The organism is Aeoliella sp., from assembly GCF_965227375.1.
Taxonomy (GTDB): Bacteria; Planctomycetota; Planctomycetia; order Pirellulales; family Lacipirellulaceae; genus Aeoliella.
Genome location: NZ_CBDDFX010000001.1, coordinates 2,760,251 through 2,875,593, shown reverse-complemented (window position 1 = coordinate 2,875,593; position 115,343 = coordinate 2,760,251). Strand labels below are relative to the sequence as shown.

At 61.1% G+C, this 115,343-nt stretch carries 89 protein-coding genes (2 of these 89 running past the window's edge); 39 read left to right on the top strand and 50 right to left on the bottom strand.

The window, feature by feature from the left end; genetic code table 11:
* Both ACQK2L_RS11720 and ACQK2L_RS11715 read right to left on the bottom strand, forming a co-directional pair.
* On the bottom strand, nt 1-237 hold the 5' end (the start) of the coding sequence (locus ACQK2L_RS11720) for a redoxin family protein (protein ID WP_425397153.1). 1,629 nt of this gene lie to the left of the window's left edge; only the first 237 of its 1,866 coding nucleotides appear in the window; its start codon is at nt 235-237; its stop codon lies off the left edge, out of view.
* A gap of 250 nt (nt 238-487) precedes the next feature.
* Nucleotides 488-967, bottom strand: coding sequence for a protein kinase domain-containing protein (locus ACQK2L_RS11715; RefSeq protein WP_425397152.1), 480 nt, complete (start codon nt 965-967; stop codon nt 488-490).
* A 664-nt stretch (nt 968-1,631) separates the two neighbouring features.
* Here ACQK2L_RS11715 and ACQK2L_RS11710 point away from each other — a divergent pair.
* The 4 genes from ACQK2L_RS11710 to ACQK2L_RS11695 all read left to right on the top strand — a co-directional run bounded on the left by ACQK2L_RS11710 (nt 1,632) and on the right by ACQK2L_RS11695 (nt 5,163).
* Nucleotides 1,632-2,228: a DUF937 domain-containing protein gene (locus ACQK2L_RS11710; RefSeq protein WP_425397151.1), complete on the top strand. Its 597-nt coding sequence runs from the start codon at nt 1,632-1,634 to the stop codon at nt 2,226-2,228.
* Nucleotides 2,229-2,463: 235 nt separating this feature from the next.
* Nucleotides 2,464-3,318 carry a nucleoside deaminase gene (locus tag ACQK2L_RS11705; RefSeq protein ID WP_425397150.1) on the top strand — a complete coding sequence of 285 codons (855 nt, stop codon included), beginning with the start codon at nt 2,464-2,466 and terminating at the stop codon, nt 3,316-3,318.
* A 45-nt stretch (nt 3,319-3,363) separates the two neighbouring features.
* A complete protein-coding gene (locus tag ACQK2L_RS11700) occupies nt 3,364-4,068 on the top strand; it encodes a hypothetical protein (protein WP_425397149.1) in 705 nt (234 codons plus the stop codon).
* A gap of 387 nt (nt 4,069-4,455) precedes the next feature.
* On the top strand, nt 4,456-5,163 hold the full coding sequence (locus ACQK2L_RS11695) for a DUF2490 domain-containing protein (RefSeq protein ID WP_425397148.1): 708 nt from the start codon (nt 4,456-4,458) through the stop codon (nt 5,161-5,163).
* Nucleotides 5,164-5,274: 111 nt separating this feature from the next.
* Here ACQK2L_RS11695 and ACQK2L_RS11690 read toward each other — a convergent pair whose 3' ends face one another.
* Nucleotides 5,275-6,240 (bottom strand): hypothetical protein, encoded by a 966-nt coding sequence (locus ACQK2L_RS11690; RefSeq protein WP_425397147.1) that lies wholly within the window; start codon nt 6,238-6,240, stop codon nt 5,275-5,277.
* 559 nt (nt 6,241-6,799) lie between these two features.
* On the opposite strand from ACQK2L_RS11690, the gene ACQK2L_RS11685 reads away from it, so the two are divergent.
* Nucleotides 6,800-8,053, top strand: coding sequence for a hypothetical protein (locus ACQK2L_RS11685; protein ID WP_425397146.1), 1,254 nt, complete (start codon nt 6,800-6,802; stop codon nt 8,051-8,053).
* 49 nt (nt 8,054-8,102) lie between these two features.
* Here ACQK2L_RS11685 and ACQK2L_RS11680 read toward each other — a convergent pair whose 3' ends face one another.
* The 3 genes from ACQK2L_RS11680 to sthA all read right to left on the bottom strand — a co-directional run bounded on the left by ACQK2L_RS11680 (nt 8,103) and on the right by sthA (nt 11,379).
* Nucleotides 8,103-8,768 carry a phosphoribosylanthranilate isomerase gene (locus ACQK2L_RS11680; RefSeq protein ID WP_425397145.1) on the bottom strand — a complete coding sequence of 222 codons (666 nt, stop codon included), beginning with the start codon at nt 8,766-8,768 and terminating at the stop codon, nt 8,103-8,105.
* Between the two features lie 66 nt (nt 8,769-8,834).
* Nucleotides 8,835-9,398 carry a hypothetical protein gene (locus ACQK2L_RS11675; protein ID WP_425397144.1) on the bottom strand — a complete coding sequence of 188 codons (564 nt, stop codon included), beginning with the start codon at nt 9,396-9,398 and terminating at the stop codon, nt 8,835-8,837.
* Nucleotides 9,399-9,960: 562 nt separating this feature from the next.
* Nucleotides 9,961-11,379, bottom strand: a complete 1,419-nt coding sequence (sthA, locus tag ACQK2L_RS11670; protein ID WP_425397143.1) for a Si-specific NAD(P)(+) transhydrogenase — start codon at nt 11,377-11,379, stop codon at nt 9,961-9,963.
* A gap of 280 nt (nt 11,380-11,659) precedes the next feature.
* Between sthA and ACQK2L_RS11665 the strand changes: the two genes are divergently transcribed.
* From ACQK2L_RS11665 to ACQK2L_RS11655, 3 genes are read left to right on the top strand one after another with little or no spacing between them, the layout of a single operon-like run.
* Entirely contained in the window at nt 11,660-12,289 is a 630-nt protein-coding gene (locus ACQK2L_RS11665; protein ID WP_425397142.1) for a hypothetical protein, read from the top strand.
* Nucleotides 12,290-12,318: 29 nt separating this feature from the next.
* Nucleotides 12,319-13,140, top strand: coding sequence for a hypothetical protein (locus ACQK2L_RS11660; RefSeq protein ID WP_425397141.1), 822 nt, complete (start codon nt 12,319-12,321; stop codon nt 13,138-13,140).
* Nucleotides 13,091-14,014, top strand: coding sequence for a hypothetical protein (locus tag ACQK2L_RS11655; protein WP_425397140.1), 924 nt, complete (start codon nt 13,091-13,093; stop codon nt 14,012-14,014). The genes ACQK2L_RS11660 and ACQK2L_RS11655 overlap by 50 nt, the downstream gene beginning before the upstream one ends.
* A gap of 8 nt (nt 14,015-14,022) precedes the next feature.
* Here ACQK2L_RS11655 and ACQK2L_RS11650 read toward each other — a convergent pair whose 3' ends face one another.
* Together ACQK2L_RS11650 and ACQK2L_RS11645 are read right to left on the bottom strand one after the other, a co-directional pair.
* A complete protein-coding gene (locus ACQK2L_RS11650) occupies nt 14,023-15,498 on the bottom strand; it encodes a DUF1501 domain-containing protein (protein ID WP_425397139.1) in 1,476 nt (491 codons plus the stop codon).
* Between the two features lie 3 nt (nt 15,499-15,501).
* Nucleotides 15,502-18,450, bottom strand: coding sequence for a DUF1553 domain-containing protein (locus tag ACQK2L_RS11645; protein WP_425397138.1), 2,949 nt, complete (start codon nt 18,448-18,450; stop codon nt 15,502-15,504).
* A gap of 327 nt (nt 18,451-18,777) precedes the next feature.
* Between ACQK2L_RS11645 and ACQK2L_RS11640 the strand changes: the two genes are divergently transcribed.
* Together ACQK2L_RS11640 and ACQK2L_RS11635 are read left to right on the top strand one after the other, a co-directional pair.
* Nucleotides 18,778-19,809, top strand: a complete 1,032-nt coding sequence (locus ACQK2L_RS11640; RefSeq protein WP_425397137.1) for a lysyl oxidase family protein — start codon at nt 18,778-18,780, stop codon at nt 19,807-19,809.
* Between the two features lie 47 nt (nt 19,810-19,856).
* Complete coding sequence (locus ACQK2L_RS11635; RefSeq protein WP_425397136.1) at nt 19,857-24,479, top strand: Lhr family helicase; 4,623 nt, start codon at nt 19,857-19,859, stop codon at nt 24,477-24,479.
* Nucleotides 24,480-24,518: 39 nt separating this feature from the next.
* On the opposite strand, the gene ACQK2L_RS11630 is transcribed toward ACQK2L_RS11635, so the two are convergent.
* Complete coding sequence (locus ACQK2L_RS11630; protein ID WP_425397135.1) at nt 24,519-25,259, bottom strand: nuclear transport factor 2 family protein; 741 nt, start codon at nt 25,257-25,259, stop codon at nt 24,519-24,521.
* A gap of 593 nt (nt 25,260-25,852) precedes the next feature.
* Between ACQK2L_RS11630 and ACQK2L_RS11625 the strand changes: the two genes are divergently transcribed.
* Both ACQK2L_RS11625 and ACQK2L_RS11620 read left to right on the top strand, forming a co-directional pair.
* Nucleotides 25,853-26,683 carry an Fpg/Nei family DNA glycosylase gene (locus ACQK2L_RS11625; RefSeq protein WP_425397134.1) on the top strand — a complete coding sequence of 277 codons (831 nt, stop codon included), beginning with the start codon at nt 25,853-25,855 and terminating at the stop codon, nt 26,681-26,683.
* A gap of 44 nt (nt 26,684-26,727) precedes the next feature.
* Entirely contained in the window at nt 26,728-27,201 is a 474-nt protein-coding gene (locus ACQK2L_RS11620; protein ID WP_425397133.1) for a hypothetical protein, read from the top strand.
* On the opposite strand, the gene ACQK2L_RS11615 is transcribed toward ACQK2L_RS11620, so the two are convergent.
* From ACQK2L_RS11615 to ACQK2L_RS11595, 5 genes are all read right to left on the bottom strand, one after another.
* Nucleotides 27,193-29,649 (bottom strand): hypothetical protein, encoded by a 2,457-nt coding sequence (locus ACQK2L_RS11615; RefSeq protein ID WP_425397132.1) that lies wholly within the window; start codon nt 29,647-29,649, stop codon nt 27,193-27,195. The two genes, ACQK2L_RS11620 and ACQK2L_RS11615, sit on opposite strands and share 9 nt — an antisense overlap.
* Nucleotides 29,649-30,863 (bottom strand): pectinesterase family protein, encoded by a 1,215-nt coding sequence (locus ACQK2L_RS11610; protein WP_425397131.1) that lies wholly within the window; start codon nt 30,861-30,863, stop codon nt 29,649-29,651. Before ACQK2L_RS11610 ends, ACQK2L_RS11615 begins: the two co-directional genes overlap by 1 nt.
* A gap of 165 nt (nt 30,864-31,028) precedes the next feature.
* Nucleotides 31,029-31,958: a DUF1559 domain-containing protein gene (locus tag ACQK2L_RS11605; RefSeq protein ID WP_425397130.1), complete on the bottom strand. Its 930-nt coding sequence runs from the start codon at nt 31,956-31,958 to the stop codon at nt 31,029-31,031.
* Nucleotides 31,959-32,007: 49 nt separating this feature from the next.
* Entirely contained in the window at nt 32,008-32,460 is a 453-nt protein-coding gene (locus tag ACQK2L_RS11600; RefSeq protein ID WP_425397129.1) for a hypothetical protein, read from the bottom strand.
* Between the two features lie 21 nt (nt 32,461-32,481).
* Nucleotides 32,482-33,738, bottom strand: a complete 1,257-nt coding sequence (locus tag ACQK2L_RS11595; protein WP_425397128.1) for a hypothetical protein — start codon at nt 33,736-33,738, stop codon at nt 32,482-32,484.
* 467 nt (nt 33,739-34,205) lie between these two features.
* Between ACQK2L_RS11595 and ACQK2L_RS11590 the strand changes: the two genes are divergently transcribed.
* Complete coding sequence (locus tag ACQK2L_RS11590; RefSeq protein WP_425397127.1) at nt 34,206-34,742, top strand: sigma-70 family RNA polymerase sigma factor; 537 nt, start codon at nt 34,206-34,208, stop codon at nt 34,740-34,742.
* 66 nt (nt 34,743-34,808) lie between these two features.
* On the top strand, nt 34,809-36,377 hold the full coding sequence (locus ACQK2L_RS11585) for a FecR domain-containing protein (protein WP_425397126.1): 1,569 nt from the start codon (nt 34,809-34,811) through the stop codon (nt 36,375-36,377).
* A 22-nt stretch (nt 36,378-36,399) separates the two neighbouring features.
* Here the strand turns inward: ACQK2L_RS11585 and ACQK2L_RS11580 are convergent, their stop codons facing one another.
* The gene (locus tag ACQK2L_RS11580; RefSeq protein WP_425397125.1) at nt 36,400-38,025 is read right to left on the bottom strand and encodes an FAD-dependent oxidoreductase; all 1,626 of its coding nucleotides are present in this window, start codon (nt 38,023-38,025) and stop codon (nt 36,400-36,402) included.
* 151 nt (nt 38,026-38,176) lie between these two features.
* On the opposite strand from ACQK2L_RS11580, the gene ACQK2L_RS11575 reads away from it, so the two are divergent.
* Nucleotides 38,177-40,504: a heavy metal translocating P-type ATPase gene (locus ACQK2L_RS11575; RefSeq protein ID WP_425397124.1), complete on the top strand. Its 2,328-nt coding sequence runs from the start codon at nt 38,177-38,179 to the stop codon at nt 40,502-40,504.
* Nucleotides 40,505-40,531: 27 nt separating this feature from the next.
* On the opposite strand, the gene ACQK2L_RS11570 is transcribed toward ACQK2L_RS11575, so the two are convergent.
* The 12 genes from ACQK2L_RS11570 to ACQK2L_RS11515 form a co-directional block, all read right to left on the bottom strand.
* Nucleotides 40,532-41,308, bottom strand: coding sequence for a hypothetical protein (locus tag ACQK2L_RS11570; RefSeq protein WP_425397123.1), 777 nt, complete (start codon nt 41,306-41,308; stop codon nt 40,532-40,534).
* 601 nt (nt 41,309-41,909) lie between these two features.
* On the bottom strand, nt 41,910-42,617 hold the full coding sequence (locus ACQK2L_RS11565; RefSeq protein ID WP_425397122.1) for a winged helix-turn-helix domain-containing protein: 708 nt from the start codon (nt 42,615-42,617) through the stop codon (nt 41,910-41,912).
* A gap of 14 nt (nt 42,618-42,631) precedes the next feature.
* Nucleotides 42,632-43,315 (bottom strand): phosphate signaling complex protein PhoU, encoded by a 684-nt coding sequence (gene phoU, locus ACQK2L_RS11560; RefSeq protein WP_425397121.1) that lies wholly within the window; start codon nt 43,313-43,315, stop codon nt 42,632-42,634.
* 57 nt (nt 43,316-43,372) lie between these two features.
* Nucleotides 43,373-44,251, bottom strand: a complete 879-nt coding sequence (pstB, locus tag ACQK2L_RS11555; protein ID WP_425397120.1) for a phosphate ABC transporter ATP-binding protein PstB — start codon at nt 44,249-44,251, stop codon at nt 43,373-43,375.
* A gap of 64 nt (nt 44,252-44,315) precedes the next feature.
* A complete protein-coding gene (gene pstA, locus ACQK2L_RS11550) occupies nt 44,316-45,206 on the bottom strand; it encodes a phosphate ABC transporter permease PstA (protein WP_425397119.1) in 891 nt (296 codons plus the stop codon).
* On the bottom strand, nt 45,203-46,135 hold the full coding sequence (pstC, locus tag ACQK2L_RS11545) for a phosphate ABC transporter permease subunit PstC (RefSeq protein WP_425397118.1): 933 nt from the start codon (nt 46,133-46,135) through the stop codon (nt 45,203-45,205). The genes pstA and pstC overlap by 4 nt, the downstream gene beginning before the upstream one ends.
* An 84-nt stretch (nt 46,136-46,219) precedes the next feature.
* On the bottom strand, nt 46,220-47,188 hold the full coding sequence (locus ACQK2L_RS11540) for a PstS family phosphate ABC transporter substrate-binding protein (RefSeq protein WP_425397117.1): 969 nt from the start codon (nt 47,186-47,188) through the stop codon (nt 46,220-46,222).
* 269 nt (nt 47,189-47,457) lie between these two features.
* Nucleotides 47,458-49,368, bottom strand: coding sequence for a patatin-like phospholipase family protein (locus ACQK2L_RS11535; RefSeq protein ID WP_425397116.1), 1,911 nt, complete (start codon nt 49,366-49,368; stop codon nt 47,458-47,460).
* A 644-nt stretch (nt 49,369-50,012) separates the two neighbouring features.
* A complete protein-coding gene (locus tag ACQK2L_RS11530; RefSeq protein WP_425397115.1) occupies nt 50,013-50,441 on the bottom strand; it encodes a hypothetical protein in 429 nt (142 codons plus the stop codon).
* A 216-nt stretch (nt 50,442-50,657) separates the two neighbouring features.
* Nucleotides 50,658-50,996 carry a hypothetical protein gene (locus ACQK2L_RS11525; protein WP_425397114.1) on the bottom strand — a complete coding sequence of 113 codons (339 nt, stop codon included), beginning with the start codon at nt 50,994-50,996 and terminating at the stop codon, nt 50,658-50,660.
* Nucleotides 50,997-51,104: 108 nt separating this feature from the next.
* Complete coding sequence (locus ACQK2L_RS11520; protein ID WP_425397113.1) at nt 51,105-51,536, bottom strand: gamma-glutamylcyclotransferase family protein; 432 nt, start codon at nt 51,534-51,536, stop codon at nt 51,105-51,107.
* An 81-nt stretch (nt 51,537-51,617) separates the two neighbouring features.
* Nucleotides 51,618-53,408, bottom strand: coding sequence for an ABC transporter permease subunit (locus ACQK2L_RS11515; protein ID WP_425397112.1), 1,791 nt, complete (start codon nt 53,406-53,408; stop codon nt 51,618-51,620).
* 350 nt (nt 53,409-53,758) lie between these two features.
* Between ACQK2L_RS11515 and ACQK2L_RS11510 the strand changes: the two genes are divergently transcribed.
* Nucleotides 53,759-55,168 (top strand): tetratricopeptide repeat protein, encoded by a 1,410-nt coding sequence (locus tag ACQK2L_RS11510; protein WP_425397111.1) that lies wholly within the window; start codon nt 53,759-53,761, stop codon nt 55,166-55,168.
* Nucleotides 55,169-55,389: 221 nt separating this feature from the next.
* On the opposite strand, the gene ACQK2L_RS11505 is transcribed toward ACQK2L_RS11510, so the two are convergent.
* Nucleotides 55,390-55,866 carry a hypothetical protein gene (locus ACQK2L_RS11505; protein WP_425397110.1) on the bottom strand — a complete coding sequence of 159 codons (477 nt, stop codon included), beginning with the start codon at nt 55,864-55,866 and terminating at the stop codon, nt 55,390-55,392.
* A gap of 233 nt (nt 55,867-56,099) precedes the next feature.
* A complete protein-coding gene (locus tag ACQK2L_RS11500) occupies nt 56,100-57,365 on the bottom strand; it encodes an MFS transporter (RefSeq protein WP_425397109.1) in 1,266 nt (421 codons plus the stop codon).
* 1,500 nt (nt 57,366-58,865) lie between these two features.
* Here ACQK2L_RS11500 and pnuC point away from each other — a divergent pair.
* The 3 genes from pnuC to ACQK2L_RS11485 all read left to right on the top strand — a co-directional run bounded on the left by pnuC (nt 58,866) and on the right by ACQK2L_RS11485 (nt 65,390).
* Entirely contained in the window at nt 58,866-59,468 is a 603-nt protein-coding gene (gene pnuC / locus ACQK2L_RS11495) for a nicotinamide riboside transporter PnuC (protein ID WP_425397108.1), read from the top strand.
* A complete protein-coding gene (locus tag ACQK2L_RS11490) occupies nt 59,443-60,438 on the top strand; it encodes an AAA family ATPase (protein ID WP_425397107.1) in 996 nt (331 codons plus the stop codon). The genes pnuC and ACQK2L_RS11490 overlap by 26 nt, the downstream gene beginning before the upstream one ends.
* A gap of 281 nt (nt 60,439-60,719) precedes the next feature.
* Nucleotides 60,720-65,390, top strand: a complete 4,671-nt coding sequence (locus ACQK2L_RS11485; RefSeq protein ID WP_425397106.1) for a lamin tail domain-containing protein — start codon at nt 60,720-60,722, stop codon at nt 65,388-65,390.
* Between the two features lie 16 nt (nt 65,391-65,406).
* Here the strand turns inward: ACQK2L_RS11485 and ACQK2L_RS11480 are convergent, their stop codons facing one another.
* Together ACQK2L_RS11480 and ACQK2L_RS11475 are read right to left on the bottom strand one after the other, a co-directional pair.
* Nucleotides 65,407-68,631: a carboxypeptidase regulatory-like domain-containing protein gene (locus ACQK2L_RS11480; protein WP_425397105.1), complete on the bottom strand. Its 3,225-nt coding sequence runs from the start codon at nt 68,629-68,631 to the stop codon at nt 65,407-65,409.
* A 62-nt stretch (nt 68,632-68,693) separates the two neighbouring features.
* A complete protein-coding gene (locus ACQK2L_RS11475; protein WP_425397104.1) occupies nt 68,694-69,920 on the bottom strand; it encodes a DMP19 family protein in 1,227 nt (408 codons plus the stop codon).
* On the opposite strand from ACQK2L_RS11475, the gene ACQK2L_RS11470 reads away from it, so the two are divergent.
* Complete coding sequence (locus tag ACQK2L_RS11470) at nt 69,897-70,160, top strand: hypothetical protein (protein ID WP_425397103.1); 264 nt, start codon at nt 69,897-69,899, stop codon at nt 70,158-70,160. The two genes, ACQK2L_RS11475 and ACQK2L_RS11470, sit on opposite strands and share 24 nt — an antisense overlap.
* 253 nt (nt 70,161-70,413) lie before the next feature.
* Here ACQK2L_RS11470 and ACQK2L_RS11465 read toward each other — a convergent pair whose 3' ends face one another.
* A complete protein-coding gene (locus ACQK2L_RS11465; protein ID WP_425397102.1) occupies nt 70,414-72,246 on the bottom strand; it encodes a CotH kinase family protein in 1,833 nt (610 codons plus the stop codon).
* A 283-nt stretch (nt 72,247-72,529) separates the two neighbouring features.
* Between ACQK2L_RS11465 and ACQK2L_RS11460 the strand changes: the two genes are divergently transcribed.
* The 4 genes from ACQK2L_RS11460 to ACQK2L_RS11445 all read left to right on the top strand — a co-directional run bounded on the left by ACQK2L_RS11460 (nt 72,530) and on the right by ACQK2L_RS11445 (nt 76,075).
* Nucleotides 72,530-73,306: an SGNH/GDSL hydrolase family protein gene (locus tag ACQK2L_RS11460; protein ID WP_425397101.1), complete on the top strand. Its 777-nt coding sequence runs from the start codon at nt 72,530-72,532 to the stop codon at nt 73,304-73,306.
* A gap of 79 nt (nt 73,307-73,385) precedes the next feature.
* Nucleotides 73,386-73,664 carry a hypothetical protein gene (locus ACQK2L_RS11455; RefSeq protein ID WP_425397100.1) on the top strand — a complete coding sequence of 93 codons (279 nt, stop codon included), beginning with the start codon at nt 73,386-73,388 and terminating at the stop codon, nt 73,662-73,664.
* A gap of 162 nt (nt 73,665-73,826) precedes the next feature.
* A complete protein-coding gene (locus ACQK2L_RS11450; RefSeq protein WP_425397099.1) occupies nt 73,827-75,119 on the top strand; it encodes a CNNM domain-containing protein in 1,293 nt (430 codons plus the stop codon).
* Nucleotides 75,116-76,075, top strand: coding sequence for a CNNM domain-containing protein (locus tag ACQK2L_RS11445; protein ID WP_425397098.1), 960 nt, complete (start codon nt 75,116-75,118; stop codon nt 76,073-76,075). The genes ACQK2L_RS11450 and ACQK2L_RS11445 overlap by 4 nt, the downstream gene beginning before the upstream one ends.
* A gap of 85 nt (nt 76,076-76,160) precedes the next feature.
* Here ACQK2L_RS11445 and proB read toward each other — a convergent pair whose 3' ends face one another.
* The 5 genes from proB to ACQK2L_RS11420 form a co-directional block, all read right to left on the bottom strand.
* The gene (gene proB / locus ACQK2L_RS11440; protein ID WP_425397097.1) at nt 76,161-77,315 is read right to left on the bottom strand and encodes a glutamate 5-kinase; all 1,155 of its coding nucleotides are present in this window, start codon (nt 77,313-77,315) and stop codon (nt 76,161-76,163) included.
* A gap of 80 nt (nt 77,316-77,395) precedes the next feature.
* On the bottom strand, nt 77,396-77,707 hold the full coding sequence (locus ACQK2L_RS11435) for a putative quinol monooxygenase (RefSeq protein ID WP_425397096.1): 312 nt from the start codon (nt 77,705-77,707) through the stop codon (nt 77,396-77,398).
* Between the two features lie 84 nt (nt 77,708-77,791).
* Nucleotides 77,792-79,273, bottom strand: coding sequence for a WD40 repeat domain-containing protein (locus ACQK2L_RS11430; protein ID WP_425397095.1), 1,482 nt, complete (start codon nt 79,271-79,273; stop codon nt 77,792-77,794).
* Nucleotides 79,274-79,362: 89 nt separating this feature from the next.
* Entirely contained in the window at nt 79,363-80,505 is a 1,143-nt protein-coding gene (locus tag ACQK2L_RS11425; protein WP_425397094.1) for a S1C family serine protease, read from the bottom strand.
* Entirely contained in the window at nt 80,502-82,022 is a 1,521-nt protein-coding gene (locus tag ACQK2L_RS11420) for a trypsin-like peptidase domain-containing protein (protein WP_425397093.1), read from the bottom strand. Before ACQK2L_RS11420 ends, ACQK2L_RS11425 begins: the two co-directional genes overlap by 4 nt.
* Before the next feature lie 291 nt (nt 82,023-82,313).
* On the opposite strand from ACQK2L_RS11420, the gene lexA reads away from it, so the two are divergent.
* Nucleotides 82,314-82,913, top strand: a complete 600-nt coding sequence (lexA, locus tag ACQK2L_RS11415; protein WP_425397092.1) for a transcriptional repressor LexA — start codon at nt 82,314-82,316, stop codon at nt 82,911-82,913.
* Between the two features lie 118 nt (nt 82,914-83,031).
* On the top strand, nt 83,032-83,442 hold the full coding sequence (locus ACQK2L_RS11410) for a hypothetical protein (RefSeq protein ID WP_425397091.1): 411 nt from the start codon (nt 83,032-83,034) through the stop codon (nt 83,440-83,442).
* 59 nt (nt 83,443-83,501) lie between these two features.
* Here the strand turns inward: ACQK2L_RS11410 and ACQK2L_RS11405 are convergent, their stop codons facing one another.
* From ACQK2L_RS11405 to ACQK2L_RS11390, 4 genes are all read right to left on the bottom strand, one after another.
* Nucleotides 83,502-84,857: a sigma-54-dependent transcriptional regulator gene (locus ACQK2L_RS11405; protein ID WP_425397436.1), complete on the bottom strand. Its 1,356-nt coding sequence runs from the start codon at nt 84,855-84,857 to the stop codon at nt 83,502-83,504.
* 73 nt (nt 84,858-84,930) lie between these two features.
* Nucleotides 84,931-86,565, bottom strand: coding sequence for a sensor histidine kinase (locus tag ACQK2L_RS11400; RefSeq protein WP_425397090.1), 1,635 nt, complete (start codon nt 86,563-86,565; stop codon nt 84,931-84,933).
* 180 nt (nt 86,566-86,745) lie between these two features.
* Complete coding sequence (locus ACQK2L_RS11395; RefSeq protein WP_425397089.1) at nt 86,746-87,927, bottom strand: LptF/LptG family permease; 1,182 nt, start codon at nt 87,925-87,927, stop codon at nt 86,746-86,748.
* Nucleotides 87,928-88,064: 137 nt separating this feature from the next.
* On the bottom strand, nt 88,065-89,279 hold the full coding sequence (locus ACQK2L_RS11390) for a PP2C family protein-serine/threonine phosphatase (protein ID WP_425397088.1): 1,215 nt from the start codon (nt 89,277-89,279) through the stop codon (nt 88,065-88,067).
* Between the two features lie 260 nt (nt 89,280-89,539).
* Between ACQK2L_RS11390 and ACQK2L_RS11385 the strand changes: the two genes are divergently transcribed.
* Nucleotides 89,540-90,157: a PEGA domain-containing protein gene (locus tag ACQK2L_RS11385; RefSeq protein ID WP_425397087.1), complete on the top strand. Its 618-nt coding sequence runs from the start codon at nt 89,540-89,542 to the stop codon at nt 90,155-90,157.
* 86 nt (nt 90,158-90,243) lie between these two features.
* On the opposite strand, the gene ACQK2L_RS11380 is transcribed toward ACQK2L_RS11385, so the two are convergent.
* From ACQK2L_RS11380 to ACQK2L_RS11345, 8 genes are all read right to left on the bottom strand, one after another.
* Entirely contained in the window at nt 90,244-91,407 is a 1,164-nt protein-coding gene (locus ACQK2L_RS11380; protein WP_425397086.1) for an MlaD family protein, read from the bottom strand.
* Nucleotides 91,408-91,424: 17 nt separating this feature from the next.
* Nucleotides 91,425-92,285, bottom strand: coding sequence for an ABC transporter ATP-binding protein (locus ACQK2L_RS11375; protein ID WP_425397085.1), 861 nt, complete (start codon nt 92,283-92,285; stop codon nt 91,425-91,427).
* Entirely contained in the window at nt 92,282-93,142 is an 861-nt protein-coding gene (locus ACQK2L_RS11370; protein ID WP_425397084.1) for an MlaE family ABC transporter permease, read from the bottom strand. The genes ACQK2L_RS11375 and ACQK2L_RS11370 overlap by 4 nt, the downstream gene beginning before the upstream one ends.
* Before the next feature lie 169 nt (nt 93,143-93,311).
* Nucleotides 93,312-93,950 carry a hypothetical protein gene (locus tag ACQK2L_RS11365; protein WP_425397083.1) on the bottom strand — a complete coding sequence of 213 codons (639 nt, stop codon included), beginning with the start codon at nt 93,948-93,950 and terminating at the stop codon, nt 93,312-93,314.
* A gap of 108 nt (nt 93,951-94,058) precedes the next feature.
* Nucleotides 94,059-94,571 carry a hypothetical protein gene (locus tag ACQK2L_RS11360; protein WP_425397082.1) on the bottom strand — a complete coding sequence of 171 codons (513 nt, stop codon included), beginning with the start codon at nt 94,569-94,571 and terminating at the stop codon, nt 94,059-94,061.
* 128 nt (nt 94,572-94,699) lie between these two features.
* Nucleotides 94,700-97,276, bottom strand: a complete 2,577-nt coding sequence (locus ACQK2L_RS11355; RefSeq protein ID WP_425397081.1) for an ATP-dependent Clp protease ATP-binding subunit — start codon at nt 97,274-97,276, stop codon at nt 94,700-94,702.
* Between the two features lie 113 nt (nt 97,277-97,389).
* Complete coding sequence (locus ACQK2L_RS11350; protein ID WP_425397080.1) at nt 97,390-97,611, bottom strand: Clp protease N-terminal domain-containing protein; 222 nt, start codon at nt 97,609-97,611, stop codon at nt 97,390-97,392.
* Nucleotides 97,612-97,720: 109 nt separating this feature from the next.
* Nucleotides 97,721-98,455, bottom strand: a complete 735-nt coding sequence (locus ACQK2L_RS11345) for a tetratricopeptide repeat protein (RefSeq protein WP_425397079.1) — start codon at nt 98,453-98,455, stop codon at nt 97,721-97,723.
* A 299-nt stretch (nt 98,456-98,754) separates the two neighbouring features.
* Between ACQK2L_RS11345 and ACQK2L_RS11340 the strand changes: the two genes are divergently transcribed.
* The 6 genes from ACQK2L_RS11340 to ACQK2L_RS11315 all read left to right on the top strand — a co-directional run bounded on the left by ACQK2L_RS11340 (nt 98,755) and on the right by ACQK2L_RS11315 (nt 104,443).
* Nucleotides 98,755-99,828, top strand: coding sequence for a thiamine phosphate synthase (locus ACQK2L_RS11340; protein ID WP_425397078.1), 1,074 nt, complete (start codon nt 98,755-98,757; stop codon nt 99,826-99,828).
* Nucleotides 99,829-99,961: 133 nt separating this feature from the next.
* Nucleotides 99,962-101,056, top strand: a complete 1,095-nt coding sequence (locus ACQK2L_RS11335) for a mannose-1-phosphate guanylyltransferase (protein ID WP_425397077.1) — start codon at nt 99,962-99,964, stop codon at nt 101,054-101,056.
* 39 nt (nt 101,057-101,095) lie between these two features.
* Complete coding sequence (locus tag ACQK2L_RS11330; RefSeq protein WP_425397076.1) at nt 101,096-102,133, top strand: esterase/lipase family protein; 1,038 nt, start codon at nt 101,096-101,098, stop codon at nt 102,131-102,133.
* 154 nt (nt 102,134-102,287) lie between these two features.
* Nucleotides 102,288-102,734, top strand: a complete 447-nt coding sequence (gene ruvX, locus ACQK2L_RS11325; RefSeq protein WP_425397075.1) for a Holliday junction resolvase RuvX — start codon at nt 102,288-102,290, stop codon at nt 102,732-102,734.
* A 7-nt stretch (nt 102,735-102,741) separates the two neighbouring features.
* Nucleotides 102,742-103,479 carry a hypothetical protein gene (locus tag ACQK2L_RS11320; protein WP_425397074.1) on the top strand — a complete coding sequence of 246 codons (738 nt, stop codon included), beginning with the start codon at nt 102,742-102,744 and terminating at the stop codon, nt 103,477-103,479.
* A 64-nt stretch (nt 103,480-103,543) separates the two neighbouring features.
* Nucleotides 103,544-104,443, top strand: coding sequence for a DUF72 domain-containing protein (locus ACQK2L_RS11315; protein WP_425397073.1), 900 nt, complete (start codon nt 103,544-103,546; stop codon nt 104,441-104,443).
* An 83-nt stretch (nt 104,444-104,526) separates the two neighbouring features.
* Here ACQK2L_RS11315 and ACQK2L_RS11310 read toward each other — a convergent pair whose 3' ends face one another.
* A complete protein-coding gene (locus ACQK2L_RS11310) occupies nt 104,527-106,695 on the bottom strand; it encodes a DPP IV N-terminal domain-containing protein (RefSeq protein ID WP_425397072.1) in 2,169 nt (722 codons plus the stop codon).
* A 279-nt stretch (nt 106,696-106,974) separates the two neighbouring features.
* Here ACQK2L_RS11310 and ACQK2L_RS11305 point away from each other — a divergent pair, with 279 nt between their 5' ends.
* From ACQK2L_RS11305 to ACQK2L_RS11280, 6 genes are all read left to right on the top strand, one after another.
* The gene (locus tag ACQK2L_RS11305; protein ID WP_425397071.1) at nt 106,975-107,772 is read left to right on the top strand and encodes an ImuA family protein; all 798 of its coding nucleotides are present in this window, start codon (nt 106,975-106,977) and stop codon (nt 107,770-107,772) included.
* Nucleotides 107,672-109,228 carry a Y-family DNA polymerase gene (locus tag ACQK2L_RS11300; protein WP_425397070.1) on the top strand — a complete coding sequence of 519 codons (1,557 nt, stop codon included), beginning with the start codon at nt 107,672-107,674 and terminating at the stop codon, nt 109,226-109,228. Before ACQK2L_RS11305 ends, ACQK2L_RS11300 begins: the two co-directional genes overlap by 101 nt.
* Nucleotides 109,229-109,385: 157 nt before the next feature.
* Nucleotides 109,386-112,634, top strand: coding sequence for an error-prone DNA polymerase (locus tag ACQK2L_RS11295; RefSeq protein WP_425397069.1), 3,249 nt, complete (start codon nt 109,386-109,388; stop codon nt 112,632-112,634).
* 34 nt (nt 112,635-112,668) lie between these two features.
* Nucleotides 112,669-113,541 (top strand): SDR family oxidoreductase, encoded by an 873-nt coding sequence (locus ACQK2L_RS11290; RefSeq protein ID WP_425397068.1) that lies wholly within the window; start codon nt 112,669-112,671, stop codon nt 113,539-113,541.
* A gap of 238 nt (nt 113,542-113,779) precedes the next feature.
* The gene (locus ACQK2L_RS11285) at nt 113,780-114,565 is read left to right on the top strand and encodes an MBL fold metallo-hydrolase (protein ID WP_425397067.1); all 786 of its coding nucleotides are present in this window, start codon (nt 113,780-113,782) and stop codon (nt 114,563-114,565) included.
* A gap of 107 nt (nt 114,566-114,672) precedes the next feature.
* Nucleotides 114,673-115,343: the 5' portion of a serine hydrolase domain-containing protein gene (locus ACQK2L_RS11280; RefSeq protein ID WP_425397066.1), read on the top strand. The gene runs 436 nt beyond the window's last position; the window shows 671 of its 1,107 coding nt (coding positions 1-671); the start codon lies at nt 114,673-114,675; the stop codon falls past the right edge of the window.

Genomic DNA, 115,343 nt, shown 5'->3' with positions numbered 1-115,343 from the left:
CTGAACCAGCGGGCAGGTTGTGTTGGTGAACACCAGCACAATCGCCTTGGTGGGCGTCGGCTGCTCGACCACCAACTCGCTGAGCGAGCGTGGCAGGTAGCGAATGTCCTTGAATTGCGCATCGGCCACCTTGTCGCCGATCTGCGGGCGCTCGGCAAGCGCCACGATCGGCAGCACGAGCCACCCCAACAGCAGCGCGCCGACAGCCCAAGCCCTCCGGTTCCAAGCTCTTCTCATATTTCTACACCAGTGGTGAGGTTCTCGACCAGCGAACGGCCCCCTAGCGTTCTACCCTTCCGAGACCGCAAAGGTTTGGCCAATCTGAATGAGCGCGTGAGCTTATATTGTAGGTAACATCCCCCCGCCGATCGAGACGAACGTGCGCAGCTCGACACAGAAAATGCCGAGCGCAAGAGCCACTATCCCTGCATCCGGAGCCACACGTGCTCGAACTCAGAAATCGCTCGCGAGGCCAAAAACAGCCTGCTTAGGCAGTTTGCAGCTCCTCGCGCGACTGCGACGACTCGAGCCACTGCTCCAGCGCCTTGGCCACGGCTCGCGCGGAGCTGGGGCGATGGTCGCGGCGTTTAGCCAGCAGTTGGCTGCATAGATCGCGCAACTCCGCGGGCATGCCGGGGCAGATCTCGTTCAGGTCCGGCGGCGACTCGACCTGGTGTTTGAGCAACCGCTCGGCGACGCTTCCCTCGGGGAATGGAATCCGGCCGGTCAATAGGTAGTAGAACGTGCAACCCAGGCTGTAGAGATCCGAGCGGGCATCGGGCTTCTTCACCGACAGCGCTCGCTCGGGCGCCAAGTAGTCGACTTCCTCATTGGGGTCGCCACTCGTGCTGCGTTTGAGTTCTGGCTCGCCATCGGCCAACAACATCACCACCTCGGGTCGCACGGTGCCGAACAATTGATCGAGTGAATGAAACTCGCTGAGCTGGCTGGCAATCTTTCGGGTCATCCGTGCTGCTTCTTCAAAGCTGAGGGGACCTTGACCAACAACTCGCGTCTGCAACGTCTGCATCGGACCGCCTTCTAGGTACAAGTTGTGAGAAAGGAACAGAAGAGGGAAGCTCTCCTCCCTGATGCGAAACCCACTCCCCTGGGTGTGCGTGCAGAGCAAGAAAAGTCAAAGGATGCTTCAGAGAAGGAGTATCTCTTCATCTTCTCATATTGGCAGTCAAATGCAATCGAATAATGCTCGATTCGCACCACGTACGCCGCTCGAAAACTGGACAACCATGTCATCAATTTGCTCCCGTTGCGAAACGGCTCAATCGATCAGCTCGAACGACAAGGCTCGCGCCGGAGACGCGCGAATGCTGCACTTGCACCATGGCGATGCGCGGGCGACTTGGCAGGCCGCTTGCAACCGTGCATTAACAACGCGGTTTTCGTGCTGGCATGGGTGAGTTCCCCCCCAATCAGCGTGCTTGTTGGCACGCTGGACCGGTGCTAGGTTGCATCGTGGTTGGGTGGATAACGATTCAGGCGCGACTCAGAAATTCCAGCTAAATGGATGCTCCTCTTGTGACTCTCTAACCTACTTTACCTGGCCCTTTCATCGCGTAGCCTGTCGGCGTTGCCGCCCGTTTCTCGATACCACTTTCATAGGGAGAACGAGGATGCCGGGAGTACTTGAAACGCTGTTTGCAGACGATACCGCCACCATCGAGAGGGTGCGTGAGCACACCGGCGACTCGGAGCGCGCCGAGCAAGCCTACGGCGCCGCCGTGGGCACCCTGTTGCGGGGTCTCGAGGCGAAGAGCCAGACCACGCAGGGGGCCGAAGGGCTGTGGGACAAACTCTCGAAGCTCGCCCGGCAAGGCCACATCCCCCAGGACGCGCCTGCTGGAGGTGGGGTCGAAGTCCGCGACATGGAGCCCAAGGAGGCCAAGGACCTGCTGAAGACCATCTTCGGCAAAGACGCTCCGAAGGTGGAAGGCGGGTTCTCCAAAGTGGTGAAACTCGATCCCGAAACCACGCAGAAGATCTTTGCCAAGGTACTGCCGATGGTGCTGGGCAGCGTGGTTGGCGCCGCCAAACGCGCGCAAGCCGCAGATCCCGAAGCCTTGCCCGAAGTGGTCCGCGACGCCCGCCGCGAAGTGGAACAGCGGCAACCCAAATCGGCCGGCGTCTTCGCAGCGATCCTCGACCAGGACCACGACGGCGACGTCGACCTGGCGGACCTGGCCGGCATCTTCATGCGGAAGCCGAAGTAGCGCGGCTGAATTCAGATTGAGACTTTATAGAGGACACTCGGCGACGACTTGTTCGCTGGGTGTCCTCTTTTCGTTGGCCGCACAATCAGAACTGCCCACCCAACCCGAAATCCACCTCTTCCAGACGCTTTGCAATCCGGTGCCCTCTCAGTTTTGCGTGAGCTACGTTTCCAAGAGTTTGATACGTGCGACTTGAGGAAAAACTTGGCTTTCTCACGAAAACAGAGAGGTTTCGATGACGTTACGAGTACAATCCCTCCTTGCGGCATGCGTGTGTGTGGCGCTGGCGATCGTAGGTGGTTATCAGTTGGCCAGCCAATGCAAGGCGGACTCAGGCCCTGCATCGGAATCCCACGAAACCAAGCATGTCGCAGCCCAAGGGACCTACGAAGGTGCGCCTGAACTTCTTTCTGCACACGCCGCTGCACAGCATCAGTTCCCAGCTTGCCCCGTATGTGCCAACTCCGATTCGGCTCTCAAACATGACCACCCCTGCCAACGGCGCAACATCAAGAAGGATCTTTATCGCGGCATCGAAGTCGGCGACAACCGCTGGATCCAGATGGCCTGCGACGAAGCACACCAGTCGGTCAAAGAGGGAGGCGGCCCATTTGGTGCGGTCATTCTGCAGATTGACGACGACTCGAACGAGGTAATTCGCTACTGGCGTGGCCGAAACCTTGTCACCAAGAACACGGACCCCACGGCCCACGCGGAAGTCAGCGTCGTTCGAACCGCAGCCAACGAGTTGGGAGTTTTCAATCTCGGACGAATTCACCGAGACGACCCGCAGCTCAAACTCCCTCAACCTGGGGAGACTTCGCATTGCGAGATTTACAGCAGTTGCGAGCCTTGCCCCATGTGCTACGCCGCCATTCGTTGGGCAAGAATCGATACGATCGTGTTCGCAGCCACACGCTTCGACGCAGCGGAGCCGGGTGTCGATTTCTCTGATCTCGATCTCTACCGCGAACTGGCCACGCGCTATGAAGACCGGCAACACGAAGGCCTTCGCGTCCTTCAGTCCACGACAACGAATTCGCTCGACGCGTTCAATTTGTGGAAGAATTCTGACACCACTGCCTATTAATCCGCCCGCATAAACCACGTTCGCAACAAGCTTCGGAGAAACAAAATGCTGCACAAAACAAACCGCGTTACCAAGGTTCTTCTGACAGTCGTTACGGTTAGCCTTTCGGGCGCCGCGCTGGCCAGCGTCCAGCTGCCTTCGGCCGTCAGCAGCAGTCTCGAATCGCTGCACCCCAATTCGACAGTCCTTACCGCCAATATCGATGAAGACGGCCTCTATTTGGTCGACCTCAAGGTCAACCAGGATCGCTATCTGGTTGAACTGACAAAGTCGGGTCGGGTGGTGAGCAACAAGGGACAAGGCACGATTCAGGATACTCCGGAAGCCTCCACCACACCGCAACACATCGAGAGCGTGAGAAAGCTACCGGCTGCAGTCCTCGCTGCTGCCGAGAACGCTCATCCTCATGGCGTAATCGTTCACGTCTACCAGGATCACTACGGACCTCGATATGGACGCTCGGCGTTCTATGTAACCGTCGCCAAGGGCAACCAACTGTTTGATGTGGGACTTTCGGCAACCGGCGAGATCCTCAAGAACACGATCGACAATCGAACGGAGCGGGTCGAGAACCTGCCCGCTGAGATCAGAAAGGTCGCTGAAACGACCTATCCCACGGGCATCATCTACGGCGTAGGCCGACGCAACGGCGTGTTTCAATTGGAAGTTCTCGTTGACGGAAAGCCTTACGATCTCGACATCACTAAGACGGGCCAAGTTGTCTCCAACAAACGCTCGTCCCGGGAATAACTCTGCAACCTAGCCAAGGACCGCTGGCTGCGCGCGGTCGCCGCTTCGCGGCCAAATACGGATTGAGACTCTCAAGAGGGCGCTCGGCCACATTGCGTGGGCTGAGTGTCCTCTTTTTTGGTTATTGGCTCAGGTGCGACCAAGTCACCGTGGCTTGAGCAGAAGGGTTTCTAAATGTAACGATTGTATCGCCGGACTCGCGACAGCCTGTTGGTCTGCAATCGCAGAACCTGCTCGCTCGTCTCGCTAAACGCCGAAGAAGACACAGAGGTCCTAAAGAATGCGTCGCCTTGCGCTTGCTAAGTCTCTTCAACATGACGACAGCGTTGGGTCCGTGTGCGAAGTCCCCGAAAAGCCATCGTCCCACCGAACCGAGTGAGATTCGCCGTGCTTGTGATTCGAACAACATCCCTTTCCCTGCTGCTGCTGGCCGTTGCGACCTTTCAGCGGCCTGCGTTCGCGGAGACTATCGACGATGTTGGCCAGTGGAACGCCCTGTTCATGCAAGACCGGTTTGAGCCCCAGTCGCGGCTCAAGTGGTGGTTCGATGGTCACTATCGGCTATTCGACGACACCGACGGGTTCGGCCAGAGCATTGTACGACCAGGACTGGGACTGGAAGTCGGTGAGAACTCGACGGTGTGGGCAGGCTATGCCTGGATCCGAACCTCGCCAATCATGGGTGACGACATCGACGAGCATCGCATCTGGCAGCAGTGGACGACCAGTCGCACAATCGACTCGTACAAGTTTGCTTCGCGAACGCGGTTCGAGCAACGGTTCATCGAATCGACCGATGACACCGGTTTGCGACTCCGGCAGTTCTTCCGAGGGCAGAAGGAGCTTGGCTGCGACTCGCGACGCACGTTTGTGGTATGGGACGAGATGTTCTTCGCTCTGAACGACACCGACTTTGGCCAACGCAGCGGGTTCGACCAGAACCGCCTGTTTGTTGGCTTCGGCTTCAAGCAACACGCTTCAAGCACCTGGCGCGTGGAAATCGGCTATCTCAACCAAACCATCAACCAGCAAGGCCCGATAGAACGATGCAACCACCTGCTTTCGGTCAATGTTTTTCGCAGTCCTACCAAGTAGGTGGGTGACATCTGCTTAGAAAGCAAGATTGCGCGGTTCCAGCCGATTGAGCCACTCGCGATCCGCAAGTGATCTCTGTAATCTAAGGTTGGACGCTGCGGCTGGGATAGTTTAGGGCTCCCACTTCAGCCTCGGTTCAGCAAACCTCGTTTCGGTGTGAATATCAATTTCAAGATGCGGGTGCGTTCGTGTGGACCGCCCGATTGCTGCCCCGGATACTTTTGTTTTCCTCAGGTCAATCCAAACCAAGTTCGCCATGTTCTGCGCCGCCGCCAGTCCGTCATCCGTAATTGGGTTGTTGTAGAGCTGCAGATACTTCAGATTGGGCAATCCACTCAATTGGGTAAGATGCTCATCCTCTAAGCCTACGCTGCATAGGTCGACGCATTGTAGTTTCCGCATACTTGCGATTACGTCTATCATGCTGTCATCGACGTGCGAGCTGGAGATAAACAGCCAACTCAGCTTTTCCATATCGGCGAGATTTCGCAGCCCTCGGTGACTGACCGAAGTTTCAACTAGCTCAAGGCGGTTGACTTTGTCAAGCTGGCCGATGGCTGAAAGCGCACTGTCAGTGCAACTTTGCCCCTTCAGCATAAGCGCGCGGAGACTTTCTGCGTGCTTCAGCGAAGCAAGATCGCCGCCTGAGAATTGGAAGTTCATTAGATGCAGTTCCTCCAGTTCTCGCATGCGACATAGTGCTAAGAGTCCCGCCTCCGTAACTGCAGTGCAGTCCATCAGGGTCAGGTTTTTGCACGGCAACAAAGTGGAGAGCTGACGCAAATCGTCATCGGTGACTGGCTTGTCGACTGTTAGGTATACCGGCTTGAAGCGAAGATGAGGCTCACCGAGGTATTGTGCCCCGAATCCGACCAACGGGATATCATCGACTTCCTGCCCGAACACCTGTCGCGGCTCCCATGGAGACTCATAAGCGGACGAGAAGAAAGTGAGTCGCTCGAGCAGCAGGCGAGCACGGCGTGCTCGGAGTAGTTCAACGCCAGTTGTCCCCACGAGTAAACAGACTACTGTGGTTAGCAGAAGTAGCTTGCGAACGCTAAAGCGGAAGTACGACATGCAATCCGCCAGTAGTTAGGACGTTGAATACCAACCGGCCACGTGCACTACTCATCAGTGTAGATACTACAGTTCCAAGCTCGCTAACGAAACCTCGATTCATCCATCAGCGTAACAAACGTTTTCGGCTTTGTACTCTCTGTTTCCTCCGTCGTCTCCTAATCAAACGCTTTTGGTTTCGGCTGACTGGACTTGGCTGCAATCAGTGCGGCGTGGCCATCCGCGCCAGCGTGACCACTAGTTTCTTGCTGTCTTTCAGCGTGGGATCGATTGTCACTTCGCACAGTTGGTCGCGGACCTTGGCGACGTTCTCAGGCGGACCCGGCCGGCATCTTCATGCGGAAGCCGAAGTAGCTCGCGGCTGAATACAAATTGGGACCTCCAAGAGGATACTCAGCGAGCTAGAGGTTTGTTTTGTTGCCGGAACTTATCCCATGTGGCACAATTACTGGAGTTGTCAGATACTAGATAGGAATGTCTATTTGAGGATTGAAAATCCACAAATTACTCTAGTGACACAGCAACAATAGTGTGCCATCCGCGCCTTGGAAGAAATAAGATGTTCAATCGCCAAAACCTCATCACATACGCCCTTTATTTGATTCTCGCGATAAGCGTAGCAAGTGCTGATGCCCAAGACGCTGATTTAAGAGCTACGCATGAGATACCATCAAAGACTTTCTTTCTGGCGCTAACACCTTCCATTGTCTCGCTTGAGAGTGGAAAGCAGATACCCAAGCACCAGATAGTCTCTTGTGGCAAGGTGATTGAAGGTCGCGCTTGGGTCACTGGCGTTAACAGTGGTTGGTGCCGACTATCCGACTTGATTCCCTTGGAGGTGGCCCTACAAGAGCTCCAGAGTTATGTCGATGCTAACCCGAATGACGCTCATGCTTATGCGGTCCTCATTCAGGCGAACATTCTATGTGGATACCACGCGCGTTCAGGAGAATTGCTGGACAATGTAGGGGATTCCATTGCTGGTGATGATTCAATTCGGTATGTCCGTGTCATTGCTTCAAACCGTGAATTACTGACTACTGAGGAGGTCGGCAAGGACATTCGAGTGATTGCCGCCAATAAGATACAGACTTATTGGCTTCCTTGGCTTGTATTCGCGGCCAAGACGGACTTGGAACGATTGAAGATCGAATCAGCCTTCGGTGAAGCCAAGATCGCAACAGCACTTTCAAGCAGTGACCCTGGCAAGGTCGCTCTAGCCAAACTCAGAGCGGCAGCCGAAGACTTAGAATCAAGTATCTCCATCTGTGACAAAGTCCTTGAGACGAATCCCCTCTGTTCATCCGCATACAGCACGAAGGCAGTATGCTTGTCAAGGATGGGACGACATGCAGATGAACTAATGGTGTTGGATTTAGCAATAAGCCACTGGCCTGAAGCCAGTAATATGCACTATTTGCGCGGATTGCATTATTTCGGAATTGATAACTATGATTTGGCTGAACGCGATTTTAGGTCGTCATTGAAGTACCGTCGGGACGAAGACCCCGCCCATGAAATTCTACTTGCAAAGGTCTTGTTATTCCGAGAATTCAAGAAGGAGGGCGAGTACAATCAGCAAAACCTCCACGAAGGCTGTTCTCTGGCCAGACAAGTATCCAAGCGGTTCAATCATACACGAGCGAAATATGCAACTGTCTATGCAGTAGCACTTGCTATGCAAGGAGACGTTTCCGTGGCAGAGGAAATCCTGGACGTGTGCAGTAACTCGAATCAGAATGATCAGGATGCCTTGGAGCTTGTGAATACTTGTAGAGTGCTTATTTTAAGCCCTAGTCTTCAGGGCAAGTAAAGACCTTTCCAAACGTATTCTATGGCCACCAAGCGAGCCAACAGATGGCTCAGTTTGGTGAGCTGATCGAATCCACAGCCGAGAACACCGCGCTGACTTTCACTTCGTCGAGCCTCCCACCGGTGCGGACACCGCTGCAGATGTCGAGGCCGAATGGATTGACCACGCGCACCGCTTCGGCCGCGTTGTCCGGCGTGAGCCCGCCGGCGAGGAAGAGGGGAATGCCCACGGAGTCGCGGATTTCGCGGCTGGTAGCCCAATCGTGGGTCCGCCCGGTGCCGCCGAGTTGCTTGACTGCGAGGGTCGTGTCGCCGGAGTCCAAGAGCAACGCATCGACGCGCGGCGCTACTTCCCGAGCAAGCTCTACCACGTCGGGCGTGGTGACGTGAATCACTTGCACCAGGCGGATGCCCGGCAGTTCGCGTCGGAGCTCCATGTGCACCGCTGGGTCGACGTAGTCGCACAGTTGCAGCACGCTGGTTCCGCAGCGCCGCTGCTGGTCGATGATCGCTGCGGCGGAAGTTTGCGACGTGAGCAAGAACGTGGCCACCGGCGGCGGCACCCGCGCGGCAATCTCGGCAATCAACGCTTCGTCGATCACCCCCGGCCCACTCGGCATGGCGGACACCAGCCCCAGGGCCGACGCCCCACGCGCGACGGCCAACTCCGCCTCGCGGAGCGAGCTGATGCAGCAGATTTTGATGCGGGTTGGCATGGGGGGTGATGTCAAATCAGGCGCAGGTGCTGGTTGGGTAGAACGCTGCCTAAGCAGTCTTTCGAGCTATCCCTCGTCCCGTAATCGCGCATCGTCGATAAACTTCTGCAGTTGCTCCACGTCTGGCAGCGGTGGTTCCTCTAGCCGAAACAGGAGTTCCCAAACTGCCTCGTACTTCCCTTCTCGCGACAGTTGCACGAGAGCCGGCCAGGCGACCTTTGCCAATTCGGGATGATCATTCGACCAGGTAATCCATCTCTCATCCCTGCCATTGAAGCAACCAATCGAAAGGCACAGCGAATTCGCCGGACCGCTCCAGCCGCGGACGTGGGGAGCGAACCCCTTTACCAGTTGCCAGCGAGGTTCGTCGATACCAGAAGTATCGACATACCCTGAGTCATGCAGGTAGTCGTCGAATTCCGATCGCCAGACGTGCGTCTGTTTGGTCGTGACGCGAATTCCGCACCACTGGTAGTAGCGAAACGAACGATGCTCGAACAGGTCGGGCGAAAACTCCACGCCCGTCACCTGCCCAGAGGCTCCGAACAACCAACCAGCCGCGACCAGGATCAGCAAGACCACTGGAATCGACAACCAGAGAGGCACACGGCGTTTGGATGGTGAGGTCATCAGTCTCGTACTGTATCAACGGCTCGAGCGGCAACCGCTGATTCTAGCCATAGGTGAACGCTGATGAAACAACGTGGCCCGCCTCTTCAAAAATCGCTGGTGTAAAAAAGTCGCTGTAGAAATCGCGCGGTGGTTTGATCTAATAAGTGTGGGGACTCTTACGTTGTTAGGGTCGACGGACCCCCACCCCAGCCCTCCCCCAAACGATTTGGCGGGAGAGGTTGTAGAGCATTCAACACCCCCCCGCGCCAAATCGCCCGGGGGAGGGAGTACGCGCTCGTTCACGGAGTGAACGGCGACTATCGTTTTGTCCCAACGAGAAACATGCGGGGAACAACGCGGAGGGTTTTGTCGCACCCCCCGAGTGGTTTGGTCGAGAAAACAAGGGGTTTTCGAAACAGAGGTGGTCCAAAACGTATCAGGTTTTGGGCCAATGGATTGATGTGTGGGACAAAACCCAAGCAGCCCCGACCAAGCTTGGTCGGAGCTGGAGCATCCAGTTAGTAACAGAGCCGCTAGCAAGTTGTCCTCCGTCTGGCGACGGAAGCTACGGATGACTCGGTTACGCGTAGACCAGGTTTAGCTTGTTCAAGCCGTTGTAGGCGGCCACTTTGTAGCACTCGGCCAAGGTGGGGAAGTTGAACACGTTGTTGATGAAGAATTCGGCGTCGCCGTCGAGGGCCATGACCGCTTGTCCGATGTGGATCAGCTCCGTGGCGCCGGCGCCGATGACGTGCACACCGAGGATCTTATGCGTGTCCTGATGGATCAACAGTTTGAGCATGCCGAGTTCGTCGCCCAGCAGTTGCGCTCGGGCGATTTCGCGGTAGTGGGCGATGCCGGCCTCGTAGGGGATGCCCTCTTCGGTGAGTTGCTCTTCGGTCTTGCCGACCATCGATATCTCGGGCACCGCGTAGATGCCGTAGGGGAACAACTCGGTGTTGTAGTTGCCCACGTCGCACTGGCCGAACGCATGGCAAATGGCGCGGCGGCCCTGCTCCATACTGGTCGACGCGAGCGCCGGGAAGCCGATCACGTCGCCGGCGGCGTACACGTGGTCGACGTTGGTTTGGTAGTTCTCGTTCACATGCAGTCGCTCGCGGTCGTCGAACTCGATGCCGACGTTGTCGAGGCCCAGCGAACCACACACGCCCTGCCGGCCCACCGCGTAGAGCAGCGTCTCGGCCCGCAAGGTCTTGCCGCTCTCGAGTTGGGCTTCCACCAGGTTGCGGACGGTGCCGTTGAGGATTTCGACCTGGGAGATCGACTCGACCTTTTCGCCGAGCCGGAGCGTGATGCCCCGCTGCCGCATGAAGTAGTGGAACGCGTCGCCAATCTCGCGATCGAGGAAGCCGAGCGCTTGCCGGCGGCCTTCGATCAGGGTGACCTTCACGCCGAGCGTGGCCATGATGCAGGCGTACTCGGTGCCGATGACGCCGCCGCCGACGACGATCATGCTCTTGGGCACGTGGCCCAGCTTCAGCAGTTCGTCGCTGGTAAGGATGGTGTGGTCGTTGAACGGAATGTCCTCGGGGCGGGCCGGGCGAGTGCCAACCGCGACCAGGAACTTGTCGGCCGTAAGGTGCTCGGTGGTCTCGCTACCTTCAACCACCAACTCGTTGGGCCCGGTGAAGCGCGCCGTGCCCCACAAGAGGTCGATGTGGTTCCGCTCGAATTGATTCTGGATGAGGTCCCACTCGTGCCGCATTACGGTTTGCGATACGGCGCCGAGGTCGGCGATGGTGATGTTCTTCTTGACGCGGTAGCTGGAACCAAACAGTCCCCGCTTGGTCGCCCCGGTGAGATGCAACACGGCCTCGCGAAGGGCCTTGGAAGGAATGGTGCCAGTGTTGATCTGAGCGCCGCCGAGTACGCGGTTCTTTTCGATGATCGCGACGCGTTTGCCGAGCTTGGCAGCTTGGATCGCTCCCTTTTGCCCCGCGGGACCGGTGCCGATGACGATGCAGTCGTAATGTTTCATGGAGGTCTCGTAGGGTCGGGGGTCAGGATTTTAGGGGCAAAACATGCTAACGCCGCCGACATGCCCCAAAACACTCAGCTGACTCGTTACCGCCTCCATCGACAGATGGTATCGCAAAACTCGATTCCAAGCGAGTCTGCCGGTGTGGTAATTGGGAGATTCCAGGGCGAATGCACCGCTAGTGCCGATCGTAACGGCTGGGGAGAAAATCGCTTGCTATGCGCTTGTTTCGGCCTATCTTTTCGCTGGTCCAAGCTGTCCCCTGGAAAACGATCGAATCATGAATCGCCGACAATTTGCCTTCTGGATTGGTGCCGGGCTGTTCAGCCTGGGCGAACGACTGCGAGCCGAAACGCTCGACACGCTGGCGGCTGCGGTGATGCAGTGCACCGAAAAGCTGGTCGACGGCGAGGTTGTCGTCGAGCAGGAGCGGTGGACCTACCAACAGAATCAAAGCTGGCGCTGGTTCGAGCGCGAGACGCTGATCGATGGCCAGTGGGAACTGACCGGCCGCACCCGACCCATCCACCGCCGCACCGGCGAGGCGTATACCGAACACGAAGGCTACCTGGACGACAACCTGGTGCCGGACGAAGTGCGATTCGGCAAGGAAGTCGAACACCCGCCTCACAAGTTTGCGGAATACGACGAGGACGAAGACGACTATGGCGAAGCCGCCGAGCACCGCCGCGCCCGCGACGGCCGCCCGCCGAGCAAGTGGCTGCGAAGCCTGTACGCCGAAGAGCTGCGGCTGTGGCTGCCGGAAGTCGACGTGCCGGACGTGGGCGTGAGTGGCATGACCGTGTGGACCCACCTGACGCGCGATCATGGTTTCGACGCGACTCGCATCAAGGGACTGAACGACATAGAGATGGCAAAGCTGCACTCGGTGGCGCACTACGGGTATTGAGATCCCTTCACTGCGAGAAGGTAGCCAGTATGGCAAACTTGCTAACTACCTCGCTGATCGTGTGGACGATCTGCTTCGTGCAGTGCATCCATTGGTGGTGCACCAGCGAACGTGGAGCCACGCGACTGTGGAACCACCTTCGCAGTCGCGGCGCCGGCGTGTTGAGATCCATCCTGGCAATTGCTGCTGGCGTGGTGGTGGTGTTCGTCATCTCGCCCTTCCTGCTGGTGACAACCACGGTCGAAGCCTGTCGGGAAGCGGTGCGTGAAGGGCGACTTCGAAGCCGATTGTTGCGTGAACATCAAGAGTTGCTGTATAGGCCAATGGACAGCGCTGAGCTGCCGGTGAGTCTGCGCCGCAAGTTCGACCGACTGGCGGACGACCTGGCAGCGTTGGAGTACCACGCGCTGGGCGACTTCGTGATGAAGGAGCAACCGCCCGGCTACTACGCTCGAGTACTGCTGAGCGACGATGGGACGACCATTGGCTTCGTGATGCGGATGTTCGACACCATGGCTTATGGCTTTGTGTCCGTGTTGGACGGAGGCCGCGTGCTGGAAACGTCGTCGTTGGACGAGTGCCGCGACCTATCGTGGGCAGTCGGTCACGATCAGTTCCGCGGAGTGTTCGGCGGCGACCAGTCGATCGACCAGATCGAACTGCTTCACCACGACGCGCTGGAAGCGTTCATCGCGGAGACTGGCGCGCCGGTGCTGCAGTTCGACGCCGATCAAGTGGGCGACGTGCTACGGTACGAACACCGACTCTACAGTCAACTGAAGTACGAGCGGGGTGAGCGAGATGCACCCCCTGAGCCAGAACTGCCTGCTGGGCGACCGATGCCTCGCTGAGCGGCACCACGACAACTACGCGATTGATAGAAAGGCTGTAGCAACCATGGGAGACCTGTTATCCGATGGGCTGTCGTTGTGGACGCTCTGCTTCATGCCGAGCCTGCACTGGTTGTGCACCAGCGAAAACGGGCTCGCCCGACTGTGGTCGTTCCTGCACGAACGCGGTGCGGGCGACGTGAGTGCGTCGTTGGTAGTGGCCGTCACTTTGGTCGTGGCATTCGCGCTCTCACCGCTGCTACTGGTCGTGACCACTTACCTGATGGTGCGAGAGCTGAGGCTGCGTCGTCGGTTGCTGCGTGAGCATCAAGAGGTGTTGTTCGAGCCGATTGACAGCGACAAGTTACCCACCGCACTGCACCGCAAGTTCGACCTGCTTGGGTCCGATGTGGAGTCGGTGGGCTACCAGTTGCTGGGCGACTACCTAATGAAGCGAGAACCAGCGGGGTACTACGGACGTGTGCTGCAAAGCTGCGATGGGCAGGTGGTCTGTTGCATCATGCGGTTGTTCGGTTCGCTGCAGTGTGGGTTCATATCGCTGCTGGGTGACGGACGCGTGCTGGAAACGTCCTCGTTCGCTGGCTGTAGTGAGCTGTCCTGGGTTCTCGGGCACGAGCGGTACCGCGGAGTGTTTGCTGGCGATATTCCGATCGACAAAATCGAAGAGCTTCACCGCGAGGAGTTGCAGAAGTTTGCCGCTGAGACCGGCGACGTGGTGCTGGGATTCGAAGCCAATCAGGTTGGCGACGTGCTGCGTTACGAGCACCGACTGTTCAGCCAACTGGAGCACGAACGAGGCAAGAGCAACCAGCCACCCGAACCGGAATTGCCTGCTGGGTATCCGATTGCTTGCAACGAGCTAGTCGGAGTGTAGGTCGATGACTACGCGATGATGTCCTGAATCACCTTGGCCGGTTTCACGCCGGTGTGTTTTTGATTCAGGCCCTGGTGCGGGTAGGTGAGCCGCTGGTGATCGATGCCCAACAGCCTCCAGAGCGTGGCGTTGAGGTCGCGCACCTGCACGGCGTCCTTGGTGACGAAGTAGCCGATGGGATCGGTCTCGCCGTAGCTGAAACCTTGCTTCACCCCGCCACCGGCGAGCCAGATGGTAAACGCGTTGGGGTTGTGATCGCGGCCGTAGAAGGCCATCTCGCGACCGCCACGGTTTTCGCGCATCGGCGTGCGCCCAAACTCGCCGGCGAAAACCACTAGGGTCTCGTCCAGGAGCCCCCGCTGCTCGAGGTCGGTCAGCAGCGCGGCGATCGGTTGATCGATCTCCTGGCAGCGTTGTTTGAAGCCGACGTTCAGCGCTTCGCGCTTGTTAGAACCATGGGAGTCCCACCCCCAATGGAACAGTTGCACGTAACGCACTCCGCGCTCGGCGAGCCGCCGCGCCAGCACGCAGTTGTTGGCGAAGCTCTCCTTGCCGGGCTCGGTGCCATACATCTGATGGGTGTGCTCTGGCTCGTCGGACAGGTCCATCGCCTCGGACGCGGTGAGCTGCATGTTCGCGGCCATCTCGTATTGGGCGATGCGGGTGAGCGTTTCGGGGTCGCCGAACTCCTGGTAGGTATCCTGGTTCACCTGGTTGATGGCCGAGAGGATGCGCTGGCGCATTGCGCGGTCGATGCCGGTGGGATTCGAGAGGAACAACACCGGGTCGCCCTCGCTGCGGCACTGCACGCCTTGGTACACCGATGGCAAGAAGCCCGAACCCCAAGCGCTCTTACCGGCGCTTGGCACGTGCCCGCCAGAGACCAACACCACAAAGCCCGGCAGGTTCTGGTTCTCGCTGCCCAGCCCGTAGCCGAGCCAGGACCCCATCGACGCGTAACCGAGGTTCTGATTGCCGGTGTAGAGGAGCAACTGTGCGGGGGCGTGGTTGAACTGGTCGGTGGTCATCGAACGAATGAACGTCACCTTGTCGATCACCCGCTCGAAGTGCGGCAGCCGATCGGAGATCCACTGCCCCGACTGCCCCGCCTGGTGGAACGGATAGTACGAGCCGAGCAGCTTCGGCACGCCACGGATGAACGCAAACCGCTGCCCTTCGAGGAACTCCTGCGGGCAGTCCTGGCCGTCGAGTCGCGTGAGGTCGGGCTTGTGCTCGAACAACTCCAACTGGCTCGGCGCGCCGGCCATGTGCAGCACGATCACCCGCTTCGCCCGCGGCGTGAAGTGCGGCTGCCGCACGGCAAGCGGGCGCGCGGGATCGCGCTCGATGCCGCCGGTGGGCGAAGCCTCGGCTCCCTGGCCCGCGAGCCAAAACGCCCCCAACCCCGCCATGCCGCTCTTCAGGAAGAGCCGCCGCGTATGGTGCTGAAGCGAGGCGTGTTGCAGGTGTTCGTAGTGGTTCATAACCTACCTTGTCATCACATCATCCAAATTCAACACCGCGCTGGCCACAATCGTGCGGGCGTAGGACTCGGCGGTGCCGCCGAGGGCGGTCATTTCCTTGTTCTCGGCGTCGAACCTCGCCAGGGCGTCGTCGTACAGCGATACCAAGGCGGCCACGGCTGCTTCGCGGGGCGGGGCGCAGGTTGCCTGTTCCAAGGCCCACGCGATCTGCCGGTCGGGCGTCGCACCGCCTGCGGTGGTCATTCGCTCGGCAAAGCCTTGCGCGCACTCCACGAACGCAGGGTCGTTCATCGTCACCAGCGGCTGCAGCGGGGTGTTCGTGGCGATGCGCCGTACGCTGCACACCTCGCGGCTGGGGGCGTCGAACATCATCATCGATGGATACGGGCTGGTGCGCTTCCAGTACGTGTAGAGCGCCCGGCGGTAGCGGTCCTCGCCTTCGGCATTCACCCAGCGGGCGCCGGAGTAGACGCTTCGCCAGATGCCGTCGGGCTGCGGCGGCATGACCGGCGGGCCGTACATCTTGTCCGACAGCTTGCCGCCCAGCACCAGCGCCTGGTCGCGGACCATCTCGGCTGTGAGCCGCAGCCGCGGTCCGCGGGCGAGCAACCTGTTCTGCGGGTCGAGCTTCGCCAACTCGGCGCTCGCTTGCGAGGTTTGTCGATACGTGGCCGAAAGCACCATTTCGCGGAGCAGCTGCTTGGTGCTCCACTGCATGTCGGTTTGGAATCGCGCGGCCAGATCATCGAGCAGCTCTGGATGCGATGGAGTGACGCCGCTGGTGCCGAAGTCGCCCACCGTTTCGACGATGCCGATCCCGAACAACTGCTGCCAAAGGCGATTCACCAGCACGCGGGCGGTGAGTGGGTGCTCGGGCGAGGCAAACCAGCGGGCGACCTCCAACCGATCGACTGTCCCCTCGGCTTCCAGCGGCGGGAAGACTTGTGGCACGCCGGGCGTCACTTCGTCGCCTTTGTCGAGCCAGTTACCGCGCTCGAACACGTATGTAGTGCGCCGCTGCTGGTCGTCGAGTTCGGTGATGATGGGAACGGGTGTGCTGGCGATGGCCGCCCGCTCAGCCTCGGCCGCGGCGAGTTCGCTGCGCAGCTTCTCCACTTCGGCGTTGGTAACCAACTCGGTCCACTGCGCATCGCCCGAAACCGCCATCCGCCCGCGATCGATCACCTGGGCGAGTTGGCCACTACCTAGCCGGTTTTGTTTCAGCTCGATCTTCAATCGGCTTCCCGCGGGAACGTCGATGGGCTCGCTGGCGACAAACACACACCAGTGCGATCCGTGCTGCTTCGGCGCAACGCCCCAACCGTCGTTGTTGTCGCTGAAGGCCGCCGCCGGATTGAGTATGGGCTCCGCCTCGTCGCACATCGCCAGGTCGAAATGCAATTCGCTGGGTGGCTCGTCGCCCGGCGGATCGATCCTAGCGCGCAACCGCGTCACGGCGAAGCCGTTCTCAGGGATGCGCAGCGCTGCCTCCGGGTCGACTGGCAGCGCATCGATCCGCAACGCGGTCAGTTGCTCAAGACCTTCCGGCAGTGGTGCTTCGATGGTGAACATCGAATTGACGGTGATCGTTCCGGCGGTACGAAACTCTGTGAAGCCGCGATCCTTGTCCTCGTTAAGGACGAGCTTTGTCTCGCCCGTCGACTCCGCGTGGTCGAGCGCCAGGTTGTTCCACAGGTGAGTCGTCTCGGCAAGCGGCACAACCTGCGCGTGCAATTGGCGTTTCAGCTTCGCGATCCGCTGGTCCAGCTCATTGGCATGCTCCCACTGCTTGAGGTCGTTGGGCACCAGCAGGACGGGCGTTTCCTCGAAGCGGTCGCAGTCGCGCGTGGAGTTGAACACCGCGACGAACTTATAGTACTCCTCGTTCTCTATCGGGTCGTAAGGGTGCGAGTGGCACTGCGTGCAGCCAAACGTCAGCCCGCCGAACACCTGCCAGGTGGTGTTCACGCGGTCGAGCACCGAGGCGGTGCGGAACTCCTCGTCATCGGTGCCGCCTTCGGTGTTGTTCTGCGTGTTGGCATGAAACGCGGCGGCCACGCGGGTGCTCATCGTCGCGTCGGGCAACAGGTCGCCGGCCAGTTGCTGAACGACGAACTCGTCGTAGGGCAGGTCGTCGTTCAGCGCATGAATCAGCCAGTCGCGGTAGGGCCAGATCGCGCGATGCAGGTCGGCTTCGTAGCCCTTGGTATCGGCGTAGCGGGCCAGGTCGAGCCACATTGCAGCCCAACGCTCGCCGAACTTCGGCGACGCCAGCAAGCGATCGACCACACGCTCGTAAGCCTGCGGCGAGTCGTCGGCCAGAAACGCCGCGCGCTCTTCGGCGGTCGGTGGCAATCCGATCAAGTCGAACGTGACGCGTCGCAGCCACTCGCTCTTGTCGGCTTCCGGCGACGGGGCGAGTCCCTTCGATTCGAGTCGCGCCAGGATGGACGGATCGATGCGGTTGTTGCCCCATGTCGACTTGGTCGCGGGCAGTTCCTTCTTTGTCGGCGGAACAAACGACCAATGCTCCTGCCACTTCGCGCCCTCGGCGATCCACTGTTTGACCAGCGCGATTTCCTCGTCGGTCAAAGCAGGGCCGTGTTCGGCGGGCGGCATGCGATAGTCGGGATCCGGCTCGGCGATCCGCTCCACCAGGTAGCTGGCGGCCACGTCGCCCGGCACGATGGCTCGCATGCCCGACTCGCCTTCGGCCACGGCCTTGTCGCGATAGACAAACGAAATGCCACTGGCTTGCTTCACCCCGCCATGACAGGCGACACAGTGATTGGCAAAGATCGGCCGAATGTGCTCGTTGAAGCTTACTCGCGCGGGTGGATCGCTTGCCGGCCGCTCCGCAGCGTGGCTGCCCGACCGCCACAGCGTCGACGCCGCTACGGCCAGCAGGACGAGTGCCGCAACGCCGAATTTCAAGTTGACCAGGCGGGACATGAAGGCAAATGACCAGATCGCAGAGTGAGCGTGCCGCGCGACGAGCGGCAACAGGTAGGCACTACTATTCTAACTCCCCAGGATAGGTCGGTATACACGATCCAATGGCGACAATCGAACGATTTGCGCCCCAAAGATGGGTTATTGCGCTTGGTTATGGGGCCCTGGGCCAAAAACTCGCGGCATCCTGGCAGGCAGGATAAAATGGACGCTTTGCCCCGCCCGCTGAGGGCAGACCGACGACGCCGATTCTTCACCCAGAGAGCCATGCAACCTGCGCTTCGGCCACTCCTTCGACCTTGCAACCGCTACTGGACGCTTCTTGCAATGGCAGCGGCGATAGGTCTCGCTGCGCCGCGCATCTCCATGGCCGACGACCTGCTGCCCGACCTGATCGCTTGGGACCACGACGTTTCAGAGGATGGCGTTCCGCCCGGTGTCGACATTGTGTACGGCGGGTACTTCGACACGTCGGTGTCGGGCAAGGTGCTCTACCGCTTTCGCGCCGCGCTGGCCAACATTGGCGAGGGACCGCTGCAAGTGATCGAAGAGACCGCCGAAGAAAACGGAGTGAAGACCAAGCAGACCATCACGCAGCAGATCCTGCAAACCGGCAGCGGCGACGTGTTTCGCGACCGCCTGATCGGCACGTTCGACTACCCACCGGAAGTCGTTGGCGGCTTTGGCCATCTCCGCTTGCCAGGGCTCGCGCAGTACAACTTGTACGAAGCGATCGACAACGGCGGCGTCACACCCGACGTCGGCCCACAGGTTCGCTCGAACGACAAGCTCAGCATGGGCATCGTCGATAGCGTGATGTACAACCAGCCGGTGCCCGGGAAACCGGCCAGCCGCGTTTACACTTCCGCAGAGGTTCCGGTGCTGGGCATCTCCATCGGCTACGCCGACTTGTACGGTGCGGGCCTGCCGGGACAATTCATCGACGTGACCAACCTGGCCGACGGACAGTATTGGCTCGAGGTGCATGTCGATCCGTACGACCGCGTTTTGGAAGTCGACGAGCTGAACAACACCACGCAGATCCTGGTCGACCTCACCGTGCCGGCCGCCCGACCGGTGGGCGACAACAACGGCGACGGACTGGTGAACCTGGCCGACTACGTTGTGTGGCGGAATACCTTGGGTAGCGAAGTGGCGAACGGCACCGACGCCGACTCCGATGGCGACGGGGTGGTCACCATGCTGGACTACGAGCTGTGGAAGGCGAACTTCGGCCAAGCGACGCCGGCGATAGCCAATCTTCAAGTGCCGGAGCCCTCGTGCAGCATGGGAATCTTGCTGGTTTTGACAGCGGTCGGCGCACGTCGCATGGTGCACACCTTGTCAGTACCGCGTTAGGCGCAATACTGAGTGGGTAGCCAACTGCCATCCGCCACTCAAGTTGCATGCCCTCTAGCACCGCCCCGCCGACCCACCCTGCCCTGGCCGCGTTTCATCCGGTCACGCAGGCATGGTTCGCGCAAGCGTTCGCCGCACCGACCAGGGCGCAACAACTCGCTTGGCCGTCGATCGCCGCAGGGCAAAGCACGCTGCTACTCGCTCCGACCGGCTCCGGCAAAACGCTGGCGGCGTTCTTGGCTTCGCTCGACAAGATGATGTTCACCCAGCCCGCGCGGGAAGTCGATGGTTCGCGCACGAGCAAATCCAAAGTCCGCGTACTCTACATCTCGCCCCTCAAGGCGCTCGGTGTCGACGTCGACCGCAACCTGCGCACACCCATCGCCGGGCTGAGCGCGGTGGCCGAGCGGCTGGGCGTCGACTATCACCTGCCAAGCGTCGCGGTCCGCAGCGGCGACACCCCGCCGCCCGAGCGCGCTCGCATTCAGCGCGATCCGCCCGAGATCCTGATCACCACGCCCGAGTCGCTGTACTTGATGCTCACCTCGAAGGCGCGCGAAGCGCTGGCCGAAGTGGAAACGGTGATCGTCGACGAGATTCACGTGATGGTCTCCGGCAAGCGCGGCGCGCATCTGTTCGTCTCGCTCGAGCGACTCGAGCGGTTGCGCCGCCAGGCGAATCGCGAAGCGCGGCCGCTGCAGCGCGTCGGCCTGAGCGCCACGCAGCGCCCGTTGGAAGAGATCGCGCGGCTGTTGGGCGGCGCGGAAGCCACGGCCGACGCCGACCAACCGGTGTGTCCCCGCCCGGTAGAGATCGTCGACGCCAGCGAACCGAAGCAGTTCGACCTCCGCGTCGAAGTGCCCGTGGAAGACATGGCCCGCTTGGGCGAGTCGAATGGCGACGCCCAAGTAACGGAAGCCAACGGCGCCGATCCACCGCCGCCGATTCCCAGTGGCCCCGCTGCGGGTCCCGCGGTGCCATCGATCTGGCCGGCCATTCATCCGCGGCTGGTGAAGCTGATTCGCGAGCATCGTTCGACAATGATCTTCGTCAACAGTCGGCGGCTCGCCGAACGGCTGGCGGCGGCCATCAACGAACTGGCGGACGAAGAGATCGCCCTGGCGCATCATGGGTCGATCGCCAAAGACAAGCGGGCCGACATCGAGGACCGTTTGAAGCGCGGCGCCCTGCCGGCCATCGTTGCCACCAGTTCGCTGGAGCTTGGCATTGACATGGGTGCGGTCGACCTGGTGATCCAGATTGAAGCGCCGCCGTCGATCGCCTCGGGCATGCAGCGTATCGGCCGCGCGGGGCACCAGATCGGCGCGACCAGCAAGGGCGTGATCTTTCCCAAATACCGCGGCGACCTGGTCGCTTGCGCCGGCGCGACAGGGCGGATGCTCGCGGGCCACGTCGAGGAGACGTACTACCCGCGTAACCCGCTCGACATCGTCGCGCAGCAGATCGTCGCCATCGTGGCGATGGAGAACATCGAAGTCGACGAGCTGTACGCAGTGCTTCGCGGCGCGGCGCCGCTGGCCGACTTGCCCCGCTCGAGTTTCGAGGGCGTGCTCGACTTGCTGGCGGGTCGCTATCCTTCCGACGAGTTCTCCGAACTCCGCCCACGGCTCAACTGGGACCGCATCGCCGGCACGCTGTCGCGGCGGCGGAACTCACAGCGCATTGCGGTGCTCAACGCCGGCACGATTCCCGATCGCGGATTGTACGGCGTGTTCCTCGCCAGCGACGATGGCACCACCGGTAGCCGCGTTGGTGAGCTGGACGAGGAGATGGTATTCGAAACCCATCCCGGCGACGTGTTCCTGTTGGGCGCGTCGAGTTGGCGGGTGATCGACATCACGCGCGACCGCGTGATCGTGGTCCCCGCGCCCGGCGAGCCGGGACGGATGCCGTTCTGGCGTGGCGAAGGTCCTGGGCGGCCGCTGGAGTTTGGTAAAGCGATCGGTTCACTCGCCCGGCAACTTGTCCGCATGGAGAGCGAACAGGCGATCACGCAGCTCGAGGCCGACCACTCGCTCGATCGCCGCGCGGCGGTGAATTTGCTGAGATACCTCACCGAACAGTCCGCAGCCACTGGCGAGGTGCCGAGCGATCGCACGGTGGTGGTCGAGTCGTTCCTCGACGAGATCGGCGACTGGCGCGTGGTGGTGCTATCGCCATTCGGCGCGCGGGTGCATGCCCCGTGGGCGATGGCGGTCGCCGCGCGGCTGCGTGCCGAAGGAATCGACGAGGTCGACTTCATGTGGGCCGACGATGGCATCGTGTTCCGCCTGCCAGAGTCGGACGGCGCACCGCCTACGGACTGGTTCATTCCGCGGAGCGACGAAATCGAAGACGAAGTGGCCCGCCAGGTCGGCTCGACCGCGCTGTTCGCCGCGCGGTTCCGCGAAAACGCCGCGCGGAGCCTGCTGCTGCCACGCCGCCGCCCCGATCGACGCACACCGCTGTGGCAACAACGTCGCCGCGCGGCCGACCTGCTGTCGGTGGCCGCGCGGTACCCGGCGTTTCCGCTGCTGCTGGAGACCTACCGCGAGGTGATGCGCGACGTGTTCGACCTGCCCGGCGTGGTGGCGATCCTTGGGCAGATCGAACGCCGGGAAATCGCCGTGCGGGGCGTCGAGACTTCGGCCGCGTCGCCGTTCGCCGCGGCCCTGCTGTTCTCGTACACGGGCAACTTCGTCTACGAAGGCGACGTGCCGCTCGCCGAGCGACGCGCGCAGGCGCTCACGCTCGACCACGCGCAACTGCGTGAGCTGCTGGGTTCGGCCGACCTGCGCGAGCTGTTCGACGTCGAAGTGCTCGCCGAGCTCGATCGAGAACTCCAACAACTGCACCGCCCCGCGGTGAAACACCCCGACGACGTGCACGACCTGTTGCTGCGGCAAGGGCCACTCTCTGCCGAGGCGATCCGCGCGCGTACCTACGATGAGTGCGCGGCGCAGCTCGACACATGGCTCGAGGAACTAGTCGCCGCGCGGCGCATCATCTCCGTGCGTTTGTCGACGGGCGATCACCTGGCGGCGGCCGAGGATGCCGCGCGGCTCCGCGATGCGCTCGGCGCCAGCCCACCGCCGGGGCTGCCCGAAGCGTTCCTCGAGGCGGTCGACGACCCGATGGGCGATTTGGTCGCCCGCCACGCACGGACGCACGGACCGTTCACCGCCCATCAAGTGGCGCAGCGATTTGGCTTGGGCGAAGCGCCCGTCGTTGCCGTGCTGCGGCGTTTGGCCGAACGCGGGCGGATGGTCGAGGGCGAGTTCCTGCCGGGCGGTCGGGGTCGCGAGTGGTGCGACGCCGAAGTTCTGCGGACGCTCAAGCGGCGCTCGCTGGCTCGGCTCCGCAAAGAAGTCGAAGCGGTCCCGCCTGCGGCGCTCGCGCGATTTCTTACCGTGTGGCATGGACTCGACGAGCCACGCGCGGGACTCGACGCACTGCTCGACGCCATCGAACAACTGCAAGGCGCACCGCTGCCGGCGAGCGTGCTGGAGAGCGACATCCTGCCCGCCCGCGTGCGCGACTACACGCCGGGCGACCTCGACGAGTTGTTCCTCGCCGGCGAAATCACTTGGCGGGGCATCGAGTCGATCGGCACCAGCGACGGCCGCATCGCTCTGTACCTGGCCGACCAGTACACGCTGCTCGCGCCGATGGTCGTGGAACCTGCGGAACTTGCGGACGACACGCTGGCGTGCGAAGTGCGGGACCTGCTCTCCACGCGCGGCGCGCTGTTGTTCGATCAGATCACTCGCGCCACCGGTGCATTTTCGCAAGACGTGCTCGAAGCGCTGTGGCGACTCGTATGGGCGGGGCTGGTGACCAACGACACGCTCGCACCATTGCGCTCGCTGGCACGCAGCGGGCGGAACGACACCCGCCGCCGCGAGCGACGACGCGGGCGTTCGTTCCGTTCGCGGCGCATCGCGCGACTGCCTGGCAGCGAAGGACGCTGGTCGCTGCTGCCGGATGCGGACGCCCCGTGGCCTTCGCCCACCGAGCGTTCGCTCGCGTTGGCGTCGCAGCTGGTGGCCCGGCATGGGGTGCTGACCAAGAACGCGGTCAGCAAAGAGCTGGCGCTCGGCGGCTTTGCGGCGCTCTACCCGGTGCTGAAGCAAATGGAAGAAGCCGGCAAGCTCCGCCGCGGCTATCTGGTCGAAGGACTGGGCGGCGCGCAGTTCGCCGCGCCCGGCGCCGACGAGCTCTTGCGCCGGCCAGCCAACCAACCAGCCGACCAACACGAGCCGCAGGCGACGTTCATGGCCGCCACCGACCCAGCCAATCCGTACGGCGCGGCGATCGGCTGGCCGGCGCGCGAAGAATCGGCCGGCCGCCTGAGTCGCACCGCCGGCGCACAGGTGCTGATCTATCAGGGACAACTCGTGGGCTACGTGAGCAGCAGCGGCGGGCAGCTGACCACGCTGCTACCCGATGGCGAACCGGAACGCACTAGCGCTGTGCGTGCGATCGTCGCCGCGCTGGTCGAGCGTGCCGCGCTCGGCGAACCGGTGCTGCTCAGCAAGGTAGACGACGGTCCGGTATCGGCCAGCGAACTAGCGGAGCCGCTCCAGCAAGCGGGATTCGAGCCCACCAGTCGCGGCTATTTGTATCGCGATCACCCCAGCGAACACATGCCGCGACTGCGCAAGCGTTGAAACGCAGCTGGATGTTCAGATCATGTAGTCGCCATGCCCCTACCCATCTCTGTCCACCTGTCCGTCGCTTTGATTGCCCTCGAGCGCATCCCGCAAGGCGTCGCGTGCTGATCGAGAATAGGTGAGCAACTCACGAACTCGCTCTTCGGCTGCAGCGGCGTTGAAGTGATCTTCCATCCGCTTGAGCTTGCCCCGCTCGAATTCAAATAAGAACGCCAGCGGCGTCGACGTATGCGGCCCCGGCTGGCCTACAAACGAACCGCATTCGCGGGTGAAAATCACCACGTTGTTCCCTTCGGCGAAGACGCGCATCGTGCGGAGAATGATGTCCTTGTCGTGCCGCTCCATCACGGAGAAGAAGTTCTCCCAGAACTTGTCGAACCCGTCTCGACCATGATACGTGCCACAGAACGGCAGCACCGATGCATCGCCAGGCACTATCAGCTCGAAATCATCGGCCAGGAACTCATGGCAGTGGCGAGAGCAGTCCTTTTCATACCGCGCGTAGTTCTCCATGATCTGCCGCGCGATCGCTTTGGGAGAGAACACCAGGTCCTCTGGATGAACGGGACGTGCTGCGGTGCTCAGCGCATCGGCAAGGTGGTCGATGGTATCCGGCCTCAAGGTGCCGTTGGCTTCCGCCTTGGCGACGACCCGAGCGGAGTACCCCGCTCGCTGCGCGAGCTGCTGCTGAGTCCACCCGTGATGCTCACGATGGTGGCGGATCGTTTCCCCATTGCATTGCAACGACCGGCCCGCCGGCTGTTGTTTCCAACCCATCGTTTCTTGCGCCCCCCGAACTGCGCGAAAAGTCTGTAACTTAATATCCCCAGCCCGTGATAGCAGCTGCGGATTACCCCTTATTTGCTTCCGTTCATACTGCGTTCATTGACTGGCTGTTTCATGTGGTCGACAAAGATACCTGCGGGCCCCCAACTTCGGCAAGGCGCGTACTATGCTTTCACTAGATACCGTGGCTAAGTCCTCGGCTCCGCCAAAAAACTCCAGTGAGGCGGAAAAAACAGTGGAAGATTGCAATTCGCCTAGCTTGGGAAGTCCTGGGTTTACCGCAGGGGGGTCAGGACTCCCAGGCTGGGCCTTACGTTTGGGGCGAGTAAAGCAGTTTAACCGGAATCCGACGGGGATGGATTCATGGTTTCACATTAAGAATGAAAATACTAGTAGCCCCGAGGCCTACGGTCCTCGTGCCGAAGTTCACCGCATTCTTCCGGTTAGACCGAAGCCCGGGGCTACTTTTCTTGGTCGATCTGACCCCTTGCCGATCGCGAGCTGGGTGCCATGATGGTGGCAGTGCGCCCCAATTAGCGGACTAGCGCAAACCGCACAACCTGCACCAACCCGCAAACTCGACCGTGCCCGAAGGCGATACCATCCATCGCACCGCCGCCACGCTGCGGCCCTGGTTTGTTGGCAAAAAAATACTGGCCACCGATGGTTGGGCGGACTGGATCGACTTCCCATCGCTTGCCGGGCGTACCGTCACGGCCATCGAAGCGCGGGGCAAGCACCTGCTGCTGCACCTGGACGACCATCGTGTGGTGCATGGCCACTGCGGCATGACGGGCTCCTGGCATATCTATCCGCACGGCCAGGCGTGGCTCAAGCCCGCGCGACGAGCGGCTCTGGTGCTCCAGACCGATGAGCTGAGCGTCGTGTTTTTCAATCCCAAGACGCTCGAGCTGCTCACGCCCTCGGGCCTGCGACGCCATCGGTTCCTCTCGCGGCTGGGTCCCGATCTGCTCGGAGATCAGCTCGACGTCGACGAAGTGATTGAGCGATTCCGCACACGAAATCACCGCCCGATCGGTGAAGTGGTGATGGATCAAACAGCCTGCTGCGGCATCGGCAACATCTACAAGTCGGAGTTGCTATTCCTCCAGAACATCGATCCCTTCGCGCCGGTTGCCATCCTCGACGATTTGGCGCTGCGTGATTTGATCGACCTGGCGCGCGACCTGATGCAGCACAATCTGCAGGGGTCCAATCGTACCACACGCTTCGCTGGCGATGGGGGCAAGCTGTGGGTGTACGGGCGGAGAGGCGAGCCCTGCTATCTGTGCGGCATGGCCATTCAACTTCGCCGCCAGGGCGACTTGGGTCGCACGACCTATTGGTGCAGCGAATGCCAGCCGCCTGCGGCCGGCTCGACACAACCAATCGCCGAACAGCACGATCAAGCGTGATGGAGGGTTGCCGAGCGGCCTCTTTGTGTCTATCACGAAGAATCATGACCAGCGCTAGCCAGAAGAACTTGCGAATCTATCTCAGCGATCACCTGGCCCTGATCGCCGGCGAAGTGGAACTTGCCAAGCGCGTGCGACGGGAGAATCGCGAGACGCCGCTCTCTTCGTACTTGTGCGATTACCTGGAAGCGCTCGATCGCCAGCAGCCGGAGATCCGCCGCGTGCTCTCGACGCTCGGTGGCCATCCAAGCCGGTTGAAGCAGGCGGGGAGTTGGATGGTTGAGAAGCTGGGCCGCCTGAAACTCAACGGCAGCCTCTTGCACTACACCGACTTGTCGCGCGTGCTTGAACTCGAAGCGCTACTACTGCTGGCGACCGCTCGCAGGTCGATGCTCCGCACACTGGAGGCGGCCAAGATCGAAGGCTTCGATTTTGGTGCGGCCGGCGCCGAACTGGACGATCACATCACCACGCTCGAGGAGCACCTGAAGTCGGCCCGCCACCGGGCGTTAGCGTGAGCGGGGCGCAGGATTCACCTCTGCGCGGGCCAGGGTCCAACCCAACAGACCAACCAGGCATAGCACCGCAGTGGCTGGCTCGGGGACGGGCTGGTTCGCCAGCGACGCCGAAGCCATGGCGGCGAAGCTCTCCTTCCAAGTCGCGTAGTCGCCCGCGTCGACGAACCCCGACCCGTCGCTGGTGCTGCCAGCGGGCAGGACGCTGTCGGGCGCGCCCAGGTTGTTGCGCCATACGGTGTAGTCGGCGAGCGTCACGGCGCCGTCGCCGTTGAAGTCGCCGGGCAGCCCTTGTTGCACGCTGAGCACCAGGGAGCCGCCCTGCTCGGTCACAGCGTAGCCCGAGGTAACCGAGTCGAACGTTCCGGAAAAACTCCCCGCGGTGGCAATAACCCAAGAACCACTTTCCGGCGCGAATCCATCGATGAGCGAGACATCCAAATGACCGCCCAGGGCGAGCGCCCCGGTGACGTTCAGCGTGTCGCATGAGCTGGTCGACGCCAGTTCGATCGCCAGCGTGCAATCGTTCAAGGCGACGTCGCCCAGCACGGTGGTCGAGCCGATCGACTCGCCGGGCGCGAGCGTTCCACCGTTGATGGCCAAGTCGAACCCGATGGTTTCGGCGCTCAACACGCCGCCGGTGAAGTTGAAGGTGCCGCCGGCGCCTTTGAGCAACGTATTGGTAGTCAGCTTGCCGCCCGACAGGTTCAACTCGGCCGTAGCGTCGGGGTTGTCGCCAATCGAGACGATGCCATCGCTCAATCCATGCGGAGCGTCTTCGACCTTCAGCCAGCCGCTGGTGATGTTCAGCGTGGCGTTGTCCGCAGCGCTGACCGCCAGCACCAGACTGCCCGCGTGTTGGCCCACAGCGTCCACGACAACTGTTCCACTGTTAATCACTGCGGTGTCGTACTTCGAAGGCTGCCAGTTGATGTCCCAGTTGGAAATTTGGGCGTAGCGGCTATTGGTCGCTGCGTTGAATGTGATTGGTTGTGGCGCGGGCCACTCGGCGAGTTCGTTGATGTATTCTTCGAGATTCGTGTAGCCATCCGCGTCAAAGTCGCCGTTGTTATCAGCGATACCTGGATTCAAGCCATGCTCTACTTCCCATTCATCGGGCATGCCGTCCAGGTCGGTGTCGAAGCCAGCCTGACGGCTATAAGGGGCATTGCCCTGGTTATCGGGCCGCTGCGCAAGCACGGTAGCCCACTCTCCGGCCTGCGGTCCGGAGTTCAGGTCGTTGATCAGTCCACCAGTGTTGTTCTTTACCGAATTGACAACCCGTTGCTCGATCGGACTACGGTTCAGCCAGTTGCTGCCACCGTAGGCGAGTACGCGGTCTAGTGCGACATCGGCCGTCTCGGGAGCATCGACACCGGTCACAGCAAACTGCGTTGAGACGAATGTCATACTGCCCGAGTAGGCTTTCTGGCCGCTTGAGTTGGGGAGTGTTGTTGTGGGACCGAAGATAATCCCATCGTGTAACGTGCTGTCTTTGTCGTCGTCGAACTTGTTGGCTAGTGCAGGATCGGTACTCTGAAAGATCTGAGTAAAGCCGATCGAATTGGAGTCGTCGCCTCCTCGAAAAGCTACGACACCGTTGTTGGGACCTTTGATGTAGTAGTTTCCAACAAAGTTGCTTCGGCTCTCTTGAACGGTACCCGAGTAGCCCGCCCGGCTTGACCAGTTGTACACGACGTTGTTCGACCAATCGAGCACCGTCGACCGAGGATTGCCCTCGTTGTCGGGTTCGCTCCCCAACCTTGGCAAGCGAGAGTTGTTATGAGCGTAGAGGTTGTGATTGAAGGAGTTGTGAGTGCCGTCCACCTCGGTGGAGATGATCGAACCGTAGGAGTGGCCGGCATAGTTCAGTCCTTCCCCGATGGTGGCATACTGAATCGTCGAGTTGACGCCCGAGTCGGTCTGAGAAATGCCCTCATCCGTGAACCAACTGGCGCTTACATGATCGACAATCGAGTTCTTCAGCTGCAAGTCAAAGGCATCATGAGTTGTGCCGTTAGAGTTGACATTCGGTCGAATGGCGATATTCCGGAGGATAATATTATCGCCAGTCCACTTGGTGCCTGTGCCAGCAATCGTAATTCCAGCGCCTGGGGCAGTTTGTCCTGCAATGGTGATATTCGCCTTGCCGTAGCGGAGGCGGTCTTGAGCAGTGTTCCCCTCCAGGTAAATCGTTCCGCCCACGTCGAAGACGATGGTACGACCGGCGGAGGGGGCGTTGTTAATGCCGTATTGCAGCGAACCAGACTGGGTGCCGCCCTTGTCCGCGTCGAGGGTGGTAACGTGATAGACGTCGCCGCCGCGGCCACCCGTTGCGTTGCCACCCGGCCCCGACGCGCCTGAGAACGCAGGAATGGACTGGGCCGTCGCCACACCGGAAACTGCCGAGACCACCAGAAGGAACAGGAAGTTCCGAAACTTGAGGGTCATCAATGTTGTGCTCTCTCTCTGAAACGCTTTCCGGGAAGCAACCGGATGGCGCTTCCGATGGTCACGACTCCGGCAAGCAGTGCACCGCTCGCGGGCACAGGTACGGCCGCTGTGTTCACGATCGCGTCCGCCGTTGATGGCTGACTGCCGAATGTCAGTTTCCAGACGTTGTAGTCCGCGCTGTCCACGACGCCCGGGCTGGCGTCCTCGTTGCTCAGAGTGATCAACGCCCCGAGGTTGTTGCGCCATACAACGTAATCGGACAGGTTCACCACCCCATCGTCGTTGTAGTCACCCGGCAACGAGACCTCCGCAGGGATGGTCGGGTTCCAGCCATCACTGCCGCCGAGCCACTGCTGCTTGCTGAAGGCCTCTGTTTCCACTTCGGACAGTTGCTGCGACCAATTCGCTCGCTGCGAGACATCCAATGGGGCGCCGTCCAAGTCCATGCTGTTGTATTCGGCGAAGGTCGAGGTGAGATGATTGTCGCCGCTCCATGTGGACCATCCGTCGGGACGGATGACATTGCTCATCTTGGTATCGATGTACACAACGCGCGCGTAGGCCGCCCAGGGTCGCCCCAAGTCGACACTCCCGGCGGGCGCCGATCCAGTGATGGTTGAATCCTTGAACACGTAGCCGCTCGTTTCCGCCTCGGCCTCACGACCGTGGGCGGTGATATGCCCTGAACCGATGGCGTGAATCGTCGACTGCTCGAAATAGGCCGTGCCCTTGCCGTAGATGAAATCAACGGTGCCTTCCACATAGACATCGTAGAAATAGTGCCTGCCATATTCTGACCGCAACGTGTCCTGGTAGCCGAGGAATCTACAATCATTGAAGATCGCCCGATCGGCCTTCACATAGATCGCGAGTGCTTGCTTGCCAGGTCCGTAGCTGTTCTCCAACGTTAGATTCTCTGCAACAAAGTCCTTGCCGCGGACCACCACCGTAGCGTGGTTCGTAGATTCATTCGGCTGGGCGTCGGCGGGTTCGTTGAAGGTCAGCACCGTGTCGGCCGCAGACGATCCCTGACCTCTCAATGTGATGTTGGGCTTGTCGCCAGGGACGATAACTCGCGCGTTGTAGGTGCCAGGGAGAATGTCGATGATATATCGCTGCGAACTATTGTCCGGAACGGCATCGACGGCCGCCTGGACCGTGCTGTATTGACCGCTACCATCCTGGCTGACGGTAAGATGCACTTCCGCCATGCACTGCGTCCACGAAGCGGCCTGGACAACCAGCAGAAGCGCAGTCGCGAGAGCACGGGCGTAGAATTTTCGACTTGGGCAGTCGGGAAACATCGGCGGAAGGTCGGAAATAGAAAGACTGTACGGTGCGCACAACGACTTAGCTCGGGCTTCTAGAAGATAGCATCACAATTCGTTCATCTCCATCGGTTGCCCGTCGTTTCGCGCGCACAAGAGGCGGAATACGTCTTCGTCCACGTCGTAACTCAAACGATGCACCGAGCCGTCGCACAGGGCGGCTTGCATGCCGCTGACGTGGGCCGAGCCGAATTGGAAATTGCGCGGAAATAGATTGAACAGCCACAAGTGTGGCGTGTCGTAGTCTCGGTCGGGGGGCACCACCCCCCAGCGGACGATGTCATCCTGGTACCCCCCGACATAGCCAGCGTTGTCGCCCGGCTCACATTCCTGAATCACGTACCGCTCGTTCATCCGCTTCTCGGCCACCAGTAGCGTGCTGGAAAGTCCATCGGTGATGTGGCGGGCGCGGATCGGGTTGCCGCTCGACTTGACGATCACTCCGTCGGTGCCATTGTTCAGCGAGCCGCTCGATCCGCTCGTGACTCCGTACGCTGGACCCGCGTTGCCCGCGTAGTCGATCATGGCGCGCGGCTGATCTGCAGTCTGCCATTGGCCGCCGGAAAGCGCGATCGGCGGTCGCCGCGAGGGACAGAAGTACGAGGGCACCGGCGTTTGTGCCACGACTTCGTCGTTGGCGTCCTGGTACTTCACTTGATCCTCGAGAAACGGCAATATCTGATAGCCCCAGGCCCACGCCTGAGACTGGTAGCCAGCGGGAATACCGTTCTTCATGGTCCGCGCGACCTGCACTCCTCCGCCGCCAGTGGGCAGGGCGTCGAACGTATCCATATGGTTGTGCATCGCCAGGCCGATTTGCTTTAGCTGGTTAGTGCATTGCGTTCTCCGCGCCGCCTCGCGCGCCGCTTGCACGGCCGGAAGCAACAGCGCCACGAGGATGCCGATGATCGCGATCACGACCAAGAGTTCCACTAGCGTAAACGCGCCCGTCTTATGCCTGCAGGTTGCCCCAATCATTGGTATTCCATTCACGGTTGTAGAGTGAGAAGTATCTGGCGGCCCGTCATTAGTTGGGAGGGAAGACCACTTTGGCGAACTCGTCGTCCGGCACCTCGAGGATGGCGCCGGGGATGGTCAGCACCCACTTGGTGCCGTCGGCTCCCTGCTGCTCGAACGCCAGCGCGGGGATCGAGTCGGGGCTGGCCCAGGCGAGGTCGCCAAAGAGCGTCGCGCCGTAGCAGACCTTGAACGGCTGCCCGTCGCGCGGTGAGGTGAGCACCTCCGGAGAAGAATCGTCGGCGAGTTGCCGCTGGAGTTCCTTCTCGTTGCGAGGCGGACGGCCCCGTTGGTCGGTGAACGCGGTGTAGGCGTTCTTGAGGGACATCAGCCGAACCTGCGTCTCGGGTAGCTCGGTTTCCACCACGCTGGGAGGCTGGCCACACCCGAATACCACACTCAGCAGCGCGCACGACGTGACCACCGCTGGCAAATTCGCCCTGTTCGACTTTCGCTTAATCATCGCGTCCTTTTTTGCGTTGTGCTAGGCGACTCCGCTCGCACGGCAGCAGCGGCGGCGTGCTGCCCACAATGCCGCCGCTGCGCCGCACACTCCCAACAGCAGGGAACTCGGCTCGGGAACCGTCGTACCCGCCAGGACTCCACCGGCCGCGGCATGCGGCGTGACAGATTCCCATGTAGTGCCGACGCGGATTTCGTCGAAGATCATGTTGCCCGGGGCGCGACTACTGCTGTTGTTGCCCACCGCCAGCCCGATGGCCGCTTGGGCAAAGTTGGCTGGAGTGACCGTGACGACCTCGTCGGCAACCGCACCGAAGTTAGCTTGCCACAAATCGAAGTGCTCGGTGCCGATCACGCCGGCCAGTTCCCCGTCGTTCGGCAGCGTTCCGTCGGGAGCACCCAGGTTGTTCCGCCACAAGGCATAGTCGGCCAGGTTCACCACATCGTCGTTGTTAAAGTCGCCATCAGCAGGCACGGTATCGGTATCTTCTTCTCCATAGTTACCCGACACCTTGGCCAGGTTGGTCGTGTTGCCCACCTCCTCGGAGGTCAGCGATGGATCGATCCACATCTCCACGAAGTCGGCTCCGTTCAACCCGCCGCCGATGTTCACCTTGAAGACGACGAACCGCTCGTCGCTGCCGCCGAACTCGACTCCGGTGTCCAGTTGGGTTTCCACGCCGCTGAAGTTCCAGGTATTGAAGTCGTCGGTGGCGAACGTGTTGCCGATAATGGCCTGCTCGCCCGGCTTAAGTGGTCCATCGAGCACGTGAGGCTGACCGAAGATCGAAAGGTGGCTGTTGCGGCTGTAGGGATTTTCAGGCGTGGGGTCGGTTCCTCCGTTGGCCTCGGCGTCGGTGATTCCCTCGCGTTTGCCAATGAACGAGATGTAGTAGCTGTTGCCGACGCCACCGGCCAGATCGCTCACGCTGGCATTCAATCCCGTGCCGGCGATGGGTCGAAACACGCGTGCGTTGCCGGTATCGCCAGTGGCTCGCGCCTTCTGCGCTCCGGCCACGTTGAGAATATTGCCATCGGTATCGGTGTAGCTGAGCGCGCCGTCTTCAATCGCCACCTGTCCCCCGCTGGCACTAGCATGCCCTACCCAAGTATCGGTGCCGAACACTTCCCAGTCGCCCCAACCGGTGCCGCTGCCCTGGCCAACGATGTTTCCATTGCTGAGGTTTTCGAACGGCTCGTACGCAATCAGCTGCGCGGAGCAAACGCAGGGAACAGAAATCAGAGCGAGCACCGCCAGCGCAAAAGTCATCCGGCTCATAGTTCTTCCTTTGCAGGTAGATAAGTTCGTCGGTGAGGAGCAGTAGTCGAGGAGCAATCAACCGCCAGTACGCCCGGACCTCCCGGAAAACCGCATCCGAAGCCTTCGAGTGGACTTCGTCGAACAGAATGCCTGACTTGCGGCATCACCTGCCGGCATGGGAGGAGTGGGAGATCCTTGCAACAGGTTTCCCAGCGAGCGCACCAAAATTGCCACGCAAACTCAGAAAAACATCGCACCGGCCAGTGAGGTGCCTATAAGCGCAGGTGCTTCTGCAGTCGCAATCCATTGTGCTTCAATGAGTTGCGCGAGCGAGCCGTGATTGATTTGGTAGATTTTGTTTTTTTCCGCGGCAAAACTCGGCTGTTCGCCTGGAGTGCTTGTGGAGACGGGGCTGTTCGATTCGAGTAGAAGGTGATCTCGCGATACCTAAACGAATGGTTGTGGTTTAGAGGTTGTAGCAAATCATGGCACACGAGAATTCGGAAAGTGATGGTCGCTTCATGCAGGTGCTTACGCAGTACCAGCGCAACCTGTTGGCGTTCATCGTTGGACTGACCCCGACGTTGCACGACGCCGACGATATTTTGCAAGAGGTAAACCTGGCGCTGTGGAAGAAACGACACCTGTACGACTGGGATCAAGATTTTTTGCGGTGGGCGTTTGCCTTTGCTGGCATCGAGGTGCGGCGGTTCCGAGATCGGCTCTCCACGCAAAAGGTCTGGGCGAGCGACACGTTGATGGATTCGCTGGCCGACGAGTACCCGCAGGACCTGCAGGTTGCCGAGGAGCGGCGCGAAGCGCTTTCGTGCTGCATGCAGAAACTCGGTTCCACCGAGCACCAGTTCATAACGGAGTTCTACGGCAAGCAACAGTCCGTGCAAAACCTGGCCAGCACCAGCGGCCGACCAGCCAGCACGGTCTACAAGATACTTACCCGCGCGCGTCGAGCCCTGCGTGAGTGCGTCGAACGTCATGTCGCGCAGCAGACTCGGCAAGTTTAAGCACGCATCGATGACCCTTACGGCGTTGGCAGCAGTTCGCCCCCTATTTCGAAAAGCGGCTTAGCAATGGTAGACACTCGAGAAAAGTCGGACATCGACCGCCTGGAACAACTCGTCAACGAGAAGTTCAACGGAGCGCTCGACCCCGCGGGGTACGAGGAGATGCACCAACTGCTCGGCAAGTCGACCGACTTGCAGGCGGCCTATTGGAGCATGGTGTCGATCCATGTCGACCTGCATTGGGTGATCGCCGGCAGGGAGCTTTCCAGCAAGCAGCCGCGGGCGCTGTTTCCGATGGACGGCGATGGTGAATCCCCCACAAGACGGTCGCCACCCGCGCCCAAGTCTCACTCGGTTCACCGCCCGTGGTGGACTCTGGCCATTGCGGCTGGTCTGGTAGGTGTGCTGCTCGCGGGGTGGAACCTCTGGTCGCAGCCCGCTGATCAGCCTGGCGAGAAGCTCGCTGTCCAGCCGGCACCCCAGGATCCAGTGGCGCCGCCCCGTGCCAACGGTCAACCAACCGTCGAAGCGCCGCGAGCGACACCCGGCCCGGCGCGGTTAACCGCTCTGGCGGACGATAGCCACTGGCACGTTGGACGGCCCGGCGAGTTGAACCCCGAGCACTTCTACTATGGCGACACGGTGAACGTGGAAGCCGGCACGATCGAAATGCGACTCAAGGGCGATACGTACGGCATTCTGGAAGCCCCCGCGGTGCTGCAACTACTAACCGACAACCGCGTGCGGCTGCTGAGCGGACACATCCGCGTCAACGCGCCCGAGCAAGAGCAAGGTTTCACCGTCGAAACGCCATCGGCAGAAGTGGTCGACATTGGCACCGTGTTCTCGGTGAAAGCCAACGATACCGGCACCGACCTGGTCGTGTTTGGCGGCGAAGTGGACCTCAACCTGCCCGACAGCGGTGCAGAGGAACATGCTAAAAGCGCCAAGACGATGCGATTCACCACCGGCGAGGCGGTACACGTCGATCGCGACGGCACCGTCTCGCGCCTGATGAGCGTGCAGTCGATGGCCAACCCGATGTCGCCAGACGTTCCTCACCGTTCTCCGTTAATCGCGTCGGTAGTCGACAACAACGATCGACAAGACAACTGGGCCTTCTACGAGATCGTCATCGAAGGGATGGACGAAGACGCGCCGGCGTTTGTCGATCGCTTTCACGAATGGAATGGTGTCTCTCCGCAAGGAATGCCCGACTATCTGCTCGGCGGCGACTACGTCAAGATGTTCAACGACGATAAGGTCCGCGACGACTTGGAGATCCAAGTAACGCTCACCGAGCCGGCTGTGCTGTTCGTGATGCTCGACCATCGCGTTGACGTACCCGAGTGGCTCACCTCGTCGTTCACCAACACGGGCGACGTAGTCGGCATGGACGAAAGCCCTCACGACACCGCGAACCGCTATGCCAGCAACAAAGAGTTTGCGCAAGTAGGGCCGGGGGACAGTATTGACGAGACCCACTCAATCTGGAAGAAGGTGCTGCCCAAAGGCGGCACTGTGGTGCTCGGGCCCAACGGGCATTTGCCCAGCCGCGATCCCGAAGTGACTCGCACACGGTCGATTCAAGCGAACATGTACGGCATCGTGGCAGTTCCGCTGGAACTGGAGTAATGGTGCTCTACCTCGCGGCAACTCACCGCGCGCTGTCCATTGGGAACATCTCGTGCTGCTGCGTATAAAAGTCGATCAGGAAGCCGTTGGCCCTGAGCGTATCGACTAACCGCGGGACATCAATGCCCTCTGGCGGCTGGTCGTTTTCGATGGCCATCGCCGCGGCGTAGCCCGCTGCCTCGCCGGTTTGCAGCCAGGTGGGCTCCAGTCGCACCGCGCCCCAAGCCACGTGCGTAGAAGACAGGCAAACCGGCACCAGCACGTTTTCGAGGTCCACTGGCAACAGGCAGCGGTAAGGAATCTGCCCGGGCCATGTTTCGGCGTGCAGCATCATCTTGCCGTCGTCGAGGCTGCCGCGCACACTCCCTTTGGTTACCGCATGCGAGTCCATGTACCAATCGGTCATCGCAATCGCGTCAGCATGCTTGGGCACCTGTGTGGTGCCTTGCTTTGGCATCAGGTCGCGCTGGGACAGGACGTACCGCCCTCGCAAGCGGCGCGCTTCGCGGACGTAGATTTCGTAAGGGCGATGCCCGTTGTCGGCGAACTCGTCCTTCGCCAGCCCGAACTTCGACCAATACGCCCTCTCTTTCTTTGGCACGGCCGGATCGTGTTGCAAGTACCACAACAGCGCCATCGTCGCGTCCCAATGCGCATCCATGACTTTTTGGCGCGCAGCCCAATCGCCTTCGACGTACGCCTGGTGCGGACCAACGAGTTGCGGGCGGTTCCAACTGAGCTTCTGGTTGGGAATCGGTCGGACGCGGGAGCTGTACTCCAGGTCCGCCAGCTTGGCGGGATCGTAGTCGCGCGGCTTCTCGATCGGGACTCGATTGGCGGGATCGGACGTGAGCGTCGAGCGGTAGTTGAACGCCTGCACGTTCGAGTCGCCTGCGCCGGTGCTCTCAGGCGAGAGGATTTCCTGAAAGCCCTTGAACTTTCGCAGCGGCAGGCTCTCGCGCGCTTCAAGCTGCGCGGCGGACACCAGCGGAGTGCGTTGCTCGGTGCGGCGCAGATAGATCACCCCGGCATGCGGCTCATGGAACTCGTCGCGCGACTCGCGGCCGACGCGGTACTCCACAGTCGCCAGCGGCAGCAGATCGCCTTCGTAGCTGCAGTCGGCAAACACCTTGCCGCGTATTTGCTTGGTGTCAGTACCTCGAAACTGCCGCACGGTAATGCCCGTCAGCCGCCGGCCATCTCGCTGCGCGGCAATCGGAACATACCCCTTGAGCACTTCGATGTTCGGTTCGGCAGCAACCATATCGGTGATGAGCTTCTCCATCACGTGTGGTTCGAACTTGCCATTGCGATGCCCTGACTTGTCGGGCAAGGCGTGACGATATTGCGGGGAGTCTTCGCCGTAGGTCTCGCGGTAATGGTCGAACAGTCCCTGGCGGAGCGTGTCGTAGATCGGCGAGCGCCGGCCCTCCCACAAGGTATCCCAAACCCCCAGACCACTGGAAAGCATGCCACCGAGATGGTCCGTTCGATTGACCAGCAACACGCGACACCCCTGCCGCGCCGCCCGAACCGCACACGCCACCCCACCCGGCGTGCCTTCGACCACCACCACATCGTAGACCTCGGCCCGCAGCTCACCTCCTGGAAACAGCGCAGCCAGCAGGCAAACAAATAGCGTGGTCAACGATCGCCAACTCGGGGCAAGACGCTTTGTGTTGTGCATAGGCGGCATTCTAATTCATTCGTACCACCCGGGGGTACAAGTCTTGCCGGTGGGTGTTCCGATTCTCAGGAGGCGTATAATGAACCGCCCACATCCCCCAGCGAGGCCCACCATGCCCGAAACCATCGATCCCGTTTGCGGCATGCGCGTCGATCCCGCTACCGCCGTCTCTTATTCCGACGGCCAGCAAACGCACTACTTTTGCAGCGAAGGCTGTAAATCGAAGTTCGTCGAGCAGCAAAGCAATGGCGAATCCGCGACGCACGACCACCACTCGCCCGATCATGCACACCACCACGGGTCGCCAGCGAAGTCCAACACCGACGACCAGCGGATCTACACGTGCCCGATGCACCCGGAAATCGAGCAGGTTGGCCCCGGAAGCTGCCCCAAGTGTGGGATGGACCTCGAGCCGAAGAGTGCCTCGCTGGAAGACGAGGACGACGGCTCGGGAGCCGACATGGTGCGGCGGTTCTGGGTGGGAGTCGCGTTGAGCGCGCCACTGCTGGTACTGACCATGGGCCCGATGGTCGGCCTACCGATCCACAGTTGGCTGCCCTCGGCAGTGAATGGATGGCTGCAACTGGCGCTGGCCACGCCCGTGGTGCTGTGGTGCGGTTGGCCTCTGTTGGTGCGTGGGTGGCAGTCGGTCGTGCATCGCAGCCCCAATATGTTCACGCTGATCGCGATCGGCACGCTCACCGCCTACGCGTTTAGCCTCTTCTCGGTGCTGCTGCCGCAGTGGATCCCCAAGGCGTTCTACGAAGATGGCCAGCCGCCGCTCTACTTTGAAGCCGCCGCGGTCATCATCACACTGGTGCTGCTCGGGCAGGTGCTCGAACTCCGCGCCCGCAAGCGAACCAGCGGCGCGATCCGTGCGCTATTGGAACTCGCGCCCGATGTCGCGCATCGCCTCACCGACCAGGGCGAGGAAGACGTCGCGCTCGACCAGGTGCACGGCGGCGACCGGCTGCGCGTGCGACCGGGCGAGAAAATGCCGGTCGACGGAGTGGTCAGCGAAGGTACGAGTTCGGTGGACGAGTCGATGCTCACCGGCGAGCCGCTTCCCGTCGAGAAGTCTGAAGGCGATAAAGTAGTCGCGGGCACGCTGAACCAGACGGGCACGCTCGTGATCGAGGCCCAGCAGGTGGGCTCCGAAACTGTGCTGAGTCGCATCGTCGACATGGTGGCCGCCGCCCAACGCAGCCGCGCGCCAATCCAGCGTCTGGTCGACGTGGTGGCCGCGTGGTTTGTGCCGGCGGTGATCGTGGCGGCCATTCTGGCGTTCGGTGTGTGGGCGATGGTCGGTCCCGATCCACGCTTCGCGCACGCGCTGTTGGCGGCCATCTCGGTGCTGATCATCGCTTGCCCTTGCGCGCTGGGACTCGCCACGCCGATGTCGATCATGGTGGGCGTAGGCCGCGGCGCGCGGGAAGGCGTGTTGATCAAGGACGCGCAGGTGCTGGAGACCATGGAGCGCGTCGACACCGTGGTGGTCGACAAGACCGGCACGCTCACCGAGGGTAAGCCCCGCGTCACGGAAGTGCTCGCCACCAGCGACATCGACGACGACCGCCTGCTCGCACTGGCCGCCGCGGTCGAGCAAAGCAGCGAGCACCCGCTCGCCCGATCGATTGTCGAAGCGGCCAAGGACCGAGAACTCGGCGTACCCGAAGCGACCGACTTCAGCAGCACCACCGGCGGCGGAGTCGCGGCCAGCGTCGACGGCAGCCGCATCTTGATTGGCAAGCCAGGCTATATGGCGGAAAACAACGTCGACATCCCAGCGGACGCCACGCAGCGGAGTCAGAACCTGCAAAGCGAAGGGCGGACCGTCGTGTACGTGGCCCGCGATGCGCATCTCGTGGGCATGGTGGCGATTTCCGATCCCATCAAGCAGTCGACGCCGCAAGTGATCGAGCGGATTCACGATCTGGGCCTGAAGCTGGTGATGCTCACCGGCGACGCCGAGGCGACTGCCAAGGCGGTGGCCGAGAAGCTGAACATCGACGAGTTCCACGCCGGCGTGTCGCCTGAACAGAAGCACGATTTTGTCGAGCAGCTTCGCGGCGAAGGTCGCGTGGTGGCCATGGCCGGCGACGGGATCAACGACGCGCCGGCCCTGGCGGCCGCCGATGTGGGCGTGGCCATGGGCACGGGAAGCGACGTGGCCATCGAGTCGGCCGGCGTCACACTAGTGGGCGGCGACCTCGAGGGCGTGGTGAAAGCCGCCGCGCTGAGCCGCGCAACGATGAGCAACATCCGCCAGAACCTGGGCTTCGCGTTCGGCTACAACGCGTTGGGAATCCCGCTGGCCGCCGGCGTGCTATACCCCGTGTTCGGCTGGCTCCTAAGCCCCATGATCGCCGCGGCGGCAATGAGCCTGAGCAGCGTGTCGGTGATTGCCAACGCGCTAAGACTCAGGGCGGTGAAGCTGTGAGGGCCGTGGAGATTGCGCACAAAACTGCTAGTAGTACTCGCCACGAGGGAAGTCGCCAATGGAGACGTCTCTCAAGAAACGCTTCTCAATCACCTCATACTTTCCGTCACGGCTTATCTGCTCTGTCACTTCGAAGCAGCCATACGCACTCTTGAACTCGGCTGAGTCGAAGACAAGATGGCGCTTCACAAGAAAGCCTATGTCATTCTCACTCACGGTCGCGGATTCCGTTTCGACTTCGACCGCCAGCGGAACTTCGAAGACGACATAGGTTTCTTCCGCCGTGAGCAACCGCACGAGCGCCAGTGCTCCCTGCGCATCTTCGATGCGCAGACCTTCCAACTCTTCGAGGTCCTGAAACGTTTGAATTTCCTTTACTTCATCGTCGCGCACTGCGTACAACGTAAGGAAGGCAGTAACAGGCAGACCAATTTCTTCGTAAGATCCGAATACGAATCGCCACCCTCCGGATACACCGGCTGTGTCAATTTCGGAGTGCACCCACGGAAGATCGCTTTTCCCAGCCGCCTCGCCGCGCTCCCGAACTTCTCGAAAGAACTCCTTGAGCCGTTGTCGCATCGCTTTGCTGCAAGTGAACTCTTTGGAGTCGATGATGATCTGGGGGCCGTTCTCGTGCATCTGCCCCAGATAGTGTCGCGTTTGTTCATCGACAAACCGAAAGCTCATGCCGCTCATCGGCTCGGTCTTGGTTCTCTGCTTGCTTCGCGTTCGCAACTCAGGGTCGGTTCGCACCTGGTTGTATAGCTGCCACGCTCCGTGGCCTTCCTCCCCTGTAAGCGTCACCGTTGTGCCCTTCGAATGAACCCTGCACTCCGTGGGGGGTGGAGTCCCCGCCAAGCTCCCAAGTTGAGCCGGCTGGTTCGACTCGCAGCCGACGAGGAGCATCAATGGAGTCATTGCAAGCATTGTTCGGAGGGACATTTTCCCGCGTCCTCCCGCTCGGGTTGTTGGTCGATTCACGTGAAAGCCCGATGGGGTTCTGCGTTAGTCTACACGCTCGACCACAAATCGCGGTTGTAAAAAAATCGCCGTAGAATTCGCAATTCGACTTGGTCTAATGGTAGGTAGTGGGCGGTCTACAGTGGGTGTTCCCATAGCCGCCGACCTACGCGTCGTCGGAGAGACCAGAACCCGGTCACCATTTTCGAGGACTGAGCTGACGACCAGCGTGGTGGTAATTCCTTCGCTCGTTCGCGGAGCGAACGGCCACTATCGGGTTTTGCCCCAACGAGAAACATGCGGGGAACAACGCGTTGGGTTTCGTCGCACCCCCCGATTGGTTTAATCGAGAAAACAAGTGTTTTTTGGAAGAGTGGTGGACCAAAACGCCTGGGGTTTTGGGCCCATGGATCGTGTTGTGGGACAAAACCCTCCCGATCACGCTTCAAGCGGTGTTCACCGCCGAGGCGGGGTCGCGGAAGCGGTAGCCGACGCCGCGTACGGTTTCGATCAGGTCGGCGTACCTGTCGAGCTTCTTGCGGAGCGCGCGGATGTGGACGTCGATCGTGCGCTCGAGCACGAGCGAGTCGCCGCCGAGGGCCGAGTCGATCAATTCGGCGCGGCTAAAGACGCGTCCGGGGTGACGAATGAGCGATTCGAGCAGACTGAACTCGCTGGGCGTGAGGTCGAGCAGTTCCTCGCCCGCGGTCACGCGGTGACGTTCGCGGTCAACCAGGATGCCCTGGCTCACCAGGGTGTCGCCGCTGTTGGTGGTGCCCTTCCGCCGTCGGAGCAGTGCGCGGATGCGTTCGAGTAACACTTTGACGCTGAACGGCTTGGTCACGTAGTCGTCGGCGCCAACGCTGAAGCCGGCCACCTGATCGGTTTCTTCCGCCTTGGCGGTAAGCATCAGAATGAGCGTGCCGGCCGTGGCGGGGTCGGACCGCAATCGGCGGCAGATCTCCAATCCATTCACCAACGGGAGCATCAAGTCCAACACAATGAGTTGCGGGCCCTTGAGCCTTGCTTGCGTCAAGCCATCCTGGCCGTCACGCGCGACGATCGTCTCGTAACCATCCTGTCTCAAGTTGTAATCGAGCACGTCGGCCAACGACCGATCGTCCTCCACGATTAATACAGAAGGTTTAGCCATTGCACTTTGCCATTTCAGCCAGTCGAACTGTCCTGCTTGAGTTCTTCATGTCGGTGGCGGGCGATTTCACCGTCCACCAGGTAGATCACGTCTTCGGCGATGTTCGTCGCGTGGTCGGCGATGCGCTCGATGTGCCGGGTTGCAGAGAAGAAGTGCAACGCGGCTTCGACCATGTCGCTACGCGTCCGCATGACCTCGTGCACTTCTTCGATGAGTTGCAGATTAAGCTGGTCCACTTCGTTGTCGCGGCGGCGTACGCTATCGGCCGCGCTGGCGTCGAACTCCACGAACGCATCGAGAGCGTCGCGAACCATATCAACGGCGATGTTCGCCATCGTCTCGAGATTCTCCGACACGTAAAAGTCGGGCTGCTCGGCCAGCGAGCGCGCGCGCTCGGCGAGGTTCACCGCCAGGTCGGCGATACGTTCCAGGTCGCCGTTGATCTTCAGTACCGCGGCGGTGCGCCGCAGGTCGATCGCCACTGGCTGATTGAGCGCCAGGATCTTGAGGCACTCTTCCTCGATGGTTACTTCGCGGGCGTTGACCAGTTGCTCCTGCTGCAATACCTCCCACACCAGATCGGCCTTTCGCTCGCACAACGCCCGGGTGGCGGTGCGAATCATCCCCTCGACCACCGACGCCTGCGTCAGCAAGGCTCGTTCCAGGTTTTGCAGATCGCGTTCGAGATGTCTGCTCATAACAACGTAACCACCTTTTTAAACTGCCCCAATCGGACGTTTCGGATCGATCGACGATTAGCCAAATCGACCTGTGATGTAGTCTTCCGTCTCTTGCTTGGTGGGATTGGTAAACACATCGGTTGTGAGTCCCGCCTCGACCAATCGACCTTCGTAGAAAAACGCGGTTTGATCCGACACGCGAGCCGCTTGCTGCATGTTGTGGGTGACAATCACAATGGTGTAGTTATCTTTCAGTTCGAAGATCAAGTCTTCGATGCGCGACGTGCTGGTGGGGTCGAGCGCCGAGGCGGGTTCGTCCATCAGCAGCACATCGGGATCGGTCGCCAGCGCCCTGGCGATGCAGAGCCGCTGTTGCTGCCCGCCGGAGAGTGCGAGCGCGGAGTCGTTCAAGCGGTCCTTCACTTCGTCCCACAGCGCTGCGTGTTTGAGCGAGTGTTCGACGATCTCCTCGAGCCGTGCGCGGGACCTCAGCCCGGCGACGCGCGGGCCGTAGGCAATGTTCTCGAAGATCGACTTGGGGAACGGGTTCGACTTTTGGAAGACCATACCGACGCGTTTGCGAAGCTCGACCACATCGACCCGCGGCCTGCGAATATCCTGACCATCGAGCAGAATCTCGCCTTCGACGCGAGTGTGCTCGATCATGTCGTTCATACGATTCAAGCAGCGGAGGTACGTACTCTTGCCACAGCCTGAAGGTCCGATGAGCGCGGTGACGCAGTGCTCGGGAATATTGAGCGTGATGTCGTGCAATGCATGGTGCGAGCCGTACCAGAAGTTCACGCGGTTGGTCGCGAACTTGTTGGCAGACTGGGCGAGTTCGCTGGCGGTGCGACCCGGTTTGTCGACCGACACTTCGGGTCGGCGGATGCCTAGTTGCGGGTCGTCCACTGCGGAAGGGCTCCCATTGCTCGGAGTTGCGGATGTCGACATATTCAGTTTGCTCGCTTTTCCAGCAAGTTGCCAGCGGTATGTGCGTCAAACAGGCAATTTGCGGTTACCATCGGATGTTCTTTCCAAACCGGTACCGGACCAGCGTCGCCACCATATTGAGGGAAATCAGCACCGCCAGCAACACGACAATCGCCGCGGCCGACAAGGCGTGGAACTCGGCTTCCGGGCGGCCCGCCCAGTCGTAAATCGCCAGCGGCAAGGCGGTAAAAGTGGACCAGATCGAGTCGGGCGCCCAGGACACGTACTGCACCGCGCCCATGGCCACCAGCGGAGCGGCTTCGCCCAAGGCGCGGGAAATGGCCAGGATCACGCCTGTCATGATGCCAGGCGTGGCGGCCGGCAGCACTTGCCGCCAAGTGGTTTGCCAACGCGTCGCCCCCAAGGCGTACGATGCCTGGCGAATGGAGCCGGGCACGGCTCGCAACGATTCCTGGGTGGCGAGAATCACGATAGGCAACACCACCAACGTGAGCGTCAGCGCGCCGGCCAGGATGCTGTCTCCCAAGTGCAAGGCCCAGGCGAATACACCAAGGCCCAGCAGTCCGTAAACAATCGAAGGCACACCCGCCAAGTTGGCGATGTTGACCTGCACGGCGCGTTTCCAGAACGAATCGGCAGCGTACTCTTCCAAGTACAACGCGGCCCCCACGCCCAACGGAACGGAGAACAACGTCGTGAGTCCAATCAGCCAGATGCTGCCAATCAAGTAAACCCACATGCCGGCCTTGTTCGCATCGGCCGAAGGCAGGCTGGTGATGAATTGCCAATCCAAATAGTGATATCCGCGAACGAACACACTAACCAGGAGGAACACCAGAATCAGCACACAAGTAATCATGGCAGCCATGCACAGCACGCTAAACACCTGCGACAGCGTTCGCTTGCGTTTACGGTAGCGCTCCATGAACTCGCGTTCGGCAGCGGTGATGCTCATTCGTACTTCTCCCGCACGCGAGACAAGATCCACTGGGCGGCCAAGTTCAGAATCATGGTGGAAACGAACAGCGTGAGGCCGACTGCAAAGACTGTACGATACTCGAGCGTGCCATGAGAGTTCTCGCCTGCCGTCTTCTGCACGATGAAAGCAGTCATAGTTTGGATACTCTCAAGCGGATTGAGCGTAATTCGCGGAGTACCACCCGCGGCCAATGTCACGGCCATCGTCTCGCCAATGGCCCGCGACACGGCGAGCAAGAACGAGGCAACGATACCCGACAGCGCGGCAGGCACGACCACCTTGGCGGTGACGTCGTACTTCGTGGCGCCCAACGCGTAGGCACCCTCGCGCAGACTGCGCGGCACCGATCGCAGGACGTCTTCGGACAAGGAGATGATGGTGGGCAATATCATAAAACCGACCACAATGGCCGCCGAGGCCGCGTTGGCGAGATCAGCCCCTGGAAAAATCTCTTTGATGAAGGGAGAGATCACAATGAGTGCCAGGTAGCCAAACACCACCGAAGGAACACCCGCCAGCACTTCCAGCGCTGGCTTTACCGTTTCGCGCACCAATGGCGTGGCGTACTCGCTGAGATAAATGGCCGTGCCCAGTCCCAATGGAACCGCCACGATGGCAGCGCCGACGGTGACGAGCATGGTGCCACAGAACAGCGGCAAGATGCCGAACTCCTTGTTCTGCGGGGCCCACTTGGTGCCGGTGAGGAACTCAAAAATGGAAACTTCGCCAAAGAACTGCAGCGACTCGAACAACAACAGCACGACGATGCCCACCGTGGTGAGCACCGACACACCGGCGCAGAACATCAGCACGAAGCGGATGGCGGCTTCAATCCGCTTACGCCACAGCCGCGAGGTGGTTTCCTCGAGCAACTGCCTGTCAGCAGTGGAAGCAATGGAACTCATAGGCGTGGCAACTTAGATCACAAGGCTGGTCCGCAAAGGTCGGCACCATTGCGGACCAGCCAGAATACTCAATCGTGCAAAGACTCAGGCGTTGGGTTCGGCGGCCGCTTCCTCCGCTTCGCCCGATCCCTCTCCCGTCAACGCGTTAAACTTGGCCTGGTTCTCTTCGCCGATTTCGTCGGCCACGGGAACGTAACCCACTTTCTTCGACAGCTCAGCAGCATTGTCCAGGTAGAACTTCACGAACTCCTGCACCTTCGGCTGCTTGAAAGAATCGAGACTGACGTAGATGTACAGCGGACGCGACAGCGGTGTGTAACTCTTGTCGCGGATGGTCTCCATGGTGGGCTTCACCGGGTTGCCATCGCCGGGATCGACCGACAGCACCGTCAAGCGGTCGGAGTTCTCCACGTAGTAGGCAAACCCAAAGTATCCCAACGCGTACTTTTCCTGAGCGATACCGTTGACCAGCAAGTTGTCTTCTTCGCTTTGGGTGTATCCGGTGCGAACCTTGGTGTCCTTACCCAACACTTGCTCGTTGAACGAGTCGTACGTGCCGGAGTCGGCGCCGGGGCCGTACAACTTGATCTCCTCGTCGGGCCACTCTTCGTTCAAGTCCTTCCACGTGTTGATGGGACTATCGAGCGAGAAGAGCTGTTTGAGTTGGTCGACGGTGAGCGTCTGGCACCAGTCGTTCTGTGGATTGACGCACACGGCGATACCATCGTAGGCCACCATGAATTTGTCGTATTTGATACCATTCGCAGTGCAGACGTCCGCCTCGCCACTTTTCATCTCGCGCGAAGCGTCGCAGATGTCGATTTCGCCCTTGCCGAACTTCTTCATGCCGCCGCCGGTACCGCTCTTGGCCACGGTAACGCGGATGTCGGGTTGCTCATCGCGAAGCTTCTCGGCCACCGCCTCGGTGATGGGAAAGACCGTGCTGGATCCATCGACTTGAACATCTGCACCTCGCGGCTTGCGGCAACCAGTTACCACCAACACACCGACGAGCACCAGCGCCAAGCGGCTGAATCTATGTGACAGTTCCACCGTAAACTCCTAGAAAAACTATGAAAAATTGCTCGGTTCCCGAAGGAAGTGCCTACCCAGTGCGGCCGCGACCTCGTACCTAGAACCAGCAATGTTAAGACGCGAATATTAAGACAATATTAAGACTCCATGAGGATCCGCGGAAGCCGCAGCGCGGGGAGCTGAGAAAACGTCCTGTTTTGACGGCTGGGAAAGCCATCGGACAAACAGAGGAGGATTTGCGCATCGATCACCGAGCGAAAAATCCACGGGCTAGAGCCGCTAGTGCGCTAGGCGGCCGCACGATCGGCGGTGCCGCTGGCCAGTTGGCCGCGGTCCCAGGAGAGCACCCGGGCGAGGGCCTCTTTCAGCCGTGGCGCTTCGGCCTCGGCGGCTTGCCGCCCCGCCTGCACCAGGCCTTCGGCCTGAGTGAAGTCGTCGAAGGGGAATTCCGCGGTGTCGGGAGCCAGCAGGAAGTCGCACTGCGAGCCATGCAGCCGCGCGAGGTTGATCAACTCGACGTCGGTCACCCTGAGCAGCGTACTCAGGTAGCCGGGCCTACGCATCTTGGCAGTGGGAGTGTCTCGCGTGTTGCCGCCGAACTCGCTCGAGAGTTGCTTGCTGACGTCGACGGCCACGCTGAAGTCGACGTCCTTTTGCCGCAGCGCGGTAACCGGCACGTTCATCAGTACGCCACCATCGACAAGGGCTTCGCCGTCGCGGAGGATCGGCGCGCCGAACACGGGATGGTTGATGCTTTCGAGTACCGACCGCACCACGTCGCCCGACTCGCGAATGCGGTGCTCGCCGCTGATCAAGTCGACCGAGACCGTCTGCGCGGGTGTGAGCAGCTGATCGAATGCGTAGTGATTCAAGTAGCGCCGGAACTTCTTCTCCGCCAGCCCCAAGCGGAACACACCCAGCATGTACCACTGCCGCGACTTGGGCAGCCAGCCGATCGAGCGAGGTGGTGTCATCTCGCGCTCGAACACGTTGCGAATCCGCTCCAGCGGAATGCCCGCCGCGTAGGCGGTAGCCACGATGGCCCCGGCGCTGGTGCCGGCCACGCGGTCGAAGTAAATGCCTTCCCGTTCGAGCACCTCCAGCACGCCCAGATGAGCGATGCCCCGCGCGCCGCCGCCGCCCAGCGCCAATCCGATCTGGATACCGCGCATCGTGCGAATCAAGCGAGCCAAGTCGCGCGGCTTGAACGTGGGCTCGTCGCCGGCGGAGTATTGCACGCGGAGGATTGGTTGTCGCAACGGCTGCTCGGCAAGTTCGACCGGCAACTCCATCGGCGGTGGCAGCTCTTCAGCATCGGCAACCGACTCGACAAGTTGAATTCGTTCGGCCAAACCCTCCGGCGCGGCGGCCAACAGGGTGGCAAGGCGTTGGAACGATCGATCGCGGGCTTGCGGGTCGGCATGGTCGACGACCCACAGCACCAACTCATGTTGCATCAGCAGTCCGGTCGTGGCTCGCGAGTGATCGATGTCGACCAAGGTTCGCCGATTGGAAGCCACCGCGCCGGACAGATTGCCGAGCAGGTCCTTTTCGAAGCTGGGGCCTTCCTTCACGCGCCGCCAGTCGGACACCACCACGCCCGGTGGCTGGTCGCTGAACACGTGCAGCCGGCCGCCTTCCCGCGATGCAGTGCAGGCGATCTGCGGCGCCAAGCGCGAGGCCGCCGTGCCGGCCCGCACCAGGGCGACGTGCATGTTCTCGTGCCGACGGCCACCGCTGATCTGTCCGCGGAGCCACTGTCCCAGCGAGCGACACAGGTTGGCCGCAAAGCCGGGTACGCGAGCCAGGCTGCGTTCGAAGTCGGCGCGGGTGAGTTCCAGGAGTTCGGTGTCCATCACCGCGGTGACGTTCGCCGACCGCGATCCGCCGACCAACAGCGACATCTCGCCAAAGTGATCGCCAGGGCGCAAGTGATTGAGCACCCGCTGCGCGCCTCCTGGTTCGTCGATGCTGATGCTGACTCGACCGCTGACAATCACAAACATGCTCTCGCCGACCTCGCCCTGGCGGCAGGCGAGTTGCCCACTGTGCAGCGTCACGCTGCGACACGAAGCGAGGATGTCGCGCACCTCGGAGTCGGACAACGAACCGAACAGGTTACTGCGGCGAATGTGGATCGGCAGGAAGGTCACTACTTGGCTCTCGACGATGTGCCAGCGCGGAACACGGGGCAGCAAGCGTAGTGGTTTCCGCAGAGTGGGCCAATGCCAATTGGTGCTAGCAGGCGATGGTGTGAGAATCGTGTCATTTCGACGGGAGCTCCGCGACCGAGAAATCTACTTGAACCGCGCGGAAGCTATCCACTCCAAGTAACCTCGAAGTGTAATACGCTCACCATGGCAAAGCTTGCCGCACTACAAGCGAGATTCCTCAGTCGCGGAGCTCCTGTCGGAATGACACAGAGACTAAAAATAAAGAACCCGGTTGGCCCTGCGAGGATGCCAACCGGGTTCTCTTGTGGCCGCTGTGTGCAGTTTCCCGTGGTGGGCGATGGCCACCGTACTTTGGTGGCGAATGCTGCGAGTTGAGGCGGCTTTGTCGTGCGCGAACTTTGGGAAAGGAGAATCGAGAGTCTTGTTGATTTGGTTTGATTCCGATGCCCCCGCCGACCGGCCGAGCGCGGAGGCCAGCGGCCGGTCGTGCGTGGCATTGGAGACTGCGGGAAGGTATTGCACTAAGCGTGCCAAACCCGCGGGCCGTGGCCAAAGAAATCCACGCAGCCTGTTTTTATCGTGGTTTTGGCAATTTGCACCCGGAGAACGCCAGCGGTAAGTTTTGCAAATCGTTTCCCAACGCCGATTGTAAGTTCTACAAACGGGGCCTACAGCTCGCGGGTCAAGCTAGCGGTCATGGCAGCAAACACCGGCTCGACCACCGGCAGTTCGTGGTCCTCGGTTTGGCTCAGCACCACGTACGTATCGCCAGCATGCAGAAACGCCCGGACGCTCGCCGTGTTGAGCAAGTCGACGTAGGAGAAGCTGAGGTCGTAGCCACAGGCCGCTTCGGCGTCGCCAAGTTCCTTCACCTCGTCGACTTCCACCTGCGGATACTCGGACTTGATGGCCTCGACCACGGTGCCAGCAAGATGCTCGAGGTCGCGTTCGCCGCGATACAGCATGACCGACCAGAACGCCGTCTGCGGACTGCTGACGGTGGCCGCCGCGTCGGCAGCGCCATCGTCGTCGTCGGCCACCGTCCAGTTGTCGGGGTAAGCAAAACGAAGGCCTTGTTTGTCGTAGAACTGGGGCATGGTGAGTGGTGGGGGCAGAGAACAGGGCGCGGGGAAGTGCTTAGTTCATCTTACAACCACGCGGGGCCGCCGGCCACGTGGGGCGGGAACCAGCCGGTTTGGGTGCCACCATAGTTTACCAGCCTGCAGTAACATCCGCTTCTCGAGCGATGTTCTTTGGTGGCAATCAATTGCACAGAACAAATGTTTATGAAAAACAGGAAGGCAGGTTGCCCATCAGTCACAAAACGACATGATGCCTTCACCGCTGGTTAGCGAGCTCTCAAAAATGACCTTGATTTTCGCCATGGCGTTGTCGATTTTCTCCCGTTCCTTCTTATTGCCATCGAAGTTCTCATCAGCAAATGCTGATAGTTGTTCGAGGGCTACGCACAAATTGCTAGATTTCCATCTCGCATCTTCGAAAAAAGACAACTGCAAATCACATGCAGTGAGCTTAGTCCAATAGCCTCCTAACACATCGAACTCTTCGAGCGAAAGTGAACCGATATACTTGTCTTCTACTGGCTCGGTCCAAGAGTCAATGTTGTCAGGTATTGAATAGAAGTCCAACACTAACCTGAGTCTCCTGAAATCCAAGAACTCTAGCCCACAAGATGGGATGCTTGCACCGACCTATCGGCTTTGATTTTTCGCGAAACGCCCTCGTCTCAGAACCCTTTTTTATACGCCTCCCGCCTTAAACCCCTCCATGCAGTTCTGTGCCCTCGCTATAAACGCGGTCAGGTCTTGTGCCAGGAAGCACTCCAGCGACCACTCGCGGTCGGTCAGCATGTGCCGGTTGATCTCGGGGACGATGTAGGCTTCGGCCAGCAGTTCGCGGCCATCTTCCAGGCAGGCGACCAGGGGACCGCGGAGGTATTCGGGGCCTTCGAAGTAGTCGAGCCGGCGGATCGAATCGTCGTCGACGTCCAGGTACACCGCGCCAGGCACCTCGCACGCTTCGTCCGCCACGATGCCGGGATAGACTCGGTCGGACAGGTAGGCCCGCTTGTAGCCGCGTGCCACGGCCGGGGCCGCGTCGAACGCTTTGCCGGTGACCGTGCTCATCATCTCCGGCGCGAGCAAAGTGCCGTAGACAAATACGTGTGGCATGAACCTGTTCCCTATCGCCTGTGGAACTGTCGCCTGGGAGCGCGCGCGCGGTGCTGGCGTCAGTATAGCGTGTGGCTTGCCCTAGCCAACACGTTCTCCGGTACGGCCGGTGGCCACGTCGAACTCTGCGACTGCCGGAACCAGCATCGCCGCGGTGAGGAAGCCGTAGGCGAGCACGGTGACGAAGAACACCGACCCGTAGCTATGCTCGAGGAAACTGGTGATCACAAAGAACGTGGCGGCCGGTGCGACTCCGCAGGCCCACTTCAGCGCGTTCGAGTCGAGCCGCCAGCCGAGTACCACGTACAGCGCCAAACCACCACCGAGAATGAACACCGCAAAAGTGGGCCACTGCGCCAGGAAATTGTCGCCCGCGGCAACCATCATCCGCATGCAGACCAGGATGCCGACGAACAGATAGAGGATGGTGCCGATGCTCACGCCAGCGGCTTGTCGCGAGTTGAGGTAGGTCATGCCGCAATGCAATCCCAGCACGGCGGCGAATAGTTGCATCACCAAGTAGCCAATCACCAGAAACAGCAGGCTCTCAAAGCTCGAGTACCCGAGCCACCACACGTACCCGCACAGCACCAGCGGCAGCAGCAGCATCTCTTTGCTGTTGTAGAACACCCCGCCCAACTTGCCAAAGATGATCTCTTTGGGCGTGAGGTCGGTCACCAGCAGCAAGTCGAGCGCGCGGCTATCGCGCTCGCTGGTAAGCGAGGTGACCGCCAGGGCGTTGACCAGCACCACGCTGAGCGCCATGAGCGGCGCCAGCGGCTTAACGGCCGGCGGAATGGTGAGGCCCAGTTCCACAGGCCCGCTGTCGCCGGTCAGCAAGCTGTGTATCGCCATGGCCGACAGCGCCACGACCACCAGGTAGGCGATGCGGATGATCAGGATCTTCTTGCCGTACGCCCCGGTGCGGATCTCGCGCCACAGGATGGGGTTGTCCCACACCTCGCGGAGCTTGCCCGGCGCGCGATGCGCTTCGGCTCGCGCGGCGGCGCTGGCCGCGTCGCCCTCCTGAGGCTCGCTCCAGATCGCCCGCGCTTCCTCCTCTTCGCGTTCTTGCGTTCGAGTTTCGCGCGAGGGATTCCAAACTCGCACCAGCCCGATGGCCAGCCCGTTGAGCAGCAGGACGGCAACGGCCGACACGGCGATGAACGCGGTGACCGGCGGCAAGTCCATCACGGTGGGACTGCCTGGCATCTGGACGAACAAGTCGGACTCGGCCGCGGCGAGTACGGCCCTCCAGGGGCTCATCGCGGTGGCCAGCGCTTCGGCATCGACGCCGAACGGGGTCTCGCCGAGTGCGCCGCTGGCGACTCCTTCCCAGGCCAAGAGCCACAACACCAGTGCCAGGAAGGTCATGGCCAGTGCTTGAAAGGTCTTGTCACGCCATAGCGCGAGTGTTGACCCCAAGCTGGCGGCCGCCAGAGCGCTCATCACGGTAACCGCGGTAACCCGAGCCACCTGGCCGTACGAGATGCCACCCAGCAGCACCAGCAGGAAGAAGAACGGCACCGCCGCGGCCACCACCACCAGCACCACCAACAAACTGGCGAGCAAGCGGCCGAGCACCAGCTCGCTGTTGGTCAGCCGGGAGAGCAGCAGCAGGATGAGCGTCTTACGATCCTTCTCCTGCGCCACGGCCGCCGAGGTGAGCACGGCCGCCATGAGTGTCGCCACGGCCATCTCCAGCGGAGCGAGCAGCGCGAAGACTTCGGATCCGAAGCGGGCCGACATTCCGGCCGTACTGGTCGGCTGGTTACCGGTGACGATTTGCCAGTAGGTCCACAGCAGGCAAAGCAGCGTGCCGACCGCCACAGCCGGGATGGCATAGAACCGCGCACCACGCGGCGCAGTCATCGCCTCGCGGGTGAAAACCGGCCCTATGAACAATGGTGTCCTCGCTCTGCATCGCGGGGGAGGAAATTCGGACGGGGAGTGCCACCCGAACGAATCGAGTCGGCACGCCTTAAAATATAGGCTCGCACGCCGGGGGGGTCGAGCGGCCGCGCGAACCTACAGGCGGTACAATCCGTATAACTTGGTCTGATGCTAACGAATCCCCCGCCGATCTTCGGCCGCCGGGTGCGGAGTTGGGGAGTTTTGCTTAGAATCGAATCAGGCGGCCTGCACCTCCTTGCTCTTCGGCTAGCCGCCCCCATGCAGCTTGTACCCGCACACCCGTTATGCAATTCAAAGGACCCACCTCCATGGCGACTAGTACTGATCGCTTCCACCTTCTCCGCTCGACCTCCCGGTTGAGCCTGGCCCTGCTGGCCGCAATGGCCGTGATGCTCACCGCCCGATCGGCGACCGCCCAGGATATCACCGCCGAAGCCGTGATTGGCGACGCAGTGAGCGATCCCGACGCACAGCGTTATTCGGACGTGAAAGAGGCGATCCGCCGGTATCAGAACAACGACGTACCCGGCGCCAAGCAGTTCCTGGAAACCGCCAAGCGCAAAGACGACCGCCTGCCGCCGGCCGACTTGATGCTGGCCAAACTGTACTTTCTGAGCAACCGCGGCGTGCCGGGACTGCGTGCTCTGGAGATCACCGCCCGCGATGTGCCGGACGATCCAGAACCGTATTTGCTTCTGGCCGATCAGTCCGCTCGTCAGGAGCAAATCGTCCAGGCGCTGGCGTTGTACGACAAGGCCATCAAGCTGACCGATCAATACGAAGCCAATCCGCTTCGCAAACGGAAGTTCATCATCCGCGGCCGTGCCGGTCGTTCGACCGTGTTGCAGCGCTGGCGTCAATGGAAGGCCGCCGAAGACGACATTCGTGCTTGGCTCGCAGAAGACCCGGAGGACGCCAACGCTCACAGCCGTCTGGGTGCGGTGCTGTTCATGCAGGGCAAGGAAAAGGATGGTTACGACTCGTTCAGCAAGGCCAAGGAACTGAACAAAGATCTTCCCTCGCCGTACGTGCAAGCCGCGAAGATGTACCAGCAACTGGCAGCCGTGCCGGAGAACTCGGACAAGGCCAATGAGTACACCGGTAAGGCACAGAAGTCGTTTGAGGCCGCGTACAAGGAAGGTCCCAAGGACGAAACCACGTTGATCGCCTACGGCGAGTGGCTTACCCGAACTGGCAAGCTCGAGCAGGCCGCCACGCTGCTGGACGCCGCACGCAAGTCTCAGCCCAAGTCGCCTCAAATCTCGCTGCTCAGCGGCGTCGTGGCCGAGATGACTGGCAACACCGACGAAGCCATCTCGCAATACAACACGACTCTAGCGCTTGCGCCCGGCAACCAAAACGCCAGCAACCTGCTCGCGCTGCTGCTGATCGCCAGCGACGACGACACCGACAAGGCTCGCGCCGAGTCGCTTGCTCGCATCAACCAGCAGCTCAATCAGAACAGCGCCGACGCGAACATCACCCTCGCGTGGGTCATGCGTCAGCGTGGCAATAGCGCAGCGGCCAACCAGGCGTTTCAGAATGGTCTGCGTCTGGGCAACTTGAGCCAGGACTCGTCGCTGATCGTCGCCAAGCTGCTCGCCGAGCAAAACCGCGACGATGTTGCCAAGAACATCCTGCAAAGCGCGCTCGACAACGAGCAAGGCATCTTCGTGCATCGCTCGGAGGCCGAAGCCTTGAAGTCGCAGCTCAAGTAGCCACTCGCGCTAGCGCAATAAAAAAGGTCATGGCAGGTCGATCCGTCGTCCTGCCATGACCTCTATCCTGAAGCAAAACACAGCTGTGTTTCGCCCTCCCGTATCATCCTAGTGAAGATATCGGAATGGAGCATGGCGCCTCTTTAATCGAATCGGCCGATTGTTCTGGCTATCGGTTCTAATCGCAATACAGCGACTAAGTTTTACCTGTTCGCCGAGTATTATCTCCCTGGTGGAAACCTTGCTGGCGTCGACAGCGGCACGCCAGTACCACCCAAACCGGGGGTCGCTAGCGAGTTCGATACCTGACCCACCTGTACCATGCCGGGCGGTTCGATGCCGTCGATGCCGGCGAACTCTGTGTGTTCCGGGCAAACACATCCCGCGTACGATTTGTAGCCGCGTAGCTGCCGTGGCGTGTAATGCCCGCGCGCCGCATCGCAAACGTTCCGCGGTCGCAGTGTCGCACAGCACGGCCAATAATACCGGCACCCGCAGTAGCCCAGATTGTCGGGGTTGCATTGCCAGGTGACGGAATTGGTTCGCTGCGGTTCGCTTCTGGCGATCGGCATCCCGTTGGTGTGTCGAGTTCCTGGATCGAGCATCACGCATCCGACCTTCGCCTCGACCTGGGTGGAGGACGCTAGCGCGAAGACCGCCAGAACGAGACTCAGTTGGCAAACTTTCAGGGTTCTCATTTTCATACCGTTTGTGGGAAGTGTGCGTGTGCGATCCGCGCGTGGCGCGCAGCGAGCCTACTCACTCCATCGGTGCAAGCTGCTTGCAGCGCGCACTGTTAGTCGCCATGCCCGCACGACCCGCAAGTACCCGGAAACCGGGTCCAAGAATCACTTCCACCTGTCATTCCCTCTCCCCCTCGCGGGGAGAGGTTAGGAGAGGGGGTGAAACAAAACTGCGGAAGTGATTGTGCTCAACTGGCCGACTCGGCCACCAGATCGGCCGGCTCGGTCGGCGCCAGTGCTTCTTCGGTCACCAGCGACTGGTCCTCTTCCAGCGCGCTCCGCGGCAGCAGGTAATAACCCACCAGCACCACGAATCCCACCACGATCGAGATGTACCACACCATGTCGGGATTCGATTGGTACACGGTCGTTCCGATGATCGGGCCGAACACAAACGCCAGCGCGATACCCATCGCCCACCAGCCCATGTACCGACCTTCGCAACCCACCGGCGCGCGGTTGGCCACGTACCCGGCTGCCAGCGGCATCGAGAGCATCTCGCCCAGCGTCATCACCAGCATCGCCAACACGGCAAACGAGAATGTCGACCCAAACGGCAACAGCCCGAACCCCAGGCAACTGAAGAAGCATCCCCAGCCCACGGTCCAAAGTAGCGGCCATCGCTTCACGTAGTCGATCAGCACCATCTCCAAAGCCACGATCACCAACGTGTTCACGGCAAACAGCGCACCGATCTGCGGCCTGCTCAGCCCATACTGATTCTCCAAGTACAACGTGTAAGTCGACAGGAATTGAAAGAACACCATCGTGGCCAGCACAAACAGCGCGAGGAACGCCAGGAACACGAAGTCGGTCATGGGAGTCGCGGTGGCTGTGTTCTCGCTCCGTTTCACCTCCCCCGGCAACCGACGGAACTGAAAGTAAGCGATCAAGATGCACGCGGCCGCGAAGGTGGTTCCTGCGTCGACGATGAACAACAACCGAAAATCGATCTCGGCCAGCACACCACCCACCGCACCACCAACGGCGAAACCCAAGTTGGCCGCCAGGCGCTGCAGGGCAAACGCCCGCGCACGATCTTCGGGTTTGGTCAGCTTGGTCACCACCGTGGCATTGGCCGGCCGCACTGCTTCGGTCGCCAGGCTCAAGAGGAACAGGTTCACGGTGATCGCCCACGTGTCGACCCACAGCATCATCATCAGGTACCCCGGCACCGCGGCCAGCAGGCACAAGGTCTGCACGCGAATCGCGCCGATCCAATCCACCAGCCGCCCACCCAGGTAGGAACCCACGATCGACCCGGCGCCGAACACGCTAATCATCCGCCCGGCCGACACTTCGGTCATGCCCACGGTGCTGGTGAGGTACAACGTCAGGTAAGCAAGCACCATCGCCCCCGCCCGATTCACCAGCATCATCAGCGCCATGATCCACAGTTCGAAGGGCAACCCTTCGAACGCGGCCCGATACCGGCGATAGACGATGTTGATCATTGCGGAGAGGTCAGGGGGTGGCTGGGGACTGGGGGCTCGGAGCTAGTTCCGTGTTACCATTCGAATAGAGACCAGCCGGACCGCCACGCGGTCCGCGAATCTCCGCACACAGAGTAATAATTATTCATGAACCAAGACTCCTTCACGACCCATTCGACATGCCTCGGTGCGTTGGGGTTCGCTCACGATAGCAAAGTGGTTCTGGTCCTGTGTTGTGGGCAAACGACTCATGGCCCCCAATCGGGGTTTTGTCCCACAACACGATCCATGGGCCCAAAACCCCAGGCGTTTTGGTCCCCCCTAAGTGGTGAAACTACTTGTTTTCTCGACCAAACCAAACGGGGGGTGCGACAAAACCCTTCGCGTTGTTCCCCGCATGTTCCAGCGCTGGACCAAAACCCTCCAAGTGGGACAAAACCCCAGCGAGCCGGAGACCATCCCCAGCGACCCAGAAACATGACCGCCCGCAGCTACTTCGCCGCAGAGCACCGGGAAGTGCGGCACGCTCTGCCCCCAGATTGTCCCACAGCGAGTGTAAGATTCCTACAAGCGGTGGTGAAGAAATGGGGAAATCGCGGTCGCACGTAGAACGGAATTCATTCCGTTACCAGCGGCGCCAGATGCGCAGCCTTGGCGAAAGAAGGAACTGGAGGCAGCAGACTCTGCGGAGGAGATTCTAAAACGCCAATAGAGCCATTAGCGTTCCGCCTCTTCCCGTGTTTCTGTCTCGGAGTCAGACCGCTCTACTATCCAAACTTCGTAGTATCCTTGGGGTGGCACGCCATTTCTGGGTGGGCAAGTATAGAGGCATACAATCCGCCCATGGTCGCCTGGCCAGGGAGGGTCAAAGACGGTACATGCCGTTGGGTCCCACCCCTTCAGATCCAATTGCCCCAGCAACTTCCTGGATTGGTAGACGTTCAAGTGAGCCTGCTTGCCTGGTGTCTCCAGCGTTGCTTGGACCAAAAGCTCTATCGCATCCCCTTCTGATTCAGCATTCAGTGGAATTATCTGAACTTCGACCTCATGGACTGACCTGGGACCTAGGTTACCTGGTCGGTATGCCAGCTCAATCGGAATAATTGGGGTCATGGGGTCCACCGCTGCGCCTGACTTATCCACGAGTTCCAGCCGCCTTACTAACACGTAACGCTGCGTGTTGGAAGGCGGAATGGTAACATCCACTGGGATATTTGGAATGATTATCTGGGACATCAGAGGTTTCGGCTGCCGCCACCACCATCCAATTCCAGCGGCGATCGCAGCTACAAACAGAGTAGCGACCAGTAAGGTTCGGAGCCGAAATCGCATGACACTCACGAAAGCCGGTTGTGGTTATTGGACAGGAGGCAACTGAGTAAACAGAGGGGGAGTGTGGAACACAAAAAAGTGTTAATCTCCACCAATGCTAACTAGTGTCGACTAGCGTTCTATTCTGTGCTCCCAGCACCTCGCCAAGTATACTCCCCACGTACCAGTCACGCATTTATTTCGCCCCCCATGGCCTACCTCGAACCTATCGCCGTTGTGTTTGGCTTGCTCTGCGTGTGGTTTACCATTCGGCAGAACATCTGGTGCTGGCCGACCGGGTTGGTGCAGGTGGTGCTTTATATCTATATCTTTGCGGTGGCGAAGCTCTATTCCGATGTGCTGCTGCACTTTGTGTACGTCGGCCTGCAGATCTATGGCTGGCATCATTGGCTTACCGGGGGCGAGCGGCGTAGTCGGCTGCCGGTCTCTCGGATCACGCATCAGGCCAACTTGCTGTGGATGCTGTTGATCGCTGCCGGCACGGCCGGGGTGGGTTGGGCGATGCAGCGGTACACGGATGCCGCCCTGCCCTACGCCGACGCGTTTACCACCGTTGCGAGTCTGGTGGCGCAGTGGCTTATGGCGCAGAAGCGTTTAGAATCGTGGTGGTACTGGATTGCGGTCGACATCGTGGCGATCGGCGTTTACTACCAGAAAGACCTGCTGTACACCGCCGGGCTGTATGCGGTGTTCCTGTGCTTGGCGACCGCCGGGTACTTTGCCTGGCGAGCCAGTTGGCTCAAAGATCGTCGCGAAGAACATACGCATGAAGACGGGACTCACACTCGGTAAGTTCGCTCCGCTGCACCACGGCCACCAAGCGGTGATCGAGCGGGCGCTCGCCGAGTGCGACTCGGTGATGGTGATGATCTACCACGCGCCGGAGTTCACGCAGGTGCCGCTGGAGGTGCGAGCCGGTTGGATTCGAAAGCTGTATCCCAGCATCCACATCATCGAGTGCCGCGATGGCCCCATGGAAGTAGGCGACACGCCGGAGATTCGCGCGATGCACGAGGAGTACATCCTCCGCGTGCTCGATGGGCGGCCGATCACCCATTTCTATTCCAGCGAATTCTACGGCGATCATGTGAGCCGCGCCCTCGGTGCACAGGATTGCCGCGTGGACGAAGCCCGGCAGTTGGTTCCGATTTCGGCCACGCAGATTCGCGATGATCCGTACCGCCATCGGCAGTTTGTCGATCCGCTCGTGTATCGCGACCTGGTAACGTGGGTCGTACTGGTCGGAGCACCGTCGACGGGCAAGACTACCTTGTGCGCGTCGCTCGCCGCGCGATTCAACACCGTGTGGATGCCCGAGTACGGCCGCGAGTACTGGGAAGCCCATCAGCATCAGCGACGCCTGACGCCCGAGCAGTTGGTGGAGATTGCCGTGGGGCATCGCGAGCGCGAAGATCGTTTGGTGCACGAAGCACGCGAGTACTTCTTCGTCGACACCGACGCGTCGACCACCACGGTGTTCGCCGACTACTACCACGGCCAACCGGCCGCCGCGCTGCGCGAGTTGGCCGACCAGACTCCGCAACGATACGACTTGTGCCTGCTGTGCGACGACGATATTCCCTACGACGACACCGAAGATCGATCGGGCGAGGCCAACCGCGCCGACATGCAGCAACGGGTACTCGACGAGCTCCATCGCCTCGGGCGCCAGTACGTCACGCTACGCGGCTCGCTCGACGAGCGGATCGCTGAAGTCGAGCGAGTGTTGGCGAAATTCGATAAGTGGCGTGCGGAAGCCTGACACAACGCCGGGGGTGGCTGGGGACGAGTGCAACGAGCCCCCAAACCCATTTGCTGGGGGCTCGCGGAGCTCGTCCCCAGGCACCGTGCGAGCCCTTAGCGTGGCCGCCCATCTTGCGGGCATCCGTGATCTCAGCCCTCTTCTCTCCGAAAAGTGTCGCTCGGTGGTGGGTTTTCGTTCCACTCGGGCGTTGCTCGCCATATTGCAGATAGCGGGCGATCTGGGGGGCGATTGCCCGCGCCGGACGGCAACTACTCCAGCGCGGACAGGAACAGGCGAGCATGGCGGTATTCGGTCGAGGGCGTAAGGCACGCTCTCTCTTTTCACAGCGCACCAACCAACACTCGAGGCGGAAGCTACGGATCGAGTCGCTGGAGAACCGTCATCTCCTGGCGGTGGTGATCAACGAACTACACTACAACGCCGACGACAACACCAGCTTCGAAGAGTTCGTCGAGCTGCACAACACGGCCGCCACCGAGGTCGACATCTCTGGGTGGAGCTTCAGCGACGGCATCGACTACACCTTCGAACCAGGTCAAACAATTCCCGCTGGCGGCTATGTTGTTGTCGCGCAAGATCCGGCGACGCTGCTCTCGGAGTTTGGGGTCGTGGCGGTGGGCATGTATTCCGGCGGACTGAGCAACGGCGGCGAGCGCGTCGCGCTGTCTGACGACCTCGGCGCGCTGATCGACGAAGTGGAATACCAGACAGAGTTCCCCTGGCCAATCGCGCCCGACGGCGAAGGCGTTTCGCTAGAGCTGATCAATCCGCAGCTCGACAACAACCTCGGCAGCAACTGGCGACCGGCTTACACCGCGCCGCTGTTCGGCGAAGTCGAAGAAGATCCACCCGCGGCCAGTGGCTCGCTGAACGACCTGGTGCATCGCTGGAGCTTCTCGGGCAACCTGGTCGACAGCGTGGGCGGCGCCGACGGCACGTTGGTCGATCCAGAGGGACTGGCAGGCTTTCAGAATGGCCAACTCGATGTAAGCGGCAATAGCGGGCAAGGGTCGAACCAAGGCACTTTCACCACAGGCGCTTACGTCGACTTGCCCAACGGCATCATTTCCGACCTAGGCGAGAGCGCCACGTTCGAATGGTGGGGCACGGTCACTCGCAATCGAACCTGGGCCGAGATCTTCTCCTTCGGTCGTAGCGATGGTGGTGAAGACCAGTCGACCGGCGCGGGCGGTCAGAACTACATCACTCTGATCCCCGATTCTGGTCCCGGAACCGTGCGCATTACGCACCGACTCGGCGCCAGCGGCGCTGAAAGTTGGGTTGACTGGACGCAGGATGCCGACACGAATGTCGAGTCGCACTTTGCGGTTGTTTGGGATGGCGCGAACAACACACAAACGCTCTATATCAACGGCCAGGAGATCGGCACCAGCGCCACGCTGATCGACCTGGAGGATCTGAACGACGTGAACAACTGGCTGGGCCGCTCGCAGTGGCCCGACCCGCTGTTCGACGGTCGGCATAACGAGTTCCGCATCTACGATCGGGCGCTCGGCACCAGCGAGATCGCGGCCAGCTTCAGCGAGGGTCCCGACGCAGTGGCCATGGGCCCGGCGATTAACTTGTTCGAAGCCGATGTTACCGAAGCGGTCCCCGGCCAGTCGGTCACGCTTTCGTGGGATGTCGACGGAGCCGATACGCTGAGCATCGCGCCCGACGTGGGCAGCGTGCTGGGGCAAACGCAAGTGGTGGTCACGCCTAGCGATTCGACCACTTACACGCTGACGGCTACCAACGAAGACGGCACCGCGACGCGTTCGGTTCATATCTCCGTCAACTTGCCTCGCGCCACGCCGGGCGCGGCCAACAACGTGCTGTCGGCCAACGCCGCGCCAGCGATTGAAGACGTCGACTTGGACGGCGGCGACGTCTCCTCCTCCTCGGGCGTGGTTACCGCCGAAGTGAGCGATCCCGACGGTGTCGCCTCGGTCGAGTTGCAGTACCAGATTGTCTTGCCAGGTAAGTATCTCCCCGCAACGCTTCCCGTTCCGCATAACGATTTGCTCGCCAACCCCGAAGCGGAACCGACCGCCAACCCCGAGTACTTCGATCTCGCCAACTGGACCACCATCGCGATGGTCGACGATGGCACCGGCGCCGACCAGGTAGCCGGCGATGGCGTTTACACCGCCACGATCCCCGCCCAGGCGCACCGCACGCTGGTACGTTACCGCCTGCAGGTGACCGACACGCTGGGCGCCAGCAGCCTCGCACCCTACGCCGACGACGCGTCGCTGAACTTCGCCTACTTCGTTTACGACGGAGTGCCCGAGTACCAGAGCAACGGCGGCGCGGTGCTGGCGGATGCCGACGCACTGGCATCGCTGCCAGTCTATCACTTGCTAACGCGAGCCGACGACCTCTCCGAAGCGATAGCGTACGACCCGGCCGACCAGATCGCCCAAGGCACCGAGGCCCGCTTCGCGTGGAACTGGTCGGGCACGATGGTCTACAACGGCCAGGTGTACGACAACATCCACTACCGCCTGCGCGGCGCGAATGGCCGCTACTACAGCGAAGGCAAGCGGAGCATGCGGTTCCGCTTCAACGACGGCAATTGGTTCGAGCCGCTCGATCAACAGGGCAATCCTTACCCTGAAAAGTGGAGGACGCTGACCACCGGCAAGGGGTTCGACAACCATCAAACGCTGACCTACGCCTTGAACGAGGCGATGAGCCTGCAACTGTTCAACATGCTGGGGCTGCCGGCCATCGAGACGCACTGGTTCCAGTTCCGCGTGATCGACGACGCGGCCGAGTCACCCGACCAGTGGAACGGCGACTTCTGGGGCATCAACTTCGCGCTGGAAGACTACGACAAGCGGTTCCTCGACGCGCACGACCTGGACGAAGGCAACCTCTACAAGCTGATCAACCAATCGCAAGACGCGCTGCGTCAACAAGACTACCAAGCACCTAACGCGGTGAATGATGGTTCGGACCACGACTACGTCGAGTACGTGCTATCGCGCACCAGCACCGATATCGAGTACCGGGTGAACCTCGAGAAGTATTACATCTACTACGCGGTGGTCGAGGCGGTGCGGCACTACGACTATTGGCCGACTGCCAATAAGAACATGGCGTACTACTTCGAGCCCGACTACACGGCCGAGAACGACTACCTCGGCAAACTGTGGTTGCTGCCGTGGGACACCGACGCCACTTGGGGCCCCACCTGGAACGAAGGGCATGATCTGGTCTACGACGCGTTGTTCGAGAACAACAACAGCCTGTACAGCGAAGCGCTGGTCTCGCCCGACTACTACAACATGCTCCGCGAGCTGCGCGACCTCGTGTGGCAGCCCGACCAACTCGAAGGCATGATCTACGAGTTGGCCTCCACGCTACTTCCGCTGGAAGCGGCCGACCGCGCACGGTGGCAGGGCGCGCCCGATGCGGTGGGCAACTACGATGGACTTACCGGCGCTGGTATCGTCTCGATCGACAACCTCGTGCAGGACATGCTCAACTTTGCCTTCGTTGGCGGCAATTGGCCCAGCGGCGGAGCGGGCACCGGGTTCGTGGGAGCCGGCGGCCGGGCGGCTTACCTCGACGACCAACTCGTCGCATCCGGCGAGGAGGCCCTGATACCCAACACGCCGACGATCACCTACGTGGGCGACCCGAGCATGTCGGCCACCGGTCTGGCGTTCCAGACTTCGGCGTACTCCGATCCCCAAAGCGACGGCTTCGCCGCCATCGAGTGGCGCATCTCCGAAGTTACCGAAGCCTCGGCTGGGCTCGACTCCGAAACGATCTTCCTCGACGAGTGGACTGCCAGTTGGGAGTCGGGTGAGCTCACCACGTTCGACGACACCATCGCCCCACCGGCCTCGGCCGTCACGGCCGGCGCGACGCACCGCGCCCGGGTGCGGATGCAGGACGACACGGGGCGTTGGAGCCACTGGTCGGATCCAGTTGAGTTCACCGTCGAAATTCCCGCCACGGTGCCCACGCTGCGAATCACCGAACTGCACTACCATCCCTTCAATCCAGCTTTGGTGGACGAAGACGATCAGGAATTCATCGAGATCCTGAACACCGGCAGCGAGCCCGTCGACTTGTCTTACGTACAGATTGCCGACTTCGCCTCCGAGCCGTACGTGTTCGCCACCGGCCAGACGCTCGCGCCCGGCGAGTACATCATCGTCGCCCGCAACACTGAAGCGTTCGAGTCTGCCTACGGCACCGGGCTGAACGTCGCGCTCGACGGGTTTGCCAACCGCAACCTGAGCAACGGTGGCGAGACCATCACGCTGCTCGACGCCACGGGACAGTTGATCCAAAGCTTCGACTACAGCGACGACCCACCCTGGCCCACCTCGCCCGATGGCCAAGGACAGTCGCTCGAGATCATCGACCCGATGGGCGATGCCAATGATCCCGCGAACTGGCGCGCGAGCCTCTACTGGGGCGGCTCGCCGGGCAATGCGGGCTATCCGATCCCCGGCGACTACGACGCCAGCGGCGTGGTCGACCAGGCCGACTACCAGGTTTGGAAAAGTGCGTTCGGCTCGAGCGTCGACACCGGCTTCAGCGCCGATGGCAACCGCGATGGCCAGGTGAGCCTGGCCGACTACGCGGTGTGGCGAAACAACCTGGGCGCAGCGGCCCCGCAAGCTCCGTTGGCGATCAGCACGCTCACCGAAGACGACGAACCGGCCGCCGTGACCGCGCTAGCCAGTTATTCGGTCTCGCCTAGTTCGCCCACAGCAGGGCATTCCACTGACAGCGCCAGCCAGTCGGCCTACGCTCAGGCGATCGAGCAATTGTACGAGCCAGCGGACGACCTACTGCTCCTGGATGTGGTCGAACCGATCGAACGTGACCCGACTTCGTTCTCCGAGCCCGCAGTAACCGCTAACGAAACCGAAACGCTGACCGACACCGCCTTGCAGATCGGTTGGGGGCCCGGCGAGGAGTAACGCTTCGCGAGCGTCGCTACTCACCAGCCGCGCGCTGCAATCGAATCTGCACGGTGACGTCGCCCGTCACTCGACCATCCGCGTCGAGCGGCTTGATGGTGACCTGCTGCTCGACCGGTTGGTATCCTGGATAGGTCACGGTCATCGTGTAGTCACCCGGGTCGCCCGCCATGGTGATCCGCCCGTACTGGTTGCTGCTTTGGTAGGCAGTGCCGGAATTGCTCGTCAGTTCAACGTCGCAGCCTTCCAAGGGAACACCGTCGGGTGTGTAGCACTTCACCACCAGCATGCCGACTTTGTTCGCAGGCGGCTGATAGTTCTCGGCCGTGAGCTCGAGGATTTCTTCACCGCCAGGGGCAACCGAAAACTCCAGCACGCGCGGCGGGTTGCGAATGTCGGCGTCGGCCAGGTAGTAATCGCCGGCAGGCAGGTTCTCGTACCGAACCGCATTCCCTTCGCGCGGATACACCGTCGCATTGACCCGGCCATCGGTGCTCCAAAGGTTGGGAGCATTGGAAAACGCTTCGAGACCGAACGCATCCTCATCGAATCGCACCTCGAGGGTGCCGGTCTGCGCAGGCCACTCGACAGGGATTTGCTGCTCGGACTTTTCAGTCGATACATCGATCTGAATCCGGAGAGCGAGGTTGTTGTCGGCATGTCGGCACACAAGGTCGTATCGCCCTGGCGGTACGCGGCTGATGACAAAGGGATCCGTCAATTGCTGACGCGACTGCAGCACTCCCACTCTGTTTCCAGTGGGCCATCGTGGGTTGTACTCCTGCAACGACACGCGCACCTTCGACAACTCGTCCTCAGCAACACCAGTGACCGGCACCGACAGCGTGACGGCGCGGGCGTCGATCTCGCCAAAGATGTCGGCCGCTGGTTTTTCGGGATCGATCTGCACCTCGCACGCACGAACCCACTCACTCCGCGTGCCCGGCGCGCAGTAGTAGAGCACGCGTTTACTGGGTGCCGGGCCCCAGAAGGTAAAGTTCCCATCGTCGTCCGTCTGGGAGTACGCTTTGTAGACGCCGAAGTGAGGACTGTCGCCGGCAATTTGAACTCGCTGGTTTTGCAGGGGTTCGCCATTGGTCAGCAATCGCCCTGTCGCCGCCTCGGGCCCTCCAAGGTCGACCTGCGACGTCTCGCCATTGATCGGCAGCACCGCCGTGCGGACGACCCCTATGCTCGACCACTCTTCGGCGCGCTGCACGTAGCAGAGCTCCTCCGGCAAATGGCGAGCCGTGTAGCGACCGTTCTCGTCGGTCACCGCCGTCGCCAGCCGTCCAGCCTGTCGGTCGCCACCCCCGCTGTAGCCGTAGTTATCCTGCACGTGCAACGTGACATTCGCTTCGGGCTTGCCGCTGCTGTCGTACACATGGCCCTGGATGGTACCGCCTTCAACAAGAGTGATGGAATCCAACTCGTGGTCGGTGGTTCCCACGGTAAAAGGCTCGGTGGTGGCCGCGCAGAAATCGGGATGTTCAATGATGAGAACTTCCTCGCCGGCGGGGAGGTTCGGAATCTCGAACTTGCCGGCAACCGTCTGGACCGAGTTGTCCTCCGCGGTGGTGGAGGCCTCGTTGGCGGCCGTCGGACCGGTGGCGTACGACCCGGCCGTTACGGTGGCCCCATCGATCGGGTTGCCTTGTTCGTCGACGACCATGCCGCGCAGCGTGACGCCTTCGTCCATTTCCAGCCACAGCGGCGCGCCATCGAACTCGTCGGTGTTGATGCGGTCGCTCCTGGTCGGCGCCCGTCCGTCGGCATCGACCACCACCTGGTAAATGCCCGGCCCGACGAGTTCCAACGAAAACAGCCCGAGCGGATCGTCGACGGTTTGCCAGTTGGAGTCCTGCACGTAGTTGGGACCGCGCAGGTAACCGACCTTGAGCACCCGCACGCGGAAGTGCTGCAGGGGTTCTTTCGTGTCGGCGCGGACCACACTGCCCGACAGTCGCGGCTTGCCAACGGACTTCAGCGTCACTTCCACTTCGTCGGTAGGAGCTTCCACCCCTTCGAGCCGCACTTGCTCGACTCCAGTGGAGCTGAAGGTGAGCGTGTAACGCCCAGGCGGTAGCGGCGAAATGCGGAACTCACGCTCGCCGGCCTCAAAAGACCCATGCCCGCGGTGCTGCCCATCTTCGGAGCTGGCAGAGATAGAGATGCTCTCTTTCAGTGGTTGGCCTTCGATTTTGATGGTCCCAATAATGGCCACCATCGACTTGGGCGACAGGATAGGAAGGTTCAGCTCCAGCACTCCGCTCGAGGGAGGCAGCTGCGCATCGGCGAGCACGTCCTGTTGGCGGAACATCCCTTCTCCAGTCGGAACGCTGACCGACACATCGTACTTGCCGGGCGCGACGTGCGGCAGCGTGAAGCCACCTTTGTTATCGATGGCCATGCCCCGAGGATGGGCGCCAAAGTGCCACCAACTGGGCATGGCATTCACGGTCCAACCCACGGCCGGCTTGCCATCGGAGCAAATGGCGACTCCCTTCACTTCGACGCCCCGCGACAGCACGATTTTCTCCTCGTACTTCTGGTCGGGATCGTCCAGCTTCATGGTTAGCTTGGCGAACGCATAGTCGCTGTGCGAAGTGCCAAAAATGTACTGCACCTGCGACGGCGCCAGGCCGCCCAACGTCGCCCAACCGTCTTCGTCGGTGCTGCTCGCGTCGGAGTTGCGAAATCGCTCGCTCGAGAGTGCGGCGACGTAGATGCGCACCCCTTTAACTGGCTTGTTCTGCTCGTTCACCACTTGGATGCGAACCACGCACGCGCGCTGCAGCTCGAAATCGCGCGTCATCTCACTCAGCGGCGACAGCTGCAACTCGGGCAGCGCTCGCCAGTCGTTCAAACCGACACATCTGGTCGACTCGATCCGCAGACGGTACGTGTCCATCTGCGATACGGAGTCAAAAGCGTAACGCCCCTCGGAGTCGGTCTTGGTCGTATGGTAATCCGTGCTCCCGTCGGGCTTGCGAGTCTTGCCCATCAGGTTGATCGTCGCGTCGGTAACCGGCGCGCCTGAATCGTCCACAATCTTGCCGCTCAGCACGGCTTTGCTCTCTGGCGGCTTCGACTGCTGTTCGTCTGCGGCTGCGTCTTGAGCAACTGCACAACTCATGCTCACAACAACAGCGAACATCACCGCGGCGAAGTGCCTCCACCGCCAGATAGCCAGCTTGGTGACTCGGTTCAGCAGCCTCTCGATGCGAGTGGTATCACTCATGATCGCCTTCCCCTTCTCTTCAGAGATTCCGTCGCCCGACGGATAACTGCCCAGCGAGCTTACTAGTCGCTGGCGCCAAAATCCTCTCTGTGTTTCAAAATGTATTGCAACAACAATGCCTCACGGCCGTCGTGATCCTTATAGAAATCGCGTTCCCACTGCTCGAACGGACGATCGTTTTTCTCCGCAATCTGTGCAGTTTGACCGTGCCGCTTGCTGCGGTCCGTACTCGGTTTATCGTTGCCGAACTGCGCCAGCACTTCTGAGAAGATGACTGCGTCGCGTTGCGCGCCGATCGCCTTCAGGCCCGCTAACGCCTCCTGCCAATGTGAACCGCTACTATTCACAAAGTACTGTAAGAAGCCGCCATTATTCACCTCGTCGATAAGCACCCTGACTGCAAGCGTGTGCTGCTGCGGAACTGTCAGGCTCTCCCATCCCTCGCCTTCGACTCTCTCCCACAGCTGCACTATTGGATTGTCGATTCCGATCAGCAAAGACTGGGCTTCGGCAGCATACTGGCGGACATCTTTCGAGGGATGGTTCTGATGTCGCTCGATTGCTCTTGCAGCAGTATCCGAGCCAATTGTGGCCAGCATCAGCAGTGTCTCACCCACAACATTGCGTTCTGGGTACTCTTCTGCATTGCCATCCAGGTCGTCGAGAATGGCGAGCAAGAGAGGTTCGTCGATCTGAACATTCGCGTCGCGCAGTGCCTCCATGACGTCGGGGAGATTCTCCTGATCCGCCCTCACTTTCGAGGGGTCGGAAAGCAAAGGGATGGCCTTTTCTCGATCGAGCACTAACAAGCAGCGAGCTGCGTCATCGCCTCCAGACATCACTCGACGAAATGCCAACGGTGCTATCGCTTCAAAAACGGGTGGCCGAAACCCTTCTGAAATGCGGCCTGCCTCGTGGGCGCGAAGCACGCCCATCATCCCGTAACAGCGAACGTAGTCATCCTCGTCCTGCAGCAACTGCACCAGCGGCTCGGCGGCTTCGTCACTTGCAATCGTGCCTAACAGCAATGCCACTTCCTTGCGGATCATGTCATTCTTATCGGTCACTAAAGGAAGCACGACAGCAACCGCTTCTGGAGGCGCCAGAGACTGAAGACAGCTTAGTACTCCCTCCAAAGGTTCAACTGTGGTCCCAAATGAGCTCTTTTGACTGCCTCCACGAAATCGCGGATCGCTCACAGCCGCGAGCAATGCGGGCACCACTTGCGGGCCCGCCACTTCGATCGCCCGCGCAGGCATTCCGAATTGATCCGCATCTTCGATCAGCATGGCGACCAATTCCTCGGGCGGTCGGGTGGCCAGTTCGGCTACCGCTTGGTCACGAGCGGCGATCTCGGCCTTGAAGTCGTCGGGCGCGTCGGGGTTCCTGACGTATTCCAAGAACCCCTCGGAATTCTCCACCGACTCTCTCGACAACAACCAGAACAGGCCAACGACAGCCACAACGACGAGCACTATCGCTACGAATGCCACTCCCCCACGCATGCTCTCGCCCCTATTCAGAATTGATTCTTTCGACCACTTCTCGCTTGGCAGAATTCTACGGGCGCGGTGCCGCGGGCCACACTGCATCAATGAGGTCGCTCGACCCACCCGCTCAAGCATAGCCCCGGGACGCGCCGCGATGCAACTGTCGAGAGAAGAGCCCGCACAGGCGGCGGGCATGTTCCAGCGATTCCATTACTGCAAGCATTCACTTACAGCATAGCCGCACACGTGCGGTGCTCGGCAAGCTTCCGCACGCGTGCGCTGCTGAAGACGGCTATTTTTCCGCCGGCTTATACGACTTGAGATACTCGGCCCGCTTCTCGACGAAATGGCGGAGCGAGGCTTCGCCGGCGGCGTTGTCGGTGGCGGTCGCCTCGTGGAACGCTTCGGTGGTGGAGAGTTTGCGCGTATCTTGCTCCACCGCGTTTTCGATCAACTCGCGGTTGCGCGCAACCTTTTCGCCGAAGTGCGACCAATCGAGTTGCTGCTCCGCGATGTCGCGGACGTACGCCAGGTAGCGCTCGCGGTACTCGGGCACTTGCAGCAAGCGGCTGCGAAGCGGCATTCGCTCGTTGTCGATGCCGACCAACGGATCGAGATCGGGTCCGCCATGGCCGGGTCCGAAGCCGCGCCCGCCACCTGGGCCGCCGCGACCAAAACGTCGGTCGCCACGTCGGCGTTCGCGCGGATCCTCGGCACCGTCCTCGCCTTCCGCATTACGAGGGCGTTCGCCGCCGAATTGTAGAAAGTCGCCGGGCGGACCTTCCGGCGGTGGACCAAAACCACCTGGGCCAAAACCACCGGGTCCTGGTCCTTCCGGCGGGCCACCATCGGGTGGTCCAAACCCACCTTGACCGAAGCCGCCTGGAGGACCGCCACCACGACGTCCGCCACCGGGTGGGCCGCCGTGGCCGGAATTGAACGCTTCGTTCATGTCGTGCGGAATGGTGTGGAACACGCCCTCGGAGTCGCGGAACAGGTAGTAGTCGCTGGCTCGGGTCCAGTAACCGTCGCTATTCACCAGGGCGACGTCGTACGCCAGGAACCACAGCACCTCGTCGACGTCGAGGATCGGTTCGATCTTCTTGGGCAACTCGTCCATGGGCGTTTCGTTCAGCACCTGGCACAGTTCGACCAGTGCATCCCACTCCTTCTTGCCATCGTCGGACTTCATCTCGAACCGCGACTTGTATGGCTCGAGGTCGTCGCCCAGGTATCGCAATCCGCCATCGGCGCCGGGATTGCCGGGCACCTTCCAGCGTGTGCCGACCGAGGTCTTGAAGTGCTCCTTGGTGAATATTTTGTCCATCTGCTGCACGCTAGCGTACACGCCCCAGCTCTTGCCGTTGATGACGACCTCGACGAAGTTGGCCTTCGGCGCGGGAACGTGCTCGTTGGCCAAATCGGAGTAGAGCACCGTGCTCATCAGCGACGAGTCGCCATTGCAGTTCAGCAGGTTGAGCGTCTTGTAACCGTACAGCCGCTGGTCCTCGTCCACGGTGTCGAGCGATACGTTGAGCGAACGCTTGTAGCCCGAGGGCACCATCATGTACGACGACATGCCGCGAAAGTGAACTCCCACGCCGGGATAGGTTTTGCCGTCGACGGTAAGCTTGGCGACCACGTCGACGTCGGTGCCTTTGAACGACTCGAGTTCCGACTCCCAATCATCAGAGTCGAACTCGAGGAACAACGTGCGGAGCACCTTCGGCGAATAGAGTGACTCGTTAGGGTAGTGCTCGACCGCATCGGGCGATACCGCGCGGCCGGGTTTGGCTGGCTCGCGATTGCCACGTCCAAAGCGAGGCCCGCCGCGTCCTGGACCACCACGCCCCGGACCGCCGCGTCCAAAGCCACGTCGCCCTTCATTCCCTTCGCTCGAGATCGACTCGCGGGCCGCCTTGCGCTCCTCGGCGTTGAGCCAGCCATTCTTGTCCTGGTCGAACTCGTCGAGCAATTCGCGGTCCTGGCCGAACCCACCAGGAGGGCCGAACCCACCTCCGAAACCACGGCCGAATCGTGGCGGCCCCTCCCCACCCGGAGGCTGAGCTAGCACGGCGCCAGCCATTACAAAAATTGGCAACAGATACAACAGTTTCTTGAGCATAACTTTCGATCGTTCGAGCTTGGCGGTTGCTGGCGGAGAATACGTACGCCCCTACAGCGTCGATTGCGCGTCGCACCGCCGGATAGAGTATGCAACCACTCCGGTGGCCAAGGGTACCGGTGGGGTCCGTATTTTGTTCTTAGGCACGCAGAAATCCGAAATTCTGACAGCGGCGCACCACGGCCGCGTGCCCAACCCTGCTTTCGGTTGTGACCAGGCTTCGCCGCTGCTTAGAATGCTGGACACTTGGTTTCACTGCCCCCCTATTGAGGTTATCCACACGATGCGAATCGTCCCGTGCGTTCTGCTGGTGCTATTGGTGCTACCCCATGTCGCTCAGGCCGACGAGGCGGAGAAGGCGTGGTTCGGCCTTGTCGATAAGCGATATCACAAGGACGAGGGATTTCAACTGCCGGAGTACGATCCCGACCTGCCATCGGTGTTGATCTACGGCGACTCGATTTCGATGGGCTACCAGCGGTTCGTGCAGCGGGAACTCAAGGGCCGGGCGAACGTGTACCGCATCTATACCAACGGCGGCAACAGTTCGACCATCGTGCCCAAGATGAAGAAGCTGCAGGAGACGATGGCACCGTTCGTGGCCGAAGGTCGCTGGCCCGAGAAGTGGGACGTGATCCAGGTGAACGTCGGCCTGCACGACTTGAAGTACCTGAAGGACGGGAAAATGGTGAGCGAAGGGGGCACGCAGGTACACACGCTCGATGCGTACAAGCAGCACCTGACCGACGCGCTGGACTACCTCAAAGAAACGTCCCCCGACGCCACAATCGTCTACGCCACCACGACCCCAGTGCCAGAGAACTCGGGTGGCCGCGCCGCCGGCGACGCCGCGCGGTACAACACCGCAGCGCGCGAGGTGCTCCAGCAGTACCCCGACATCGTGCTGAGCGACCTGTACTCCTTCACCAAGCCGCACCAAAGCGAGTGGTGGACCAAACCGGGCAACGTGCACTACACGGCTAAGGGTCAAAAGGCGCAAGGCAAAGAGGTCGCGCGGGTGATTGGGAAGGTGCTGAAAGCTCGCAGCGAGGGACAGTGAGCTTCGTCGTAACGTAGCCGGATTCGCAAGAATTCGGAGTCTTGGATTGCCGTCTGAAATTCTTGCCAGTCCAGCTGCTATGTTCGATCTGCTCGCCGAGATCGTCGTCCGGCCCGCCCTCGGTGCTTTCCAGGGGATGGTCGGACTGCTGTGGCCGGCGAAAGACGAAGAGGTCCGCCGATTGCAGCGATGGTGCCTGGCGGTGCTGCTGGGCTTTCTGCTTTCAGCCACGCTGGCGGTGGTGATGCTGCGGCACGGCTGGTGGCTCGCGGCCCTCGTGCTGGCCGTGGGTGCGTTCGCCTTGGGGCACGTTTGTGGCAAGCTTGGTGCAACGATCGAGAAACTCTCTAGTGACTGACAAGGAAGCCGGATTCGCAAGAATTCGGATGTATTGGTTGGTCGTCTGAATTCTTGCGAATCCAGCTACGCTGCCCGTCCGGCTACCTGACACTTTCTCGTACGGCAAACTATACTAGTCGACTAACCTTCGTCGTCCCCTTGGTCCCCGCTGCCACGCGCCGTGAGCTTGATAGTCCAGTTCGGTCCGCTGCTGGCTGCCATGTTGGTGCTGCTGGTTGGTTCGGCGTTCTTTTCCTGCAGCGAGGCCGCGCTGTTCTATCTCACCCGCGACGACCGCGAACGGTTCGTCCACGGCAACCGCGCGCAGAAGCGGGTGGTGCATCTGCTGTCGACGCCCGAGCGGCTGCTCACGAGCATCCTGTTCTGGAATCTCGTGATCAACGTGGGGTACTTCTCCATCGCCTCGCGGATCGGCCTGGCGCTCGATAGCGATGGTCACTCCAGCGCTGCCGCCGCGTTCACCATGGGCGCGCTGCTCACGATTATCCTGCTGAGCGAAATGCTGCCGAAGAACCTGGCGGTGCTGTGGCCCCGGTGGCTGTCGACCGTGTTGAGCTTGCCACTCTCCGCGTCGGTCGGCGTGCTGCGGCCGGTGCTGCCCACGCTGCAAGCGATCAATCGCATCTCGCTGCGCACACTCTTGCCCGGCTTCGAGCGTGAGGCGTACCTCGAGCTGCGCGACATCGAACGCGCCATCTCGCTCAGCACGCCCGACAAGACCATCGCCCACCACGAAGAGTTGGTGCTGCATCAGATTGTGTCGCTTTCGGAGATGGAGGCCGAAGAGCTGATGCGACCGCGGCTGGGACTCACGTTCTACCACGCGCCGGTGTCGATGGAGGACCTGCGCAACAGTCCGCCCAACTGCGACTACCTGCTGGTAGCCGAGCCAGACACGGAAGAACTCGACCGCGCGATGCCACTCTCGCAGCTCTCCGGCGTGGCGAACACCAACCTGGAGGCCGAGTGCGAGCGGGTGCCGTATGTGCCGTGGTGCACGAACGGGGCGGCCACGCTCGATGTATTGCAAAACAGCCGCGGCGGCCTGGCGGTGGTGATCAACGAGTTGGGCGAGACCGTCGGCATCGTTACGCTCGACGACGTGATGCACGCGTTGTTTGCCAATCCCACGATCCGTGTCACTTCGCGCACCGCAGCGCAATCGATCGAACCGCTGTCCGAAAGCACCTACCGTCTCGATGGCGCCATCACGCTGCGGCGGCTGGCCAAGCAACTGAAGCTCCAGCTGCCGATCGCCAAGAGTGTTACCGTGGCCGGCATGTTGCAGGAGAACTTGCAGCGGCTGCCACAGCCGGGCGACGAGGTACTGTGGGGCAATTGCCGATTCCTGGTGACCGACTCGCCCCGCCCTGGCGTGCTGACCGCTACCGTGGAGAAGCTTCCCGAGCAGCAGGGCGCGGATGACGTCGCGCAGAACGGAGGGGGCATATGACGCTCGCCATCGTTCTATTCGCGGGGGGCATGTTGCTCAGCGCGTTCTTCAGTGGCTCGGAGACCGGCTTCTATCGCCTGAACCGCGCGCGGCTGCTAATCAACGCCCTGGATGGCGACTGGATCAGTCGCGGGCTGTTGTGGGCAGCCAACAACCCGTCGGTGTTCGTCGCCACCGCGCTGGTGGGCAACAACGTGGCCAACTACGTGGTGTCGGCCTCAATCGTGATGCTCGCCGACGCGGGTTTCGAGGGCTGGGCCCGAGCCGACGTGGTGCTGCCGCTGCTACTGACGCCCGTCATATTCATCTACGGCGAACTGGTTCCCAAGAACGTGTTCCTGGCCGCGCCGAATCGCATGCTTCGCCGCTGCGGCGTTCCCTTTGGCATCGCAGGCGTGTTGTTCGCGCCGGTGAGCTTCATCTTGTGGCTGTTCAACAAACTGCTGGAAACCATCGGCCGCAAGTCGCCCGAGCCCTGGCAAATGGTGCTCGCCCGTCGGGAACTCGGCGAACTACTCGACGAAGGCCAGGCCGTGGGACTGTTGAAGCCAACGCAGCAGGCGATCGCGCAAGCGACTATTTCGCTCGGACCGCAATCGATCGCCGGCTTCGTGGAGCCCGCATCGCGTTTCCCACGAATCACCGAAAAGACCTCGCCCAAAGAAGTCGTGGCAATCACCCGACGGACCGGCCAGACGCTGCTGCCCGTGGAAGACAGCCAAGGCGGCAAGCGCGTGGCCCACTCCTACGTCCGCGCCAGCGACTGCGTGCTGACCCGCGAAGAGCAACTACCCACCCACCCTATGCCGGAAGTGAAGGAGCGGATGGCGTACCTGTCGACGCTATCGCACATGCTGGCCGTCGACGCACCAATCGCGAGAGTCGTGAATCGCAAGAATCAGACCGTAGGGTACGTGACCCTGGCACGACTGCAACTGGCGCTCTTGGCGGAGTGATCGCGTTTCACCGTTTGCCGGAGGCACACTTGCTTCCGCGAATCACGGACCGCGTGGCGATCCGGCGACTTGCACTGCGGAATCGCTACCCCACCAAGGCCAAGTTATCCCGATGCACCACCTCGGTATACGGACAGTGGCCCAGCAGTTCCGCGATGCGGTCGGCTTGTTGGCCCGCGATCTTTAGTAGCTCGGCCGAGGTGTAGTTCGTCAGACCGCGGGCGATTTCGCGGCCGCTGGAGTCGTCGATCGCCACGGCGTCGCCTTTGTTGAACTCGCCTACCACCTGCGTGACGCCAACGGCCAAGAGGCTGCTGCCCCGCTCGCACACGGCTCGTGCGGCGCCAGCGTCGACGACCAGTCGGCCGCTGCACCGCGCGGCAGCGCCGATCCAGCGTTTTCGCGAACTGGTGGAACCGTCCGCACCAACGACCAGCGTACCGACATCATGGCCGGCCAAGATGTCCAACAGAACGTTCGGTCGGCGGCCGCTGGCGATCACCACGCTCTCGCCGGCCGCGGCGACCAGTCGGGCGGCTTCGAGTTTGCTCTGCATGCCGCCGACGCTGAGCTGCGGCCCTGTGTGGTGCGGCGCGACGTCCGAGCGGACCAACCCATCGGCGGCGGTGCCGTCGAGGTCGATCTCGGGAATCACTACTTTCTCTTCGCCGCTGGAAGCTTCCAGGTCGTACACGCCTTCGACGTCCGACAGCAGCACCAACAGCGGCGCGCGAAGCAGGTTGGTGACCATGGCCGCCAGGCGGTCGTTGTCGCCGAAGCTTCGCTGCAGTTCGTCGACGCGGACGACATCGTTTTCGTTCACGATCGGCACCGCGCCGAGCCGGAACAGCGCGAACAGCGTGTTGCGAACGTTCAAGTACCGCGAGCGGTCGTTGAAGTCGTCGGTTGTCAGCAACACCTGCGCGGCGTGGCGGCCGTGCTTCTCCAAAGCGCGGTTATAGGCTTCGATCAAACAGCTCTGCCCCACGCTGGCCACGGCTTGTAGTTCGGCCAGATCGCTGGGGCGGCGGTCGATTCCCAGCCGCCCAATGCCTGCGCCAACGGCTCCGCTGCTCACCAGCAGCACTCGCCGTCCGCCCTCGACAATCTGCGCCAGCTGATCGGCCAGCCCCGCCACGCGATCCAAATCAAGCGCACCGCTCGGCCCGGTCAGCACACGTGTGCCGACCTTCACTACCAGTGTGTCGGCAGCTTTGGCGATGTTGCGGCGAGTGGACATGGCTAGTAGGTGAGTAGGTGAGCCGACGGCGCTAGCCGCGGGTGAATTTGCGATTAAGTGGAAAGTTCTCTCTTACCGCTCTATTCGGTGGGCTTCAGCACTTGGAGCGAGATGCCGGTGATGACGTCGCTCATCGAGTTGCGGAATTCTTCCATGTGCGGAGCGGCCAGGTGAGCTTCGAGCGCCGGAATGCTCTCCCACTTCTCGACCACCATCAGCACGTCGTCCCGCAGCGGCTCTTGCGCACCGATCGGTGTCGCGACATCGACCGCCGTGCCGTACTCGATGCAGCCGTCTTCGGCGTGGACCTTGGGGGCCAGCTCCTTGAACGCAGCGATCAACTGATCGCGTTTACCCGGAGCGGTGGAAAGGGCAGCGATGACGTGAATCAAGGGAATTCTCCTCTGGCTGGGCGTGAGTGTTGGCAAACAAGGACCGCACTTTGCCAACAATTAGACTCAGCCACCGGTGGCACTTCAATGGGTGCCCGCTCCGTGAGCGCGGGCGGTGGCGATCTTGCGGTATAGCGTGCCGCTGAGCGTATCGACCACGTGCACAAAACCCTCGGCGTCGGCGGCGACGAGCCACTGGTCGTCGTTCGCAAAGGCGACCGTCGCGACGTACTTGCCGCCGGTGTAGGTGAACAACGGACGATTCGTCTCGACGTCCCACACCCGCACACCATCCTCGCCCGAGGAGGCCAGCATCTTGCCGGTCGAGTCGAACGCCACGTGAAACGCGCGGCCAGGATGCCCGTTCAACACCTCCAGCGGCTGCCCGTCATCCAGACTCCACAACCGTACCTTCCCATCATAGCTGGCCGATGCCAAGCGCCCGGAAGGTTCATCGATCGCCACGGACATCACATCGCCGGAGTGCTCGGTAAGTGTCCTGCGGCGCTCCGGTGTTTGCGGATTCCACCAACCGATCGTTTCGTCGCGACTGCCAGTGAGAATGTCTCCGGTCGTGCGGTCCACTGCCAGGCAAGGGATCTGCTCGTCGTGCTCGCCGATAATCTCGCTGGGATACTCTGGATCGCTCAAGTCCCAACGCCGCAGTGTTCTGTCGTCGCCGGCCGAGTAGAGCGTCGCGCCGTCGGGTGAGAAACCGAGCGCGTGAAGGTCGTCGTCGTGGCCGTTCAGCTCAGCCAGTTGCTCGTGGGTCTCCGTGTCCCATAAGCGGATCGTGTTGTCGCCACCCCCGGTTGCAAGTCGCTTTCCGTCGGGGTGGTACGCAGCGGCGAAAGTCCACGTCTTGTGGGCTTTGGTTACCAGCGGCTCCATCAAGTTGTCGACCGACCACCACCGCAGCGTGCCATCGCCACTGCCGGTGACGAACTCGGTTCCGTCGGTGTTCACGGCCAGCGACATGATCGCGTGGTTGTAGATGGTGGTGTTGGCTAGCCCCGTTGCCACCGGGTCGGGCCTGTCGATCTTCACCTCCACGTGCGGCAGGGACCGAGCGATACGCTCCACGCCCTCAGGCGATAGGCCGGTGCGATGCACATACAACCTCTTCAGGTTGGGAAAGCCATAAAACTGCTCGGCCACTTCGTCGGTGATCGGCAAGAACACCAGGTCGATCTCCTCCAAGCCACGAACGTAACGCAGGTGGCCCAGCAGTTCGACCAGCTTTGTGTTGCCGATATCGGGATTGCGAAGATAGACGCGGGCGACCTTGCCATCCTTTTCGCCCGCCACGCGCCCCCCGGCCTCGCGAATGGCAATCATCGCTTGGTCGTGGCGATAGTTGCGGTAGAAGTGCAAACTGCCCCAACCAATGCCGATGCACAGCAGCGTAAAGAGAATGAACAGCGTGCGCGCACTGAACCGCAGGCGTGGACGTCGCCACCAACGACGTTTGACCGGTGGGGCTTCGGCCGCCGGTGTTTCGACCGGTTGCTCTTGGGCAGCTTGCTCGTCGCCCGATTTTTGCTCTTCGACAGGCTGATCTTCCATGCCCGCTCGTCCTCCAGGGAACTGCCACGAGTTCAATCACCGTTCGAGCAGGCAGGCCTGGTCCGCTCTGAGATTCGCATGGCGACGACCTACTCGGCCGCCGCTTCCTCTTTCACCTTCTCCTCATCCTCCGAAGGTTCCGGCTGGGGATCTACGTCCACCACGTCGGCCGGCGAGAGGTTGCCCGACATCAGATCGTAAAACCGCGTGATCGCCACGTTGGCCGGCACCGCGTAACTTTCGGTGCGACCACTGCGGGCGATGTTGAAGCCCACCACGCGGCCTTCCAGGTCGACCAACGGGCCGCCACAGTCTTCGGGCTTGAGCACCGTATCGTGCTGGAACGCGTTGTCGAAGCCGAAGCGGCGATCACTCAGCTTGCTACCCAAGTTGTTCTGCATCATGCGGCGATCGTTCGGCATACCCTTAACCGGCGGAGTAAGCTCCGCTTTCAAGGTCACCTGCTCGCTGCCACGCTGCACTTCCATCTCGATGTCGTCGCCGGCAGTGTACTTGCCGATGGTCCGAACCAGCTTCTCGCGGGTCGGTGTCTTCTCGCCGTTGATCTTCAGGATCTGATCGTTCACCAGCAGACCGGCGGCTTCGGCGGCCGATCCTTCGTACACCAGCGCGATCCGCGGCTTGTTGGTCGAGGTGTCCATTTGAATGCCCAACCAGCCACGCTGAGGGCGGATTCGCCGGGTGTCGACCGACACGATACCGACCGCCACAGGATCGCGACCCGACGACACAGTGGCGATCCACTCGCCTACCTCGGCGTCGTCGTCGCGCTTCATCTTCAGCACAGGCAGGTCCTTGGCGTCGATCTTCAGCATTGCCATGTCGTACGCCCGATCGACACCCACCACGCGGGCATCGAACTCGCGGCCGTCCTTCAACTTGCAGGAGACGGGACCATCGAGCTGATCGGCCTTGGTAATCACCCAACCATCGCTGCCCACGATGCCGCCGAGCGCTACTTGTTTGCCATCGGAGCGCACCGACACGGTAGCCGCGGCTGCTTCGGCAATCGTCTCGCGGAACGCGCGGCGGACCTGCGGGCCGTCGGTCAAGCTGGAGTTGGGAATCATTACCCGCCGCATCGCATTGCGAAACGCATCGCCCGCCTGCTGCAGCGGATCGCGCTCTTGAGCCTGCGACAGAGTGGGAGCACTCAGACAAACCACGATCGCGGCCAAGAGCCAACCGAAAGGAACTTGCAACGGTTTCATGACTTTTGCTCCTTTTCCTTCGAACCTTTCGGCATGTCGGCGCTACCCGGCAATGGGGTGCGGGCCATGCCCAGTCGCAACTCCACGTCGACGGTTTCATCGCCGCGGGCGATTTGCAGTTTCACCGTGTCGCCAGGCTGGCGGCTGTAAACTTTCTTCACCAGGTCGTCGAATGTCTCGACGTCCTCGCCGTTAAAGGTGCGAACCACGTCGCCCACTTTCAACCCAGCCCGTGCCGCAGGCATGCCGGGGAACACTTGCGACAGCTTGCACTCCTCGTCGTTGGGATTGCCGGCAGCGCCGAGCAGCGGCCGGGCTTCTGCTTGTTGCTCAGTGCCACCGAGCGGCGCACCCCACGACTCGCCAGCGACCAGGCGGTCCCAGGTGCTGTGGTAGGTTCCGATCGGCACGTGGAAGTTGTCGGTGATGCGGCGACCGATGCGGCTGTTGATGCCCACCACGTCGCCGTGCATGTTGAACAACGCTCCGCCCGAGTCGCCACCCACCAGCGTGCAGTCGGTGCTGATCACCTGATCGTTGGCAAACAGCACGCGGCCCAATCGCACCGGCGGAGTTCGCTCGGGATCGAAACCGCCTGGGTGGCTCATCACCACGACCCACTCACCGGTCTTCAGGTTGTTTTCCTTAGCCATCTTCACGTATGGCCAAGGCCCCGGGTCGGTGATTTGCATCATGCCGCTATCGATCTCGCGGAACATGCCGAGCGTTTTGCCTTTGGCGGTGCGGCCATCCTCGAAGATGAACACCACCGGCTGCCCCGGCTTGCCGACTACATGACCGGCGGTGAGCACCAGTCCGTCGGGGCTCACAATCACAGCACTACCGAACGCCTGACCAACGCGGACCGAAACCACCGCGGGCCGAACGTGCTCGATCACGCGCTGCGTCTGCCTCTGTATGACCTTCAAGTCGGAAACGTTCTTGGGGTACTTCTGCGTGAGTACCTTCTCGACGTTCTCATCCCATTCGACCGGTTTGTACTCCGGCTCTTTCGATTTCTTCTCGTCGTCTTTCTTCTCGTCCTTCTTGGGCTCCTCTTCCTGGGAGTCCTCCTTCTTTGGCTCCTCTTTCTCATCGGGACTCTTGTCAGCGTCCTCGTCTTGCTTGCTGTCGTCCTTCTTCTCCGGCTCGTCGGACTTCTCTTCTGGTTTGCTTTCTTCCTTAGGCTCTTCCTTCATTTCCGGCTCAGCCGGCTTGTCCTCGCTCTTTGGCTCCTCGGACTTTAGCTCTTCCGACTTTGGTTCTTCGGGCTTTGGTTCTTCCGGTTTCGACTCTTCGGCCTTGGGCTCTGGTTTAGTTTCCTCCGCTTTCTCCGGCGCAGGTTGTTCTGGCTTGTCGGCCTCCGGCTTCTGCTCAGGCTCCGCAGGAGCTTGCTCGGTTTGTTCTTCTGTGGGCTGGTCGGCGCTAGCAGCCGGCTCCTGGGCCAACGACGAATCGGCGAGCAGCAACATCGCCAACGCGAATAGCGGCACCGCGAACAATGGACTCCATTTCATAGGGAGACTCCAACAGCACATCGGATGGGAAGGTGGGGGCGGGGCGGTCTGCGGCAATTCTATGGTCGCCAGCGAAAGAGGACAAACAGCGCGCAGCGGGATTTCTGCCGAAAAACGGCAGCTTGCTCTTGAAAATGTACGCCCGTATATTACATACTGTACATAATTCAAGATGTTGGGCGGCCGCTTGCCAGCGGCCCCACCTATCCAGTTTACTCACACGGGTGGCGAAATCCTACCAGATCGCCCCCTAAAACCAACCTTCACCACCCCCGCAAAGGCGTTTCGATCATGCTGCTCGACCAGCTCACCCCCCGCCAGAAAGAAGTTTTCGAGTTCATTAAGGATAAGATCGAGAACCGGGGCTACGGCCCGACGGTACGGGAGATCGGCGACTATTTCGAGATCGCCTCGCCCAACGGGGTGATGTGCCATCTGAAAGCTCTCGAAAAGAAGGGGCTGATCCACCGCGAGCCGAACATGTCGCGGGCCATTCAGCTTTCCGAGGCCGTGTTGGCCGAAGAAGGCTTGCCGCTGCTGGGACAGATCGCCGCCGGCAGCCTGACCGAGGCCATCGAAGACGCCGAACGGTTCGATTTCGAATCCTGGTTCCCGCCCAAGAAGGCCCACTTCGCCCTGCGGGTGAAGGGCGACTCGATGATCGAGGCCCAGATCGCCGATGGTGACATCGTCATCTGCCGCAAAGCCCGCACCGCCCACAAGGGCGACATCGTCGTCGCCCAAACCGGCGAAGGCGAAGCGACGCTGAAGTACTGGTTTCCCGAAGCCAACCGCGTCCGCCTGCAACCAGCCAACAGCAGCATGAAACCGATCTACTCCCGCGACGTCCAAGTGCTCGGCGTGGTGACGGGGGTGATCCGCAAGCTGTAGAGTTGCAGATTTGGATTAGACGCGGATTAGCGCTGATCTTGGCGGATGCGCGCGGATCAGAATTAGTTGCGCCGTTTTGCAATTCCAAGCCTTGGACTCTCATGGCCGGGAGCAATCTGTGGCCATCGAACTTCTCACTATTTGTGCTTGGCAGCGTGGTGGCCTGGATCGTATTGAGGTTTCAAATCCAACCTGGGGGCAAGTCTCCAAGTCGATTCGAGAACTCGACGGGCAAAGTCGCAACGATCTGTATCTGATACCCAACGTGGCCAATGTCGAAACGTGGTTGGCAGTTGGCGGAGGAAACGGGCGCTACCTCGTTACCGGCTCGATCAACAACGATCGCTTTCCTACGGTGGTTCGTCTACCAGAGAGCGATGGACTAGACGAGCAGTTGTTGGTCGGTGGACAAGTGGGAGACTATCCCAAACACTGGATTCTCGATTTGGACACAGCGATCATCGCTGCGCAATCGTTCTACCAGACTAGCGAATTCGGCGGGGGCGGACTCCATTGGATTGACGCTTAGTCGACGTCTGATCCGCGTCCATCCACCAAGATCCGCGCCAATCCGCGACTGATTCACAACTACGCCGTCTTCTCCAAGCCGCTGTTCTGGTTCAGCTTGTTGTAGAGCGTCTTGAGGCTGATGCCGAGTTCTTCGGCCGCTTTGGGTTTGTTGCCATCGTGGCGGTCGAGCGATTGGTGGATGGCTTCCATCTCCAGTTCGCGTAACGTCATCGGGCCAAGTTGGGCCTTGGCGCCGGCATTGAGTTGGCGACGGTTGAAGTGTTGCGGCAGGTGCTCGGTATCGATGGGGCCCGCGTCGCACAGGATCGTGGCATGCTCGATCACGTTGGCCAGCTCCCGCACGTTGCCCGGCCAGACGTGGGCCTTGAGCGCTTGCACTGCACCGTCGGTTAGTTCGTGATCGAACGCCTTGCCCGACGGGCGGAACCTTCGCAGCAAGTGCCCGGCCAGTTGCGGAATGTCGTCGATCCGTTCCCGCAGCGACGGCAGGTGAATCTCAAACGTGTTGATGCGGTACATCAGGTCTTCGCGGAACTCTTCTTCGGCCACCATCTCTTCCAGGTTGCGATGCGTCGCGCATACCACGCGCACATCGACGGTGACCGTCTTATTTTCGCCCACCCGACGGATCTCGCGACTCTCCAACACCCGCAGCAGCTTCGCCTGCATGCTCTTGGGCAACTCGCCAATCTCGTCCAGGAAAATTGTCCCGCCAGCGGCCACTTCGAACAGGCCGGTGCGATGATCGTCTGCGCCGGTGAACGAACCCTTGGCGTGGCCGAACAGTTCGCTCTCGATCAACGTCTCGGGCAGCGCGCCGCAATTCACCGCCACGAACGGCTTGCCGGCGCGGGTGCTGTTTTCGTGCACTGCGCGGGCGACCAGTTCCTTGCCGGTGCCTGTTTCGCCGAGGATGAGCACCGTTGAGTCGGTCGGCGCCACCTTGGTGATCATCGTCTGCACCTGCTTCATGCCCGGCGTGTCGCCGATCAGCTTGGGCGTGCCTTCGATGTTCTTGAGCCGATGCACCAGTGCGTAGTATTTGTTGGTCAGCTCGCGCTTGTTCTGCACGCGCTTGAGCAGGGCTTCGAGCTCGACCATCGTGCACGGTTTGGTCAGGTAGTCGAACGCCCCGTGCCGCAGCGCGGCAATCGCCGTGTCGACGGTTCCCTTGCCTGTGAGCACGATGGCTTCGGTGCTGGGACAGAGGTCCTTGGCCTTGGCAATCACGTCGATGCCACTCATGCCAGGCATGTCGAGGTCGACCAGGATGCAGTCGAAGTTTTCCTTCTCCAGCGCCGCCGCGGCAGTGAGTCCGTCGGGGCAGACCGTGACCCGATGACCCATGAGCGGCAACTCGAGCTTCATAATTTCCTGCAGCGAACGCTCATCGTCCGCGAACAGCATGGTCAGCCCCTGAGGTTTGTCTTCGGATTTCATGGAGGTTCTAAGCGTTAAACGTCTGGCGTGAGGGAATGTAACTTACTCATGCGGCGTGGGCGAGTGGCGTGGCAGGTAGCGTGACCACGAACTGCGAACCTTGGTTCAGCCCTTCGCTGGTGGCGATGATGCGACCGCCGTGTTCGTTGACGATGCGATAGGTGATCGACAGTCCGAGCCCGGTGCCTTGCCCTCCTCGTCGGCGGGTAAAGAACGGTTCGAACAAGTGCTTGATCACCTCGTCGGTCATGCCGCAGCCCTGATCGCGAACCACGATGCGAGCTTCGCCACCCTCGCGATCGACGGCCACGGTTACCTCGCCGCCTTCGTCCAGGCTGTCGAGCCCGTTGGTGATCAGGTTCAGCACCACCTGCTTCATTTCCTGCGGATTAACGTCGGCAATCACGGGCTCGCCCGGCTCGAGCCGGACATGCTTGTTGTTGTACCGTCCCAGGTGCTGCAGCATCTCGATCACGCCGGCAACCAGGTCGCGTAGTTCGGTGGCGTGGCGTTTGGAGTCGCCCATGCGGGAGAAGTCGAGCAGCTTCTCCGTGATTTGTTTGCAGCGGAACGCTTCCTTCTGGATCATCTCCAGGTAGCTGATCACCACCGCACGTTCCGGCGAGGGCTCGTCGACGTCGTCGCCGAAAATTTGCTTCACGCGACCCTCGAGCGATTCGCTACACAAGGCGATCGATTGCAGCGGATTGTTGATCTCGTGCGCCACGCCGGCGGCCAGAAAGCCGACGCTGGCCAGTTGCTCGCTGCGTACCACTTCGCGAGTGCGGTCCTGCACCTGACGGTCGAGGTCGTCGCGCGTTTCCTGGAACCGAGCGGTCATGTCGTTCATGGCCACGGCCAACTCGCCCATCTCGTCACGAGTATCGAGCTCAATGCGGTGCTGAAAGTCGCCCGCCGCTACGCGGCGTGATCCGGCGACCAGGGTATGCAGTGGTCGAGCGATGGTCTTGCGGAACACGACAATCGCCATGCCCATCACCACGCCGGAGAGCACAAACGTGATCCACGCCAGTGGGATAGCAAAGCGATACTGAGTTTTCACTTCACCCGCCAAGCGCTGTAGCCGCTTGTGCAAGTGGCTGGGCAGTTCGCCAGCCAGTTGGCGAAGTTGATCGATCTTGCCTTCCAGCGTGGTCAGGTCGTCGTGCACCCAGTCTTCCAGCGGATGATCCTGCTCGAGTTGATCGAGCAGGGCTCGGATCTGTTGGATCGTGGCCCGCTCCGCTTGGTCGTCGCCAATGCGAGCCCCTGCCCTCCGGCTGTTGGCGTCCAGGCGATCGCAGTAGGAGTCGAGTGTCAGGGTGAACTCGTCGAACTCTTGTCGGTAGCGTTCTCGGAACACGGCCAACTGGGTCTCGTTCTTCGCTTCGAGTTGGTCCGACAGCTCCCCATCGCCCAGCGGCTGGATGTTGTGGAACTCGATTTCGTTGTGGCTATTGAGCCGCTGCTTGGCTTCGGCCAGGATCACGCGGAGGTTCCCAACGTGCGTGCTGAGTTGGTCGGCCAACGGAAGTTCCTGCGACCGCGCGCTCAGGCTCTTCACCAGACCGCGATAGGCGTACAGTCCGTACAGCGCAGCGCCGAACAACAGGCAGAGACTCACGGCCATCAAGCCGAGTCCTACACGAAGTTTCAGGCGTATCGGCCAGTGCGAGATCAACGGCGACCTCCTTGTCGCAACGACGAGCGTGGCGGCGGTTCCGGTCGCCGACCACGTAGTACGCGTCGTGGGCTCGTCCATGAGTCCACCAAGGCGAAGTGTACCAACGTTCGCCAAACAGCGGCAAGAACAGATTGCACAAGTGCTAGCAATGCTTCGGCGTTAAAGCGGTAACGCCCCTTAGTGCCGTACTTCCCGGCGCATCAAGTAGGCGCCGATTAGGAGTAGCACGAAATTACCCAGCCAGACGCACTGCGGCGGCAGGTTCCCCTTTTTGGCAGCCTCGACGGTGCCGATCAGCATGGGATAGTACACGATCAGAATCGGCATGAAGCAGGCGAAGAAGCTGGCCAACATCTCGCCTTTGCGGAGCCACACGGCCACGGGAATGCCCACCGCCACGAACGCCAGGCAGCTAAAGCCATTCGACCAGCGGCGGTATGGCTCGGTGTAGAAGCGGTTCAGGCGGTTTTGAGAGTGTTGAATCGCCCGCTCCTGCGACCGCCAGGCGTTGTCGGACAGTTCGTCAAACTCGCCAGTCAGCATGGCAAAAGCGGCTTCGGTGCTCATGTCCTGTTCAACTTTGCGAATCTTCTCTTGCTCTTCCTGCTTGGCGTCGCCAATTTCGGCCAACGCGTAGTCCGATGGGCTGCGGCGGCGATCCTTGAGATCCATCAGTTCGTCCAGGGAAAAATCCTGCTCGAACACGCCCGGCTGATAACCGCGAAAGACCTTCCCCTCAACTTCCGGGTTCCGCATCCGGATAGCTAGCTTGCCATTGTCGGTGTCCGCGGTAAACTCGGCAGACTCGGCCGTCAGTCCTTCCGGGACATCGCCCGGGTTCTTGATCAGAATCTGGGGACTGATCAGCGTGCGGCCCTCGACACCGGCAACGTGCATCGTGAAATCGCGGTACTCGAAACTTCCTCGCGTGCGCAGCTGGCCATAGGCGATTGCTTCCATCGATTCGAGGATCACCCGTTGTTGACCACGGCGGCCCCACGAGACGGCCAAGTCGTTCAGCCACACTGCGGTGAAACTCACCAATACCGACAACACCAGCGTAGGCCACACCATCACCATCGGCGAAATGCCCATCGATTTGACGGCCACCAACTCGTTGGAACTCGACATCCGGCCATACACGCCGGTTACCGCTAAGAGCAGCGCGCCGGGCAGCGTGAACTGCATTGCCTCGGGCAGGATGTAGGGCGTCAGTTGCAGCAGTCCGCCCAGCCCCAACCCCACGTCGACCGCTTTTTTGCCCAGCAGGCCCACGAACATCATCAGCGTCATCACGCCAAGCGTAATGAAGAACACCTTGAGCAGTTCGCTGAGGACGTACTTGGTAAGGATGCGCACAGCCGGGGGACCAATGCGGGGGAAATTCGAAGATAGAAGTGCTGGCGGGACTGTAGCAGGCCGCGCGAACTAAGAAAACGACAGTTCTCCGCGTGCTAGCACTACCGGCATCGGATCAGTACGCCCGCCGCGCCAGCTTACACCACGCTGTCTTCGTTGGTGGCCGAAGCGTCGTGGCGACGAACCTCGTCCATCAGCGTACGAATGGCCTGGGCGTAGAGTTGGATCGCCCGGGTGGGCTCCTTCGCGTCCCCCGCCTTTTGCGCCTCGCTGCACTGCTGGTGAAACGCCGACCAGTTGATGTCGTCGCAGCCATGAAGTGGCGAATGCTCGGCGTGCTCGAGTTCGGCCAACTCGCGGCACAAACCGGCCATTTCCACGGCTGTGGTTGCCGGATGGCTCTCGTAGTGGCGATAGGGTCCGTTGCCGTAAGGACCTCCCAACTCGTGGTACGCCTGCGGCCCAGCGGTGCCGCCGAAGATCCATCCGAATAGCTTACCGAGCCATGACCGCTCGTTCTTGTCATCGCAGCAAGCAGGCTTGCCGTTTTCGGCGCACACCTGGGTGTTGTCGCCTGCCACTTGCGCCACGATCACGGTGATGTTGTCGGGCCCACCACGCAGGTTGGCGATATCCACCAACGTGGCTGCCGCCTCCTGGGGCTCCAGGCTCTGCAGCAATGTGGCAATCAGGTCATTATCCACCACGCCGGTCAGCCCGTCGCTGCACAACAGGAATTTGTCGCCGGGGCACACGTCGTACGGCCCTTCGAGGTCGACGTTCACCATCGGGTGCGGACCCAGCGAGCGGGTGATCACGTTCTTGGGAATGCAGGCCGGCACGTTCTCGTCGGCCGTATCGCTGGCCGCGGCCATTTCCCACACCAGGCTGTGGTCGAACGTCAACTGCTCCAGATCGTTGCAACGCAAACGATAAACGCGGCTATCGCCCACGTGAGCGATCAAGGCCGCGTTGGGCAGCAGCACCAGGCAACTGCACGTGGTGCCCATGCCGTTGAACTCGGCGGCCGATTGGCCTTTGTCGAAGATCAGCTTGTTCGCTTTGTGTACGGCTTGTCGCAAGGCAGCAGGCGGCGTGAGCGAACGTAGTTTCTGATACGTGTGCGGCACATTGTCGACGGCCAACTTGCTGGCAAGCTCGCCCGCCGCGTGCGCGCCCATGCCGTCGGCCACCATGAAGAAGTGCCCCCGCGACTGCCATTGCGGCTCTTCGGACTTGGCCACCGCCATCGCATCCTGGTTATTCGCCCGCCGCATGCCCAAGTCGGAAAGGGCTGCGTGGTGGACCTCGAAGGTGCTCACGTCGGGAGAAATTGTCTTGGGGATGGTCATGGACAAGAGGAACTGAAATGGCGGTCGGGCAGAGACCTTGGATGCTATCAACCATCTTAACCGCTTGACGTGCAAAGTGATAGCGAACCACTTTTTACAGCGTCCTGAGGGGCCGTAGCGGTCTTCCGCGGCCAAATTTCACAGCACGCAACGACGGGTATTGCTAGCACACCATTCGCTCTGGCAGCGAATCGCAACTGGCCGCTATACTCCGCCGCCCTGATCCTGGTGGCGTTTTCTTCTCCCCCTGCGACTTGTCGATGCACAAGAGTAAGCACTGCACCAACGGCCAACACTCGCCGAAGCCGCGTGCTGCGCAGTTGCTGCTGCTGTTGTTGGTGTTGATGACAACCACGGGTTGCGTGCGACGTCGGCTGACCGTGCGAAGCAATCCACCCGGTGCGTTGGTCTATGTAGACAACCAGGTGATCGGCACCACGCCCTGCTCGGTCGACTTCACTTACTATGGCACGCGAGAGATTCGCCTCATCAAGTCGGGCTACGAGACACTCACGATCAACCAACCGATCCCGGCGCCCTGGTACCAGGTGCCGCCGCTCGACTTCATTAGCGACAACTTCGCAATGCACAAGATTCGCGATAACCGTACCGTGAGCTTCAACCTGCAGCCGCAGATGATGATTCCAACGGAAGAAGTGATACGCCGCGGCGAGGAACTTCGCAGCCGCACGATGTCGGGCCAGGTGATACCAGCCTCGGGCAATGTGCCGCCGGTGATGCCGGAGCCGGGCGTACCGAACACTGGCTCGCCGTTCGTAGGCAGCCCCTCGATGCCGCTCGCACCACCAGGTGGATTCAGCCCGCAAACGATGCCGCTGAATCAACCGTCTCCAGCACCGCCGAGTTCGTTTCCGTAGGCTGATTTCCGACGAGGCGTAGCTCGTCAGCTATTGCTTAACTTGCATTTTGCAATTCTCAATTTGCATTCTGCAATTTGCAGTTCCTACTTCACGATGCTGGGATTCAACGCACCACCGATAATGCGTCCTGGTTCACGCGCGATCTTGTCGGTGAAAACTTTGATGTTGTAGACGATGGGCTCCAGGTCGGTGTGTACGCGTTCGTTGACGTTGTACACCAGCACATTGGCGTTACGCAGCAAGAGATCGACATCGTTGCTCAGCTTCTTATCGCGGACCAACCGCCCCAGCAGGCCCTCGCCTTGGTTCAGCGAGGCGGCGAAGCGCGACATGTCCTTCATCACGATGTCGAGGTTGTCGACGGACGACAGCAAGAGGTCACTGATCTCCTCGCCCTGCTCGCCCAAAGGCGCTGTCAGGCCTTCGATGTGCCGCAAGTTGCGATCGGCGCTAGCGATCACCTGGTCGAAGTTGGCCAGCGTCTGCCCTGCACCCTGCAACGTAGTCCGCGCATCGGTCATCAGGCCGGGGAACTCCCGCAGCGCGCCGCTCAACTGGCCGCGCAGTTCCTCGTCGGCTAGTAGCTGGTCGAAGTTGTTCGTCGTGCGGCGGAAATCCTGCAGTGTGAGCGTCGCCTCGTCGAGTACTTGGGCGATCCGTGTGCCACTGATGTCTTCGCCGAGAGCCTGGTTCATCTTGTCGGCCAGGATGGCCACCTTCTCGCCCGCTTCGCCCAGCTTCTCGATCGACGGGCCGAGATTCTGATTCAACTTGGTAATGGCGGTCAACGGGTCGTCGGTCACTGTTCCCTCGACGACCGATCCAGCCAGAATCGGCTTGCGGCTGTCGCCGGCAGGTTGAGGCGGTGCAAACATGGCCCCTCCGTCGGGATCTTCGATCACCGGCTTGCGGGTGAACGTCACTACCGCGTCGCCGAAGATGCTAGACGGTTCGACCTGCGGCTTGTCGTTTTCGTAGATCACCACATCGCGATTGATACGCACCTTGAGCAGCACGCCTGTATCGGTCCACTCCAATTCCGATACGCGTCCCACCAACACGCCATCCTTTCGCACCGGCGTGTTCACCGCCACGCCGGGAGCGCTCGGCACTTCGATTTGGATTTCGTAACCGCGGCTGCTAAACGGCGAGGCGGCCGGGTTGTTGATCACCAGCAGGATGCCCAGGAAGGTGATGGTAAACAGCACCACCCAGCCCACCCGGCGTTGCATTCTTCGTTCGTCCATGATCGCTTACTCCGTGCTCATCGCTCTTGCATCGCGCTGAGCATACGTGAGGATTCGTGGCTTTCGCGCATCTCCTGCAAGCGTTCGCCTGCTTCGCCTCGGAGGAACTGCGCAACGCGTTTGTCTTTGCACCGCTCGATCTCATCGGTGGTGCCGTCGAAGATGACCTGCGACTGCTCCTTGCCCAGTCGGGCCAGGGGGTACAGCATCACGATGCGGTCGGCCAGCTTCAATGCGCTGGTCATGTCGTGAGTGACCACGATGCTGGTGACGTCCGATTGCTCCCGCGTACGAATGATCAATTCGTTGATCACGTCGCTCATGATCGGATCGAGTCCGGTGGTAGGCTCGTCGTACAGCAGGATCTCCGGCTCCATGATGATCGCTCGAGCCAGGCCCACCCGCTTCCGCATTCCGCCCGACAGTTCGGCTGGGCGTTTTACCATGACGGTCGACGGCAAACCGACCATCGCCAGAGCGTCGCGGACTTGGTGGTAGGCTTCCTCCTGCCCTATCCGGCGGTGCTCGCGCAATGGGAATGCCACGTTGTCGGCGATGGTCAAACTGTCGAACAGCGCGGCGTTCTGAAACACGAAACCATAGCGCGTTCGTAAGGCGGTAAGCTGCTTGTCGTTCAGCGTATCGATCGATTGTCCGTCGTACACCACGTGGCCCGCGACGGGCCGGACCAATCCGATGAGCGATTTGAGGAGTACGGTCTTGCCGCAACCGCTCTCGCCTATAATGGCCAGCGTTTGCCCGCGCGGCACCTCAATGGTCACGTTCCGCAGCACCGTTTGCCGCCCGAACCGAACGGTCAGGTCGCGCGCGGCGATGAGCGGTTCGGTAGATCGCGTTTTCTTGGCAGACTCGCTCATAGTGCATACTCCGGCCAAATGAAGTAATACACATTATCCAGCGCGATGCTCAGCAGTAAATCAAGCACCAGGATCACGACGAACGACTGCACGAACGCCGCCGTGGATGCACGCCCTACGCCTTCGGCGCCCGGCAGGCAGTTGAAGCCGCGATAGCAACTCAGGATGGCGATCGCGGCGCCGAAGAAGATGCTCTTGAACACCCCGTACAGCAGGTCCCAGTTGGCGTCGGCGTAGCGAGCGTTGCTTACGTAGTAGAACGAGTCGATCTCCAACACGTAGGTGCAGTAGAAACCACCACCCACCACACCCATGAACACCGCCATGATGGTGAGCGAGGGGATCATGAACAAGCAAGCCAAGAATCGCGGCACCACGAGATACCGTATCGGGTTCGCGCCCATCGCCACCAGGGCGTCGATCTGCTCAGTAACGCGCATCGTGCCGAGTTCGGCGGCCACGGAGCTACCAACCCGACCCGCCAGCATGGTGGCCGCCAGCACGGGGCCGAGTTCGCGGAACATCGAGCGGTTGATCACCGCACCGAGTTGCGTTTCGAGCCCGAACGCGCGGAACTGGGAATACGATTGCACCGCCAGCACCATGCCGATGAACGTTCCGGTGAGCGCCACGACCGGCAAGCTGCGAACGCCAATCTGGTAGAACGCAAAGACCAGCGTGTCCTTGCGCGGCAGCCGGGTGAACATCCAGACGAACGTCTGCCAGGCGAACAGCGTGATGTCGCCCACCGACTCGACCCACGCCAGGGTGATCTCACCGATATCGGCAACGCCCTCGGACAACCGGCCAAAGAACCCGGGCGGGCGACGATCGATGCTAGCGGAGCCAGTGGACATGGGAAACGTTTCGCGTTGGGGGGAAGTCGCGATACGAAGACCACCGCGCGCACGCGCAGGCCTTCAGGTTCTTCTTCGTCGCACCAAGCGGTGCGGCTTGAGTCGATTTTAACGATTGCGCAAAGCTTAGCGAGTGCTAGCAACGACAACACCAGCATCTACACGGACGCTAAAACTTGGCAACGACGGGACGATCCAGGTCCGAATAGGGATAAACTCCTGCAAACTTGAGCTTATCAATGAGCTTCGCCCCGCCACACAGGCGCGCATACTCCATCTCGCAAGGGAACACTTCGATAACTGCAAGCAAACCGAATTCCTCGCGATGTCCCTCCTCCAAGAATTCATGCTCGATTCCATAGGCATCGAAGATCATACACTTTCCTCCCACGGACTCCATATTCTCAGGAAACTCACACGTCTCAAAAGGATTCAATGTCGCATTTGCGCTGTAAGGCGCGATTTGATTCAGGAGCGCATTGATTGAACGATGTGCCTTGCCAAAACCTGACGACTCATCCCTGGCCTTCTCGAGGTCCAGCTCGCAACGGGTAAACATGACTAGTTCGTACGACTCGAAAAGCTTGTTCGAGGAACCTTGACCAGGCAATTCGCACAGCTCTTTTGTGGCGATAGCGGTGCCTTTGACGCCGTTGGGATAGTAGTACAGATCGAGCCCTCCCCCTATCGCGTAGGGGATCAGCGCATGCATCACGATGTCGTGCATCTCGCCCAGCAAGTCGACCATGATTTCCGACTTGCGATCGTCCCATTTTCGAGCAAGTGCCTCGTCGCGGTTGTCGTTCATAGCAATCCCCCTCTATCCGTTTTGAGTAGTAGTAGCCCGGCCCCGCGGCATCCCACAATCTCGGAAAGTATATGGCAATGGGGTGACAAACACCACGACTTAAGATCTCTATGCCAGATGCCTAACCAGCCACTCGACGAGAAAGGCGATCGAGAAGACTACGAGCACCAGCACCGTTAGTACGATGGCCGAGAGCGGCACCAAGAATGGAATCCAGATGCCGATCACCAACCCCAAGATGGCCGCCAGCCGTATTGCCAACCCCCGCCAACGCCGCGCAGTTCGATCGTATTCGGCAGCGGACCGCGCGGTGCCATGTTCCGCCGCGCCTTGCGTGTAGCCGCCATCCTCGATGAACTCAAGCAACACCTGCGATACCCTGGTGAACACCAACAAGTGCACCACGATCCAAGCCAGCAGTATCGAAAGAGCGGCGGCAATGCTGGCCGTGGGCGACATCCGGGTGAATTCGCGAATCCACACCAGGATGAACAGCGCAATGCCGAGCCCAACGAAACTCCACTTCCGCTCCAGCGGCTTGCGCACCGGCTGTAGCGCGACCTCGTCGAGCGGATCGTCATCGCCATCGGACTCATCGAAGGGAGATTGGGGCTCGGACATGCATCGCATTGTACCGTAGCCGAAACCTCGTGGCATCCAAGATTCGCCAGGCGCGAACTGCATGAAAAAACCCCGCGACTGAAAACAGTCGCGGGGTTTTGAGTTTTAATCTTCTCTTAGGGATGAACCTACTCGTCGCCGCCTTCGGACTCCTCCGAATCGCCTTCGCCACTCACACCGGCGGCGACCGGCTCGGGCTCGGTCGGTTTGAGGCTCTTGCCTTCGAATACGAGTTGCTTCTTGTCGCCGACCTTCTTGATCTCGACCTCCACGGTGTCCTTGCCGGCGAACTCGCCCTTCAGCAGCTCTTCGGCCAGCGGGTCTTCGACGTAGGTCTCGATGGCGCGACGCAATGGGCGGGCGCCGAAGTCGGTGTTCGAACCCTTCTTGATCAGGAACTGCTTGGCCTCTTCGGTGAGCACCAGTTCCAGGCCCTTCTCGGCCAGGCGTTTGGTGATCTTCGAGAGTTCGAGGTCGACAATTTGTTGCAGGTCCTTGTTCTGTAAGTGACGGAACACGATCACGTCGTTGCAGCGGCCGATGAACTCGGGACGGAAGACCTTCTCGATCTCGTCGTGCACGCGAGTCTTCATCGAATCGTACGAAGCGTCGTCGTCCGGCTTCTGGAAACCAAAGGCCGATTCGTTCTTGATCGCTTCGGCGCCGGCGTTGGTGGTCATGATCAAGATCACGTTGCGGAAGTCGACGTTGCGACCGAACGAGTCGGTCAGGCGGCCTTCTTCCATGATCTGTAAAAGCATGTTGAACACTTCGGGGTGGGCCTTCTCGATTTCGTCGAGCAAGACCACCGCATAGGGCCGGCGGCGAATTTGCTCGGTGAGCTGGCCACCCTCTTCGTAACCGACGTAGCCAGGAGGCGCACCGATCAGTCGGCTGACGTTATGCTTCTCCATGTACTCGCTCATGTCGATCTGGATCAACGCTTCGTCGTCGCCGAACATGAACTCGGCCAAGGCCTTGGCGAGCAGCGTCTTACCAACACCGGTCGGCCCGGCGAAGATGAACGCGCCAGTAGGCCGTTTGGGATCCTGCAAACCACTGCGGCTGCGACGGACCGCCTTGCTGATCGCACGAATCGCTTCGTGCTGGCTGATCACACGCTGGTGGAGTTCGTCCTCCATGTGCATCAACCTCAGGCTGTCTTCGGTGCTCATGCGAGTGAGCGGAATGCCGGTCATCTTCGAAACGACTTCGGCGATCACGTCTTCATCGACCACACCGCCGTTCTCGCGCGACTTCTCCCGCCATTCCTTGTGGATCTGCTGCTTCTTCTTCTTCAGCTTGTCGGCTTGGTCGCGAAGCGCGGCGGCCTTCTCGAAGTCCTGGCTGGCAACCGCTTCTTCCTTCTGGTTGTTCAGCGCCTCGACTTCTTCGTCGATCTCCTTCAGATTTGGCGGCTTGCTCATGCTCTTCAGCCGCACACGAGCGCCCGCCTCGTCGATCACGTCGATCGCCTTGTCCGGCAGGCAGCGGCCTGTGATGTAACGATCGGAGAACTCGACGGCCGATTGAATCGCGTCGTCGGTGATCTGCACGCGGTGGTGCTCCTCGTAGCGGTCGCGAAGACCCTTGAGGATTTCGATCGTGTCCTCAGGCGAGGTCGGTTCGACCAGCACTTCCTGGAACCGGCGGGCGAGCGCCGAGTCCTTTTCGATGTATTTGCGGTACTCATCGAGCGTCGTGGCGCCGATGCACTGGATCTCGCCACGCGCCAGGGCGGGTTTCAGCACATTCGAGGCGTCGATCGCACCTTCGGCGCCACCGGCGCCGACCAGGGTGTGCAGCTCGTCAATGAACAGGATGGTATTCTTCGCGCGGCGAACTTCGTTCATCACCGCCTTGATGCGCTCTTCGAACTGACCACGGTACTTGGTGCCGGCGACCATCATCGCCAGGTCGAGCACCACGATTCGCTTGTCCAAAAGCAACTCAGGCACGTCGCCATCGACGACGCGTTGGGCGAAGCCTTCGACGATGGCCGTCTTGCCAACGCCCGCTTCGCCGAGCAGGACAGGATTGTTCTTCGTGCGGCGGCAGAGCACCTGAATGGCTCGCTCGATTTCCTTGGCACGACCAATAACCGGGTCGAGCTTCTTCTGGCGTGCGAGTTCCGTCAGGTCGCGACCAAAGCTGTCGAGCGCGGGGGTGCGGCTGCGGTTGCCCTTCTTGCCACCTTCGCGGCCTTCGCCTTCCTCTTCGCCACCCGAAGGAGCGCGGCCACCACGTTCGCCTTCGCCACCTTCCAGACCGTGGCCCAGCAGGTTCAGCACTTCGTCGCGAACTTCCTCGAGTTTCAAGCCGAGATTCATCAACACCTGAGCCGCCACGCCTTCTTGCTCTCGCAACAAGCCCAGCAGGATGTGCTCAGTGCCAACGTAGTTGTGGTTCAGGTTACGAGCCTCTTCCATCGAGTACTCGATCACCTTCTTGGCTCGTGGTGTTTGCGGCAGCCGGCCCATGGTCACCATGTCGGGACCGCTCTGCACCAGCTTCTCGACCTCTAAGCGGATCTTCCGCAGGTCGACGTCCAGGTTCTTCAGCACGTTGGCGGCCACACCGCTGCCCTCTTTAATGAGGCCCAGCAGCACGTGCTCGGTGCCGATGTATTCGTGGTTGAACCGCTGCGCTTCCTGGTTCGCTAATTGCATGACCTTGCGGGCGCGGTCGGTAAATCGTTCGTACATGCCTATCTCCGTTGCTGTGATCGAAGGGTCTGGGTCGCTCGATCGGGGCTACAGCGTCGTGTGATTTCTATGGAAAAGTCTTGTTAGGTGGGCCAACGTCTAAACGACGATCGTTAGGTCTCTTCGTTATCGCCAAGGATGCGGTTGAGTTCCCGGCGGATGTCATCGGGCGTTACGCCGCGATTGACCATCGCTTGTATTGCAACGCTTTCTTGGTCTTCCAGCAATCCCAACAACAAATGCTCTGTCCCGACGTACTCGTGGTTGCGCTTCATGGCAGCTCGGTGAGCGTTCTGCAATGCTCCGCGTGCTGAGTCGTCGAAACGTTCGTACATGCCGTTACGGGCTCCTGGTTAGTGGGGCAATCCGGGCGAAGGAAGCAAACCTGCGGAATTCTAGGCACGCGAGTACCAATAATCCAATCGCAGTCTCTTATACGGTGATTTAGGCTGCCTCGTTCGTTTGGTCGGTTTGGTCGATTACGTTAGTCGGCGTCGCCGTGGCGAAATTCAGCTCTTGTTCTATTTCGTATTGCCAGGATGTGGCGGCGTCGAGTCGAGCGATTCGGCCCAGTCGCCTCACCGCGTGGCGGTTCCGCCCCAGGTGTCGCCACAGGGTGGCAAGTAGTAGTTGTGCCTCGATGTCGTTCTTGTTTACTTTTATCAACTCGAGCAGCGTTCGCTCGGCGGCGATCCAATCGCCTGCCAGGTACGACCGCTGGGCGGCCATTAACTGCTGGTCGGCTTCGGCCTGCTGCTTGGCAAGTCGCTCGGCCTGCGGGTCGGGCCGGTCCTCTTCGGCGGCCTTGCGGCGCTCTGCCTGACGGCGAAGCTCTCCACGTGTCTCCCACAGCGCGGCAATCCACAGCGCGAGCAAAGCTGCCCCGCCTACCCATTTTGCCCTTGGCTCCATCAGCTCGGGCCATATAAATAGGTTGACGATGGCGAGGTTCACTAGCGCAGTAAATCCTATCGCGAGTGCCAAACCCGCCCAAGACCCCTCGACCCACAGGTGGGGGAGTCCTGGCCACAGGTAGGCCAGCCAGGGAGGGCGTTTTTTCGGCTCTGGCGACGGCAAAGCAAACCCATTCATCCGTTTGTCCCGCGCCGCCACCGAATTGGTGTCACCCACCTGGCTGGTAAGTCCGCCAAAGTGTAGGTCCGCGCTTGGACGATTCAAGACAACTCGATTAATAGCCACAACTTACGACCAGCGTGCGCTGCCGCGCAATGGCCCTGGCCCCACGAAACGACACAACCCCACGCTGCCTGCCGGAGCGGTCGGTACGTATTATGAGGAAGATAACGCCTCGGCCGCCACGCGGCGAGATCGATTGATGCTAGCGGCGCGAGAGGTGAGGATTCTGGGGTCGGGGATCAGGGATAAGAATATGGCGAGCCGGTAGTATCAGTGCACGGAGTAAGCCGCTGCCACTAGTGTCCAAATAGCTGACGACCTCAGTGTCGTCGGAAAACCCAATGAACCACACCAACACCTCCACGCTCCGCATCCTCGATGCCGCGCTGAACCGCGCCGGCGAGGGATTGCGCGTCGTCGAAGACTACCTGCGGATGGTGCTGGACGATGGACACCTGGCGGGGCGTGCAAAATCGCTGCGACACGACCTTTCCACAGCCGCTGCGGGGCTCGAGGCAACCGATCGCTTGGCCGCACGGGACACTTTGGGCGACGTCGGCACCCAGAACACCACCCCCAGCGAAAACTCACGCGGCACGGCGCACGACGTGGCGGCTGCCAGTTTCCGTCGGGTGGCCGAGGCGCTGCGGACCATCGAAGAGTACGCCAAGTTGCTGGACACTCCGCTGGCCGGCCAATGCGAGTCGTTGCGTTATCAACTGTATACCCTGGAGAAAGCGGCCGGACTCACCGCGGATGCTCAGGAGCGACTTGCCGATGGAAAGCTCTATGTGCTGGTCGACGGCCGCGAGTCCGAGGCAGCGTTCGGCGAATTGGTCGAGTCGCTCGTCACTGCCGGCGTGGGAGCGATTCAGTTGCGCGACAAATCGCTCGACGACAGCACGCTCCTCGCCCGCGCCGAACAGTTAGTCGCCGCGACACGAGGCTCCACGACTTTGGCCATCGTGAACGACCGTGCGGATATCGCCATGGCCGCGCGTGCCGATGGCGTGCACTTGGGCCAGGAGGACATGAGCGTGGCCGCCGCGCGGAAGGTGGTCGGAACGCACATGCTGATCGGTATTTCGACGCACAACATTCAGCAGGCGCGGCAGGCGGTGCTCGACGGAGCCAATTACCTGGGCGCGGGGCCGACGTTCGCCAGCACTACCAAACAGTTCACCGAGTTCGCCGGGCTCGACTTCTTGCGCGAGGTCGCCAGCGAGATTTCGCTCCCCACCTTCGCCATCGGCGGAATCACCACGGAGAACCTGCCACAGGTGCTGGCCAGCGGCATCTCGCGGGTGGCAGTGGCGGGTGCTGTCACTGGTGCCAAAAGTCCCGCGGAAGCTGCGAAACTACTGCAAGAAGTCCTCGCACATTCGACTCCAGCTAAAGCAGCATCTGGAGTATGATAGGCGAACTTGAAGAGGTGCTGGGGCGGAGAGCGGGTCGATCCCTCCGACGACACGTAGGTCCTCGGTTATTGGCCCTGGGGTAGAGTGCGTTTTGGTCATTCGTCATTTAGTCATTCGTCTCTGAGTTCATATGCTTCATCCCGTGATTATGGCCGGCGGTTCCGGCACTCGATTCTGGCCTGCTAGCCGCAGCATGTCGCCCAAGCAACTGCTGTCGCTGGTGCCCGGCGGTACGATGATCGCCCAGACGGTCGGGCGACTCGGCGACTTGGCGCCGCCAGAGAACTGTCTGGTAGTGACCAACGCCCGACTGGTGGACGCGGTGCGCGAGCAGCTTCCCGAGTTGCCGCCCGAAGCCGTGGTCGGCGAGCCGGCCAAACGCGACACCGCTCCCTGCATCGGCCTGGCTGCATTGCTCGTTACAAAAGTTGCAAACGATCCGGAGGCGATCATGGCCGTGATGCCGGCCGACCATGTGATCGATCCGCCCGAAGCATTCCAGGACGCCGTGCGTCAGGCGGTGGAGTTGATCGAGGCCAACCCGGCGGTGATCGTCACCTACGGCATCAAACCGACCTACCCGGCCGAGATCTTTGGGTACATTCATCGCGACGTGCCGATGGCCCTGTCGACCGACGAGTCGCTCGCGCCGGCCTACCACGTGAAGGAGTTCCGCGAAAAGCCCGATGCCGAAACGGCGGCCGAGTACCTCGAGTCGGGCGACTACTACTGGAACAGCGGCATCTTCGTATGGCGGGCATCGACCATTCTCGACGCGCTGCGCGAGCACCAACCCGCGATGTACGCGCACCTGGAGAAGATTGCCGACGCGTGGGGCACCAACCAACAGCAGGAAGTGTTCGAGCGAGAGTTCACCGCTATCGAAGGCATCTCGATCGATTACGCGGTGATGGAGCACGCCGAGCAGATCGTGGTGATCGAAGCGCCATTCGAGTGGGACGACCTGGGCGGCTGGCAGTCGCTCTCTCGCCGGCTCGGCACGGACGACGAGGGCAACACCATCGTCGGCCGGCACCTGGGCCTAGGCACATCGGGCACGATTGTCCGCTCGTCGGATGACCATCTGGTGGTGACGCTCGGCCTGGAAGACTGCATCGTGGTCCACACACCCGACGCCACGCTGGTAGCCAACAAACACGACGAAGAGTCGATCCGCAAGATTGTCAAAGAGCTCGAATCCCTCGGCTGGCACGAGCATTTGTAAGAGCCGCTCGCTAGCCCTGCCCGGTATAATGGAGTAACCATGAATCGACGCGAATTCCAACTCGGACTCGCAGCGCTACTGGCCGGCGGCGCGGCTCCCTTTGCGCGCGGCGAAGGACAGCCGAAGCGTCGGCGAGGACTGCCCAACGTAAAGTCCTCGACTTCCGGCGGTCAGCAGTTCTGGGGCGACGTCCGCTACCACGCCGGCTACCGCATCCAGCAGCACGCGCTCACCGGGCATCACAGGTTACTCGACCCCGACTACCAGCGCATCGCCTGGGGCATGCTTAGTTCGTGCGAGGCGGCGCTCCGCGACATTCGCCAGGAGCAACCGGAACTAAAAAATTCACCCACCGCGGTGGTGTTCCTGCATGGTTTGTTCCGCACACGCTGGAGCATGTCGCGGATCGCAGAGCGCGTGGGCAAAGAGACTGGCTGGCAGCCGATCGTGCTCGGCTATCCCTCGACGCGCGGCTCGGTGGGCGACCACGCCAAGATGCTCGCCAAAACGATCAATCACTTGGACGACGTCCAGCAGATTCACTTCGTCGCCCACAGCCTGGGCAACTTGGTGATTCGCTACTGGCTAGGCAATAAGGCGCACCAAAACGTGTGGGGCCGAAGCGGAAGGAAAATCGGCCGCATGGTGATGCTCGGCCCGCCGAACCACCGCCCGTCACTCGCCCAAACGCTGGTACCGATCGACGCCAACCACATCATCGCCGGCGAGGCGGGCCTCGAATTGCAGAACGATTGGGAGAAGCTCGAGCCGAAACTGGCGACGCCATCGTTCGACTTCGGCATATTGGCCGGCGGCACCGCCGACGGTGCGGGGCACAACCCGCTAATCCCGGGCGACGATGACATGATCGTCGGCGTGGACGAAACGCGTCTGACCGGCGCCCGCGACTTCCGCGTGCTGCAGGTGATCCACGCCACGATGATGGACGAAGACGTCACCCAGGAGATGACCGCTCGATTCCTGCAACACGGCTACTTCGAATCGCCAGAGGCCCGAGCGCCGCTGGAGCCGAAGGAAGAGCAGGTCTCGCAAGCCGCGCCTCCGCAAACCGAGTAGCCATTTGGGTGCCTGGGGTCGAGTGCAACGAGCCCCCAGCAGTTACTGCAGCTTTGCTACTGGGGGCTCGCGGAGCTCGTCCCCCAGCCACCCAAGCAGCTGGCTCATGTTCGCCTGCCCAAACGACATTCGTAATTCTGCGTGACACAACTCCATGGCCCAACGTATCGCTGGCATCGACTACGGCACCATTCGCATTGGCATTGCCATTGCCGATCTGTCGGTGGCGATTGCCTCGCCGCTGGAGATCTACCAGCGACAAACGCCGGAGGTCGACGCGAAGTATTTCCGCAAGTTGGCCAAGGAAGAAGCGCTGGTGAAGTTCGTGGTGGGCTTGCCGGTCCACCTGAGCGGCGAGGAGAGCCAGAAGTCGTTCGAAGCCCGCCAGTTTGCTAAGTGGCTCACCGAGACCACCGAGCTGCCGGTCGACCTGTTCGACGAACGTTACACCTCTGCCGAAGCCGAAGAAATGCTACAAGCGGCCAACTTGACAAAGAAACGCCGCAAAGCCAAGCTCGACGCCTTGGCCGCGCAGATCATGCTGACCGCCTATCTGGAAGCGGGGGCGAAGAGTGAAGAGGAACCGGGTTCGTTAGGTTAGGATGAACATGGCACCCCAACCCCGCCGGCGTTTAGCCAGATGGTCGCTCCGCACTGCGCTCTTGGTGGTAACCGCGATCTGCTTGTGGCTCGGATGGCACATGCCGAAGGTTCGGACGCAACAAGCGGCCGTCGAGCAATTGGAGAACGCAGGTGTTCGCATCGAATACCGTTCGCCAGGCTCGTTGGTTCCCGACTGGATGGTGCAGTCGTTGGGCCGAGATCACTTTTCATCGCCGGTGGGGGCGAGCTTATCTACAGAGAACGTTGATTTCAGGGACTACAAACAGCTTGCAGCCCACTTGCGCCGACTTCCCGATCTCCGCTGGCTGGAAATCACTGACACCTACTCTGGCGTCGAAGAACATCAGCTTCAGGAACTTCTGACGGGACTGGATCAGATTCAGCGCATCAAAATCGCCGACGTGCATTACTCCAATCTCACTCGAAGGGCTTTACTGCCACTGGCGAAGTCCACGAACCTCATCGACATGGAACTGAGTTGGGGCTCGCATCATCTTAGCCCTGAGTGTTTCTCGCTGGTGGCTGAGATAGATTCACTGAAGACGGTGAGCCTTCCATGGCATGCGACGAAAGAAGCCACTCGATTGTCGCAAATGCGCGGCGATTTGAATGTAGAAGTACAGCCGACGCCGAAGTGGACTTTTGCCTATAGGCGTAGACCTCCCGATCCCGCCGAAAGATCATATTGGAAGGCGTTCGGGGACAGCGCCGAGGACGATTGACGGTTCGAAATGCGAGAGGTTTCCTCACGTGCGCCCCTCACCCGCGACGGGGAGAGGGAACTTAATGGTCCGCCCCTTCTTGAGTTCTTTCATGCCCGCCCTGCCCTACTACCTTGGTTGCCCTGTGTGGAACTGCGATGCCTGGGTGGGAACGGTGTATGCCGGGAAATCGCGTTCACGGTGGCTCGCCGATTACACGCAGGCGTTTGGCACCGTGGAGGGGAACAGCACGTTCTACGCTTTGCCCGCTGCCGACACGGTGCGGCGGTGGGCCGATGAATCGGCCGAGGGATTTCGCTTTGCGCTTAAGTTCCCTCGCACGGTGACGCACGACAAGCTGCTGGTCGACGCTGGAGCGGAGACCGAGGCCTTTCTGTCGCTGCTCGCCATCTTGCGCGAAGCGGACAAACTGGGTCCCTCCATGATTCAACTGCCACCGTACTTCGACGCACAGAAACTCGACAACCTTGAAGCATTCCTCGCCGCGTTGCCGCGGGAGTTTCCCTACGCGGTGGAAGTCCGCCACGACGACTTCTTCGCCGAAGGCGCCGCCGAGCAGTCGCTCGACGCCATGCTGCACGAGTACCGCGCCGATCGGGTGTTGTTCGATAGCCGGCCGCTGTTTTCCGCGGCGGCCACCGACGAATTCGAAGTGGAGTCTCAGAATCGCAAACCAAAAGTGCCGGTCCGTTTCACGGTCACCAACACGTCGCCCATGGTACGGTTCATCGCTCGCAACGATGTCGAGAGTGTCGTTGCCTGGATGGACGAATGGACTACGGTTGTGGCCGATTGGCTCGCGCAGGGACTCACCCCTTACTTCTTTACGCACGCCCCGAACAACGCCCTCGCGCCGGCCGTGGCGGCGCTGTTCCACGCCCGGCTGGTGGAACGCATGCCGACGATGCCACCGCTCTCCGCATGGCCGGGCCAGAAGGTGCAGCGCCAGCAATCTCTTTTCTAGGTAGCCGGATTCGCAAGAATTCGGAGCACCACCCTACGCGCGTCCGAATTCTTGCGAATCCGGCTACCTAGACTTTTGCACTTCTAGTCCGAGTCGTTTTCGTTGTGCAGGTGCTCACGGAAGTAATCCGCCATCCGCAAGTTCAACAGGGCCGACAGATCGGGATCGGCCACCATGTGCGTCGAGCCGGGTAGCGGCAAGAAGTCGACCTGCCGGCCTTCGTGCAGCAAGCGGTCGACCAGCTTGGTGCTGTGCAGGAAGTAAACATTGTCGTCTGCAGTGCCATGGATCAGCAGCAGCGGCCGGTCGAGCTGCGGGGCATAGGTGAGCACCGAGGCTGCGTCGTAGCCTGCAAGGTTCTTCTCCGGCAGTCCCATGTACCGCTCGGTGTAGTGCGTATCGTAGTCGCGCCAGTCGACCACCGGCGCACCGGCGATGCCCACATGGAACACGTCGGGCTGCTGCATGACCGCCATAGCGGAGAAGTACCCGCCGAACGACCAACCAAAGATACCAACGCGCGAAATATCCAGCTCATCGTATTGTTCACCGAGTGCCTTGAGGCCGGCGACCTGGTCGGCCAGCGGCACCTTGATCAAGTCGTGCTTAATTGCCCGCTCCCAATCCCGACCTCGCGCCGGGGTGCCGCGCCCGTCGAGCGAAACGACGATAAACCCCTGATCGGCGAACCACTGCTGGACGAGGTAACGATCGCCGTCGGTGGTGACCACCTGGGCGTGAGGCCCGCCATATACACTTACCAGCACTGGCAGCTTCTCATGCTTTGTGAGCCAATCGCCGCGCGGGCGGACGATGGCGGCGCACATCGGCGGATCGGTGTCGAGCTTCACCAACTCGACGCTTGGTTTGAATGGCGGAGTAAGGGCCACGCTCTCCAGCGCGCCCAACTGTTCCCCCTCGGCCGACACCACGCGATGAGGCAACTGCTCGGCGAGCGTCTGACCATACGTCACATAGACGCCGGAGTCCGATCCCAACGTCGCGCCGTGCATGCCGGGTGCTTTGGTCAGTTTCTTAGGCTCCGCGCCATCAGCCGTGAGTGCAATGCGGTACAAATGCCTCTCGGTAGGATCGGGGCCAGCGAGAATCAGCGCAGTGTTTGATGTTTCGTCGATGCCGACCAAGCCGCGGTAGTTAAGCTCCGGCGTCGTGAGTTCCACCACCAGATTGCCCTCGCGATCGTAACGCAGCAGTTGCCAAACTCCGTTGTTCTCACTGCTCCACAGAAAGCCGGCTCCATCGGGCAGCCACTTGGGCATGTGGCCATCGAGGTTGATCCACGCTGCATCGGTTTCTTCGAGCAGTGTGTGCGTCGAACCGTCGGACGTATCGACCTTCAGCAGTTGCTCGATGGTTTGCTCGCGATTCTGCACCACCAACGTGAGCGGCGCGCCGTCGGACCACGTGACGTTCGCCAAGTAGGAAAACTCATCGCGGTCCCAATCGATCCAAGTGGTCTCACCACCGGCGGCGGGAATGATGCCCAGCCGAACCTCAGCGTTCGCCTTGCCGGGCCGTGGGTAGCGCCAGGCGTCGGGCTTCTTGTCGGGGTTCGCCGGGTCGGTAATGAACCACTCCTCGACTTCCGAAGTATCCGTCTCCTGGTAAGCAAGGTACGCACTGTCGGGCGACCACCAGTAGCCGTGCATGCGGTCCATCTCTTCCTGCGCAACAAACTCTGCCGCGCCGAACGTGAGCGTCTCGCTCGATCCGCTGGTGAGCTTCGTCTCCTCGCCGGTCGCGATGTCCATTACGAACAAGTCACCTTCGCGGACCACCGCCAGCCTCTTGCCGTCGGGCGAGAGTCGCGCGTCGATCGGGTAGCCCGCTTCGCTTGCCAGCTCGCGATGCTCGCCGGTCGCGCGGTCCACCAGGTACAACGAACCGGAAAGCGGCACCAGGATCTGCGTTCCGTCTTTCGATAAGCTGTAGCCCACGATGCCGCGGGCTGTCATCCGCATTCGCTCGCGGCGGGCCTTTTCTTCGGCGGTTAGCTCTTCCTCCACGCCGCCCAAGAGCTGCTCGGCGGTGAGGATCTTTCGCTCCTTGCCGGTGGCGATGTTGTATTCGTACAGGTCGTGCTCTTTCGACTTCGGCCCCGAGCGAAGAAACAACACCGCCTTGCCGTCGGGCGTGACTTTGATCGATGTGGGATTGCCCAGGCTGTAGCGGCGAGTCTGGGCGTGCTCTTTGAGAAAGTTATCCTGCAAACGTTCGTCGGCGAGACTCATCGAACAGATTCCTAGGGCAATGGCGACCCACAGGGTCGCGGCAGGTCGTCGTAACGAGTGGCAAGAATTTGGCATCTCGGTCGGTTTTCTCTTCGTGGCAAGAAAGTGAAATCGGTAATTCGCCTCCATCGTAACGTGCGGCGGTGCGGAGTTCACTATCTGCGGTTATTCGAACAACCACTGCGCGACGTTCTTCGTACTTTATGGGTTGCCAAGGAAGTGCACGTGCGTATACTGATCAGGAACTGAACGCATATTCACCACACGGTCGTATCCACCATGATTGCCACTGCTCCTTCACCGAACAAACTGCCCCAACTGCGAGGGATGCTCGAGCGACTTGAGGCTCCTCGATATGACCATCAGCGAACCGTTCTGTCTACAGGCGTCACAGCGGTCGACCGGCTGCTACCCCAGCGGGGGCTGCAAAGCGGAATGCTTGTGGAATGGGTGGCCGACGGGCCCGGCAGCGGCGCCAGCTTGCTGCCAGTGGCAGCACTGAAGAACCTGCAGCACACCGGCGGCGCCATCGTGGTGATTGACCGAGAAGGACACTTTTACCCACCCGCCGCTTCGGCGTGGGGCATCGATTTACAGCACACGATTGTCATCCGCCCCGCGACCGAAGCCGACGAACTATGGGCCATCGACCAAGCGCTACGTTCGCCGGACGTCGCGGCGGTACTGGCGTGGCCCGAGCGAATCGACAGCTTCACGTTCCGCCGCCTGCAACTGGCAGCCGAAGCCAGCAGCGCAATCGGCCTGCTGGTGCGCCCGAAGCGAGCGCAGCAGGAACCAAGCTGGGCCGCCGCGCGACTGCTGGTCTCGCCGCTTCCCTCCAGCGCGAACGCAACAGAGTGGCAGGAAAGCCCCCCGCCCGCCTGCTGGAAGTTGAACGTTTCGGTGCTGCGAAGCCGCGGAGGGCGACCGGGGCAAAGCGTCGAGCTTGAAGTGGACGAACAAACGGGGAACATCCATGAAGCCATCCAGCACAAGACCACTGGCAGGCTCCCAGCGCGTGCTGGCCGTCTGGCTACCCAACTGGCCCATCGAGCGTCTCACGAGCAAACAGCCTGAACTGCGCGGCCAGCCACTGCTGCTCGAAAACACAGCGTCCCGTGGTCAGCGCGTAGTGGCTTGTTCGCCCGAGGCGCGCGAGTTCGGCGTGCAGCCGGGCATGCCGGTTGCCGAGGCCACGGCCATCTCCACGCTCCAGGCGGTGCGTCTGCCGCACGACGCGGAGGCCGATCGTCGCGCGCTGGAAAAGCTGGCCGACTGGTGCCATCGCTTCAGTCCCACCGTGGGCATTGAGGACACCGACACGCTGCTGCTAGACGCCACGAACCTCGCCCCGCTATACAGCGGCGAAGGGCCGCTGGTCGAGCAAGTATCGCAAGGTCTCACGCGACTAGGCCTCACCGCGTACGTCGCCTTGGCCGACAATATCGCTGCGGCTTGGGCTTTGGCGCATTATTCGGGGGCGGGGACGACCCGGCTCGCGCCGGTTGGCGAAAGCATTGCGGCAGTGGCCTCTTTACCTCTCGCGGCATTACGACTCGATGACATTACGATCGAAACGCTCGGCCGACTGGGTATCGAATCCGTCGAGGAGGTGCTCGCATTGCCGCGGTCGGAGCTTGCTTCGCGGTTCGGGCCCGAGTTGCTTACTCGCATCCACCAACTGCTGGGCGATCAGGCGGAGGTGATCCGCGCGGTCGCGCACTCCGAGCGACTCACCACGCAATGGCTATTGGAACCGCCGCTCACCAAGTGGACGCACATCAACAAGATTCTCCAGCAACTGCTCCGCCGGCTGGCTCACTTACTCGCCGCTCGCGACGCAGGGGCGCTGCAACTCACTTGCTACCTGGAATGCCAGGCGAGCGACGATGTGTCGTTCGACGTGCGGCTGTTCCGCCCCACCGCGGACGCGGCGCACTTGATGGAGATCGTCGCCCTGCGCTCCGAGCGACTGCTATTAACCAGCCCAGTAACCGCTGTGAAAGTGCACGTGACCAAACACGCGCCGCTCGCCCGGCAGCAACGGGTGTTGTTCGAGCGGGAATCGCATTGGCAACATTCCACGGGCGTCGCCGCGCTGGTGGACCGCCTCGCCGGCCGGCTCGGTGCCGAAGCGGTGGTTCAATGTCGGGTGCAGCACGAAGCGCAGGCCGAGTTTGCCTACACCGAGCAATCGCTGGTCGGCAACCTGACGGCGAGAAAAAAGTCGACTGCCAAGCCGTCGACCGCCAAGCTCGCCCCGCTCGATCGCCCGCTGCACTTTTTTTCCAAGCCGCAGCGAGTGGAGACATTGTCGTTCCTGCACGAAGGACCGCCTATCCGCTTCACCCACGGCGGCCAGCAATACGTCGTGGCCCACCACCGCGGCCCGGAGCGAATCGAAACCGGCTGGTGGCGCCGCCGAGGCGTCCGCCGCGACTACTACTGCGTCGAAACCACCACCGGCCGCCGCTTCTGGCTATTCCGCTGCCTGCGCCGGCAGAAGTGGTATCTGCATGGAGCTTATGAATGAAGAGTTAAGTACTTAGGCCCGGCGTTTGCGCCGGGTTGATTGGCATTCTCTTCACCCCGCCGTAAACGACGGGGCTAAACGCGACCAACGGTCGCGGCTTTCCTGCTGTTCAACATCCGCTTCGATCCGCGCCAATCCGCGACTGATTCGACCGACCGTGCCTGAGCCTCCTGTTTTTCCGAAGCGTCAACCTTTGCCGGCCGACAAGAGGTCGCCGGGCACGTCGCCTGCTGTTCGTTATGCGGAGCTGCACTGCCTGACGAACTTCACTTTCCTCGAAGGGGCGTCGCATGCCGACGAGTTGGTCGTCACCGCGGCCGAGCTTGGCTATCAGGCGTTGGCCGTGACCGATCGCAACAGCCTGGCTGGCGTGGTGCGGGCGCATACGGCGGCGAAGGACTGCGGGCTCAAGATTCTCATCGGCGCGGAAGTCACGCCCGACGATGCTCCACGCGTCGTTCTGCTGGCCACCGACCGCGCAGCTTATGGCCGGCTTTGCCGGCTATTAACCACCGGTCGACGGCGAGCCGAAAAAGGCAAGTGCCAACTCACGTTCGACGACTTGGTGCAGCATCGCGAAGGATTACTCGCACTAGTAGCACCGCCTTCAAGTTCCGACCCAACAAAACGCAATGCAACTAACGCCCCAATAGCCGACGAGCTACGCCTCGCCAGAGAGAACCAATCACTCTCGCAACATCTGGATCATTATCGCGAGTTATTCGGCGACCGTACTTACCTATTAACCGAACTCCACTACGGCGCGAACGATCACCGGCGGCTCGAGGTCCTCCAGCAACTGAGCGAAGCATCCGGCGTGCCGCTCGTGGCGGCGGGCGACGTGCACTATCACATCCGCGAGCGAATGGCCCTGCAGCACGCGCTCACTGCCATTCGGCACGGTACCACGGTGGCCCAACTCGGTGAGCGCTGCCTGCCGAATGCCGAGCGGCACCTGCGGCCGCTGGACGACATCGCCCGCATCTATGCCGACGTTCCCGAGGCATTGCAACGGACGATGGAAGTGGCCGACCGCTGCCAGTTTTCGCTGGACGACTTGCGGTACGAGTACCCCGAGGAACTCGCCCCAGCTGGCCAAACGCCGATGCAGTACCTGAGCCAACTCGCCTGGCAGGGGGCCAAGCAGCGTTACCCGACGATCGTGCCCGAGAAAGTTTGCCGGCTGTTGGAGCACGAACTGTCGCTCATCGAACAGCTCAAGTACGAGGCGTTTTTTCTTACCGTGCAGGACATCGTCCGCTTCGCCCGCTCGCGAAACATCCTCTGCCAGGGTCGCGGCTCGGCGGCCAACTCGGTGGTCTGCTACTGCCTGGGCGTCACGGCGGTCGATCCATCGGAGCATGAACTGCTGTTCGAACGGTTTGTCTCCGCCGAGCGAAACGAAGCGCCCGACATCGATGTCGACTTCGAGCACGAACGCCGCGAGGAAGTGCTGCAATACATTTACAACAAGTACGGCCGCGACCGCGCGGGCCTGGCCGCCACGGTGATCACCTACCGCCCGCGAAGTGCGATTCGCGACGTCGGCAAGGCATTAGGTTTGTCGCTCGATTGTGTCGACGCGCTGGCGAAGAACTACGACTACCGCGGCGAACGCACCTTGCTGCCCAAACGGTGCGAGCAAAGCGGCGTTGACCCTAACTCGCGGTTGGGGCAACAGTTGATGCTGCTGGTGAACGAGCTGCTGGGCTTTCCGCAGCATCTTTCGCAGCACGTCGGCGGCATGGTTATCACCCGCGGCCCGCTGTGCGAGTTGGTGCCCATCGAAAATGCGGCCATGGTCGATCGCACCGTGATCGAATGGGATAAGGACGACCTCGACGAGCTGGGTATCCTGAAAGTCGACTGCTTGTGTCTTGGCATGCTCACGGCCATTCGCAAGTGCTTCGACCTGGTGAGCCAACAAACGTGCCGGCAACTCTCCATCGCCACGCTGCCGGCCGAAGACCCCGCGGTGTACGACATGATCTGCCTGGCCGACACGGTGGGCGTGTTTCAAGTCGAAAGCCGCGCGCAGATGAGCATGCTGCCCCGGCTCCAGCCGCGGCGGTTTTACGATCTGGTGATCGAAGTGGCCATCGTCCGCCCCGGGCCGATCCAGGGCAACATGGTGCATCCGTATTTACGACGGCGAAACGGCGAGGAGCCGGTGGTCTATCCCAGCCGCGAGGTGGAGCAGGTGCTGGAGCGGACGCTTGGCGTGCCGCTGTTTCAGGAACAGGCGATGCAACTGGCCGTGGTGGCCGCGGGCTTTACGCCGGGCGAGGCGGACCAACTACGGCGGGCGATGGGTGCCTGGCGACGATTGGGCATGATCGACACGTACCGCAAGCGGCTGATCGAAGGCATGCTGGCCAAAGGTTACACGCCAGAGTTCGCCGAAGGGTTGTTCAACCAGATTCGTGGCTTCGGCGAGTACGGCTTCCCCGAATCGCACGCGGCGAGCTTCGCCAAACTGGTGTACGTTTCGGCGTGGCTCAAACATTACTACCCGGCTGCATTCGCCGCGGCGCTGATCAACAGCCAGCCGATGGGTTTCTACGCCCCCGCGCAACTGGTTCGCGACGCCCGCGATCACAAGGTCGAAGTCCGGCCGATCGACATCAACCGTAGCGACTGGGACTGCACGCTCGAAGCAACCGGCGACGGCACTGAAGGCGCACTGCGGTTGGGCATGCGGATGGTGCGAGGCTTGAAAGAAGCGGACGCCCAGCGAATCGTCGCCGAGCGAGACGCGCCCTATCGGTCGGCGACCGAGTTGGCCACAAGGGCTCGCGTGAGTCGGGCGACGCTCGAAAAGCTGGCCGACGCAGGCGCGCTCGACTCGCTGGAGCAGGATCGCCGCGCAGCGCTGTGGCAAGCACTCGACCAACCGCTCAGCACCGAGCGGATGCCGCTGTTTGGCAATCAAGCAGCCAGCAATCACGACGATGACGAGCCGCCCATGCCGGAACTGCCCCCGCTCACACCCCAGCAGCAGGTGTTCGCCGATTACGCCACGCTAGGCCTGTCGCTGCGTGACCACCCGCTGGCGTTTTACCGCGAACGTCTCGCCAAGCGGGGCGTCACCACGGCCGCGGGGCTTGCCGAACTACGCCACGGAAGTAGGGTAACCGTAGCGGGCCTGGTGCTGATGCGGCAGCGGCCCGCCACCGCCAGCGGCATCACGTTCGTCACGCTTGAAGACGAAACGGGCTCTATGAACCTGGTGATCCACCTGCGAACATGGGAGCGATACGAACTGGTCGCCCGCCGCACCAACGCCATGCTGGTCACCGGCCGCCTGGAGCGCGAAGGCATCGTGATCCACGTAATCGTCCGCGAGATCCGCGACCTGCAAACCGAAATGGACAAGCTCGAACACCGGTCGAGAGATTTTCGGTGAGCGATTGGTGACGAGTGACACAAATAAATACATCATGACCCATTCCATACTCATTTTCGGTTGCGGATACCTCGGCCAGCGCGTCGCAGAACTTATGCGCGGTGCCGGAGTGCAGGTGCACGCGGTGACTCGATCGAGCGAGCGGGCTAAGGAGTTTGCCAAGGCTGGGATCTCGCCCATCGTGGCCGACGTGACCGACCCCGAGACGCTCACCAATCTGCCACCGGCCGACACGGTGTTGTTCGCCGTGGGGTACGATCGCTCGAGCGATCCGTCGATCGACGAGGTCTACACTGGCGGAGTGAGAAACGTGCTCGCCGCACTGCCCGAAGGGACCAAGCGGTTTATCTACATCAGCACCACTGGTGTGTATGGCGATGCAGATGGAGAGTGGATCGACGAGCAGACTCCGCCGAATCCCAGCCGCGCGGGTGGGGTCGCGTCGTTGGCGGCCGAGAAGTTAATCCTCGCCAGCCCGCTGGCCGACCGCGCGGTGATCTTGCGCCTAGCGGGGATCTATGGGCCCGATCGATTGCCCTACCTTAAGCAACTCACCGCGGGCGAGCCGATCGAGGCACCTCAGCAAGGTCACCTGAATCTCATTCATGTGGGCGACGCCGCCCGCATCGTCGCGGCGCTGGCCGACCCGGTTCGAAAAGTGTCCGGCCCGGCAATTTACTGCGTGAGCGACGGTCATCCCGTGGTGCGCGGCAACTATTACCGCGAAGCGGCGCGGCTGCTGGGCGCTCCGGAGCCGACGTTCGTCGCCCCACCTGCGGAAAGCCCCCGCGCGGCCAGGGCGGCAGCCGACAAGCGTGTGAGCAACCAGCGGCTGCTGGCAGAAGTGGCCATCGAGTTGCAATTCCCAACCTACCGAGAGGGCCTGGCCAGCATCGTTGCCCCCTAGTGCGTGCCGCACGGGCGTGTAGCATCTGCGGCGGCCTATTTCCAGAGAAACTTGTTCAAATACACGCCACAAGTATCTGTAGTGCGCACTAGCCGGGCCACGTCGTCCGCGTGCGAGTTTTCCCTGGATATCCCGTCGCTGCAAGCTCTGGCTCGTTGCCCAATCGCCGCTGGGCCTCTATCATCAAACAGCCTGTGCCCCTCATTCGCATACATCGTCATTGGATGATCAGTTCCCTATGCTCCAGCGTCAGCCACTTTTTCCCCACGTTATCGAGCTCAACCACCAGGCGCGGCGGCGGATCACCTGCAGTGTCTATCTGATCTACGACGATCAGAACAACTGGGCGCTGGTCGACATCGGCTACGAGGACGCGGTGGACGAAGTGCTGGAGTTGATCCGGCAGCTCGACTTCCCGTTCAACAAGTGCGCCGGGCTGCTCGCGTCGCACGCCGACGTCGACCACATACAGGGGCTTGCCAAGGCAAAGCAGATTCTCAAGGCGAGCGTCTTCTGCCACCCGGCGGCGGCCGCGCACCTGGAGGCCGGCGACCGCATTGCGACGTTTGCGGCCATCGAGGCCCAAGGCATCGACCTCGACATGCCGAAGGTCGAAATCGAACACCGCGTCGACGAAGGCGATAAAATCGCCGTGGGCGACCTCGAGCTCGAGGTCTGGCACACGCCGGGCCATACCGACGGCCAGTTGTCGTACCGCCTGGGCAATCTGCTGCTCTCGGGCGACAACATCTTTCGCGACGGCTCGGTTGGCGCGATCGACGCCCATCACGGCAGCAGCATCGTCGATTTCATCAAGTCGCTTCAGCGCATCCAGGCGAGCGACGTCGAGTGGCTGCTGCCGAGTCACGGCCCCGCGTTCCGCAAGGACAACGCGATGATCCAGAAGACGATCGACCGGCTGGAAACCTACCTGCACATGGCCGACTTCGGCACCTGCGCGATCGACTGGCCGCTGATGGACCAGTGGGAGCAGGAGTTACTGGAAGGCAAAGCACCTGAGTAATCGCGCTGGGTCGCAATCCCTTCGCTTGGCGACTCAACCAGCACCGCGCCGGCGGACCTGCTAGAATCAGTTCTCCAGATTGGCCTATTTCCGCGCGGAGAACCCTCATGCACCGTCGTTCGCTGCTGGCTTTGTTCTGCGCGGCGCTCGTCAGCGCCGCAGCTTGCCAGGGCGACGACCTGCGTTCACCGGTTCGCACCTATGGCATGAAATCGCTTTCGCCAGAGTTTGCTGAGAAGATCGAAACGCTCGACGAGCGAATTCCGCAGTGGATGGAACAACACCAGGTGCTGGGCGTGTCGGTTTCAATGATCGACGACGGACAACTCGTATGGTCGCGCGGCTACGGAGTCCGCTGCGCCGGCACTTCGCATCCGGTCGACCCCGACACGGTGATGGAGGCTTGCTCGATGAGCAAGCCGTTCTTTGCATACATGCTGCTCAAGCTGGTCGAACAGGGAGAATTCGACTTGTCGCAGCCGCTGATCGACTACTTGGGCGAGGACTACCTCGACAAGGAGCCACGACAGCACGCGATCACCGGACAGATGGCTCTCAGTCACACCACCGGACTGCCCAACTGGCGCGAGGGAGGTTGGCAATCGGGCGGGCCGATGACACTCCAGTTCGATCCCGGCACGCAGTTCTGCTATTCGGGCGAAGGCTTCCTGATGCTGCAACGCGCCGTGGAGAAGGTGACCGGCAAGGGTCTCGACGAGTTTTCACGCGAGCGACTGATCAAACCGCTCGAGCTGCACCACACACGTTTCGTGTGGGA

Bases quoted from the DNA above. Each gene is read 5' to 3' on its own strand.
- ACQK2L_RS11715 (WP_425397152.1), bottom strand. From the start codon at position 967: ATGACCCGAAAGATTGCCAGCCAGCTCAGCGAGTTTCATTCACTCGAT.
- ACQK2L_RS11710 (WP_425397151.1), top strand. From the start codon at position 1,632: ATGCCGGGAGTACTTGAAACGCTGTTTGCAGACGATACCGCCACCATC.
- ACQK2L_RS11705 (WP_425397150.1), top strand. From the start codon at position 2,464: ATGACGTTACGAGTACAATCCCTCCTTGCGGCATGCGTGTGTGTGGCG.
- ACQK2L_RS11700 (WP_425397149.1), top strand. From the start codon at position 3,364: ATGCTGCACAAAACAAACCGCGTTACCAAGGTTCTTCTGACAGTCGTT.
- ACQK2L_RS11690 (WP_425397147.1), bottom strand. From the start codon at position 6,240: ATGTCGTACTTCCGCTTTAGCGTTCGCAAGCTACTTCTGCTAACCACA.
- ACQK2L_RS11685 (WP_425397146.1), top strand. From the start codon at position 6,800: ATGTTCAATCGCCAAAACCTCATCACATACGCCCTTTATTTGATTCTC.
- ACQK2L_RS11680 (WP_425397145.1), bottom strand. From the start codon at position 8,768: ATGCCAACCCGCATCAAAATCTGCTGCATCAGCTCGCTCCGCGAGGCG.
- ACQK2L_RS11675 (WP_425397144.1), bottom strand. From the start codon at position 9,398: ATGACCTCACCATCCAAACGCCGTGTGCCTCTCTGGTTGTCGATTCCA.
- sthA (WP_425397143.1), bottom strand. From the start codon at position 11,379: ATGAAACATTACGACTGCATCGTCATCGGCACCGGTCCCGCGGGGCAA.
- ACQK2L_RS11665 (WP_425397142.1), top strand. From the start codon at position 11,660: ATGAATCGCCGACAATTTGCCTTCTGGATTGGTGCCGGGCTGTTCAGC.
- ACQK2L_RS11660 (WP_425397141.1), top strand. From the start codon at position 12,319: ATGGCAAACTTGCTAACTACCTCGCTGATCGTGTGGACGATCTGCTTC.
- ACQK2L_RS11655 (WP_425397140.1), top strand. From the start codon at position 13,091: ATGCACCCCCTGAGCCAGAACTGCCTGCTGGGCGACCGATGCCTCGCT.
- ACQK2L_RS11650 (WP_425397139.1), bottom strand. From the start codon at position 15,498: ATGAACCACTACGAACACCTGCAACACGCCTCGCTTCAGCACCATACG.
- ACQK2L_RS11645 (WP_425397138.1), bottom strand. From the start codon at position 18,450: ATGTCCCGCCTGGTCAACTTGAAATTCGGCGTTGCGGCACTCGTCCTG.
- ACQK2L_RS11640 (WP_425397137.1), top strand. From the start codon at position 18,778: ATGGCAGCGGCGATAGGTCTCGCTGCGCCGCGCATCTCCATGGCCGAC.
- ACQK2L_RS11635 (WP_425397136.1), top strand. From the start codon at position 19,857: ATGCCCTCTAGCACCGCCCCGCCGACCCACCCTGCCCTGGCCGCGTTT.
- ACQK2L_RS11630 (WP_425397135.1), bottom strand. From the start codon at position 25,259: ATGGGTTGGAAACAACAGCCGGCGGGCCGGTCGTTGCAATGCAATGGG.
- ACQK2L_RS11620 (WP_425397133.1), top strand. From the start codon at position 26,728: ATGACCAGCGCTAGCCAGAAGAACTTGCGAATCTATCTCAGCGATCAC.
- ACQK2L_RS11615 (WP_425397132.1), bottom strand. From the start codon at position 29,649: ATGACCCTCAAGTTTCGGAACTTCCTGTTCCTTCTGGTGGTCTCGGCA.
- ACQK2L_RS11610 (WP_425397131.1), bottom strand. From the start codon at position 30,863: ATGGCGGAAGTGCATCTTACCGTCAGCCAGGATGGTAGCGGTCAATAC.
- ACQK2L_RS11605 (WP_425397130.1), bottom strand. From the start codon at position 31,958: ATGATTGGGGCAACCTGCAGGCATAAGACGGGCGCGTTTACGCTAGTG.
- ACQK2L_RS11600 (WP_425397129.1), bottom strand. From the start codon at position 32,460: ATGATTAAGCGAAAGTCGAACAGGGCGAATTTGCCAGCGGTGGTCACG.
- ACQK2L_RS11595 (WP_425397128.1), bottom strand. From the start codon at position 33,738: ATGAGCCGGATGACTTTTGCGCTGGCGGTGCTCGCTCTGATTTCTGTT.
- ACQK2L_RS11590 (WP_425397127.1), top strand. From the start codon at position 34,206: ATGGCACACGAGAATTCGGAAAGTGATGGTCGCTTCATGCAGGTGCTT.
- ACQK2L_RS11585 (WP_425397126.1), top strand. From the start codon at position 34,809: ATGGTAGACACTCGAGAAAAGTCGGACATCGACCGCCTGGAACAACTC.
- ACQK2L_RS11575 (WP_425397124.1), top strand. From the start codon at position 38,177: ATGCCCGAAACCATCGATCCCGTTTGCGGCATGCGCGTCGATCCCGCT.
- ACQK2L_RS11565 (WP_425397122.1), bottom strand. From the start codon at position 42,617: ATGGCTAAACCTTCTGTATTAATCGTGGAGGACGATCGGTCGTTGGCC.
- phoU (WP_425397121.1), bottom strand. From the start codon at position 43,315: ATGAGCAGACATCTCGAACGCGATCTGCAAAACCTGGAACGAGCCTTG.
- pstB (WP_425397120.1), bottom strand. From the start codon at position 44,251: ATGTCGACATCCGCAACTCCGAGCAATGGGAGCCCTTCCGCAGTGGAC.
- pstA (WP_425397119.1), bottom strand. From the start codon at position 45,206: ATGAGCATCACCGCTGCCGAACGCGAGTTCATGGAGCGCTACCGTAAA.
- pstC (WP_425397118.1), bottom strand. From the start codon at position 46,135: ATGAGTTCCATTGCTTCCACTGCTGACAGGCAGTTGCTCGAGGAAACC.
- ACQK2L_RS11530 (WP_425397115.1), bottom strand. From the start codon at position 50,441: ATGCCCCAGTTCTACGACAAACAAGGCCTTCGTTTTGCTTACCCCGAC.
- ACQK2L_RS11520 (WP_425397113.1), bottom strand. From the start codon at position 51,536: ATGCCACACGTATTTGTCTACGGCACTTTGCTCGCGCCGGAGATGATG.
- ACQK2L_RS11515 (WP_425397112.1), bottom strand. From the start codon at position 53,408: ATGACTGCGCCGCGTGGTGCGCGGTTCTATGCCATCCCGGCTGTGGCG.
- ACQK2L_RS11510 (WP_425397111.1), top strand. From the start codon at position 53,759: ATGGCGACTAGTACTGATCGCTTCCACCTTCTCCGCTCGACCTCCCGG.
- ACQK2L_RS11505 (WP_425397110.1), bottom strand. From the start codon at position 55,866: ATGAGAACCCTGAAAGTTTGCCAACTGAGTCTCGTTCTGGCGGTCTTC.
- ACQK2L_RS11500 (WP_425397109.1), bottom strand. From the start codon at position 57,365: ATGATCAACATCGTCTATCGCCGGTATCGGGCCGCGTTCGAAGGGTTG.
- pnuC (WP_425397108.1), top strand. From the start codon at position 58,866: ATGGCCTACCTCGAACCTATCGCCGTTGTGTTTGGCTTGCTCTGCGTG.
- ACQK2L_RS11490 (WP_425397107.1), top strand. From the start codon at position 59,443: ATGAAGACGGGACTCACACTCGGTAAGTTCGCTCCGCTGCACCACGGC.
- ACQK2L_RS11485 (WP_425397106.1), top strand. From the start codon at position 60,720: ATGGCGGTATTCGGTCGAGGGCGTAAGGCACGCTCTCTCTTTTCACAG.
- ACQK2L_RS11480 (WP_425397105.1), bottom strand. From the start codon at position 68,631: ATGAGTGATACCACTCGCATCGAGAGGCTGCTGAACCGAGTCACCAAG.
- ACQK2L_RS11475 (WP_425397104.1), bottom strand. From the start codon at position 69,920: ATGCTGATCGAAGATGCGGATCAATTCGGAATGCCTGCGCGGGCGATC.
- ACQK2L_RS11465 (WP_425397102.1), bottom strand. From the start codon at position 72,246: ATGCTCAAGAAACTGTTGTATCTGTTGCCAATTTTTGTAATGGCTGGC.
- ACQK2L_RS11460 (WP_425397101.1), top strand. From the start codon at position 72,530: ATGCGAATCGTCCCGTGCGTTCTGCTGGTGCTATTGGTGCTACCCCAT.
- ACQK2L_RS11455 (WP_425397100.1), top strand. From the start codon at position 73,386: ATGTTCGATCTGCTCGCCGAGATCGTCGTCCGGCCCGCCCTCGGTGCT.
- ACQK2L_RS11445 (WP_425397098.1), top strand. From the start codon at position 75,116: ATGACGCTCGCCATCGTTCTATTCGCGGGGGGCATGTTGCTCAGCGCG.
- proB (WP_425397097.1), bottom strand. From the start codon at position 77,315: ATGTCCACTCGCCGCAACATCGCCAAAGCTGCCGACACACTGGTAGTG.
- ACQK2L_RS11430 (WP_425397095.1), bottom strand. From the start codon at position 79,273: ATGGAAGATCAGCCTGTCGAAGAGCAAAAATCGGGCGACGAGCAAGCT.
- ACQK2L_RS11425 (WP_425397094.1), bottom strand. From the start codon at position 80,505: ATGAAACCGTTGCAAGTTCCTTTCGGTTGGCTCTTGGCCGCGATCGTG.
- ACQK2L_RS11420 (WP_425397093.1), bottom strand. From the start codon at position 82,022: ATGAAATGGAGTCCATTGTTCGCGGTGCCGCTATTCGCGTTGGCGATG.
- lexA (WP_425397092.1), top strand. From the start codon at position 82,314: ATGCTGCTCGACCAGCTCACCCCCCGCCAGAAAGAAGTTTTCGAGTTC.
- ACQK2L_RS11390 (WP_425397088.1), bottom strand. From the start codon at position 89,279: ATGACCATCCCCAAGACAATTTCTCCCGACGTGAGCACCTTCGAGGTC.
- ACQK2L_RS11385 (WP_425397087.1), top strand. From the start codon at position 89,540: ATGCACAAGAGTAAGCACTGCACCAACGGCCAACACTCGCCGAAGCCG.
- ACQK2L_RS11380 (WP_425397086.1), bottom strand. From the start codon at position 91,407: ATGGACGAACGAAGAATGCAACGCCGGGTGGGCTGGGTGGTGCTGTTT.
- ACQK2L_RS11375 (WP_425397085.1), bottom strand. From the start codon at position 92,285: ATGAGCGAGTCTGCCAAGAAAACGCGATCTACCGAACCGCTCATCGCC.
- ACQK2L_RS11370 (WP_425397084.1), bottom strand. From the start codon at position 93,142: ATGTCCACTGGCTCCGCTAGCATCGATCGTCGCCCGCCCGGGTTCTTT.
- ACQK2L_RS11365 (WP_425397083.1), bottom strand. From the start codon at position 93,950: ATGAACGACAACCGCGACGAGGCACTTGCTCGAAAATGGGACGATCGC.
- ACQK2L_RS11360 (WP_425397082.1), bottom strand. From the start codon at position 94,571: ATGTCCGAGCCCCAATCTCCCTTCGATGAGTCCGATGGCGATGACGAT.
- ACQK2L_RS11355 (WP_425397081.1), bottom strand. From the start codon at position 97,276: ATGTACGAACGATTTACCGACCGCGCCCGCAAGGTCATGCAATTAGCG.
- ACQK2L_RS11350 (WP_425397080.1), bottom strand. From the start codon at position 97,611: ATGTACGAACGTTTCGACGACTCAGCACGCGGAGCATTGCAGAACGCT.
- ACQK2L_RS11340 (WP_425397078.1), top strand. From the start codon at position 98,755: ATGAACCACACCAACACCTCCACGCTCCGCATCCTCGATGCCGCGCTG.
- ACQK2L_RS11335 (WP_425397077.1), top strand. From the start codon at position 99,962: ATGCTTCATCCCGTGATTATGGCCGGCGGTTCCGGCACTCGATTCTGG.
- ACQK2L_RS11330 (WP_425397076.1), top strand. From the start codon at position 101,096: ATGAATCGACGCGAATTCCAACTCGGACTCGCAGCGCTACTGGCCGGC.
- ruvX (WP_425397075.1), top strand. From the start codon at position 102,288: ATGGCCCAACGTATCGCTGGCATCGACTACGGCACCATTCGCATTGGC.
- ACQK2L_RS11320 (WP_425397074.1), top strand. From the start codon at position 102,742: ATGGCACCCCAACCCCGCCGGCGTTTAGCCAGATGGTCGCTCCGCACT.
- ACQK2L_RS11315 (WP_425397073.1), top strand. From the start codon at position 103,544: ATGGTCCGCCCCTTCTTGAGTTCTTTCATGCCCGCCCTGCCCTACTAC.
- ACQK2L_RS11310 (WP_425397072.1), bottom strand. From the start codon at position 106,695: ATGAGTCTCGCCGACGAACGTTTGCAGGATAACTTTCTCAAAGAGCAC.
- ACQK2L_RS11305 (WP_425397071.1), top strand. From the start codon at position 106,975: ATGATTGCCACTGCTCCTTCACCGAACAAACTGCCCCAACTGCGAGGG.
- ACQK2L_RS11300 (WP_425397070.1), top strand. From the start codon at position 107,672: ATGAAGCCATCCAGCACAAGACCACTGGCAGGCTCCCAGCGCGTGCTG.
- ACQK2L_RS11290 (WP_425397068.1), top strand. From the start codon at position 112,669: ATGACCCATTCCATACTCATTTTCGGTTGCGGATACCTCGGCCAGCGC.
- ACQK2L_RS11285 (WP_425397067.1), top strand. From the start codon at position 113,780: ATGCTCCAGCGTCAGCCACTTTTTCCCCACGTTATCGAGCTCAACCAC.